The following is a 111719-nucleotide window of genomic DNA, read 5'->3' as shown; positions in this document are numbered from 1 at the left end:
GAAGTGATGGCGTATCGTGCCTGGGGAGGGCTTGCTGGTCTGTGCGCTGAACAACTGTACAGCAACTGCTTGCCAAGTTCTCTTTTGTGGGATAAATTCCCATATATGGAAAATCCAACATTGACTGATAACGAGACGGAACAGCGGCTGGCGGCGCGTTTAAAGCAGTTGCGCGTGGAGCAGGGCTGGTCGCTGGACCAGCTGGCCAGTGCCAGCCAGGTCAGCCGCGCCACCCTGTCACGCCTGGAAAATGGCGAAGTCAGCCCGACGACTAGCGTGCTGGGCAAGCTGTGCGCCGCGTATGGTTTGGCGATGTCGCGCCTGCTGCGCATGGTGGAAGACGATTTTCCACCGCTGCTGCGGCGGGTACAGCAAAGCGTGTGGACTGACCCGGACATGGGTTTCCGGCGCCGCTCCGTCTCGCCCCCGTCACGCGCGCTGGCCGGCGAAGCGCTCGAATGCGAACTCGATGCGGGCGTGACGATCACTTATGCCGCCTCGCCCCGGCCCGGCATGGAACACCATCTGTTGCTGCAGGAAGGCAAGTTGAACGTGACCGTCGATGGCCGCGCACACGATTTATTGGCCGGCGACTGCCTGCGCTACCAGCTGGACGGCCCCAACGCGTTCACGACGCCGCCAGACAGCGGCGCCCGCTATTTTCTCTTTCTTGTCTGAGGTCGCCATGTCCGCATCGCTACGCCATTTTTCATCCACCGATATTCGTGAACGCTTGCCGGAACTGGGCGCCTTGCTGCAAGACTGCGTGCACGACGGCGCCAGCATCGGTTTTATCTTGCCCTTTGATACGGCGGCCAGCCAGGCGTTCTGGACCGATAATGTGTTGCCGGCCGTCACGCGCGGCGTGCGCCTGTTGCTGGTGGCCGAAGTCGATGGCCAGGTGGCGGGCGCCGTGCAGCTGGACTGGGACACCAATTCCAACCAGGCGCACCGGGCCGAAGTGCGCAAGCTGCTGGTCGCGCCCACTTTCCGCCGGCATGGCATCGCCCGCCAGCTGATGCAGGTGCTGGAAGCACAGGCGCGCCAGTTGCCGCGCAGCCTGCTGACCCTGGACACGCGCAGCGGCGACCATGCGCAAGCGCTTTACTTGTCGCTCGGCTACGTGGTGGCCGGCAGCATCCCCGCCTATGCGCTGGCGCCGGACGGCGACCGCCTGGACGCCACCACCATCATGTACAAGCAGCTGCGGCAATGAGCTGCAGTTACCCGATGCGCGCTTTCGCCTGGCTTGTTGCCAGATAAAATCACCCGCCTGATTACAGAGTCTTCCTACTTGAATGCCCGGCATCGTCCGACTGGCGCGTGCCGGTGCCGCGCCTACACTGTTCCTTGATAGACCCGGCGGCGGGTCCTTTCTTCTTACAGGAGGCTGATATGGCGAATATCCAGGCAGGATCGGACGGTGCGGCAAAACAGGAAATGTCGGCAAAGCGCTTGAACGTGGTCGACTGGATCTCGATGATCCTCTTGATCGTGGGCGGCTTGAACTGGGCGCTGGTGGGCTTGTTCGATATCGACATCGTGGCCAGCATCCTTGGCGCCATGACGGCAGCTTCGCGGGGCGTGTACGTGCTGGTGGGACTGGCGGCGCTGTATTCCATTTACCTGTGCCTGCGCAAGTTGCCGGCCAAAACGTAGACGGGAGGTGACATGCCTGTCGGTGCAAGCCCCAAGCGTGAACGCGAATTCAAGAAGCTGGAACGGGATTTCAAGCAGGAAGGACGCTACCCGGGCCGCGAGGAAGAAGTCGCGGCGCGCATCGTGAACAAGCAAAGGGCGCAATCCGGTGAAGCGAAGGAAACGCAGGAGCGGAAAAAAGCCGGTGGCGCTGCCTCGGATGCGTCATCGCCGGACTTGCCCATCGCTGGCTACCAGCAATTGACGGTGGCGCAGATCCGCGACAAGCTCGATGGCCTGTCCGCCGCCCAGCGCAAGCGGCTGCGAGTCTATGAAGCAGCACACAAGAAGCGCAAGGGCGTGCTGCAGGCGCTGGGAGCTTGATCCGGCGTCAATGGCTGGATGCGGTATGCGCCTGTCCGTGCATGCGTTATGGGAGGTGCTTACTGCGTGCGCAGGTAGGCCAGCAAGTCGGCCACCTGCTGCGCATTGCCGATGCCCCAGAAGCGCATGTTATTGCCGGGAATGAAGTCGCTCGGTGCTTTCAGGAAGCCGGCCAGGTTTTGCTCGGTCCAGACGATATTCGCGTTTTTCATCGCCGCCGAATACTTGTAGTCGGTGGTGGATCCGGCTTTGCGGCCGATCACGCCCGTCAGCTTGGGGCCAAAGCCGCCGCGCGCCGATGGCCCTACCTGGTGGCAGGAAGCGCACTTGCGAAACGCTGCCTTGCCTGCTTCCGCATTACCCTTGAGGGCGGCCGGAGCGGCAGCCTGCGCGACGGCGACTGGCGCCAGCAGCACGAGCACGGCTGCGGCAGCGAGAGGGGAGAGCAGGCGGAAAAGAAATGTCGATGTCATCGGTGGGACGGAGTGCGCGATATGGCAAGCAATGACGCATTTTACAGGCGGGCATCAAAACCTGCCTGCCCGTCGAGCACCGCTAGCGCTTGCCGCCCTGTGCGCCGAGCGCCGCCATGGCCGACGCGAACACGATGCAGGCGATGGCCAGCCACTGCGTCAAGCTCAGCATTTCTCCCAGCACCACCATGGCGGCCAGCGCGCTGACGGCCGGTGCCGCGCTGCTGAACATGCCGAACACGCCTTGCGGCAAGCGGCGCAAGGCGAAGATTTCCAGCGAATACGGCAGGGCGCTGGAGAGCATGGCGATGGCCAGGCCCATCAGCGCAATCGATGGCGCCAGCAGTGCCGTACCCGAGTACGCGACGCCGATGGGCACCGTCACCATGGCTGCCACCGTCATGCCCCAGGCCACGGCCTGGCCGCCTTGTAATGTCGATGCCCGCTTGCCGAAGATGATGTACAGCGCCCAGCACAGCGCCGCCCCCAGCGCATACGCCACGCCGACAGGGTCCAGGCTGCCCGGACTGCCTTGCAGGGGCAGCAGCAAATACAAGCCGAACACGGCGCAAGCTACGGCTAGCAAATCGCGCGGCCGGCGCGACGACAGCATGGCCACTGCCAGCGGCCCCGTTACCTCGATGGCGACCGCGATGCCAATCGGTATCAGCGCAAACGCCCGGTAAATCAGCAAATTCATCAGCCCCAGCACGGAACCGTACACGAGCAAGTTCAGCACATCCTTGCGCGTCAGCCGGTAGCGCCACGGCCGGAAGATAGCCAGCAAGATCAGCGCCGAAAACCCCACCCGGTAAGCTGTAATCCCCTCGACGCCGATGACAGGAAACAGATTCTTCGCAATCGCCGCCCCCAAATTGACGGAAATCTGCCCTCCCAATACGGCCAGGGAAGGGAGCAAGATGCTGTCGGGGAGGGAAGAGGTCGAGGCAGGGGAGGTCATGGGACGGTATTTTAATACGCAACAGGCCGCCAGTCGCTGGCAGATCAGCAAGCGAGGGTAACTTATCCGTGTGCACGGGCATCGAATGTGAAGCGGATACAGTTGAGGCAGTGCAAGTATTTTCTGATAATGCTATTCTGCCTGCACACCCGGAACCGCCGGGTGCCACCCGATTCTTCGTCTCGATGGAGCCGTCCCATGAATTGCAGAAGCATGGCAGTGACAGTCGCTTTAGTGTTCGCCACCGGCATGGCTGGTGCGCAGGCCTTGCCGCCGCAGGCGCAATTGCCGGCCTGGGCGGCGCAACAGCTCGATAGCCTGGCCAAACGCGAAGGCATTGACGTCAGCGCCCGTATTAATCCCTTCGTCTTGCGCGGCGACTTCGATGGCGACGGCAAGGGCGACCTGGCTGTCCTCGTCAAAAACAAGGACAGCAAGAAAGAGGGTATCGTCTTCCTGTTCAGACAGAAGACGGCGCCTCTGATCGTCGGTGCGGGACATGCCTTGTCCAACGGTGGTGAGGATTTTGCCTGGCTGGAAATCTGGCAAGTGGAAGACAAGGGCTCGCTCCAGCACAGTTATCATGAAAAGGCGCTCAAGCTGAAAACGGACGGGATCGTGGTGGCGAAAGAGGGCTCTGCCAGTGCCTTGATCTATATCAAGGGTGGCAAGGCGGTTTGGCAACAGCAGGGCGATTGAGGCGTGCCAGTGCAGGTTTGCTGGCTGACGCCAGCGGTCTGTCGGGCAGTAGATTCACGCGTCAGTCAGGAGTAATAGCGTAATGCATGTATTCAGTATCGGCGACACCAATTTCGAAGTGGATGTCGCGAAATCCCGGATCAGCCTTGAGGCGCGCGCCGATGGCATGCGGGAAATTAATATCACGATCGAGGCCGACGACGACGTGTTCATGCGGCTGACGGAAGACGACGATGCGCCCTGGTCGTGGGCGCTGTATCCGCCGTCCTTCTCTCTGCAGTGCTTGCTCGTCGCGGGACCTGATGCCGCGCCCGTGCGGAGGCTGGCCGTCGATGCCGGCAATCCACAGTGTGAATCCTCGCTCTACATGATGAAATACCGTGATGTCGCGGATCTGCGCCTGGAGGAATTGTCGACACAACGCCTGGCAGTGACGGGCAGCGTGGACTTTTTTGGAAAAAGTCTGCCTTTTGTCATCGATATGCCGCGTACAAGGTAGCGGCAATCTTTAACACTCCTATCGTACATGGGGCAGCCATTGCTAGCCGCCCCATGGTGATTACTCCAGCTTCAACGCCTTCGCCACATCCCCCCACGCCACATACTTGAAGTTCTGCGGCCCATCGGGCAGGCGCTTGTAGCCGTCCTGGATCACCAGCATGCCTTCTGCATACGCGCCACCCAGGTTGGCGGAGGTGACGTCGAGGCCGTCCGTTTCCGAGGTGCCGTCGATGCCTGCCGGTAAATTGAAGCCCACCTTGAAACGGCCGCGCACCTTGTAGGGGGCTTTGGCATCGAGTACCACGTAGCTGTTGTCGCCTTGGCTGGAGACGATCAGGTAGCCAGAATCAGTATTGCCGCCCGGCTGGCGGTAGATGGCCATGCCTTCCACGTCGGCCGTCAACTGTGCGCCCACGGGCAGGACCATGGTGAGGGCGTCGGGCTTGGCGGCGTCGGCCGAGGTGGTCCAGATGCCGAGCGTTTCCTCGCCCAGGAACAATCTGGCGTTGGCGTCGTCGGCCACGCAGCCTTCCGGTTGGGTGGCGACCTTGAAGCTGCGCAAGAGGGTGGCGCTGAACTTGTTGCCGCTCATGCCGCTCATTTCAACCTTGTATTGCTGGAAAGTGCCGTCCTTGTCGTTGATGAACGCTTCCACGCCGCCGCTGGCTGGCTGGTACAAGCACATGCCGTAGATGCTTTTCAGTCCGGTTGGGAAACGGCCCGCTTCCACCACGACGCCATCGGCATTGATGGTGAACAGCATCATGCTGTTGTCGTCGCGCTGGGTGGCGACGGCCAGGTCGACCTTGCCGCCGCCAAGGCTGATGTTTTGCCGCACGTCAACGTTGTTCAGGCGTCCCACTTCCAGCAGTTGCGTCTGCTTGCCTTGCAGGTCGTAGACGAGCAGTCCTTGCTTCTTGTTGGTGCCGAGAATGCGTGCGTTGGCGGGGTTGCTGGACAGCCAGATGGCAGGATCATCGGCCGCGTCGCCCTGGCGCGCCATCGGTTCCGTCTGGGCTTGCGGGGCGATGATGGCCACCGCAGGCGATGTTTCCGCTTGGCCAGCCCATTTCAAGGGCCGCGCTTGCCAACCGTTCTTGCCGCGCAACATCAAGGAATTTCCGTCGAGCGCCAGCTGGCTGTCGCCCTTGCGCACGTTCAAGGCCACGGCTTGGGCTGGCTGTGCCGTCCATTTACTTCCCTGATGGGAGTACAGGTGCAGTTTTTCCGCCTTGCCGTCGAGCACGGCCACGCCGCCCGGCAGCACGGCCAGGGCGCCGGCACCGCCATCCAGCTGGCCATACGGCTTGCGCAGGGCCACCACTTCGCGCTTGCCCATGCCTTCGGAATCAGCTTCATACGACCACACGCCCATGTTGGCCTCGCTGACCAGCAGGCGCTGGGCGCCATCGTCGGCGCGGCAATGCTTGGCATGGGGCGGCAAAGCGAGTTTGCGAACCAGGCTGCGCTGTTCACCTTGCATCACCCACTGTTCCGCTTGCCCATCCTTGCCGATCAAGAACAGATGATCGAGCTGCTGGGCGTCGCGGTACAAACACGATGCTTCCACGGAGAACGTGGGAACGGGAAACGGCGCCAGCTTGACCAGCTTGCCGGCCTGCACATCGACGGACACGGGCAGCGGACGCTGCGTGTCCGCTTCCAGGAAGACGGCCAGCACCTTATTGCCGTCGCTGCGCGTATCGAGCTGCTTGGCGCGCACGGCGATGCGATCCTGCTCCTGGCCGCTGGCGTTGAACAGGTGCAAGCCATGCTTGTCCAGGGTCAACCAGCCGCCGCCGGGCAGGCTGGCCAGTTCCTCGGCCTCTTGCGTGAAGGAAGGCAAAGTGTTGGCCGGGGCGGCGAAGACGGCACCGGTGGCGCAGAAGGCGGCCAGCAAGGCGCCGCAGAGTACGTTTTTTTTCATGTTAGTAGAAATCATCATCAGAAGGCGCTGGCTTTCAAGCTCACTTTGAAAGTGCGGCCGTATTGTTCGTTCTGCACGTTGTATTGCTTCGTGCCCTGGTAGACATAGTATTTCTCGTTGTTCAGGTTCGCCGCTTCGAACAGTACCTGGAACTGTTTGTTGATCTGGTACGACAGCGAAAAATCAAGCTGCTTCTGGCTGGCGACGATATGGTCCTGGCTTTGGTCGAGGATATCGTTACCCATTTCCAGCAGATACGGCGACTTGTAGTTGAGGGCCAGGCGGGCGCTGACAGGCCCCGTTTCATAGCCCAGCATCAAGTTCATTACCTGGTTCGACTGGCCCGGCAGGCGGATGTCGCGGTTGAGCTGCTTGTTCGTCGCCTTGTCGAAACGGCCGATTTGCGCGCTCGACGTGCTCAGGGTGCCGTTCACGCCGACGAGAAACTTGTTGAACGGTGCAGGCAGCATGCGCAGCGGCTGCATATAGGCCAGTTCGATGCCTTTCACTTTCGCCGCGTCGCCATTCGCATACGATGTCGCCGTCGTGTAACCCGTCCACTGGCCCGTGCCGGCCAGGTTCGTCGTGTAGGTGAAATTCTTGATGTCCTTGTAGAAGCCGTAGGCCGACATCACGCCGTCGTTGCCCAGCACCCTCTCGATACCGAGGTCCAGATTGTTCGCCTTCAACGGTTTCAAGTCCGGGTTGCCGATCACGGCTTCCGTATTGCTGGCCAGGCTGATGCCCGGCGCCAGCTGGCTGAAGTTGGCGCGCACGACGGCTTGCGTCCAGGCGGCCCGCACGCTGGTCTTTTGATCGACGTCATAACGGGTTTGCAGGTTGGGCAGCCAGTTGGTGTACGAACGCTCGCGCGTCAAGGGCGTTGCCACGCCGGCGCTGTCCACTTGCGAACCGGCCGCTTCAAAGCTGGTACGCTCGGCACGCACGCCGCCGAGGATGTGCCAGGCGTCGAAGTCGTAGCTGTTCTGCACATACATGGCGTTGATGTCTTCATGCATGCGGTAGTCATTGATGATCGATTCCGTGGCCAGGCGCGCCTTGGCGCGGTCCAGTCCCGCCACGCGGGCGCGTATCAGGGCCGGATCCAGTGCCACGCCGATGTTGCCCAGATCATAGTCGAGGGTATGGCCCTGCACGAAATTGCTCATCGACGTGGAACCGGCGCCCCAGTAATTGCCGCTGCTGGCCTTGCTGCTGTTATACGCCCATTGATCCGTGTCATTGGTCTTTTCGCGGCGGCTGACCTTCGCGCCGAATTTCAGCGTGGCGATGTCGAACTTGCGCGCCAGGTCGATGCGTGCGTGGTGTTCATTGTCCTTCGAGTAGCGCTTTTGCAGGGTGATGGCGTTGAGCGCGTAGCTGGCCGGGTCGTACAGCGAGGCGGGGCCGCTCAGTTTCGGCTCCTGCGTATCCGTAAAGCTGATGCCGGCGAAATTGCTGAGGCCGCGGAAACGGCCATCGTTCAAGGATTCCGGCGTGTCTTCCGTGGCGCGGCTCATGCCTCCTTTGACGTCCAGGGTCCATTCGCCCGATTTCTGTTGCGTGCCCAGCACGAGCGAGCGCACTTGCTGCGTGTACTTGCGCTGGCGGATGCGGCGCTCGGCGCGCGCGCTGGCCGTCTGGTCTTCGGCCAGGCTGCCGCCCGCGATATTGCTGATGGTCAGGCGGTCACGCACTTCATTGTCGGAAAATTCGCTGACGAACGAGCGCAAGAACCAGCTGTTGCCCGCTTCGGGGCGGTAGTCGAGGTTGACGGCCAGGGCGCCGCGCTTGCGCACGGGCAGGTAGTCGCGCAATTCCAGGCTGGACAATTTCCCCTTGCTCCAGGCGCCGCCCGTTTCCACGTCATCGGAGCCGAACGAGCGCTTTTCCGCGCTCAGGCCGGCGGCCACGCCCAGCTTGCCTCCGAGGAAGCGCTGGGCCCACAGGGCGCCGCCGCTGGGGCTGGTCTTGCCCGTCTTTTCATCGTAGCTGGCGCCCACGTTGGCCGACAGCAGCTTGCCCGGCAAGTCGAAGGCGGACAGCGATTTCACTTCGACCGTGGCGCCCAGCGAGTTGGCGTCCATTTCCGGCAGCAAAGTCTTCGAGACTTCCAAGGTGCGGATCAGGCCGGCAGGCAGGATGTCGAGCGCCACGGCGCGGCGGCCCGCTTCCGGCGACGGCACGAGGGCGCCGTTGATGGTGACGGCGTTCAAGTCCGGGCCCAGGCCGCGCACCGTGATGTAGCGGCCTTCGCCCTGGTCGCGCTGCACGGACACGCCCGGCAAGCGGGCCAGTGCTTCGGCCGCGTTTTTATCGGGCAAGCCGCCGATATCGTCGCTGCTGATGACGCTGATGATGTTGTCGGCTTTCTCTTGTGCCGCGATGGCGTTGCGCAGGCTGGCGCGCTGGCCGCTGACGACCACGGTGGCGGCCGGCTGGCCGTCTGCATCTTGCGCATGGCTTTGACCGCTGAAGACGGCCATGATGCCGAGGGCCAGGGCCGTCAGGCGCAGCGGGGAGGGAGTCGAAGTGTGCATGGTTTTCATGAAGAGCTCGGTTAGGGGAAGGAACCGGGCGGATTCTAGGCAGCAAATATGACGGTTGCGTGACAGGCAAGGGCTTGCCACCCTGAAAACAACGGACCGTGAACGCTTTCCGGCTGGAAATGGAGCGTGGTGAGCTGAAATGACCTGCCGGTCGTGGGCACATGGGGCACGGCATGCCGTATTTGCATGAGCGTCCAAGGTAATGATGAGCCGTTTGCACCTGCCGCACGGGCGTGGGGCATGTCATCGTGCCGTCATGGGCGGGCGCTATCGTGGCGACAGCACCACTTTTAAAGGTTTTCCCACATGCTGCCATTGCACCGTAACAGCCTGATTGCCGCCGCACTGGCCTTGCCCCTGTTCTTGTTCCTGTACGCCACGTTAGGGCACCCTAAACCGATCGCCATCTGGAAGTGGATGGATATCGTCTGCGAAGGCGGCACGGCCGTCATGGCGGGCATCTGGTTTTTGTTTACCCTCAGCAGCCGCCCGCGCGGGCTGGTGACGAGCCTGATCGCCGGCGGCCTGTGCGCCATCATGCTGGGCTCCTGGGCTGATTGCCTCGACGAATTCTTCGCCGTCGACAAGAGTGCCGTGTGGGATAACTGGCTCGAAGGCTTGATTCCGTTTGGCATGCTGCTGGTAACAATCGGCATGTATTACTGGCGCCAGGAACAGTTCCGCCTGAACGAGCACCTGCAAAAGCGCGAGCGCCTGTTTCGCGACCACCGCGCCTTCGACCGCATCACGCAGTTGGCCGACGCCAGCTACCTGCGCACGCAGATGCGCCTGGAACAGGAGCGCCGGCCCGGCCTCGATTGCGCGCTGGTCTTGCTCGATATCGATAGTTTTCACCTGATTAACCGCGAATACGGCCACCGCGAAGGCGACCGCGTGCTGCAAGCCGTGGGCCACATGCTGCTGCTGAACCTGCGCAATGACGATTTGCTGTGCCGCTATGCGGGTGACCGCTTCGCCGTGCTGATGCCGGGCGTGTCGCGCGAGGATGGAGCCGTGAAGGCGCGCCACCTGTGCGCCATGGTGGGGCAGATGCGCCACCACGCCAACGACAACCGTGAAATCCGCTTGAGCCTGCGCCATGCCTGCTCGCTCACCGATGGCGTGCCGGAAGTGGTGCTGGCCGAGCTGAGCCGTGCCGTGGAAACGCCGGGCCGGAGCACCGGTCCCCGGGCCGGCACCGCCGCGCCTGCCTGATGCCGCTGAACCAGCAAAGCGACCCCAGCATCGCAGCCCATCACCAGCCGGCGCTGGTGCTCGACTACGCGCGCAGCCGCGAGTTGTCCGTGGTGCCGCTGCTCAAGGGCACGGGCCTCGATGGTGGCGCGCTGCCGTCTGAGGAAAGCCAGGTCAGCGCCGCGCAATACCTGCAATTGCTGACCAACGTGGCGCGCGGCCTGGACAGTGCCGACACGAGCTTCATGCTGGGCCAGCAAATGTTGCCCGGCCATTACGGCGCGGCCAGCCATGCCTTGTTGCAGGCGCAGAACCTGCGCCAGGCATTGACCATCCTGTGCGATTTTCATACCTTGCTGTGTCCGCTGCTGCAGCCGCGCTTGCGCGAAGCGGGCGACATGCATGTGCTGTACTGGGTCGACGCGTTCGGCGCGCCGAGCCAGCTGCCTTTTCTCGTGGAAATGCACATGACGGCGCTGGCGGCCATGTGCCGCTGGCTGGCCGGAGAGTCCTTGCCGTGGCGCTTCTGCTTCAACCGCGCGCGGCCCCGTCACGTCGAGCAGCACGAAGTGCACCTGGGGCAGTCCCTGCGTTTCGATTGCCAGGTCGACGCCATGCTCATCGATTCCAGCTTGCTCGACAAACCCTGGCCGCGCGGCAATGCCACGGCGGCCGCGCTGGCCTTGCGCGCGGCGGCCCTGGCGCCAGTACCTGCAGCGAGCCTGCTCGGTGCGCTGTACGATTATCTGCTGGCCAATATCCGCTGCGCGCCAACCCTGGAGCGCACGGCGCAGGAGTTTGGCGTCAGTCCCGCCACTCTGAAACGCCACCTGGCGCGCCATGGCACGCATTTTCAGGCCGAGCTGGACCAGGTGCGCGCGCACAAGGCGATTTATCTGTTCCAGGCACATGGCTACGACAACGACGCCGTGGCCGCCTACCTCGGCTTTCATGATGCCACCAACTTCCGCCGCTCGTTCAAGCGCTGGACCGGGCAAACGCCGCAACTGTTACGTCATGCGCTGGCCTTGTTCGTCGCAGGATGAGCGCCGGCGTTGCGCGCCAGCGCCACGGGCAGTCGTTCCTGAGGGAACAATTGCCCGTTCTGCTACATCCATAGTACACTCGATCAGAGAGCGAACAGATGCGCTTTGAGGCGCTCCGGCACGGCGTCGCGCGACGCCGCAATACCGCCATTGCGATGGCGGAGCCGGCGGCAAACGACCGGTGTGCCGTGCCTTAACCCAGCCTGGAAACTGGTGTCACCAGTGTGGTGCGCCGGAAACCGGGCAACTTGATAATGCTCAATCGTGTATTCACAATCGCAGATCGATCCAGTCGTCAGTTTCCGCAACACCCAGGGTGAGGCGGTGCGCGGCACGATTTTCAACTTGCAGCGCAATTCGCTGGTCATGGAAATCTACAATCCATACTCGATTGTGCAGGTCAGCGAGGTGCTCAATGACGTGACGGTGCGGATGGGGGCGAAAAACGCCTACGTCGGCAAGGCCGTCGTCATCAGCAGCGTCAACACGGGCCTGACCGCCATCGTTTCCGTGACCCTGATCGACGAGTGGCGCGAATTGAGCGACGTGGTCGTCGTCAAGGGCGCCGTATTGAAAGAGTCCAGCGCCTTTGTCGCCGGCTGGGGCGAGCGCTTCCGCATCCGCCGCGACTACCAGATCGTCGTCAACGAAATGCGCGCCTTCCTGTCGGAAGTGGCGCGCTGGGTCGAGCAGGTCGACTTGTCCGACTCGCTGCCGAAGGAAAACGGCCGGCTGCGCCCCGATATCTTCGATGAGCTGGCCTTGCCGCTGATGGAGCAGACCCAGCTTTACTTGCGCCAGCTCGAGGTGGAAGCATCGCTCGTCGAGGAAGAGCGGGCGCCGGCCCACCGCGCCTTCGCCCAGGCGGCGCTGCACCCGCTGATCCTGCGCGCACCGTTCGTCTTCCGCACCTTTACCAAGCCGCTCGGTTACGCGGGCGACTACCAGATGGTCAACCAGCTGCTCGACGACCCGCGCCAGGGCCCGAGCACGTATTTTCAGATCGTCAATGCGGCCTTCCTGCAGGCGGCCGTGGCCACCGCGCACCGCAACCGCATCGATATCCTGACGGAATTCCTGTCGCAAAAGGCGGCCGCAGCGCGCGCCGCCGGGCGTGTGTACAAAGTGCTCAACGTGGGTTGCGGCCCGGCCATCGAGGTGCAGCGTTTTCTCGAGACATGCCCCGATGCGCAATGGCTGGCCTTCGAGCTGGTCGACTTCAGCAGCGAGACCCTGGACTGGACGCGCGCGCGCCTGACCACCATCATGCAGCGCACGGGGAGAGTGGTCGAGATCGATTATGTGCACGACTCCGTGCATAACCTGCTCAAGCGCCGCCATGGCTCGGGCATCACGGGCTTGCCCGGCAGTTTCGACGCCGTGTATTGCGCCGGCCTGTTCGACTACCTGTCCGACAAGGTGTGCGCGCGCCTGCTGATGCACTTCGCCTCGCGCGTGGGGCCGGGCGGACGTTTGCTCGTCACCAATGTGCATGCGAATAATCCGGGCAAATTCGGCATGGAGCATTTGCTCGAATGGCATTTGATCTATCGCAATGAAGCGGGCCTGTCGGCCCTGCTGCCCGAGCACGCGACGGATCCGCTGATCTATGTCGACGCGACGGGCGTGAATGTGTTCGCGGAAGTGAGCATTCCTTGATGGATACCCCAGGCCTGCACGCCGGCTACACGGCCGTTTTGCGCGACTTCCGCCTGGAATTCAGCCGCGGCGGGGCGTACACGGGCATCGTGCTGATCCTGCTGGGCATGGGCCTCGATTCGGCCCTGTATCCGGACAAGCAGTCGGCGTTTACGAGCGCGCGCATCGTCGTCTCCGTGCTGATCTTCTGCGTCGTGCTGGCCATGCGCACGCGCTGGGCGCAAGACCGCATCCAGGGGCTGACGTTTGTCTGGCTGATCCTGCCGCAAATCATGATCGCCTGGATGATCGCCATCACGGAAGGCGCCACCTCGATCTATTATGTGGGCATGACCCTGGCCATCTATTCGTCGGGCATCGTGCTCGCTTTCGGCTTGTGGCAAAACATGGTCTTCGGCGCCATCTCCTGCCTGCTGTACGTGGGCGCCTGCGCCTGGCATGCGGGCGGCTTCGACTTGCCGGGCACGTTTGTCGTCAACTGCCTGTTCCTCATCATGTCGGCCAGCATCAGCGCCGTGTTTACGTATTTCAACGAGCGCGCCCGCTTCATGCTGTTCCAGTTGAAGGCGGAAGTGGCGCAAAAGAACACGCAGCTGGAAGAAACCAACAAAAGCCTGGCCGATATCAAGGGGCAGATGCTGCAGCAGGAGAAAATGGCCGCCATCGGCACCCTGGCCGCTGGCATGCTGCATGAAGTCAATAACCCCGTGAATTTCTGCATGATGGCCATCGAAGTGGCCATCGAAGACCCGATCGCCAAGCAAAGCGCGCTGGTCAGCGAATGCCTGGCCGACGCCAAGCAGGGCATGCTCCGCGTGCAGCACATCGTGTCTGACTTGAAGACCTTTGCCTACCGCAAGAGCGGCAACCAGCTGGAAACGGGACACTTCCAGTTCCGCAGCGCGCTCGACGCGGCCATCCGCCTGGTGGGCCATGAAACGAAGAATGTCAGCATCAGCCACGACTTGCCGGTCGACACCCTGGTGCGCGGCGACGAGGCGGCCATCGTGGGCGTGCTGATCAACTTGCTGGGCAATGCCGTGCTGTCCATGCGCAAGGGTAATGCGCCGCCGTTCGAGATCCGCATCACTGCCCATTGGGATGACAAGCGCCTGCGCATCAGCGTGCGCGACAACGGTCCCGGCATCGCCCCGGAAAACCTGGCGCGTGTGTTCGAGCCGTTCTTTACCACGCGCGAAGTGGGGCAGGGACTGGGCTTGGGCCTGAGCATCAGCTATGGCGTGATCGAGCGCCACGGCGGAACATTGAGCGCCGAAAGCGAGCTGGGCAAATGGGCCAGCATGAATTTCGACTTGCAGCGCTCCGATTGGGAGGGCCGCTAGCATGGACAGCGATAGCCGCGCCAGCGTGCTGTACGTGGACGATGAAGCGCTCGCCTGCAAGTATTTCGAGCGCGCAGTCGGTCCCCGTTACCGCGTATTGACGGCGCAGAGCGTCGATGCGGCGCTGGCCTTGCTGGAAGACGAGGCTGGCCAGATCGACGTGCTCGTCACCGATTACCGCATGCCGGACCGCCTGGGTAGCGAGCTGCTGCAGGAAGTGGCGCAGCGCTATCCGCACATCGTCTGCATGCTGGTGACCGCCTATGCGGACAAGGACGTGCTGCTCGAGCTGATCAATGGCGGCACCTTGTTCCGCCTGCTGGAAAAGCCGCTCGACCTGGCCGCCATGCAAACGGCGCTGCAGCTGGCCGTGCAGACGGGCCGCGAACGGGCCGCGCGCCGCCAGGGCCTGGTGGCGATGGAGGAATCGCTGGCTTTCCTCGCACATGAATTGAATACGCCGCTGGCGGCCATTGCCAATTTTGCGCGCGGCATCGCGCGGCGCGCGCAGGCGGACGCCGCGCCGCAGGCCGAGATCGGCGAAGCGGCCGCCTTGATGCACGACAATGCGCGCTATTGCCTGTCCGTCCTGGCCAGCTTTATCGACACGGTGCGCCTGGCCAGTGCCGGGCCCGGCATGCAGGGCGGACGCCGCGCCGGCAGCGCGCGCCAGCTGCTGGACGCCTTGCTCGACAGTTATCCCTTGAGCGCGGCCCAGCGCGCCGCCATCACGGTCGAAGTGGGCGAAGATTTTTCCATAGCCGAGTCGCCCAATTGCGTCGCGCTGATATTATCGTCCGTGCTGGCGAATGCCTTGCGTTCGGCAGGCGAGCAAGCCCGGCCTGCGATCGGCATCCGCATCGATGCCGGCCGCATCACGGTGCGCGACAATGGCGCCGGCATCGCCCCCGAGATTGTGGAACAGCTGTTGATCGACCCCGTCAGTGCCGGCGGCGGCGAAGGCAAGGGCTGGGGCATGGTGTTTTGCCACCGCATGATGCAGTCGTTCGGCGGCAACCTCGATATCGCCACCGAGTTTGGCACGTCCACCACGGTAACCCTGAATTTTCCAGTACATATAAGGAACGAGCATGATTGACGCCAATCTGCGTTTACCGGCTCAGCGTGAGCCGGCGCAAGGCTTGCCGACGATACTCTATGTCGATGACGAGGCCAACGCCCTCAAATACTTCCAGCGCGCCATTGCGCCGCTGGCCGACGTGCTGACGGCCACCTCGGTCGAGGAGGGCAAGCGCATCCTCGACGAGCAGGCCGACCGCATCGCCGTGCTGGTGTCGGATCAGCGCATGCCTGGCGCCTACGGCAACGAGCTGCTGTCGTACGCCTGGGATCGCCATCCGCACATCGTGCGCATTCTGACCACCGCGTATTCCGAACTCGAGCACACGGTGGAAGCCGTCAACCAGGGGCAGATCCACCGCTACATCCAGAAGCCGTGGGATATCGCGGCCCTGCGCATGGAGCTCAAGCAGGCGCTGGAACTGGCGCGCTTGCGCAATGAACACGCCCAGTTGCTGCGCGAAAAGCTGATGGTGCGCCAGCGGCAAGCCGTTGCCAACCGCATCGGCACCCTGTATGCCCTGTGCGCCAGCCTGGCCGGTCCGGAACAGCAACTGCCCGTGGAAGCGTATCTGTCGGCGGCCCTGACGGCCGGCGTCACGCCGCCCGAGCCGGACTGGCTGCTGATGGATTATGCCGACCTGGTCAGTTCGGAAGCGTTCCGCGGCACGGCCTTTGCCGCCGCCGTGCGCCAGCAGCTCGACACGCTCGAGCGCGAACATCCGGGGCGTGGCGTGGAGCAGGCGATCGACATGCTGCTGCCCGTGTTTGGCGCGGCGCTGCAAAACCAGGGCGGCACGGCGCTGTTCCTCGATGGACGGCTGCTGACGGAATTCCTGGAAACGCCGACCACCACGCCCGTTTCAGCCATCCACGCGTTCTGGCTGGCCAGCTTGCTGTGGCTGGCGCGGCGCGGCTGGTCCCTGCAGTTGAGCAAGACGGAATCGGGCTTGCAGGGCAAGGTAGTGCAGGCTGAACCGGCGCTTACGCCAGACCACCTGGCCGCCTGGATCGAGCAGTTCTGAGCATGGCCCCCGCAAAGGGGACGCCAAGTAAAACAGGGCCGCGCGGGCCCTGTTTCCATGTGCTGCGAGCGGGCTTAGCGTTCCGCGGCCGCCTTCAGGTTGTTCAAGCCTTTTTCAAAATCCTTGCCGATCATCCTGTCCATGCTGACGAAGACCGTCATGACCTTGCTGACGTAAGGGCTGGGGCCCGTCATGGTCCAGTTCACCTTGGTGCCGTCGCCTTCGGGCGTCATGGTAAGCGTGGTGGTATTGTGGCTTTCGAAGGGTTTGAGGAAGTCCAGCTTGATGACGGTGCGTTCGGGCTGGGCCGCTTCCGTGATTTCCATGCGGCCGGCGCCCACCTTGTCATTGCCTTGCCACGCATATTGCGCGCCCAGGCCATTGGCCGGGCCCGTAAACGTGCGGCGCATGGCCGGATCGAGCTTTTCCCACGGCGACCAGGCAGCCCAGTAATGGAAGTCCGTGATCAGGGCGGCGATTTTCTCGGGCGGGGCCTTGATGGTGATTTCGCGCTGGACACTGAAAGTGTCGGGCTTGGTGGTGGCATAGCCGAGGATGGCGGCGACGACGACGACGATCAGCAGCAGGGTTTTTTTGATCATATGCTCTCCAAATCTTGAATGGTCGATGCGAACGAATCTAGGCAATCTTAGCAGATATGAATGGCTGTGCGGGGCCTGTTGGCCTTTATTTGCGCCAGCTCTGCGCAGGCCCGCCTGCCTGCCCGTTTCCAGGCGCGCACGCCAGGCTGGTGCGGGTTTGTGGTGACGGCCCGCGTCCGCTAGAATGCTGGCCTGCAAAGATTTCACTTAGGGAAATATGATTCAACGATCGATCGCCAGGCTGACCCTGGCGTGCGGCTTGCTGGCTTCCGCCTTTGCCGCGAACCTGGCGCATGCCGATGCCTGTCCCGCCCATTACGTCGATGGCCGCAAGCCGGAAATCACCAACCCCAAGCTGGACGTGGCGACCAAGGAGCTGTGCTACAACGTGTTTGGCGTAATGCACTCGGGTATCACGCGCACGCCGCTGTGGTCGGCCGAGCACTTGACGGCGAACAACCTCGAAGCGGCGCAGGATTTGTCGCGCGAAAACTCCTTCCACGCCGAACGCAAGCTGCCTGCCGCCCAGCGTGCCGAGCTGGCCGACTATGCGCGCAGCGGCTTCGACCGTGGCCACATGGCGCCCAACGGCGACATGCCGGACCGCCAGAGCCAGCGCGACAGCTTTACCCTGGCCAACATGGTGCCGCAAGATTCGCGCAACAACCGCTATGTGTGGGCCGGCATCGAAGGCGCCGTGCGCAAGATGGCGAAAAAAGAAGGCGACCTGTACGTGATCACGGGGCCGGCTTTTATTGGCGGCAAATTGCGCAAGGTGGGCCGGGTGATCGTGCCCAGCCATCTGTACAAGGCCGTGTACAGCCCGCGCCAGCGCGCCGGCGCCGCCTACTTCATTGAAAACGTCGATACCAAGACGTATGAAGTGCTGAGCATTGCGCAACTGGAAGACAGGATCGGCATCGATCTGTTACCGTCGCTGACGCGCCAGCAAAAGTTGCGCATGCTGAGTTTGCCCAAGGTGAAGAGCAAGTCCAAGAAATAAGACCGTCAAAAAGGAAATCCCATGTGCGCAAAGAAATTCGTCCCGTATGCCAATGAAAGCGATGTGCTGGAAATCGGCAGCCTGACCATCGAAAACCGGATCGACCGCATCAGCATCAGCGGCGACATCGACCTGACCCTGGACAAGCCGGGCCTGGCCCTGGCCAAACAGCTGCAAAAACTGCTGGGCGACGTGGTGGCGCAGCTGGAAAAGCAGGAACTGCCCGATCAGCTGCCGCCGCCCGAGGTGACGTCGGTGGCCAATCCCTTCGAGTAGTGGTCACAAAAAACGCCTCCCGAAGGAGGCGTTGGTCTCTGCGTGCGGTTAATTAAAACGTGTAGCGCGCATTGAAGGTGAAGTAGCGGCCATAGGCGTTATGCAAGCCTTCGTTGTAGCCGACGGCTGGGTAGTCGGGATCATACGGTGCGGCGCGGTCGAACAGATTCTGGATATTGATGCCCAGGCTCAGGTTCTTGAAGCCGGTGTATGTATAACCGAGGCCCACCGTGGTCCAGCTGGCGACCTTGCAGTCCGGGAAGGCCGTTTCGTAGCCAGGGATCGTGGTATTGCGATCCGGCGCCGCATCGGTAGGCTTCTTCGTGCCAAAGGAGCAGAAGGGCTGGTCGTAGATCTCGGCGCCGTCGCGGCTACGCTTGAGCGATACGCTGCCAACGAAGTTCAGCGAGGCGTTGACGCTATGGTCGCCACGCGTCCAGTTGGTGGTCAGCGAAGCCTTGACCTTCGGCATGTCGGTGCCGGTGGACAATTGCCAGTCGTACAGGTTAGGACGGGTACCCGCGACGTTGTTGACCGTGTCGCCCTCGTGCTGTTCCAGCTTGTAGCTGTAGACGTAGGTGCCGCGCAAGGCGGTGCTGAGCGAACCCCATTCACCGAGCTTGTTACGCAGACGACCTTCGAAATCGACGCCGCGCAGTTCGGTCGAACCCTGATTGGACCAAGGCGTCTTGACCGACAACAAGGTGCCCGTGCCGGGAATCGGATTGCCGTTCGCGTCCGTGATGAAGTTGGCCGGGTTCTGGTCGCGCAGGACGTTTTCCGGCGAGCGGTCTTCGTTCTTCAGCGCTTCGCTGGCCGTACCCAGCGCCACTTCTTTTTCCTTGCGCACGCGGTACACGTCGACGACCACGTCGATGTTGGAGGTTGGCGAGTAGATCAGGCCCAGCGAGTAGCTTTTCGACGTTTCCGGCTTCAGGTCCGGATTGGCGCCACCGACGCCAGAGATCGACTTGCTGCAGTCGGCCGTCACGCCGCCGGGACGCGGGGTGCTTTCATCTTCCTGGCAGCGTTTCGGATCCCACACGCCTTGCAGGAAGAATTGCGCGCCGCCTGGCGTCACTTGCGACAGTGCGGGAGCGCGGAAACCTTCGGCATACGTGCCGCGGAAGGCCAGCGTATCCGTGGCGGTCCACTTGGCGCCCACTTTCGGCACGAAGTTGGTTTTGATGCCAGGATATTTGTCTACCCGGCCGGCAAAGTCCATCTCGAAGCTCTTGGTGAATGGCGTGCGCAGCTCGACGAAGGCCGACTTGACGTTGCGTTGGCCGTCGATAATGGTATTCGACTGTCCGTAGATTTCGCCGTTGGCCACCTTGCTGTCCGGATCGATGCGGATTTTCTCTTGGCGCAGTTCGAAGCCGATGGCCAGGCCCATGGCCCCGCCGCCCAGCTTGCCGAATTCCGTGCTGGCCTTTCCGTCGAGCTGGACGATTTCCGCTACGCCTTCACTTTTCGGATCGTAGCCGATGGTCGGATCGGCCGCCAACTGCGCCAGCGACGTGCCGGTATTGAGTTTGCGCAAGGTTGGCAGGTACAGGCGGCCATATTGCGTTTCATCGCGTTCCGAGCGGTTCCACAGCAAGCCGGTGTCCCAGCTCCAGCCGAAGTGATCGCCTTGCAGGCCCGTCAGCAAACGCATGTTCTGGTTGACCGTTTCCGAGCCGCCACGCAGGTTTTCAAAGCGGTAGGCAACCGATGCGCGGGCATTCGTCAGCGGGTTGTCCGGATGGCCAATCGGCAGGATGGCCTGGAATGGGTCGGCCAGGCCCGTCGCCATGTAGTTGGTGACGGAGGTCGTGCCGAGGGAGATCGGCGCGCCCGTGTACGAGCGTGAGGAGCGCGTGTAAGCCGCTTCCGCGTAGCCGGTGATGCTGCTGCTGAGCTTCAAGGTGCCGCGGCTCAACACGCTGGCATCGCGGCCGTCGCCCTGGCTTTCGAGGAATTGATCGAGGTCATAGTTACAGAAGGTGCGGCCAATCAGGATGCTCGTTGGCAGCAGGCCATCCTTGGTGCCGCCCGTAATGCGTTCAGACGGGTCGCAGCCCAGATTGAACGTCACGCGCTGTGGCGCGTTCGCTTGCGTCACGCCGAAGTTGCGCGAGCCTGGCGATGATTCGCGGTACACGGTCGCGTATTTCGAGACGGAACTCGAGTAGTTGGAGCGGAAGCGGCCGTTCAAGTCCTGGTAGGTCGAGTAGGCGACATCCTTGGCGTCGCGGCGGGCAACGCGGTCGCGTTGCGAGAAGTCGACGGCCGCGAAGACGTTGTAGCCATCGGTTTCGAGGTCGCCCGTGCCGAAGAAGCCACTGACGTTCTTGCGGCGGAACAAACCATCGTCGTTGGCGCCCGCGTTACCGGCGATTTGCGCACCGCGATAGTTCGATTTGGTGATGAAGTTGATGACCCCGCCGATGGCGTCCGAGCCGTAGACGGCCGATGCGCCGTCTTTCAGGATTTCGACGCGGTCCAGGGCGGACAACGGGATGCTGTTCAAGTCATACAGGGTGGAGTTGCCGTTGTTCGGGTCGGCGTAGGCCGATGGCGTCATGCGCCGTCCGTTCAACAGGATCAGGGTGGAGCTTGAGCCCAGGCCGCGCAGCGAAGCGGTGGCGACACCCTTGGCAAAACCGGAACCGCCGAGCTGGTCCTGGTTGGTATCGGTGCCCATCGATGGCACCAGTTTCATCAGTTCGGCAACGGTCGATGCGCCGCTGTCCTTGATATCCTTGGCGGTAATCACGTCGACAGGGGAGGTGCCTTCCTTGTCGGCCCGCTTCAAGTTCGAACCGGTAATGAGAATTTTTTGCAGCGCTGGCTCCTGCGGTGCCAGTTGCGCGTAGACCAATTGCGAGGAAGACAAGGTCAAGGCGACTGCGATCACACTTTGTTTTAAGACTATTTTTTTAAGCAAAATATTCTCCATCGAATTTCAACTGCTGAACACATGGTCGGACATCGTTGTACGATGCGCGACTTTCCCGGTCTAGTGGATCGCTTCAGCGATTTTTGTTGCAAAACCGTATAAACAGTATTGCCTAGACCTTTATCAAAACATTTTCAGAAAAGTTGCGCCATGCTTTTTTCAACATTGTCACGTTGACACAACAGTTTATACAGAATATTTTTATGCTTACATATTTGGTAAAAAATTGATGGCAGGAAAAAGATTTTATGTTAAGAAATGTCTTGAAATTGATAAATAATTAATGAAAAAAACACAACATAATATTATTAACTTATTGTTTTATAAGGAATAATTTAAAATTATTCTCTGTCATTGTTACTTTTTGTTGTTTTGCGGATGTCCATTCAAGTTGCAAACTTTTACATTTGTAATATGTTGCAGATGCACTATTCTGGTGCGGTGGCGGAGCCTCTATGATGTTCCCGGCGAGGCGAGATAATATCGGCAGATAATCGTAATCTGATGTTGCGATGCGCCATTTCTGTGCATAAAAAAAGCCGCCAGCTTTATGCTGGCGGCCATGATTGCATTTACTTGGTGCGTTATTTTTTGCTGCGCTTACTTCGCGAACGCCTGCGCCGCCGGTGTCACCGTGACGGCCGCCGGCTGGATGTTCAGCTTCATCGCGCCGATGACCTTGTCTTCATCGAGCAAGGCTTGCGGCTTGTTGCCGTCGTACTTGATGGGAGAAAACGCGTCGCTGACGAGCTTTTCCTTCAAGCCGGCCGCATCCTTGGCGACGATCACCACGGACAGGTTCTTTGCCGACAAATGTTGCTTGATGGCGCGGTTGACGTCCGCCAGCGTCAGTGTCGACAATCCATCACGCATCAGCTTGGTGAACTCGGGCGTGCCATACCATTGCGAATCGAGCGCATAGCCCAGTTGCTGGTCTTGCGTCGACGTCATGACGAAGACGTTCTTCATCAGGTAGTCGCGCGTGGTGGCGAAATCGTCTTGGGTCAGGCCGTTGTCGATCAGCTTGCCCAATTCCGTCAGGGCCACGCGCAGCGCGAAGTGGGCGTTGTCCGGCGCCACGGGGCGGATCCAGATTTCGAACAGCTGTGCCTTGCGGCCCAGGTTCGGGTTCGGGAAGAACTGGAACATGCCGCGCGGGAAGGCTTCAATGTACGCGTAATCGCCATAGTTCATGCCGCGGATTTCACGGATGCGCTGGTACAGATAGGAATTCGAGGCGCGATGCTCGCCCAGCCATGTCTTCGCCAGCCACAAGGCGGGGAAGTCCGGGTGCGTGCGCGTCACATCCAAAGGCAGGCCGAAGGAAATGGCCGTGGCGCGCGTGTTTTTCTCGATGATTTCCACTTCCAGGCCGTTTGCCTTGCGGCCCGCGGGTTTGACGGTGGCGGGCAAGCCCGGGCCGGCCGGCAAGCCTGCCAGCGCCTGCGTCAGTGACGCCGTCATGGCCTCGGACACGTCGCCGGAAATGCCTACTTTGACGGCGCCTTGCGCATACGCGCTCTTCCAGAACTGTTTCACGTCGTCGAGGGTGATGGCGTCGATGCCGGCGACCGTGCCCAGCACCGGGTGGCCGTACGGCGTGCCCGCATACACATTCGTTTGCAGGCGTTCCTTGGCGAATTCCTCTTCGTTATTGTCCTTCAAGTCCAGCAGCAGCGCGTTCTTTTGCGCATCCTTCAGGCGGCGGAAGTCGTCTTCGCGGAAACCGGGCGAGAGCAGCAGGGGCAGGGCGATGGCGTTGAACTGCGTCCAGTTATCCTTGTGGATGGAACCCGTAAACGTCGTCATTTCCTTGTCCGTCTGCTGGCTGAAACTGCCGGCCAGCGGGAACAGGGCCTGGTTGACTTCGTCGATCTTGCGCTCGGACGAGCCGCCGGACGCCACCATGGACGCCGTCAGCGCGGCCAGGCCTTCCTTGCCTTGCGGGTCTTGCGCGGAACCGGCCATAAACAGCAGCTTGTAGCGGATTTGCGGCAGCGCGGACTTTTGCACCAGCACGTCGAACTTCGCGTTCGAGGCGGCCGGCAGCAGGCTGGCCAGCTTCGGCGTGGTGGCGATGGCGGCGGCCATCGGCTGATGCGACAGGGTGGTGACCACCAGGCCATCGTCCGTCAGGTATTTGCGCGCGGCTGCCTGCAGGTCGGCCGGCGTGAGCGTATCGATCAGGCGGTAGTACTGGTTGATGGTGGCATACGAGCGGTCGAAATGCACGAACGACGCCAGGGTGCCGGCGATCTGCTCCGTGTTGTCGAGCGAGCGGATCAAACCGTATTTTTCCGCCGACTTGGCGTCCGCCAGGTCCTTTTCGCTCACTGGCGTGTCGCGCAGCCGCGCCACGGTGGCCAGGATGGCGTCGCGCACGTAGACGGCGTCATCGACGTTTTTCACGCGCGCGCCCAGCACGGCCAGGGTAGGATCGACACGGTCCGGCGTCATTTCGAACAGCTGGTCGACCTTTTGCTCGTTTTGCACGAGGCGTTTATACAGCGGCGAGGTGCGGCCGAACGACAGCGACAGCAACGTTGCCAGTGCCGCCTGGTCCTTGTCCTTCACGGAAAACGCGGGCGCGTGGAAGCCGACGGCCACCCATGGCAGGGTCGGCGTGGGCCAGGCCACGTGCTTGTAGACGGGGCCGCGCGGCGCGGGCTCGACGGGCACGGCCGCCTGCTGCTTGCCGCGCTGCCAGCCGCTCCAGTATTTTTCCACCAGCGCAATGGCGTGCTGCGGTTCCACGTCGCCGGCGATGATGATGGTGGTGCGCTCGGGACGGTACCAGCGGTCGAAGAAGATCTTCGAATACGCGTACTGGTTCGGCATGTCTTCGATATCCTGGATAAAACCCATCGTCGTGTGCTTGTAGGTATGCGTCGTGTAGGCGCTGTCGCGCATCACTTCAAACAGTTTCGAGACGGGATTGGCGCTGTTCTTGTTGTATTCGCCCAGCACGGCCCGCGATTCCGTCTTGAACGCGTCTTCCGCGTAGTCGAGGTGCTGGAAGCGGTCCGCTTCCACCTTCAGCACAGTTTCCAGGTCCTGCTTGGCAAACGTCGTGTGGTAATTGGTCAGGTCGTCGCTCGTATACGCATTCTGGCGCGCGCCGGCGCGGGTGATGACTTCCTGGTATTTTTCGGGCGGGTACGCCTTGGTGCCGCGGAACATCATGTGCTCGAAGAAGTGGGCAAAGCCGGACTTGCCCGGCTCGACTTCATTGCGCGAGCCCGTCTGCACGGGTATCTGCAGGGAGACGAGGTTCGGGAAACCGGTCGGCACGATGATGATCTTCAAGCCATTGGGCAAGGTCTTTTCCGTCGCCTTGAACGGCAGCAAATCGGCTTTGCTGGCGGCGGCGCTGTGGGCGGCCGCCGGTTTGACGGGTGCTGCGCCCAGGTTCGACGAGGCCATGGCCGACAGGGCCAGGGCGAAAGCGGGTAATAAAGCAGGCATGATTCTTGACACGGGGGCTCCTTCTTTTTTTGGAAATGTGGAAAGTGCAACGCCGCAGCATAGAATATTCGTGCCGCCGTGCATAGGGGCTTTAAAAGTCGGGCCGCAGGATGCGCTTGGTGAGGTGGGTCAGAAAGTCGCGCCGGGTCGGCAGGAACATGCGGATGTACACGATGTCGTGCGTACGGTCATGGTGGTAGAGGACGCGAATCTCTTCGCACAGGCGTTGCCGCACGTCCATGCCGACTTCGCGAGCGGCTTCGACGGGCGTGCCGCTGTCGGGAAAGGTTTTCAGATCAGAGAATAATTGCCGGAAAGCGACGATGAACTGCGCATGCGCGGCGGCAGTGTGGTGCGCCTTGAAAACGCTGCGCAGCTCATTGAAATCGGCTTGCGCGCTCTTCAGCACGACGATGTGCGTCATCTCAAGCCTGGTCGAGGCTGGCCAGGAAATCTTCTTCGGACACGACGTCGCCGCGCGCGATGTCCTGGTTGCCCATGGCGATCAGTTTCATGAACGCATGCTGTTCCTGCATCTGCTGCACTTGCCGCTTGCCTTCCTGATACGCGTGCATCGATAGCACGACCATTTTTGCTTCGCCATTTTGCGTGATGATGATGGGCTCGTCCTGGCCAGCGTCAAAGCTGTTGACGATCTCCGTCGTATTGGCCTTAAGGTAGGAAATCGGCTTGATGCGCTCCTTGAGGTTCATGGCGGCTCCGGATGCGAAAAATTGTGACAGGACCAAATATACACCAAATTTGGTCGTGTTTCCTGATACTGGTACTTGTTGCTTACGTCAGCGTCGTTTCCGGCAGGCTGATGCGGTTGCGGCCCAGGTGCTTGGCGCGGTACAGGGCGCAGTCGGCCGTATGGATCAGCTGCCCCAGCTCCGTGCCGGGACCGGGCAGGGCCGTGGCGGCGCCGATGCTGACGGTGACGCAGGCGCCGTCCGGACGCTTGCGAGGCAGTTGCAGCCGCTCCACGCGATGGCGGATGCGTTCAGCCACGATGGCCGCGCCCTTGAGGGACTGGTTCGGCAGGATGACGGCAAACTCTTCGCCGCCGTAGCGCGCCACCAGGTCGTTGGCGCGCATTTCGCTGGCGACGGCGCCGGCGACCTTGCGCAGGCACAGGTCGCCGCCCTGGTGGCCGTGGCTGTCGTTGTATTCCTTGAAATTGTCGACGTCAACCATCAGCAGCGACAACGGCTGGCCCTGCCGCTGGGCGCGCTGCCACTCGGCCAGGATGGTGTCGTCGAAGCAGCGCCGGTTGGCCAGCCCCGTCAAGCCGTCGCGCGTGGCCAGGCGTTCCAGTTCCACGTGTGCGCGCTTTTCATCCGTCATGTCGCGCAGGGTTTCGACGACGGCGATCAGTTCGCCGTGATTGCCGTAGATGGGGCTGGCATCGACGGCCAGGTAGCGCCGCCGTCCCGTGCGCGGCATGTCGCACCAGTTTTCCGCGCACAGGTTGCTACCCGTGCTGCTGCGGTATTGCTGCTGGGTATGCAGGGCGCGCATGTCGCCGCCGCGCCCGGCCAGCAGCAGGTCGGCCAGCGTGGGGCGCTCGTCGTTGTAAAAGCAGCGGCCCGGTTCGCGCGCACCCAGCACTTCGGCCGCCGGTACGCCCGTCAACTGCTCGCAGGCGCGGTTCCAGATCATCACCTTGCCATGCACATCGAGTACAAAGGTGGGCACGACCAGCAATTCCATCATCTTGACGGCGAAACCCTGGGCTTCACCATATGGCGATGGGCTGGCATGTGCGTGGCTATCCGGCATGAAAGCATCCTTCTCGGGCGTGAATGGGGCTGGCTCGTTGGCCATGATGCAGCGTGGGGTAGTGACGGTGTTGATATTGAGCAATATTTTCAGTGATGGACCATTGCTTCGTCGTGGCAGACCGGCAGGGGCAGCGACACGCGCAAGGTGGTGCCGGCGCCGCTGCGGCTGTCGATGTGCAGGCTGCCGCCGGCGGCGGCCACGCGCTCATGCATGCCGGACAGGCCGCAACCGAGGCGCGGCGGCGAGCCCGACAGTCCGATGCCATCGTCGCTGATGCGGCAAGCCACGGTGGCGCCCGTTTGCTGGAGGCACAGCTGGACATGCGTGGCGCGCGCATGGCGGGCAATGTTCGCCAGCGCTTCCTGCACCACGTGGTACAGCAAGGCGCCATGCGTGCGGCCGGCGGCGGCGTCGAGTTGGTAGTCGCAGCCGCAGCCGATGCCGGTGGTACGCGTGAAGTCGGCCAGCAGTTCATCGCATGCCGCTTGCAGGCCCGCGTCGAGGGCAGGCGGGCGCAGGTCATGGATGACGCAGCGCAGCGCCGCGATGGTCAGGTCGACATTGCGCGCGATCACGGCCAGCTGTTGCTCCAGCTGGGGCGCCGCGTCATGGGTGCTGGTCTGCAGCATGGACAGGTCGATCTTCAGGGTCAGCAGATGCTGGCCCAGGTCGTCGTGGATGTCGCGCCCGATGCGCAGGCGTTCCTGCTCGCGCGCCTGCTGCTGCCCGCTGGTCAGGCGCGCCTGCTCGGCCTCTTCGCGCAGCTGTTCCAGCGCCTGCAGGCGCAGCGCCAGGCGGTGCTGGCGCCACAGCAGCAGCGCGAGCGCGCCGAGCAGGATAGCGCAGGCCAGCATCAAAGGGGAGGGCGCACCGGCCGGCAGCTTTGGCCCGGCCGCGTATCCGGCGTGCAGGGTGGCGAGTGCGCTGGCCGCCAGACAGGCCAGAATGCTCAGACGGTACGGCAGGCGTAGCCAGCGTTGCATCATTTCTCGCTCCCTAAATGTTTTCCAGAAGGCAATCTTATTACAGAAAATATATTAACTGTGGGCTATTTATATTGTCTAAACGCAAAAGCCGCGCAGTTATGCCTTTCGCCGTGGCTTTCTGGTCCTTTGGCGCCGCACGGCCAGGTGACGGGCACGGCATTTGCACGGGAAGTGTCGTGGCGGCATATAATAGAGGGTTGTCAATCGGCTTTTGCGGTTCCGGCGGTATGCGCCGGCATCGCTGCGTACGCCCTGCGCGAGGACGCCAGCCAGCTCTTAGGAAATACAGTGACTTATAGCATCAAAGAGATTTTTTACACCCTGCAGGGCGAAGGTGCGCACGCGGGCCGTCCGGCCGTGTTTTGCCGCTTTTCCGGCTGCAACCTGTGGACGGGCCGCGAAAGCGACCGCGCCACGGCCGTGTGCCAGTTCTGCGACACGGATTTCGTCGGCACCGACGGCGAACTGGGCGGCAAATTCAAGACGCCGCAGGAACTCGCCGCGCTGATCGACAGCCTGTGGCCGGCCAGCTACGCACCGAGCAAATACGTGGTGTTTACGGGCGGCGAGCCGCTGCTGCAGCTGGATACGGCCCTGATCGACGTCATGCACGCGGTCGGCTTTACCATCGCCATCGAAACCAACGGTACCTTGCCCGTGCCGGCCGGCGTGGACTGGATCTGCGTCAGCCCGAAGATGGGTTCGACACTGGTCGTCCACAAAGGCAATGAAATCAAGGTGGTCATTCCCCAGTTCCAGCAAGACCTGGCCGCCTACGAACAACTGGATTTCGAGAACTTCTTCGTGCAGGCGATGGATGGCCCCCTGGCTGCGCACAACATGAAGCTGGCCATCGAAACGTGCAAAAGCAACCCGAAGTGGAAGCTGAGCCTGCAAACCCATAAACTCCTGCAAATACCTTAACAACACATATGCTGACTATCACACGCAAGCTCGAATTCGACGCGGGCCACCGCATTCCCGACCACAAAAGCCAGTGCCGCAACCTGCACGGCCACCGCTACACGGTGGAAATCACCCTGGTCGGCAAGGTCATCGAAGCGGAAGGCAATTCCGACAATGGCATGATCATGGACTTTTCCGACGTAAAAACCCTGGCTAAGCAGCACCTGGTCGACGTGTGGGACCACGCCTTCCTCGTCTACGAAAAAGACACGGCCGTGCGCGACTTCCTGGCCAGCCTGCCCGACCATAAAACCGTCGTCATCGACCGCATCCCGACCGTGGAAAACCTGGCGCGCATCGCCTTCGACATTTTGAAGGCCGCATTTACCGACCATTTCGGCACGGGCTTGCACCTGCATAAGCTGGTGCTGCATGAAACGCCGAATTGCTGGGCAGAAGTAACCGATGACTGAAATGCACGCTAGCGCGCAGGATGCGCGCTACATGCAGCTGGCCCTGGACCAGGCCCAGCATGCGTGGGACCTCGGCGAAGTGCCCGTTGGTGCCGTTGTCGTCAAGGATGGCGAAGTCATCGCCGTCGGCTACAACCAGCCCATCGGCCGCCACGACCCCACGGCGCACGCGGAAGTGATGGCCTTGCGCGCGGCCGCCGAAAAGTTGGGCAACTACCGGCTGCCCGGCTGCGAGCTGTACGTGACCCTGGAGCCGTGCGTGATGTGTTCGGGCGCCATGCTGCATGCGCGTCTGGCCCGCGTGGTGTATGGCGCGGGCGACCCGAAGACGGGCGCCTGCGGTTCCGTGCTGAACCTGTTCGAGCAGCCGGCGCTGAACCACCAGACGGCTATCGTCGGCGGCGTGTTGGCCGATGAGTGCGGCGCTTTTCTCAAGCGTTTCTTTGCCGAGCGCCGCCGCGCGCAGGCCGAGGCGCGCAAGCTGGCCCATCCGCCAGCCTGACATCAGCCCAAGATGCCAGCCATGCCAGCCCTCCAGGCTGGCATTTTTATAATTGTTGCGAAATAACATCTGTCTAGACCAATTGTCATTCTCAAATGAGAATGATTCGTGTTACAGTATTGTTTTCGCCAGCAAACTTCCCTTGCGCATCGTTATCGATCCGGGTTCAAGAGCCAGCCTTTACTCTTAGACCGGACCATCATGACTACTGTGCTTCCGCAGCGCACCGCTGCACCCGTCGTATCTTCAGCCCATCAGCCTGCCCGCCGCCACAACCTGGTGCTGCGCGCCACCTTGCTGGGCCTGTTTGCAGCGCCGATGCTGCCTGCCGTTGCGCAAAATGCCGCCATCAACGCGGGCACGGCCGCCCAGGAACCGGCCAAGCTGCCGGTTTTCCCTGAAATTGTCGTCAATGCCAAGCAGGATTACGAGCGCCGCGCCGGCACCAAGACGGTTATTAGCAACGACGACCTGGAGCGCCGTGGCGTGACGGACATGGGCGGCATCGTGCGTTATTTGCCATTGATCAGCGCGCCGGCAGCGGCTTCGGGCAGCGGCAGCGTGTGGGATGGTTCGGGCAACACGGGCTATAACATCCGCGGCCTGGAAGGCAACCGGGTCAGCCTGGACGTCGATGGCATTTCCTTGCCCGCCGCGGCACCTAAGCCTGATGGCAATACCCTCAACGCCTTCGGCACGGGCCGTGATTATTTCGATCCTGAAACCTTCCGCGAAGTACGCATCGATTCGGGCACGACGGCCGTCAGCGGCGCCAGCCCTGGCCTGGGCGGTGGCGTGGCCTTTGTCACCAAGTCGCCCGAGGATTATCTGGGTGAAGGGCAAGACCATTACGTGGCCTATAAATACGGCCGCGCCACGGCCGACCGCAGCAATGCGCACACCCTGACGGGCGCCGCCAAGCTCGGCGCCAGCCTGCAAGGCCTGGCCGTGTATGTGCACCGCGATGGCGAGCAGCTCGACAGCCGCGGCAGCGCCAGCGTCAACCCCGACGACTGGCATTCGAACGCCTTGTTGTCCAAGCTGGTGTGGGCGTCGCCGGGCGAACAGAAGCTGGACTTGACGGTCGACATGTTCGAGCGCAAGAACAAGCGCGATCTGCGCAACAAGGTCAGCACGTATTATCCGACGGGCGTGCAGCAGGATTCCACCACCAGGCGCACGCGCGTCAGCCTGGGCCACGACGTGGTGCTCAAGGATTTCGCCCTGTTCGACCGCCTGACGTCGAAAGTGTATCTGCAGAATGCGAAAACCGATGACAGGACGCAAGGCCTCTACACCTTCGGCAGCCCGGCACAGCGTACCATCGACACCAGCTTCAAGAACGACAGCATCGGCCTGACGTCGGAAGCGTTCAAGCAGCTCAATGCGGACAACGCGCTGCTGTACGGCGTGCAGCTGGAACAGCTGAAAACGCGCCGCCCGTGGCGCGAAGACCGCGTCATCGTTGCCACCGGCCAGCATCAGATCACCAACAAGAACCGCATGGCCGACATGGACACGACCAAGCTGGCCCTGTACGTGCGCGACGATCTCAGTTTCAATCTGGCCGGCAAGAAAGCCGTGCTGACGCCGGGCTTGCGTGCCGACTACCGCAAGAACGAGCCGAAAAACCTGCAAAACTATGTGATCGCCGTGCCGAACGCGGCCAAGGAAGTGCGCAAGGAAAGCGACACGTATTTCACGCCGAGCCTGAGCCTGTCCGTGGAAGTGTTGCCGCAAATGAACGCGTATGCCACCTTCACGCGCGGCACGCGCCTGCCGACGGCGGCCGAGCGCACCGGTACCTACGATTCCTTCAGCTACACGGGCAGGGGGACGGGCTATGCCGTGCTGGGCAATGCGAATTTGCGCAAGGAAACCAGCCAGGCCTATGAACTGGGTTTGAAGGGCGACATCGTCAAGGGCTTGAGCATGCACGCGTCCGTCTACCAGACGGAATACAAGAACATGATCGAGTACGTGATGCAGGAAGATGATCCCGTGAACTATCCCACCATCGTGCAGGGTTTGTTCCGCCCGGAAAACATCGGCGATGCCCGTACCTGGGGCGGGGAGCTGACCCTGCGCGCGGAGCTGGGCGCCTGGGCACCGGCCATGCAGGGTTATCGTGTCGACCTGGCCACGGGCGTGGCCAAGGGCCGCTCCTTCAATACCCGGACGGGCGAGAGCGGCGGCCTGGCCTCGGTGGCGCCATCCAAGACGGCGCTGACCTTCGGTTACGACCACACCAACATGCTGTTCGGCCTGGAACTGACGGCGCTGCATGCCGGCGACAAGCAGGCGCCGAACGACTTGCTGATGGGTACGACCGCGCCGCGCTTCAAGGTGCCGTCGTACACCATCTTCGACTTGTCGACTTACTGGAACGTGCACAAGAACGCGAAGATCGTCGTCGGCGTGTACAACTTGACGGATCGCAAGTACTGGGATTACGCGGCTTCGCGCAGCCTGTCCGCCGGCACCACGGCCGCCAGCCGTGCCGAGATCGAGCGCTACGCCAAGCCGGGCCGCAATGTGGCGGCCAGCCTGAGCCTGAACTTCTAAATTTTTTACCGGGGAGGGGTGCTTGCCCCTCTGTTTTTCCATGTTTGATTGAATGGTCTCTCTATGAAGTTATCCAAACTCGTTCTATCCCTGCTAGGCAGCCTGCTGATCGCAAACGCAACCGCGGCCCCAGCCACTTTGGCGGAACGCTGGTCCACCTTGCGCACGGAACAGCCGAAGCTGCAGATCCGCGACGCGGCCCGCGCGCTGGGTGTGTCCGAAGCACAATTGCTGGCAACCAATATCGGCAAGGGCGTCACGCGCCTGCAGGCCGATGGCAACCAGCCGCGCGAAATCATGCGCGCCGCCCTGGACCTGGGCACCGTGCAAGCGATCACGCGCAATGAAAACGGCGTCATTGAAACGACGGGCGTCGCCAGCAAGTTCAAGCAGGCGGGCGACAAGTCGGAACAGGCCGACGCCAAGCAAGACCCGGAAACGGAAGCGCGCCAGCGCAATATCGCCGGCGGCTACCTGGGCGGCCAGATCGACCTGCGTTTCCACTTTGAAAACTGGAAATACGCATTTGCCGTGGAACAGGCGGGCCGCGATGGCAAGCCGACGCGCAGCCTGCAATTCTTTGATGCCAACGGCACGGCCGTGCACAAGATCTACCTGCGCAACGAGCCTGGCGTGGCCGTCTACGACAAGCTGGTGGCCACCTTCCGCATGCCTCAGCAAAGTGCCGAGCTGAACGTGCTGGCCGTGGCGCCCAAGGCCGCTGAAAAGCCGGACGCCGAAATCGACGTCAAGGAATTCCAGCTGGCCTGGAAAGACATGACGGACGTGCACCAGTTTGCGCAAATCATGCGCGAATTCCATCTGTCGCGCGAACAGGCGCTGCGCCTGGCGCCGGCCGGCGTGGTCGAGCGCGTGACGCCGGAAGCGCTGCGCACCCTGCTGGAAAACGCGGCCAAGGACAAGGTCGCCATCATGGTGTTCCTGGGCAATGAAGGCTTGACGCAGATCTACAGCGGCAAGATCGAAAAAACCATGGCCGCCGGCGGCTTCTTCAACGTGCTGGACCCGGACTTCAACCTGCACATCCGCGACACGGCCCTGCGCAGCGGCTGGGTCGTCAAGCGCGGCGGCGTCACTTCCGTCGAATTCTTCGACAAGGAAGGCACGCAAGTGGTCTCCTTCTTCGGCGTGCGCGAGCGCGGTAAACCGCAGCCGCAAGCGTGGGTGGACTTGGCTGACAGCCTGCCAAAGGAAAAATAATGTTTTTTGCAAGTTGATGAGTGTCAGCACGTGACAGAGCCGTAGCGAGCGGAAGCGAATTGTGGTCGAGAAGCGCAACCGTACTTTAGGTACGGTGAGTATCGCAGGCCGCAAGTCGCGACGCGCAGTAGGTTCTGTCATGTGCAAGCAGAGCAACACTTCAGTGTGAGTGCCGCGTGCCGGTCTCATGTCTGAAGCACAATAGTGGTATGCTGGTTGCAAGGCCGCAGCGATCGTGCCTGCGTGCTGGTTCCTGTAAGAGAGGCAATCATGGCAACCATCATGGCGAACGGCCTCAACATAGCTTATGAAAGCCACGGCGACCCCAACGATCCGTGCGTGCTGCTCGTCATGGGCCTGGGCATGCAGCTGATTGCCTGGCCGGCGGACTTCGTCGAAGGCATCGTCGAGCAAGGTTTTCACGTGCTACGTTTCGATAACCGCGACAGCGGCCTGTCGAGCAAGATGGCGCTGGCGGGCAAACCGTATCTGCCGCTGGCCTACGTGAAAAACCTGCTGGGCTGGCCCCTCAAAACTTCCTACACCCTCAATGACATGGCGGACGACGCGCTCGGTTTGCTGGCGGCCCTGCGTATTGCGCAGGCGCACGTGATCGGCGTGTCGATGGGCGGCATGATCGCGCAAGTGATGGCGGCGCGCGCGCCGCTGCAGGTGCTCAGCCTGACGTCCATCATGTCGAGCAGCGGCCGGCGCGGCTTGCCCGGCCCCACGCGGGCTGCGCGCAACGCCTTGTTGCAACGTCCGAAACGCAATGCCAGCCGCGCAGAACTGATGGCGCACATGGCGGCCACCGTGCGCGTCATCGGCAGCCCCGCCTATCCCGTGTCGGAAAAGCTGCTGTACCAGCGCATCGAAGCGGCGCTGCAGCGCGGCAGCTGCCCCGAAGGCGTGGCGCGGCAAATGGTGGCCATCGCCGCCTCGGGCGAGCGCACGGCCCTGTTGCCGAGCATCAGTTGCCCGGCGCTGGTGATCCATGGCGCGGCCGACCCCTTGATCCCCGTCGCCTGCGGCATCGATACGGCGGCGCTGATCCCGGGCGCCCGGCTCGAGGTGATCGAAGGCATGGGGCACGACATGCCGCCCCAGCTGATCGAGCGCCTGCTTGCCTTGATCGATGTGCATCTGCAAGGTAAGATGGCGCCCCAGATGCGCTCCCAGCCAGCCTAGGCGCGCCCACAACTTTTGAAGGCACGGGCATTTTGAAGACACCTGAGATTGGCATCGCCATCGTTGCACCGGGCGGTTATGCGCCCGACGCGGCGGCTTTGGAGCGCGGCATCGCCCGCTTGCAGGCGCAAGGCGCCACCGTCCACAATTACTACGACCCCGACCACACATTCCAGCGCTTCGGCGGCACGGACGCGGGCCGCCTGGCACAGCTGAACGCGGCCGCTGCGGACCCGGACGTGCAGGTGGTGATCGCTCTGCGCGGCAGCTACGGCATCAGCCGCATCCTGCCCGAGATCGACTTTACTGCCATGGCCGACAGCGGCAAACTGTTTGTCGGCTACAGCGACTTCACGGCCTTCCACATGGGCTTGCTGGCGAAAACGGGCCGCGCCAGCTTTGCCGGACCCATGATCTGCGACGATTTCATCCGTGACGAGCCCGAGCAATTTACGCTCGACCAACTGTGGTCGTGCCTGGCCGGTCCCACGCACACGGTCATGGGCACGGCGGCGGGCAATCCGCAGGTCGCGCTGCAAGGCAAGCTGTGGGGCGGTAACCTGGCCATGCTGGTCCACTTGCTCGGCACGCCGTATTTCCCCGAGATCGATGGCGGCATTTTGTTCCTGGAAGACGTCAACGAACACCCATACCGGGTCGAACGCATGCTGCTGCAATTGCTGCACGCGGGCGTGTTTCAGCGTCAGCAAGCCGTGGTACTTGGCGATTTTTCCGCCTATAAATTGAGTCCGATGGACAATGGCTACGATTTCGGCGCCATGCTGGCCTACGTGCGCGAACGCCTGCCCGTGCCCGTGCTGACGGGGCTCGAGTTCGGCCATATCCGCCGCCGTGTTACCTTGCCGTTCGGCGGCCAAGCGCGCCTGCAATCGGATGCGTCCGGCTTCAGTCTGCAAGTGACCGACTACCCGACCCTGGCGCGCCCCTGAACGCCTTGAGCTCCATGTCCGCCAAGCCCGGCAGGCTGCTGCAGCTCGATGTGCTGCGCGGCATCGCCGTGTTTGGCATCCTGCTGGTGAATATCTGGGGCTTTGCCTGGGGCACCTTGTCCCTGCGCTACGGTACCTTGCCGGCGCAGCCGCCCGTGCTGGACCAGCTCGTCATTTTCGGCGTGGCGGCGCTGGCGCAATTCAAGTTCTATCCCATCTTCGCGTTTCTGTTCGGCGCGGGATTTGCCTTGCAGACACGTTCCCTGAAGCGCCAACTGGGCAGCTGGGAGCAGGCGCAAGCGGCCTATCGGCGCCGGCTGCACTGGCTGCTCGTGTTTGGCCTGCTACATGGTTTCCTTATCTGGAGCGGCGACGTGCTGACTTCGTATGCGGTGGCCGGCATGCTGATCCTGCCGCTGGCAGCGGCCAAACTGAGCCGCATACGCAACCGCGCCTGGCTGGTGGCCGCCGGTTTTCTGTTATTCATGTGCTTGCTGATTCCCATGGGCCAGCAGGGCGGCGCGCCGGACATCGCGCGCGACCTGCAAGGCTTTGCGGACCGCTACGCCATCTACACGCAGGGCAATGTGCTGGCCGTGGCCAGACTGCGCGCCAACGATTTTCTTGTCTCCTTGCTGTACGCCATCGTCATGCTGCCGCACATCATCGTGCTGTTCCTGCTGGGCATCCTGTCCGTGCGCCTGGACTGGCTGACGCAGCCGCAGCGCCACCAGCTGCTGTGGCGCCGCGTGCGTGCGGTAGGGCTGGGCGTGGGCTTGCCGTTCAACCTGCTGGCCGCGGGCGCCGTCGCGTGGCAGGTGGCCGATCCGTATCAAACCGTGTTCAATACGGCCCTGTTCGAAGTGGGCCTGTTCGCCGGCGGCCCCGTGCTGGCGGCTGGCTATGTGGCGGCGCTGATGCTGGCCGGTCCTTTCATGCTGCGCTGGCTAGCGGTATGGCTGGCGCCCGTGGGACGCATGGCGCTCAGCAATTATCTGCTGCAGTCGGTGATCGGCACGTGGCTGCTGCAAGGGCCGGGCCTGGGCTGGGGCGCAACACTGCGTCCGGCCGAGATGCTGGGACTGGCCGTGCTGATCATGGCAGGGCAGGTGCTGCTCAGCCGCTACTGGCTGCGACATTTCCGCCAGGGGCCGATGGAAGCGCTGTGGCGCCGGCTGGCACGATTGCCCGCCTGAGTTAGTCGCCCCAGTCGAACGCGCTTTGCGCCGCGGCCGGTGGCGGCGGCTTGGGTTTGGCCGTTGGCACGAGCGGATTATCGACGGCATGCCACTCGAACAGTTCCACGTCGAGCATGCAGATGCGCGCCAGGTGCAGTGCTTGCTCCGGTGTCAAGGCGGGGTCGAGCCAGCGGTGCGCGTCTTCGCGGCTGACGGCCACGGGCCGGCGGTCGTGGACGTCGACCATGCCGCCGAGGCTGTCGGCCGTCACCAGCACGAAACCCGCTTCTTCGCGGTTGTGCTTATACGGCCCGAACTGGGCCAGCGCCAGCAGGAACAGGGGCGCACGGTCCTTGCGGTGGATGTGCCACGGCTGTTTGCTGCCTTTTTCTCCCGTCCATTCGTACCAGCCATGCACGCAGACGATGCCGCGCCCCGCGCGCAGCAGGGGCTTCCAGTAGGACCCGGCGAGTTTTTCCAGGCGGGCATTGATGGCGATGGGGATTTTTTTCTTGCCGGGCGCGGGCACGGCTTGCGCGGCCCAGGCGGGGCGGTAGCCCCAGAAGACATCGTCGACCCTGTGCACGCCATCCTGGATATGCAGCACGGGTCGGTAAGTGCCAGGCGACACGTTCAGGTGCGGCTCGGCCTCGCTGTCGAATACCGCGTCGGTCCAGCCGAACAATGACGCCAGCTCGGGCGCCGTACCATTTTGATCGAGTCGTCCACACATGTTGAAATCATACCCGATCACCGGGCGCCGCGAGGCAGGCGCGTGCGTGCTTTCTGTGTGTGATCAAGCGTACAGACTGCTTGCGCGCGCGGGCGCACAGTAAGGTCAGTCAGGTCCCTGACGCTTTCGCCTCGGAGGAAATATGTCTTTTGAAAATCCCACCATCCACAAAGGTTTTATTATCAGCGCCACGGCCAGCCAGCGCCGCGATGGCCGCTGGGTAGGTTCGTATGTCAGCCAGAACCAGGCGTGCGGCGCCTATGCGGATACCTGCGACTATGACGATTGCAGTAATGAAAAAGAAGCGCAGCAACTGGCCTTGTCGATCGGCTGGCGCCTGGCCGATGGCGTGCCGGCGCGCTGAAATCGCCTTAGCGCTTGCCCCGCAAGGCCAGCAACAGGCCGGCGAACGGCAGCAGCAGGGCGGCGCCCAGGCGCACGGAGGTCAGCGATGCGGTCTCGACGCCCAGTATATAAGGCAAGGCCAGCAGTAGCAGGGGTGCGGGAACGGCAATCGCGAAGAAAAACAGATACCAAGAGTAGCCGTTTTTCTTGGCCAGCAAGGCGATCAGCGCGCAGCCGACGAGGAAGACCAGCGGTAAATTCACAAATTCCATGGTGTTGAGTTTTTATCCGGGAAAGCGCGTCATTATACGCACGGTCCCGAATGACCGGACGGGCTTGCCCGTGTCAGTTGCCGACGAAATCCGGCGGCTGCGGCGCCTGTTTCCCAGCGAGTTGAGCATCGGCCGGCAGCAAGGCCTTGATGGCGCCGTTATAGATGAGTTCCTGCGCATACGCCGATGCCTCGATCAAGGCCGCATGCACGGACTTGAAACTGCTCGGCGTTTCTATCAATACGGGCTTGGCATACACCTGCTGCGTATCGCCGCGCTTGCTGATCAAAATCATGCCCCGGTAGCGCCCATCCTTCTCCAGCGCCCCCGCCACATGAAATTCATAGCCCCTGATCTGGTGTTTTTGTCCCTGATCCATGTCTCCCGCCTCCAGACCTGATTGTCATGGCTTTGGACTATCCATTCGATTGGAACGGTTGAGTGTTTGATTTGAATCAATACGTTCACAGAAAAGCTTTAACGAGCGTATCGACGTTTGCCGCAAGCGTAGCGAGCGGAGGGGATGTGTGGCTGAGAAGCGCAACCGCACTTTGGTGCGATGAGCATCGCCAGCCGCAAGGCGCCGCGCGCAGTAGCTTGCGGCAGCCGTCATCACCCAGCGCGAATGGCGCGGATTTGTTGGGCGGTTTCCTCAATCTCCCGATACGCTTCCTGGATATAGCCATTGATCGGGTGCCCATCCATCCACTCGAAATAGGCACGCTCGTCGTGTTTGATGGCAAAAGGAACGTGGTGGTCGCGTATCGATTCGGCAGTTTCGCGCACCAGCGAGGCAAAAAGCAGCTCAATAGTTTCCATGATGGTCACCTTGTGAGACAGGAATGCAGAGCATTGAATGTAGCACAAAGCGCGCCGCCGGGGCCGCGCGCATCGCTTGTCCGGACCTCAGGCCGGATGGCCGATATGCTCGTACAGGATCACGCAGCCGATGACGATCAGCACGAGGCCGCCCACCAGTTCGGCGCGCCGGCCCGCCACCGTGCCCAGCACGCGGCCCAGCATCACGCCCAGGGTCACCATGACGAAGGTTGAAAAGCCGATGGCGGCGGCAGTGACGACAATATTCGCGCCCAGCAAGGCCAGACCGGCACCCACGACCATGGCGTCGATGCTGGTGGCCAGGCCCGTGACGGCCAGCACCCAGAACGAGTGCGACTGGGCCGGCGCTTCCTCCTCATCGCTATCGCTCAAGGCATTGCGTATCATCAGCAAGCCGATGATGCCGAGCAGGCTGAAGGCGATCCAGTGGTCCCACGCTTCCACGTAGGGCGCCGCCACGCTGCCCAGGGCCCAGCCGATGATAGGCGTGATGGCTTCGATGACGCCAAAAATCAGGCCCGTGCGCAGCGCCTCGCGCCATTGCGGCTTGTGCAGGGCTGCGCCCTTGCCCACGGCGGCCGCGAAGGCATCGGTGGACATGGCAAGCGAGAGGGCGGCGGTGGCGGCAAAATTCATCGTTGGCTTTCAGTAGAACCTGGCTGGGATGTGTGTGCAAATTGCAAACCCGGCGATTTTACCCTACGTACAAGACGACCAAGGAGGCCAGCAGGCAATACGCGCCAAAGAAATGCCAGCGCCCTTGCTCGAGCCAGCGCGACAGCCAGCGCAGGGCCAGCAAGCCGGCCAGGAACGACAGCAGCATGCCCAGCAGGCTGGGGCCGAGCAAGTGCAGCAGGCTGTTGCCGTGTTCCAGATGGTCCAGGCTGCCTTTTGCCACGGCCTGGTAAAAGCGCCAGCCTTCCTTGACCAGCACGGCCGGCGTCAGCACGACGGCCAGGGCGAAGCTGAATTCCTCGGCGCGGCGCTGCGGCACGCCCATGGCGATACCGGCGGAAATGGTGGCGCCCGAGCGGGAAAATCCCCGGAAGGGCAGGCACAGGCCTTGCACGGCGCCGATCACCATCGCCTTGCCGATGGACAAGGTGCCATGCTGGCGCGCTTGCTGGCGTGAGGACACAATGATCAGTACGCCGGCGGCGGCCAGCGAGGCGGCCATCAGTTTCGCGTTGCCGAACAGGTGTTCGATTTCAAAGCCGGGCGCATCCTTGCTCATGACGTGCGTAATACCCTTCAGCAAGCCAAAGCCGACGATGCCCGTCAGGGCCGTGGCCGCTGCAAGCAGCAGGACGTTGCTGCGAAAAGCGCTGGCCGAACTGAAATAGGTGGCGCGCCAGGATGTCCAGAAATACACGATGACGGCGAACATGGTGCCCGTGTGCAGCATCACCAGCAGCATGGTCAGCTCCGGCGACGTGGGATCCAGCCCCATCAATTTCTCCGCCATGATGACGTGGGCGGAGCTGGACACGGGCAGCAGCTCGGCGAAGCCCTGGACGATGGAAAGAATAAATAGTTGAAGAAAACTCATGGGTATCTGTAATCGGGCGGGGAAAGAAGGGCCGCCGATTTTACCCGCCCGATGTGGCGGGCAAGCCCCGCGCCAGATTACAGTTTGTCCATGTCTTGCTGCCCGGCCGCTTATTGCGGTTTGAACACGGCGCGGAAAGCCTTCAGGGCTGCCGGGTGATAGATCGTGCCATGGGTTTCTTCTGGCATTTTTTCCACATGCCATTGCAAGCCGGGCGGCGCCTGTTTCTCCAGCACGTCGGCCAGGCGCTGCACTTCGATGGCGATGCCTGACTCGCTGCTCGACGCCAGGTACAGGCTGCGCTTGCCTGGTTTGCCCTTGGCCAGCAAGGCTGCCGCTTCGCGCGGCAGGGCGCCGCGATTCCACCACAGGCTGGGGTCGAATGCCAGGTAATGGTCGAACAGCTGCGGTTCCAGCAGATACGTTTCCACTACGAACAGGCCCGCCAGCGATTCGCCGACGATGGCCGTTTCGCCCGTCGTGCGGTAGCGGCGCGCAATTTCCGGCATCAGTTCATCGCGGATGAAGGCCCGGTAGGCGGACGCGCCGCCCACCACGGGGGCGATCTTGCGGTCTTCCGCGCTGTCCGTCGGCCCCGTCAAGTCGCGCCGGCGCTGCGTGTTTTGCATGCCGACCAGCATGAAGGGGCGCATCGTGCCATTTGCTACCGACACTTGCAGCAAGCCGGCCACGTGCAGGAAATCTTCCGCGACGCCACCGTCCGGCATGTACAGCACGGGCAGCGGTGCATCGGGCGCAGTATCCCAGGCACGCGCCATGTACACATTGATGTGGCGCTTTTCCTGCAGCGCCTGCGAATCGATGTTGAAACTTTCACCGATGACGAGCGGCGTAGCCGCGCTGGAGGCCGCGGTAACGGCGGGCGCGGCAGTGGCGAGATGGAAGGGGCTGGACAGCAGCAGGGCTGCGGTGAGGTGCAGTGCAAGGCAGGGGCGGCGCATGTTTTCCTGTGATAAGAGTTGGATCGATGGCATGTACGCGTATGGACATGCCATCGGGCGATTCTATCTTATCTTTGAGGCAGCATTACTTGATCGTCAAGAGTTGCCGATCGCGCACGATGCCGGCCTTGTCGACCGTGTAGGCAACCAGCAGCGCGCCATCCTCGGCGCAGGCATGGCAGGTCATCAGGGGCGTGGAAAACAGCAGGCGCTGGCCGCCATCGTCGGTGGCCGTGCTGCCGACGAAATCGGCGGGCGCAAACGGGACGGAGTCCGGATGGGCGGCGGCAAACGCGCGCCAGGCCGGTGTGGCGCGGTCTTCCTCGCGCACGGAACCTTCGTCGACGTCGATGGCCGCGCCATCGCTGCCGATCAGCAAGGTGCCTTCATTCGTGTTGGCGCGAAACGGATAGGTGACGGTGGCCAGGGCCGCCTTGCCCAGCGGACGCCAGGCCGAGATGAAGCCCGCCTTGTTTGCCTTGACCAGCATCCTGGCGGCGGCGATGGCTTGCGGACGCGCGCCGCTGCGCTGCATGGTGCGCAGCAGGCAGACGTCGGGCGCCGTCGGCGATTGTTCGCTGCGGCAAGCCGACAGCGAGCGTTCCTGCCAGACGGCGCGCGCGTCGATGGGGCCGGTAGCTTGGGCATGGGCCACCTGCATGGCGGCCAGGCCGGTGAAAGCAAGGGCGCTCAATACGCGGCGGGAAGATCGTGTGGACATGGGCGTCTTTCAATGGCGGAAACAGAAGAGCTTCCGATTATAGGAGGGGGCTGGCGTGGAAGCGCGCACGGGATGGTCTTGCCGGCGTCCGGCTTGTGCCTCGGTCAGCGCTTTTTTGCCGTCGCCTGGCGCAAGGCCTTGGCTTCCTGCTTGTTGGGAATATGAGGGCGCGTGGCCAGCTCGGCCTTGACGGCGGCGATGGCGGCGCCGAACAGCTGTTCGGCCTGCTCGACGCTGGCGCCCGCATAGTGTTGCTGGTTGGACTGGGCGGCACGCAGCCGGCGCAGCAGTGCCAGCAATTGCTTGCCGTACAGGGCGTGCAGATCTTGCGCCAGCACTTGCGCGCCCAGCGTGACCTCCACATGCTCGGGGGCAAGCAGGCGCAGCAAAGCCTGGCCTGCGGGCTGGGCGACTGGGGTCAGTTTGGGCTTGTCCATCGGCAGTGTATAGCTCCGTGAAGGATTACAGGTATTCCCAGATTTCATCGAAGGTTTCGCGCGCGAAATCGTTGCGCCAGGCTTCCGAGTTCTTTTCGCGGCTGACGGCAAACACGGCGCGCCATGTCTGCTTTGGCGAGCTCGTGTAGGTTGCGGCGATCTTTTGCAGGCCGGCCGTGCATTGCTCGACCTTGCAGCCGCTCTTCGCCAGTTGCTGGGCGGCAGGCGCCCATGCCACGGGCACCTTGACGACCTGGCATTCGAAGCTGACGGCCGTCGTTTGCATGCCGTTTTGCACCGTCACGGGGTCCGCCTTGGTGGCCTGGCACACGGCGCCATTCTTGGCGGCGATGACATTGGCGGCCAGCAGTTCGGCGGCCGGCGTGACGGCTGCGCGCATGTCGGCGGGGAACAGGTCGGCGATCAGCTTGCCTGTTTGCGTTGGAAACTGGGCGTCCGCTGCCTTCAGGGCGCTGTACGACGCGTATTCGGCGCTTTGATGGCCCGCCAGGCGCGTGGGGCGCAGGTAGGCGTTGAGTTTGGCGACGCTGGCTTCATCCTGGTTGATGATGGTCTTGATATACAGGTCGGCGACGGCCAGCGGCGCCAGTTCGACGGCAGTGGGTTCAGCCGCCATGGCGGGCTGCATCAGCGCGGCGGCGAGGGTGGCGGCCAGCAGTCTGGCGGCAGGAAATGGCTTGTGCATGTGTTTTCTCCATGATTCAATGTCAGGCGCCAAAAGATGCTTTTCGGCAATTTCGGCGCCCGCATTATAGATGGTGAAAGTCATAACGTTGCACACTTCAGGCGTGCGCCTTGCTGGCCGCTTCAAGCAAGGCCAGCAGCAGCTCCTTGCGCCGGCCTTCCGCCTTGCGCGCCAGTGCCGCCAGTTTTTCCAGCTTGCCCCAGACCGGATACAGCATGTGCTCGACCAGATAGCCGTCCAGCCCTTGCAGTTGCTGGCAGAACAGTTCCAGCTTCTCGACATCCTCCAGTTCCGCCTGGATCCTGACCTTTGCGTTATCCGTGCACGCGCGCAGGCACGCCGCCAGAACGGGGGCGGAGTCGCGCGTGACGCCATGTTGTTCGGCGAAGGCCGCCGTGAACTGGTCCTGCACGGACTGGTGTTCCTCGTCGACGTTGGCCATGTAGTGCTGCACCAGCGGGAAATAGCTGGCATCGAGCAAGCCTAGCCCAAACACGGCATAGCTGCCGGGCATGCAATTCTTTTCGCCTTCCGTGTCGGCATAGAATTCGAATTGCTCGATGGCGGCGCGCGCATACGCTTCCAGTTGCGGCCGCAGGGACGCATGGGCGAGGGCGTTGGCAAAGAAGCGGTGCGTATCGGATTTGGCCAGTCCCTTGATCGGCAAATATGCCTTGACCTTGGATTTGAGCTTGATCTGGTAGCTTTTCGGGAAACCGGCTTGCAGCAGATGCGTGATGAAGGCCAGCACCTGCGCATACGCGCCTTCCTCTTCCTGTGTGATGGTGATGTTGATCGTGGCAAACACATCGTTGGCGCGGCATTCCAGCAGCGCGTTTTTCACGTGGATGTCGGCATCGGGGAAGGTGCCGCTGCCTTCCTTGAGCATGCGCACGGCCCGTTCGCTGCCCAGTTCGCGCGCGATTTCCAGGAATTTGAGGCCTGTCGATTTGGCATAGCTCGGTTCGTGCCGCAAGATCATGACGGCGCCATACAGCAGCAGGTCGATCGGCGCCAGCGCCTGCGCGTCTGGCGCCGCGCCCGCCTTCAAGCTGTATTCCGCGCTGCGGTAGCTCGATTGCCGCACATCATAGAACTGCGGCAGGAATTGATTTTCCGCCCAGGCCGACACGGCCCGGATGATATCGCCGCGATGTTCGGCCAGCGCCTGCGGGCGTGATTTGTTCAGCTGCTCGATGCGTTCGAATTGCGCCAGCGTCCAGCCGATATCGGGCTGCGGAAACAGCTGGGGATCGAGCAGGTGGCGCGACAGGAAGAAGGTTTCCAGCTTTTTCGTTGGCCGCTTGCCGTGTTCAAGTTTTTGCGTGACGTAGCTGTGTATGCGCTCGAGCAGGGTCTTGCGCTTGCCTTCGTTGACGTAGTCGAGCAGGTTCAGGTGCAGCATGCCCTGTGCCGTCTGGAATTTGCCGCGAAAGTTGAAGCGGTAGTCGATCAGGGGCGTGTCCGCCAGTGTTTCCAGCTTCGCTAGCACAATGGCAACCAGTTGGGGCGCGATGATGTCGCGCACGACGGCTTCATCGAGGCGCGATGGCGTCCTCCTTGGTGCGAAATCCTCGGCATCGGCCAGCTGGAAATCGTCGGCCATGCTGCGTCCAGGTTTGTAGTCGAGCAATAACTCGTTGAAGATGCCCATTTGTAAGGTGGTGCGATTCACGGCGCTTTCCAGGTCGGTGCGCTTCAGGCGCTCGACAAACCACTCTTCTACGGCTGCCATCATTTCCCCCGTTGCCTGCTCTAACAGTGTGCTCATTGACTTCCTTGCATTGTGGGCGACGGTGCCATCGCTTGCCGTCACGATCATGTTTAATATAAAACACTATTTTAGGTGCCATGCCTGGCTGCAACAAGGGCCACACACGAGCGACTACTGGTATGCACTTATGTTCGGTGGCAGACGGTAGCTTGCGCACCTTGCCGCTATTCTCGGCGTATTCCCAGCGGGAAATGGCGCCGAGCTTGCGCCATTGCCGCGACAACCTTGCCAGGAGCCGCCCGGCCATGCCCTATGAAATTCTCCGCGACAGCATCGCGCTCGAGCAGGCGGGTGACGCCATCCGCTTCCACTTGTCCGTCTTCGGGGCGGAAAAGACGTGCCGCATCACCGTCACGGCATTGCACAGCCTGGACCAGGGGCAGGGCGGCGACTTGCTGGCCATCTTCGACACTCACCGCCTGCGCATCGGCCAGCGTGCCTTCTCCTACCTGAGCCGCGATCTGCTGGTCAGCGGCGTGGTGTTGCGCGCACTTGATTTCTAGTCACTTTTTCCTGCGACCATGCCCGTGACCTGGCCAGGTATGGTATTTCCGCACAGATCGTCAAGTAAATGCAGGTATGGCTGGACGGAAATGTTACATCTCGGTATTCTGCGCATGATACTTATTTCTATACAGAAAAAGGTAAGAGGGCGGTTCGGGCCGGCGGCAACGCGGCGCGCGCTGCCACGCAAGGTCAGGCATGCAAAGGTGAAGTCGTCCGCTTGCTGAGCGAAACGGTCGTGTTTCGGCTCGCGGCGGGCAGGGAACAGTGCTGTCATCTTTAAAATAGTAGGAGAGGTTGCTCATGGATGCAGAAAAGGATGTTGTGTACGGTACAGAAGATTTGTTGATGAGTTTGTGCAACTCGGTGGTTCGGGTGCTAAACGTTGCAACGCAAAGCAAGGTCAATTATTCGGGCATGGTGCAGCGCATCACCAAGACGGGCCTGAAGCCGGACATCGGCTGCTTCGTGATGTTCGATGGCGGTTTCACGGGCCTGGTCGTGCTCAATTTTGCCGCCGATACGGCGATGGAAATCTACGAGCGCTACATGTTGCACATGGGTATGCCGAAGTCGGAACTGGCCAGTTTCTACACGTCGGACGAAGTGTCGAACATCATGGGCGAGCTGATGAACCAGATCGTGGGCGACTTTACGGGCAAGGTACGCCGCGAGCTGCAAACGAACATCACCCAGAGCCAGCCGAAGATGCTGGTGCTGAACAAGCAGGTGATGCTCAGCGTCGACACCCCGCTGGACCGCCCGGAAATGCGTCGCGTCACTTTCTACACGGAAAAGAACAATATTTTCTACCTGGAACTGGCGATCGACCGTACCGAGTTCATCAAGCTGCACGATTTCGATTCGCGCGAAGTCGATGCCGACTCGCTGATGGATGGCGAATTCGCGAACCGCGAACGGAACGCCGCCCCCGCACCTGCGGCGGAACCGGAAGACGACGACAACGCCGACCTGCTCAAGTCGCTGGGCATGTAAGCAGCGCTTGTTGACCGTGGTTGACAGTGGCTGGCGGCAGCTTTGCAGCCAGCCACTGCTGTTTACAGCCTACAAGGTCTTGCTCATGAACACCCGGCTCGTCCCTTCTGGACTGCAGGCAATGTCGCCGAAGCGGCGCCAGCCGCGGCGCTCGTAAAATTCGGGCGCCTGGAAACTGATGGTGTACAGCACCGCCGAGGCGCAGCCGCGCCGGCGTCCTTCCTCTTCGAACTGCGCCAGTATCTGGCTGCCCAGGCCCAGTCCTCGCAAGGCGGCGGGCAAGTAAAACAAATCGAGAAACAGCAGGCCCAGCGAGGTCCGGCCCATGGCGCCGCCCAGCACCCGCTGGCTGTCGCGGTCGCGCACGACCACGCTCAATACCTGCCTGTCCTGGTATCCCGTGATCGCATCGTTATAGGCGTTCAAGCCCTCGAGGATGGTTTGTTCGACCTCCACGTCGATCGTGGCGCTGACACAGATGGTGTAGGGTAATTCGCTGAGCGGGTGTGCAGGCATGCTGGGCAGGCAAATAGTAAATAACTGTATAAATATACAGTATTTTGACTATTTTCGCCCGCTTATTATTGCAACGTCAATGTGTCCATGCGGCGCTTGCCGACCATGCCGCCTTGCTGGCTGTCGTCGAGCGACCAGTACTCAAGCGCATACGCATAGCTGCCATCGATGATGGTCAGCGTTTCCTTCTGGCGACCGTTGGGCGCCTTGTAGTACAGGCGCCGCGCGGGCCTGCCATCCACCGTCTGCTTGAACGATTGCGCCGCCATGCTGGCGCGCTTGCCCGTCTTGCCCGCCATCGACATCGCCGTGATCGTCACGTAGGCCCGGTCCGGGCAGCGGGCCAGCAGGTGGGCGCCGCTGAGGACGGTGGGCTGCGCTGGATCGGGCGGGAAACCGAACGGTTGCACGCCGACGATATCCTGGCATCCCATCTGTCGCGCCAGGCCGGTCAGCGTTGCCGGATCGAGCGCGCTCGTATGGTGTTTTTCAGCGGCCTGCGCCTGTCCCAATGCCAGGCGGCGCTCCAGTTCGGCTAGCGAGATGTCGCTGGGCACGGGCAGCAGGGCGGGGGCGTCATGATCGGCGGCCGTGGATGTTTCCGCCCGCATGCGCGAGGTGACAGAATGGCTGCTCCCGGTCGTGCCATCGAGGGCATGGGCGAGTGGCGTGGCGCTGGCAAGGGCGATTGCCAGCGATAAAGCTGGGTGTTTCAGCATGAAATTTCCCGGTTAACGTGCAGCCATCGCCGACGCAATCTCGATCGAACTCAGTTTCCAGCCCCACACGCCATGGCGCAGCAGGACCAGCGCGCCGTCCTGTGCATTGCCATTTTTCGCGCGCACGACGAAGGTGTTCACACCGGCGTAGCCTGCCGAATACTCGGCCTTTTTCTGCGCGCCGTCGGCGGGCGTATCCGCGTTCGTATTCGCATCCGCCTGCGGGCTGATGGCGCTCTTGTTGACCAGCGCGACGACACCTGCGGGCGAGACCATGGTGTCGACCATCTTGCCCAGCATGGCGCTGGCGATCGACTGGCCCAGCACGGCCAGCGGGTTGTCGCTGCCGGCGGTCGCCGCGATGCTGCGCGCCATGCTGGCCTCCAGTTGTGTCTTGACGCTGGCGCGCAGGGCGGGGAAGTCCACGTGTTCGGCCAGGGCGTCGGCATTGCGTTCGGCCAGCGCGGTCTTGATCTGGTGCAAGGCATAGTAGGGCGAAGCGTAGGCGGTGACAGCGAGGGCAGCGGCGGCCACGGCGGCGGCGATGGTGATTTTTTTCAAGTGATGCCTGTAAGGTGGAGGGGAGAAAACGGATGCCGCGCAGCGTATCTGCTAAATGGAAATACGGCAATCATATTTTCTTGCCATTATTTCTCTGCATGCACTCGTGGCGCCCTCGGCGGACCACTATAGAGTGATGAGGGTGGGTGCTGTATAATGGGAGAAAAGTATTTAACTAGCTGTTTTAACTGAATAAAGACCCAATATCACATGCTATCTACAGCAAATATTACGATGCAGTTTGGCGCCAAGCCATTGTTTGAGAATATCTCCGTCAAGTTCGGCGACGGCAACCGCTATGGTTTGATCGGCGCGAACGGCTGCGGCAAGTCGACGTTCATGAAGATCCTGGGCGGCGACCTGGACCCGTCGGGCGGCAACGTCATGCTCGATACCAACGAACGCCTGGGCAAGCTGCGCCAGGACCAGTTTGCGTTTGAAGACATGCGCGTCCTCGACGTCGTCATGATGGGCCACACGGAAATGTGGGCCGCCATCCAGCAGCGCGACGCGATCTACGCGAACCCGGAAGCGACGGACGACGACTACATGCAGGCGGCCGAACTGGAAGGAAAAGTGTCCGAATACGACGGCTACACGGCCGAATCGCGCGCCGGCGAACTGCTGCTGGGCGCCGGTGTCGCCATCGACCTGCATCAAGGCCCGATGAGCAATGTGTCGCCAGGCTGGAAGCTGCGCGTGCTGCTGGCGCAGGCGCTGTTCTCGAACCCGGACATCCTGCTGCTCGACGAGCCGACGAATAACCTGGACATCAACACGATTCGCTGGCTGGAAGACGTGCTCAACGAGCGCAACTCCACCATGATCATCATTTCCCATGATCGCCACTTCCTGAACCAGGTGTGCACCCACGTGGCCGACATGGACTACGGCACCCTGAAGATTTATCCAGGCAACTACGACGAATACATGTTCGCCTCGACCCAGGCGCGCAACCAGCAGCTGGCCAACAACGCGAAAGCGAAAGACAAGGTTGCCGAGCTGCAGGAATTCGTGCGCCGCTTCGCCGCGAACAAGTCGAAGGCCCGCCAGGCCACGTCGCGCGCCAAGCAGATCGAAAAGATCAAGGTCGACGACATCAAGCCATCGTCGCGCGCCTATCCGTTCGTGCGGTTCGACGGCGAAAAGAAATTGCACCGCCTGGCCGTGGAAGTCGAGAACATCTCGAAAGGTTTCGACCGCCAGCTGTTCAAGAACTTTTCCATCATGGTCGAGGCGGGCGAACGCATCGCCATCATCGGTGCCAACGGCGCCGGCAAGACCACCATGCTGCGCTGCATCGCTGGCGATATCGCCGGCTTGCAGCCTGATCAAGGCCGCGTGAAGTGGGCGGAAAACGCCAACGTCGGCTACATGCCGCAAGACCCGACGGAAGATTTCGCCAAGGACACGAACCTGACCGACTGGATCGGCCAGTGGACGAAAGAGGGCGACGACGATCAGGCCGTGCGTTCCATCCTGGGCCGCTTGCTGTTCGGCGGCGACGATGTCAAGAAGGCCGTCAAGGTGCTGTCCGGCGGTGAAAAAGGCCGCATGATGTACGGCAAGCTGATGCTGGGCCGCCACAACGTACTGATGCTCGATGAGCCGACCAACCACATGGACATGGAATCGATCGAATCCCTGAACATCGCGCTGGAAAAATACGCGGGCACCCTGATCTTCGTGTCGCATGACCGCGAATTCGTTTCTTCGCTGGCCAACCGCATCATCGAGATCAAGGAAGATGAAGTGGTCGATTACCGTGGCAATTACGAGGATTACCTCAAGAGCCAGGGTATTGATTAATTTGTAGGGTAACGTTGTGTCGGATTACGCGCTGTGCGCTAATCCGACCTACGTCAGGGTGAGTTGGTCGCGTAGGTCGCGTAGGTCGGATTAGCGCAGCGTAATCCGACATTACAACGTCATCCGCCAGCACCACACCGACGCGCCGCGGTCCATTCGTTCCGGCGCACCTGCTTTATTGCAATCGTGCCGGTCTATCCCGTTTTTGTTTGACACAGCCATGCAAACTTTAGCCATCAAATCCGTCGAGTACGAACATCCACAAGACGGAGCCAGCTGCACTGCCCACGCCTGGGCACGCACGCCAGCGACGCCGTCCCCGGCCGAGAAAGCCGAACTGATCACGCGCATCAAGCGCCTGCTGATCGAGCGCGAAGCCGTGCTCGTTGCCCACTATTACGTTGATGCTGACCTGCAAGACCTGGCCGAAGCCACGGGCGGCTGCGTCTCCGATTCCCTGGAAATGGCCCGCTTCGGGCGCGACCATCCGGCCAAGACCCTCGTCGTGGCTGGTGTGCGCTTCATGGGTGAAACGGCAAAGATCCTCAGTCCCGAGAAAACGGTATTAATGCCCGACCTCGACGCGACCTGTTCGCTCGACCTCGGCTGTCCGGTCGATGAATTCACGGCCTTCTGCGACGCCCATCCTGACCGCACGGTGGTGGTGTACGCCAACACCAGCGCGGCCGTCAAGGCGCGCGCGGACTGGATGGTGACCTCGTCCATCGGCCTCGACATCGTGGCCCACCTGCATGCGCAGGGCAAGAAAATCCTCTGGGCACCCGACAAGCACCTGGGTTCCTACATCCAGAAGCAGACGGGCGCCGACATGCTGCTGTGGCAGGGTAGCTGCCTCGTGCATGACGAATTCAAGGGCATCGAACTCGATCTGCTCAAGGAAGAGTATCCGCAAGCCAAGGTGCTCGTGCACCCGGAGTCGCCCGCGAACGTGGTGGCGCTGGCCGACATGGTGGGTTCCACGTCGCAAATGATTGCGGCAGCGCAAACCATGGACACGGACACGTTTATTGTCGCCACCGACAACGGCATCCTGCACAAGATGCGTGCCGCCGCGCCAGGAAAACGTTTCATCGAAGCGCCCACGGCCGGCAACAGCGCCACCTGCAAGAGCTGCGCGCACTGCCCGTGGATGGCCATGAACGGCTTGCTGAACCTGGCGCAGACGCTGGAAAACATGCACAACGAAATCCACGTCGATCCTGCCGTCGGCCAGCTGGCCGTGCGCTCGATCAACCGCATGCTCGACTTCGCCGCTGCCAAGAAGGCGGGCCTCAAGCCGGGTGCGGACCTGGCAAAAGAAACCACATTGTTCCAAGGAATCGGTCCAGCATGAGTACTCTCGTTAATTCTTTCGCTCCCTTCGATCCGGCCCTGGCGCGCGCGTTCGAAGGCAATTTGCTGGCCGCCTTGCTGGAAGACGTGGGCCAGTGCGACCTGACGGGCGAGCTGGTGCCGCCCGACCACATCGTTACGGCCCGTGTCATCGTGCGCGAAGCGGCCGTGCTATGCGGCGCACCGTGGTTCGAAGGCATCATGAAAAGCCTGGACCGCAGCATCGATATTGCCTGGCATTACGCCGAAGGCGACATGATGACGGCTGACAGTGTCGTCTGCACGATCCAGGCACCGGCGCGCGCCTTGCTTACGGCCGAGCGCAGCGCCCTCAATTTCCTGCAACTGCTGTCCGCCGTGGCCACGGCCACGCGCCAGTATGTCGACGTGATCGCCGGCACCAAGGCGTCCATCCTCGACACGCGCAAGACCTTGCCGGGCCTGCGCCTGGCGCAAAAGTATGCGGTGCGCGTCGGCGGCGGCAAGAACCAGCGCCTGGCCCTGTACGACGGCATCCTGATCAAGGAAAACCATATCGCGGCCGCGGGCGGCGTCAGCCAGGCCCTGGAAAACGCGCGCAACCTCGACGCGGGCGTGCCCGTGCAAATCGAAGTGGAAACCCTGGCGCAATTGCGCGAAGCGCTGGATGCGGGTGCCGTCTCCGTCTTGCTCGATAATTTCAGCAACGACATGATGCGCGAAGCCGTGGCCTTGACGCAGGGCCGCGCCTTGCTCGAAGCGTCGGGCGGCATCAATTTCGACACCGTGCGCGCCATTGCCGAAACGGGCGTGGACCGCATTTCGATCGGCAGCCTGACCAAGGACGTGCGGGCCACCGATTATTCCTTGCGCATCGTCGGCTGATGAAAAAAGCAGGGCGGCGCCTGCTGGCCCTGGCGCTGCTGTGGCCGGCATTTTCCATGCCTCTGCAGGCACGCGAGTTGCTGGCCGTGGGCGCGCAGTTCGAGCGCGTGTTCGAGTACCAGGAGGGTGGCGAGTATGGCGGACTGGGCGCGGAACTGCTGCGCCTGATGGCGGCGCGCACGGGTAACACCGTGCGTTTTCGCATGGTGCCGTGGGCGCGCGCGCAAGCCATGCTGGTGCAGGGCCAGGCCGATATCCTGATCGGTCCCTACAAGACGCCCGATCGCATTGCCAGCATGGCCTTTTCCGACAAGCCGTTTTACCAGGACCAGATGGTCTTTTATACGCGCCAGAACGCCAGCTTCAGCTGGGACGGCGACTACGCGGTGCTGAAGAACCGCAGGGTGGTGCTGCTCAATGGCTGGGCCTATGGCGCGGAATGGGAGCGCGTGCGGCCCGGCTTGCAGGTCAGCGTGGCCAACAACGTGGAAAATGGCTTGAAGATGCTGGTGCACAATCACGTCGACGTCTTCGTCAGCAACCGTCGCAATACCGATCCCGTCATCGCCCGCCTCGGCTATGGACGCCAGGTGAAACCCCTGCCCAGAATCATCGAACTGCAAAACGGCTATTTTGCCTTCCCCCGTTCGCCCACTTTCGACAAGCTGCGTGTGCAGTTCGACCAGGAACTGAATAACCTGATCGAGACGGGCGAGCTGAAAAGATTGGGCAAGCGCTACGACGTCAGCTTGCCCTGATAGACGCATGCCGGCCGGCAGGACGGCATGCGTGGGTGCACGCGGATGTCACTACAACTGGCGTGCCTCGAAGGTATTGCACTGGGCAATCTGGCCGCTCTCGATGCCCTTGGTAAACCAGCGTACGCGCTGCTCCGAGGTGCCGTGTGTAAATGAGTCCGGCACGACATGGCCTTGTGCCTGGCGCTGCAGCGCATCGTCGCCGATGGCCGTGGCCGCTTTCAGGGCCGCTTCCACATCGCCTTGCTCGAGGATCTTGCGGTCGGCGTTCGCGTGATACGCCCACACGCCAGCAAAGCAGTCGGCCTGCAATTCCAGGCGCACGGACATGGCGTTGGCCTGGCGCTCCGATTGCGTGCGGCGCGCATTGTCGACCTTTTCGGACAAGCCCATCAGGTTTTGCACGTGGTGGCCCACTTCATGCGCGATCACGTACGCTTCGGCGAATTCGCCCGAGACCTTGAAACGCTGCTGCATCAGATTGAAGAAATCGAGATCCAGATAGACTTTCTGGTCGCCGGGGCAGTAGAAGGGCCCGCTGGCGCTCTGGCCCGTGCCGCAGGCCGTCGGGATACTGCCCGAGAACAGCACCAGCTTGGGTTTCACATAGCTGCCGCCCTCGGCCTTGAACAGGGCGCCCCACGTGTCTTCCGTATCGGCCAGCACGGTTTTCACGAAGCGGGCCATCTCGTCCGATTCGGGTGGCTGGCGCGCCGGGGCCTGGCTTTGCTGGGTGCTGACCTGGCCGCCACCGCCGCTGAGCAGATTGAGCAAGGTCAAGGGATTGACGCCCAGTACATACGAGCCGACGAGGGCGATGACGATGGTGCCGATGCCGATCGAGCGCCCGCCAAAACCAAAGCCGCCACCGCCGCCCCCGCCGCCATCTTCGCCACGGCGATCTTCCACATTGTCGCTTTCGCGATTGCCTTCCCATTTCATGATATTTACTCCTGCTGCGATTTGCGATTGATTGGTGACGCCTGAATATGTTTCTTGCGACGAATCTTGTTATTATCGCAGTAAACCGCGCTGCGACAGAGGTGACAATGTTACCCTTTGCAACTTTCCACCCACTCCACAACAGGTACACGCATGGCGCTTGCCAACGATACACTCATTTCGCCAACGGCGGTGGTCCAGGCGCAACTGGACGCCTACAACGCGCACGACGTGCCGGCCTTGCTGGCCATCTACGCAGATGATGCGCAGCAATTCCAGCACCCCGATACCTTGCTGGCGCAGGGCGGCGCGCAGATCGGCCCCCGTTTCACGGCCCGTTTCGCGGCAAGCCGGCCGCGGGCGCAGTTGCTCAATCGTATAGCCTGCGGCAAGCTGGTGATCGACCATGAAATCGTCCATGGCGATACGGACGATGGCATGTCGGCACAGGAACTGGTGGCGACGTATGAGGTAGAGCAGGGACGCATCAGCCGTGCCTGGTTCAACTTTGGCGCGTTGACGCGCTTGCGCGTGGCGCTGCCGGCCGATGTGCCAGCAATGAATGCGCTGATCGCCCGTTCCGGCGTGGCGCTGAGCGCGGGGTTTTATACGCAGGAACAGGCCGAGGCCGTGACGCGCCACGTGTTCGGCGTCGATACGCAGCTCGTGGCGGACCGGACGTATTTCGTGATCGAACGCGATGGCGCCATGCTGGCTTGCGGCGGCTGGAGCCAGCGCGCCACCCTGTATGGCGCCGACCGCGCCAAGAGCGGGCCGGATCCGCTGCTCGATCCAGCCAGCCAGCCGGGCCGCATCCGCGCCTTCTTTGTCGAACCAGGCGCCGCCCGCCAGGGCCTGGGCAGCATGCTGATGCGCCATTGCGAACGCCAGGCGCTGGCCGCCGGTTTTACCGCCCTGGAACTGGCCGCCACCTTGCCCGGGGTGCCGCTGTATCTAGCCAGCGGCTTTGCCGTGACGGAAGAGTTTCATCTGGACTTGCCCGATGACATCAAGCTGCCGCTGGCGCGCATGCACAAGCAGTTGTAAAACCATGTTTTACCAGGGCAGCGGCGCCTTTTCCCCGTTGGCATGCTCACCGTAATACAGCGATGGCAGGAAGCGCGACAGATAGGTAAATTCGCTGTAGCAATGGCGCAGCAAATTCAGGCCCAGTACGTCGGGCACGTCGCGCACGGGGTCCAGGCTATTGCGGCCCAGCAAGAAGCGGCTGCGCAGCACGCAACCTGTGGGCGTATCACGGGTCAAATGCAGCATCTCGCCATCGAGCGGGTCGCCCAGCGGGTCCAGTTGCACGTGCTCGCCAAAGCCGATGCGCGCGCAGATGGCAGCCGACAGGGTGCCGCTATCCTTGGCCTGCTGCAGTTGCGCCGGATCAAATACCTCCTTCGGATCATGGAACTTCAGCTTGGCTTTCACGGGCGGAATGTCGCCCAGCGATTCCACGGCCTCGATCGAGGCGCCATAGTAACTCTCTCCCTTTTTCCACGCATTGTTCCAGCCGTGATGTGCCACGTGGTCGTGCGGATGCCACCACTTGATGTGCTGGGTCGTTTCGAAAAACGTAAACCACCAATCCAGCATGCGCCCGCTGCAGCCGTGCAGTTCCGTGCGCGCCGCCACCAGCAGACAACCGTCTTCCAGGCGCGTGATGCCGGTTTCCAGGTGCAAGGGAAACGGGTTGAGCAAGTCGCCCGTGCTGATGATGCTCCATGGGAATTCCATATGTTTCGTCATATCGTTCTCCTTTGTTGGGGTGGACCAATTATATATTAAAGAAACGATTTTCGTTTCCTAAATATGTTTCAGTGTAAAATTGCCCATCGATCAAGCTTGGAGTCGGCATGCAGGAAGAAGAGAGCAAGGCTGTGCGTGGACGGGGCCGTCCGGCGCGCCCGCCCGAGGAAGCGCGCGAGGCGGCTGTGCAAGCGGCCACCTGGCTGCTGCTGCACGAAGGCTATGCGGCCACGACCATGGAAGCGGTGGCGCGCCACGCGGGCATGGCCAAGAAGTCGCTGTATCAATACGCGGCCAACCGCGAGGAACTGGTCGCCCTGGTGGTGCGCGGCTGGACGGATGCGTTCCTGCCTGCCATGGCGCACGATGCGGCCGGGCCTGGTGACGTCTTGCCTCTGTTAAAAGAGATATTGCAGGCGATGGCGGCGCGCGTGCTGACGGCGGATGCTGTGGGCCTGTTCCGCCTGCTGTGCACGGAGTTTCCCGCGCGTGCGGACTTGCTGGCCGTGTATCAGCGCAACGGCATCGAGCGGGGCACGGCGATGCTGGCCGAATGGCTGGGCCGCCAGGCCGCGCGCGGCCACATGACGATCAGCAATGCGCCTGAACTGGCTGGCCTGCTGCTGGCCATGGTGATTGCCGAGCCGCTGCGGCAGATGGCGCTGGGCTTGCTGGCGTCCGTGCCGGCCTGGGATGCCGCGCCGCGCATCGACGCCGTGCTGCGTCTGCTGGGCGGGTCGGCGTTCAGTGTGGCTGGTGCTTCAACGCCTCGCGGTAGCTGAGCGCAGACAGTTGCTGGCGGTGCTTCGTTGCAAAAAACAGCACCTCTGCCGGCGCGTGGCGCGCGTAATCGCGCAGGGCCCAGCCGATGGCCTTGCGGATGAAAAACTCGTCTTCATGGGCCAGCGCCAGCGCCGCGCCGAATAGCCAGCCGGCATCTGTGTCGGCGCGCCAGCCCAGCTGGTGCAGCATGGCGATGCGGCGCAACCAGAAGTCCTCATGGCGCAAGGCCGCGTCCATGTGCGCATGGCCGTCGCCGCCGCGCTGGTGCTCCGCCTGCAGCACCTCGCCGACGATACCCGCCATGCCGTCGACGCTGTCCCACCAGGCCCGCTGGCGCGCCAACGCCAGCAGGGCGGGGATTTGCCCGATGTTCAGCTGGCGCCAGTGCAGGGCCAGCATGTCGAGCGCCACGTGCTGGTATTCGCGTTCCGGCTGTTGCCACAGCAGCTGCGCGTGCTCGAGCAAGGTCGCGGCATCGATGCCCTTCAAGCCCGCCAGCAAGTCCCTGGCGGCCAGTCGCCGCTGCGGCGCTGCAACGCCCAGGAAAACGAACTGGTCGCGCATATACGCCTGCATGGGCGCCGCGCGGCCCGGTTCGGCAGCAGCTTCGAGTGCGATTTTTAATTCCGTGTGCAAGTCCATGCTGTTTTCCCATGTTCAGACGTAAAAAAAGCGCTCCGTGGAGCGCCTTTTCATCTTCATCCGATATTACTGGATTTTTGCTTTCTTCATCAACTCGTCGCGGTAGGCGGCGAGTTTCTTCTGTTGCAGCGACTCGGCCACTTGACCCTTGACTTCTTCCAGTGCCGGCAGCTTCGTCGGACGGGTTTCTTCCAGCTTGATCACGTGGAAACCGAATTGCGATTGCACTGGCGTTTGCGTGACCTGGCCTGGTTTCAAAGCAACCATGGCGTCGGAGAATGGCTTCACGTACGAAGCTGGGCTAGCCCAGTCCAGGTCGCCGCCATTGGCTGCGGAACCGTCTTTCGATACTTTCGCCAGTTCTTCGAACTTGGCGCCGCCTTTCAGCTTGGCGATGATGTCTTTCGCTTCCGCTTCGGTGGCCACCAGGATGTGGCGTGCATGGTATTCCTTGTCGCCCGCTTGTGCCTTGAACTTGTCGTACTCGGCCTTGATTTCAGCGTCCTTGACAGGGTTCTTCTTGACGTAGTCGGCCAGCAGGGCGTTGATGATGATGCTTTGACGGGCATTGTCGATCTGCGACTTGACTTCCGGACGCGTGCCGTAGCCTTGCTTGTCGGCTTCCTGGATCAGCACTTCACGGCCGATCAGGTCTTTTTTGATGGCTTCGCGCAATTGCGGAGAATCCGCTTGCTTGCCTTGGGCGACGACTTGCTTGACGACCTGGTCAACGCGCGACGACGGGATGGCCTTGCCATTCACTGTGGCGACGTTTTGCGCGAACGCAGGGATCGCTACAACGGCGACCAGGGCTAAGATCAAACGGGCTGGCTTCAAAATCATGTTCATTCCTAATAAATATACTAAAAATCGATACGCGCGGCTGTCGCGCAGTGCGCATTCAGGCGCAGAATACACGACCGGCGCCGAAAAGGGCGCCGGGGAGGTCAGTTCTTACTGAACTTTCGCTTTTTTGATCATTTCTTCCTGATACGCTTGCAGTTTCTTTTGCTGCAGCGCTTCGGCGATCTGTGGCTTGACTTCTTCCAGGGTCGGCAGTTTTGCCGCGCGGGTGTCGTCCAGCTTGATCACGTGGAAACCGTTAGGCGTTTGCACCGGGGTGTCGGTGACCTGGCCTTTTTGCAGTTTCACGAAGGCGTCCGAGAATACTTTCGGGAACGACGATGGGGCTGCCCAGTCCAGGTCGCCGCCGTTGTCGGCTGAACCGGTATCTTTCGATTGCTTGGCCAGATCTTCGAACTTGGCGCCGCCTTTCAGCTTGGCGATGATGTCTTTCGCTTCCGCTTCGGTGCCGACCAGGATGTGGCGCACGTGGTATTCCTTGTCGCCGGTCTGGGCCACGAACTTGTCGTATTCGGCCTTGATTTCAGCGTCGTTGACCGGGTTCTTTTTCAGGTAGTCGCCGACCAGGGCGTTGATGACGATGGCCTGGCGTGCGTTCTCGATTTGCTGCTTGACTGCTGCATCTTTACCGAAACCTTTGTTTTCCGCTTCTTGCATCAGCACTTCACGGCCGATCAAGTCTTTCTTGATCATTTCGCGCAGTTGCGGCGAATCCGGTTGCTGGCCTTGGGCGACGACTTGCTTGACGACTGCATCAACGCGCGACGATGGGATAGGCTTGCCATTAACAACGGCAACATTTTGCGCAAAAACAGGTACCGCGACAACGGCGAGTAGTGCGATCAGCAAGCGGGCTGGCTTAAAAGTCATTATTAAATCCTGTTAGGGAAAGTTTCGTAAAAAACGCATGGGAAGAAAACGCGTGCATGGCGCTTGCGGCAAACGGCATACCAAGTTGCCCCGGTACGCCAAAAACGCCGTCCTTACACTACTTCGGACGGCGCCAGGGCCACAATCGCCAATGCATGTATCTCATTATGCATCATATCGTGCACGGAATCATACACCAGTCGATGGCGCATGACGAGCCTGAGCCCTTCAAATTGACTAGAAATTATGCGTAGATTGTAATGGCCTCCGCCCGAGGCGGCGCCCGCATGGCCCCGGTGGCGCGCCGAGTCATCTTCCAGCACACATTCCAGAGGGGAAAGTGCCGTTTCCAGGCGGGTACGAATGCGCTGCATGCGCGTTTCCGGCGCGGTGTTTTCAGTGGTGGAGTTCATCATGCGTCTTCCTTGATATGTTTGGCCAGGAACAGGGTTTGCGCCACGATAAAGGCAAAGAAGATGCCCGTCGCGCCAAACGCCTTGAAGCTGACCCAGGCGGCCATGTCTCCCTTGTACAGCACGAAGGCGACGAACAGGTTCAGTGCGCCGATGGCGCCAAAGAAGATGATCCATGCGGCCAGCAACTGGTTCCATACGGCATCAGGCAATTGCACTTGCGCTTCCATGGTCTTGCGGATCAGGTTTTTCTTGAAACCCACGTGGGCGATCAAGAGGGCCAGGCCGGACAGCCAGTAGATCAGGGTCGGCTTCCATTTCAGGAAGAAATCGTCATGCAGATAAATGCTGGCGCCACCGAACACGACAAAGATGAACAGCGACAGCCACAGCATGCCGTCCACCTTGCGCCCGCGCAGCAGCAGATAGCTGACCTGGCAGGCGGTGGCGACGATGCCGACGAGGGTGGCAAGTATCCACGGCGCCTGGTCGGCCTTGATCAAGCCGCCTGACACGAAGCCGGACAAATATTGCTGCACGAAATCGTGCGTGGCCGCTTCATACATGCCGCCCAGCTTGAAGGCGGCGAAGAAGGCGATCAGGGGGAATAGGTCGAATAGAAATTTCATGGCGAGACTTTACACGGGTCTTGTTACATTCATCTTAGGAATGGCTTAGGAGCAAGATGCCCGCCCGCCATTCCAGTGTTTCACGGTTGCGGATCGAAGCGCAGCGATGCCGAATTGATGCAATAACGCAAGCCGGTCGGCGGCGGGCCGTCCGGGAAGACGTGGCCCAGGTGGGCGTCGCAGACGGCGCAGACGATTTCCGTGCGCACCATGCCGTGGCTGCGGTCGACGATTTCCGTCACGTTGGCCGGGTCGAGTGCCTGGAAATAGCTGGGCCAGCCGCAGCCCGAGTCGAACTTGGTGTCCGAAGCGAACAGGGGCGTGTTGCAGCAGACGCAGGTGTAGACGCCGTGTTCATGGTGGTCCCAGAACTTGCCCGTGAAGGCCCGTTCCGTAGCCGCGTGGCGCGTAACTTCGTATTGCATCGAATCGAGCATGGCGCGCCATTCGGCGTCGGTTTTCTTGACTTTATTCGTGGTCATAATGACTCCTCAGGATGAGCAACTGACTTCAAGGTGGCTGGCCCAGTCGGGCGGCAGGGCCGCATAGTGCTGGTGTTCGGGCTGTTCGTCAAATGGCTTTTGCAAAACTTCCAGCAATGTCGCCACTTCCGTGTAATCCTGCTGCTGGGCTTTTTCGATGGCCACTTGCGCCAGGTAGTTGCGCAGCACGTATTTCGGGTTGACCTGGTTCATGGCCGCTTGCCGCTCGGCATCGACGCTGTGCTCCTGCCGCAGACGCGCGCGGTATTGTGCCGCCCACGTATCGAAGGCGGGGCGGTCGATGAACATGTCGCGCAGCACGGTGTCGTGCTCGGGCGCGGCCACCTGCAGTGTCGACAGGGCACGGAAGAAGTTCGTGAAATCCACGTGATTGGCTTGCATCAGCGCAAACATGCTGTCGAACAGCTGCGTATCGTCGTCCTGGCTCGTTTGCAAGCCCAGCTTGGCGCGCAGCAGGGCATTCATCTTCTCCGCAAAAGCGGGCTGGTAGCTGTCCAGCGCCGCCTGCGCCAATGCCACTTCGCCGATCAATGGCAGCAGCGCCTGGCCCAGCGCATAGCAGTTCCAGTGACCCACCTGCGGCTGGTTGGCGTAGGAATAGCGGCCTTGCTGGTCCGTATGGTTGCAGATGTGCTCGGCGTCAAACGCTTCCATGAAGCCGAAGGGACCGTAATCGAGGGTCAGGCCCAGGATCGACATATTGTCCGTATTCATCACGCCATGCATGAAGCCAACGGCTTGCCACTGCGCAATCATGTGCGCCGTGCGCACGCACACTTCGGCCAGCAAGGCTTGATATGGATTTGATGCAGCGCGCAAGTGGGGGTAGAAGCTGTCGATGACGTAATCGGCCAGGATTTTCAGCTCGTCCGGCTGCTTGCGGTAAAACCAGTGTTCGAACGAGCCGAAGCGCACGAAACTGGGCGCCATGCGCGTGACGACGGCGGCCGTCTCGACTGTTTCGCGCATGATGCCTTGCTGCGAACCCATGATGGACAGCGCGCGCGACGTGGGTATGCCCAGCGCCGCCATGGCTTCCGAGCACAGGAATTCGCGGATGGACGAGCGCAGCACGGCACGGCCATCCCCCATGCGCGAATACGGCGTGGCGCCGGCGCCTTTCAGCTGCAGTTCCATCGGGCCATCAGCCGTGGCGATATCGCCCAGCAAGATGGCGCGGCCATCGCCGAGCTGACCGGCCCAGACGCCGAACTGGTGGCCCGAATACACGGCCGACAGGGGCATCGAGCGCTCGGCCACGGCATTGCCGCTCAGCAGCGCTACGTAATCGGGCTCGGCCAGGCGCGCCGCATCGAGACCGATGAGGGCCGCGGCTGGCGCGCTGGCGGCCACGAAGTACGGGGCGGGCAGGGGCGTGGGCATCAAGCGCGTATAGAACGCGGGCGGCAAGGCCGCAAAGGCGTTATCCAGTGGTAAGGTATGAGCGGTGATGGCAATTCCAGTCAGTAAGATGGACTGGCACGGTGCGCCAGCCTGGAATGCGATTTTACCGCACAGCGCCAAGGCGCGTGGCGGGCGTCGTAGTGGGTATCCGCACGGCAAAAAACGGAACCGAAAATTCCATGCTGCATCGCAATATCGAAATGCGTTGACGATTTCCGCACGACCGTACGAAACTAGGGAAAATCTTTAAATTCCAACAATAACCGAGTATCCAACCCAGGAGACACGATGTCGGCATTCCCCTTGAGTCCAGTGATGGGCCAGATGATGAATCAGCCCCTGCTGATTTCCAGCATTATCGAGTTTGCAGCGCGTCATTATGGGGGCAGCGAAATCATTTCGCGGCGGGTGGAAGGCGATATGCACCGCTACACCTACCGCGATTGCCACCAGCGCGCGCGCCGGCTGGCGAACGCCTTGCACGGCCTCGGTGTCGGCATGGGCGACCGCGTCGCCACCCTGGCCTGGAATGGCTACCGCCACCTGGAAGCGTACTATGCCGTGTCCGGCTCGGGTGCCGTGCTGCACACGATCAATCCGCGCCTGTTTCCCGACCAGATCGCCTACATTTCCAATCATGCGGAAGACCAGGTCTTGCTGTTCGATTTGACTTTCCTCCCCGTGGTGGAAAAGATCGCCGCCGACTGCACCTTCGTCCGCCATTTCGTGCTGATGTGCGACCGCGAACGCATGCCTGCCACCAGCACGATCCCCGATCTGCTGTGCTATGAAGACTTGATCGCCACGCATTCCGACGACTACACGTGGCCCCTGTTCGACGAGAATTCGGCCGCCACCCTGTGCTACACGTCGGGCACGACGGGCAACCCCAAGGGCGCCCTGTATTCGCACCGCTCGACCGTGCTGCACGCGTACGCGTCAGCCATGCCCAGCGCCCTGAACGTGCGCGCTTCGGACACCGTGCTGCCCGTCGTGCCCATGTTCCACGTGAATGCCTGGGGCTTGCCGTATTCGGTGCCCCTGTCCGGCGCGCGCATGGTGTTTCCCGGCGCGGCACTGGACGGCAAGTCGCTGTACGAATTGTTCGAGGCGGAAAAAGTGACGTTCTCGGCTGGCGTGCCCACCGTCTGGCTGGGCTTGCTGAATCACGCCTTGCAGAATAATCTGCAATTTTCCACCTTCCGCCGCACCGTGATCGGCGGCGCGGCGTGTCCGCCAGCCATGATGGATACCCTGATCGACAAGTTCGACGTGGAAGTCATCCACGCCTGGGGCATGACGGAAATGTCGCCGCTGGGCACGGCCGGCGGCTTGCAGACCAAGCACCTGGACTTGCCGAAGGACGAGCAGCGCAAGATCCTGCAAAAGCAGGGCCATGCGATCTACGGCGTGGACATGAAGATCGTCGACGACGATGGCAAGGAATTGCCGTGGGATGGCGTGGCGTATGGCCACCTGCTGGTGAAGGGGCCGTGGATCATCTCGTCGTATTACAAGAACGAGGGCGGCGACGTATTGCAGGATGGCTGGTTCCCCACGGGCGACGTGGCCACCATCGACACGGACGGCTACATGCAGATCACGGACCGCAGCAAGGACGTGATCAAGTCGGGTGGCGAGTGGATCGGCACCATCGACCTGGAAAACCTGGCCATGGCGCACCCGGCCGTGCTGCAGGCGGCCTGTATCGGCGTATTCCACCCGAAATGGGACGAGCGCCCCGTGCTCGTCGTCGTGCTGCGCCCCGGCATGACGGTCACGCGCGAAGCGTTATTGCAATTTTTTGAAGGCAAGATCGCCAAGTGGTGGACGCCCGACGACGTGCTGTTTATCGACGCCTTGCCCATGGGCGCGACGGGCAAGATCCAGAAAAACAAGCTGCGCGAGCAGTTCAAGGGGCACCAGCTGCCCGGCATGTAGCGCTATGCCGCCTGCGGCAGCGCCGCCCCCAGCTTTTCCAGCAGATGGTCGCACTGGAAGACGGACAGGGTCTGGCGCTGCGCGTCCGTGCCGATATCGATCATCTCATCCATTTCGCTGCGCAAGTCCTCATGTTCTCCCGTGCGGATGATTTGCGGTGCGGCAAAGCGCTGGCTGTCGGAGATGGTCATGATGTTGTCGACGTGGTCGACGAGGAAACCGTAGCGCTCGGCGCCCCGTTCCACGATCAGAATCTTGCCGGCGCTGGCGTCCGGCAAGGCCGGCATCGCGTAAAGCTGGCGCAGGTCGATGATGCTGATCATTTGCTGGCGCAGGTTCAGCATGCCCCGCATGCAGGCCGGCATGCCCGGCGGCGTCGTGATGGCGCCGCTGAAATCAATGATTTCGCGCACTTGCCCGATTTCCACGGCGAAGCGGGTTTCCACCGTAAACGTGATGTAGACACGGCGCTGCGCCTTGTGCGTGGCGGCCGCCGTTTCCGTCTCGGCCGGATACAGGCGCGCGTGGCCGTCGCGCATTTCGACGATCTCGGCCTGCGACAGGATGCCCTTGTGGTCGAGGAAAATGATGTCGCCCAGCCCCTCTTTCGTGATGCAGCCGGCGAACATGGCGGCGCGCGCCTTGCTCAGCAGGGGAATCGGCAAGACCTCGTCGCCAAAGAAATGCACGATGCTGTCGACGGAGTCGACGAGGAAGCCCACGGTCGTGTCCTCGAGGCGCACGACGATGACGCGCTGGTCGCCAGTCGCCGCCGTGCCGGATGCGGGCGCCTGCAGCAGGGCGCCGAAGTCGACAACGGCCACCTGGCTGCCGCGGAAATGCATGCGCCCCAGGCACAGCTCGCTATTCAGCAGGGAGCTGTGCAGTTCCGGCACCCGTATGATTTCCTGGATGGCCAGCATTTCGAAGGCAAACGTGGCGCCGGCCGCGTGGAAGCTGACGCACTGGCGGCGTTCGCTTTGCGCGTGGTAGCGGGCCGTGCTCAGCTTGGCGCCCGTTGCCTGCAGGGCCAGCACATGGGGCACGTTTTCAATGCGCAGCAGGGCGTGCGGGTCGAGCACCTGCAGCAGGCGCGCGCCGCCATCGAGCAGGATCGTGCCGGCGATGACGGCATGGCTGTCGCCGGCCGCATATTGCAGGGCGCTGCGGGCGCTGGCGGGCACGCGCAGGATTTCTCCCGTATCCTGGAAGACGATGCCGATCAGCACTTGCTGGAAGTCCAGAATGGCGATCTTGTCCGTGGCCACGGCGCGCGGCGCATCGGCGCGGAACAAGCGGCCCAGGTTGACCACCGGGATGACGCTGCCGCGCAAGGTGAACATGCCTTCCAGATACGCGGGCGACAGGGGCAGGGCGGTGACTTTCGCGGGGTAGTTCACCACTTCGCGGATGCAGCTGGCGGGCAGGGCGAATTCATCGCCGCCCAGGTGGAAGGAGCCGAACAGTTCGGTGGCCGTGTCGCTTGTGCCCTGCGCTTGCAAGCCCGTCGCTTCATGCATATCCATATGCGCCTTCCTTGCGTGGAATCAATTCAGGTTGCGCCACCACATCGGTGACGGCGTAGCTGTGCCGGGCGCAATCGATCAGCAACTGGCGCCCGTGGCGGCCGCCCAGCGCGCAAAAGCTGACGCGCAAGCCGCACTGGTCCAGGTATTTTTGCGCCGCTTCCGCGTTTTGCCGGCCTATCTGCAGCCGCCCGTTGCGCGGACCAAACATGCTGGCGCCGCCCGCCAGCACCACGTCAATGTCGGGGTAATCGGCCTGGCGCACACCCATCAGGCGCAGCAGCGAAGGCACGGCCTGGCTCACATAGCGCGCGCCAAGGGCGCTATCGGCGCCGGGCGCTTCCGGCAACAGACAATGGGCCAGGCCGCAGCATGGGCCATTCTTCCAGATGAAGCCGATGCCGATGCAGGAGCCGAGCAACGCTTGCAGCTGCTCGCCGTGCGTGCCCACGCTCAGTTGGCCCATGCCGACATGGTGCAGCGGCAGGCGATGATCGATGATGATGCTCATGCGGTACCCGCCTTGTAAATCATGGGAAACTCGAATTGGTAGCCGGTGCCGAGGCGGGTGATGGTTTCCGATTCGCCCAGGATCAGCCGGCCTTCATCCTTGAGGCTCAGGCGCGCTTGGCGCAGCACGGTTTCCTGGTGCTCGGCGTCGAAATAGATGAGCACATTGCGCAGGAATACCAGGTCGAACTGCCGCGCCGGGCGCAATGCTTCCAGCAAATTATGCTGGGCAAAGCTGACGTGTTGCCGCAGTTCTTCGTTGACCTTGACGCCATACGGTGCTGGCGTGAAATATTTGCGCAGCAAGTCCGGGTGCGACAAGCGGATGCGCTCGACGGAGCGCCCGCTGTACTGGCCGGCCCGCGCCGCGCCCAGGATCTGCTGCGAAATGTCGCTGGCCAGGATCTGGTAGCGGAAAGACGGCGCTTGCAGCTTGAATTGCTCGCACAGCATGGCGATCGAATACAGCTCCTCGCCGCTGGCCGCCGCCGCCGACCAGATGGCCAGGCAGCCATCCGGATGCGCGCGGGCCCAGGCGGGCAGGTAGCGGTCGCGGAAGTAATCCCAGATCTGCGGCGTGCGGAAGAACAGGGTGTCGTTGGTGGTGACCAGGTCGATGAAATGGGGTACCTCGTCGCGGTCGCTGGCCACGCGCTCCAGGTAAGCCTGGTAGCTGTGCAGGGACAGCGCCTGCAGCCGTGGCTGCAAGCGCCGTTCCAGCAAGACGCTCTTGCGCGCCGTCATGGCGATGCCCGTATGCTGGCGCACCAGCGCGATCAGGGTCGTCAGCACCTCGGGCGTCAAGGTGGCCGCGTTGCTCATCGCCTACACCACGAAGCCGGAGACGGTCTGGTTCAGGCTGCCAGCGCGCTCGTTCAAGCCATCGGTCGAGCGGGCGATGCTGTCGCAGTTGGCGGCCGACTTTTCCGTTTCCTCGGCAATGTACTGGATGGCCGTGGACACTTCGCGCGCCGTCAGCAGTTGCTCGTTGGCCGCCTTCGAGATGTCGGAAATGGCCAAGGTGGTCTTCGCCACGCCCGAGACGATCTTGTCGAAGGCGTCGCTGGCCTGGCGTGAAATTTCGCTGCCTGTCGACACGCGCTTGACGGATTCGTTGATCAGCTTGGAAATTTCCTTGGTCGCCTGCGACGAGCGCTCGGCCAGCTTGCGCACCTCGTCGGCGACAACGGAAAAGCCCAGGCCGTGCTCGCCCGCGCGCGCCGCTTCGATGGCCGCGTTGAAGGCCAGCATGTTCGTCTGGTTGGCGATCTCGCTGATGACCTTGACGATTTCGCCGATGTCTTCCGACGAGCGGTTGATCAAGTCCATCGCCTCGATCGACTTGGCGACGGCGCGCGCACCCGATTCCGCTTCCTGCTGCGTGGCTTTCGCCAGGGAATCGGCATTCGAGGTGTTTTCCGCAATGGAATTGATGGAAAACGTCAGGCCGTCGATGGAGGCGTTCATTTCTTCCACCGTGGCGCCCAGCGCCTGCGTGCCCACGGCGACGCCCGTGGCCCGTTCGGCGATGGCGTTCGACGCGTCGGCAAAGCCGTTGGCCGCCGACACCACGTTGCCGATCACGCCGCGCAAGTCGACGATCATCTTGCTGATGCCGCCGGCCAGCAAATCGATCGGTTCGCTGCCTTCGGGCACGATATTGCAGGTCAGGTCGCCTTGCGCCGCGCGCGCCACCGAGTCGAGCAGGGCATTGACCTTGCGGCTGTCGTTGGCGGCCTTGGCCTGGATGCTGTTTTCCAGGTTCACCTGGTCCGTGATGTCGATGGCGAACTTGACCACTTTATACGGTTTGCCGTTCAGATCCAGGATGGGGTTGTAGGTGGCCTGTATCCACACCACCTTGCCATGGTTGCCCAGCCGCTTGTAGCGGCCCGCGTCGAATTCTCCGCGGTTGAGCTTTTGCCAGAATTTCTTGTACTCGGTGCTGCTGGCATACTCGGGTTCGCAGAACATGCGGTGGTGCTCGCCCTGGATATCGCTCAAGTCGTAGTCCATGACGGCGAGGAAATTGTCGTTCGCGTCCAGCACATTGCCCTGCATGTCGAATTCGATCACGGCCTGCGCCTTGCCGATGGCGCTGACCTTGCCTTCGTATTCGACATTGCGTTTTTTCAGGGCCGTGATGTCGGTAGCGAACTTGATGACTTTATACGGCTTGCCGTCCGCGTCGAGGATGGGATTGTAGGAAGCATTGATCCACACTTCGCGCCCATCCCTGGCGCGGCGCTTGTATTCGCCCTGGTCGAATTCGCCGCGTCCCAGCTTGGCCCAGAAGTTGCTGTATTCGTCCGTTTTTACATACTCGGGGTCGCAGAAGATGGCGTGGTGCTTGCCTTGCACTTCGGCCAGGGTATAGCCGACGACGCGCAGGAAATTGTCATTCGCATGCAGGATGGTGCCGTCAAGCTCGAATTCGATGACGGCCTGGACACGGTTCAATGCAGTATTTATCGCTTGTAAGTCCAGATCCTGCGAGTGGCTGACATGGCTGGCTGCGTCCATAGTATTTCCTTCGGGGTGAGAAGAGGAATGGGAACGATAAGGCTGCTGTTATTATTTTTTCCGCTATCGGTTTAAGGCAGGGATTAAGGCGGCGATGTTATTGCATTGCCGGCATCTGGTGATAATCGGTGAGAATGTGCGCGATCAACGGCCGCCAGTGTTCGCCCTGCGGTTTGCCTTTAGTAGATAAATTGTAGAGTATTGATTTGAATCAACAATTTTATTATTCCCCAGCGTCTGGCGAAAAACAAGGGGCGGGAATAAATAATGTAAAAACTGTCGTAATTGCCCCATGTCGGCATATAACAAACCCATTCTTTTACATAATAAAACGTTGTTATTATTATTGTTATTTTATTATTTAAATGAATATCCAAGTGATAGCTTCTACAAGAGCTTGCCGCTTGCAGCAGAATCTTTCCGCAAACGATGTTGTACCATGGCGTAGCATGCTGGCGCCGGGTGCGCCACGACAAAAATAATACGAGCGTTCTTTTATGCGGTATAGTGAAGCTTCATCCCTTGCAACCACCTCATCGCTGAGCAAAAATCAATAAGGAAGAGACATGAGTGCTGAATATCAAGTGAACGGCGCCGTTGCCGTCATTACCCTGGCCAACCCGCCCGTCAATGGCCTGGGCCTGGCGACGCGCACGGCCGCCGTGGCCGGCATCCGCCAGGCGCTGGCCGACGAGACCGTCAAAGCCATCGTCATCACGGGCGCCGGCAAGGCCTTTTCGGGCGGCGCCGATATCAAGGAATTCAATTCGCCCAAAGCGCTCACGGAACCGACCCTGCACACCCTGATCAACGTCGTAGAGCAATCGACCAAGCCGGTCGTGGCGGCCATCCACAGCGTTTGCATGGGTGGCGGCCTGGAGCTGGCGCTCGGTTGCAACTACCGCGTGGCCGCACCGGGCGCGCAGATGGCCTTGCCGGAAGTCAAACTCGGCATCTTGCCGGGCGCGGGCGGCACGCAGCGCCTGCCGCGAGTGCTGGGCCTGGAAATGGCCCTGAACATGATCGTCTCGGGCACGCCCGTCGCGTCCGAAAAACTGGCCGGCACGGCCCTGTTCGACGAAGTCATCGCGCCTGGCGCCGATTTGCTGGCCGCCGCCGTGGCCTTCGCCACGAAAGTGGCCGACGTGCGTCCGCTGCCGAAGGTGCGCGAGCGCAAGGTCGACTACCCGAACCACGAAGCGTTCTTGCAGTTTTCGCGCAATACCGTCAAAGCCATGTCCGGCCCGTTCCCCGCACCGCTGAAATGCGTCGATGCCGTGGCGGCCGCCGTGACGATGAAATTCGACGACGGCTTGAAGTACGAGCGCGAACTGTTCATGCAGCTGGTGCAGTCGCCCGAATCTAAAGCCCTGCGCCACGCCTTCTTTGCCGAGCGTGTTGCCAGCAAGGTGCCCGACGTGCCGTCCGACACGCCAGTGCGCGCGATCTCCAGCGCGGCCATCGTCGGCGCCGGTACCATGGGCGGCGGCATCGCCATGAACTTCGCCAACGCGGGCATCCCCGTCATCTTGCTGGAAACCAAACAGGAAGCGCTGGACAAGGGCCTGGCCACAATCCGCAAGAATTACGAGAACACGGTCAAGAAGGGCAAGCTGACGCAGGAGAAGGCCGAGCAGCGCATCGCGCTCGTTTCCGGCACCTTGGCCTATGCGGACATTGCGCAAGCCGACATCGTCATCGAAGCCGTCTTCGAAGAGCTGGGCGTCAAGGAAACCGTCTTCAAACAGCTCGATGCCGTCATGAAGCCGGGCGCCATACTCGCCTCGAACACATCGACTTTGGACCTGGACAAGATCGCCGCGTTCACCAAACGCCCGCAGGACGTGGTCGGCACGCATTTCTTCAGCCCCGCGAACGTGATGAAGCTGCTGGAAATCGTGCGCGGCAAGGAAACGGGCAAGGACGTGCTGGCCACCGCGCTGGCGCTGTCGAAAAAGCTGAAGAAGACAGGTGTCGTCTCGGGCGTGTGCGACGGCTTCATCGGCAACCGCATGATCGAGCAATACAGCCGCCAAGCCGGTTTCCTGCTGGAAGAGGGTTGTCTGCCGGAACAGGTCGACAAGGCGGTCGAGAAATTCGGCTTCGCCATGGGCCCGTTCCGCATGGGCGACCTGGCCGGCAACGACATCGGCTGGGCCATCCGCAAGCGCCGCTATGTGGAAAAACCGGACGTCACGTATTCGAAGACGGCCGACCTGCTGTGTGAACTGGGTCGCTACGGCCAGAAGACGGGCGCCGGCTGGTACGACTACAAGCCGGGCGACCGCAAGGCGTATCCGTCGGAGCAGGTCAACGCCATGATCATCCAGCACTCCGCCGACATCGGCGTGGCGCGGCGCAAGATCAGCGACCAGGAAATCGTTGAACGCCTCGTGTATGCGCTCGTCAATGAAGGCGCGCGCATCCTGGAAGAGGGCATCGCCCTTCGCGCCTCGGACATCGATATGGTGTATTTGACCGGTTACGGCTTCCCGCTGTTCCGCGGCGGCCCGATGTTCTATGCGGACACGGTCGGCTTGCCGAACGTGCTCGACACGATTGCCGGCTATGCCAAGGGCCGCCACGGCGAAGCGTGGACGCCGGCGCCGCTGCTGGTGAAGCTGGCGGGCGAGGGCAAGGGGTTTAATAGCTAAGCCGACGCCAACAATATTGTCGGATTACGCGTGGCTTTGCCGCGCTAATCCGACCTACGCGTCGACAAGGGGTTCAATCGCCGCGTAATCCGACACCACTACTTCTTCTTCGCCACCATCTTGACCGCCTCGTTGACGATGACGGGGTTGTCTTTCTGGATGTAATAGCCGGCGCCCGTGATGCGCTCGATGGCGGGTGCGCCGGACAGGCGCTGCCAATCCTTTTCCTGGGCCCGCACCACGTTCTCGAACGAACCCATTTCCTCGATGCCGAACTTGTCGCGCACCAGCAGCATGGCGGGCACGCGCAGCGGGCTGCTCATGTCGACGTGCTGCAGGCACTGCGTCTGGGCATCGAATTCGGCCGATTCCGTACTGTTGAACATCAGCTTGCGCCGCGTTTTGACGAGCATGGCGTAGGTGGACGCGTCCGTCTGCAGGCGGTTCCACTGCTGCGGGTGGGTAGGATCGAGCAGGACGAGGCCGGCCACGTCCTGCGGATACAGTCTGGCATACACATATTGGTACAGCCCGCCCAAGCCATGGCCGACGAGCACATACGGCGGCTTCAGGCCCGCTTGCGTCAGCAGGGCCCGCTGCTGGGCGGCGATGGTGCAGGGATCGCGCGGCGTGGTGGTTTTCTGGCTGTCGCCGTAGCCGGGGCGGTCGTAGACGAGCACGCGGTGCTGCCGGGCCACTTCGGGCACGACCTTGGCCCACACATCCTTGCCGTCGCCCATGGCCGACTGGAAGACCACGGGCAAGCCGCCCTGGCCGCTCAAGGTATAGGCGATGCTGGCGTCGGGCAGGGCCGCCGTGGCGGGCACGCCTGGCGTGACGGGTGACGATGGCAACAGGGAACAGCCGGAAAAACAGCCTGCCAGCAGCAAGCCGGCGCTGGAGAGGAGCATGGTGCGCGCGGGGCGGCCGACGAATAGATGATGCATGAATCTCCTTCTTTGTTCACGGACCGGTATGGCGTGCCAGCCATTATAGGCAAATCGTCCCGAAGTGGAAATGCCGAACAGAGCCGGATTTCCCGTCCTGTCAGCTGGCGTCGGCGCGATGGCAGACGGCTTCGATGCGGTTGCCGTCCGGATCGAACAAAAAGGCCGCGTAATAACTGGCGTGATAGTGGCGCAGGCCCGGTGCGCCCAGGTCGATGCCACCGTGCGCCAGCCCCGCCTGCCAGAACGCTTCCACGGCCGCGCGCGAGGAAGCCTTGAAGCAGCAATGGCGGCGCGGCGCGTCGTCGGGCTGCGGGCCCAGTCGCACGGAAAAGTAGCTGCGTTCAGGATGCTGCGCGTCGCTGCGCTCGCCATAGCCTATCCAGGCGTTGGCATGGTCGCTGCCCACCTTGGGCACGTCCAGCGCGGCAAAGACGGCGTCATAGAAGCGCTCGGCGCGTTCCAGGTCGCTGACGGTGAGGGAAACGTGATCGAGCATGGGCACTCCGCGGTAAAGAAGACGGCCATAGCATAGCCCGGATCAGGGCGGCCGTGGGCGGGAGTGACCGAGTGGTACTACCGGCGGACGACTGCCGGTCAAGCGCGGCTGGCGAGCCGGGCCACGATGTTGCGGCTCATCAGCTGCACGCGGGGGGCGAACAGCATCACGGCGCAGAAGGCCACGGGCCAGGCGGCAAAGAAGGCATGGCGCCAGCGGGGCAGGAAATCCGCCTGCAGGCCGATATTGAGCCAGGTGACCCAGGCGCTCATCAGCAGGGTCATGAGCAGCGACATCAGGAAGGCAAATACACAGCGCAAACGCAGGGCTTCGGACATGGAGCACTTTCAAAGTGTGAAGATATGGGAGCGTAACGACTTGCAGCAATCTATACTAGAGCCATATTTTTAATTTCAAATTCCGAAAATGCAATCATGCTTGATGATTTAGCCTTGTTTGTCTCCATTGTCGAGGCGGGCAGCCTGCATGCGGCGGCCGTCAAGGAAGACTTGCCCGCCGCTACCGTCACGCGCCGGCTGCAAAAACTGGAAAGCCAGCTCGGCTACCGCTTGCTCAACCGCAGCGCGCGCCGCCTGCAGCCGACGGCGGAAGGCTGGCAATACTATGAGCAATGCCGTCCCTTGGTACACGCCTTGCGGCAGGCGACGCAGCAGCTCGACGCCAGCCTGTCGGCCGTCTCGGGCAGCATCCGCGTCTTGGCGCCCGTCAACTTCGCCAGCGGCTTGCTGACGCCGGCCTGGGTCAGCTTCATGCAGAAGTACCCGGACATCCGCCTGGAGCTGGAACTGTCGAACCTGCTGCAAGACCTGGTGGGCAGCGGCGCCGACCTGGCCATCCGCGTGGGCGCGCTCGACGATTCCTCGCTGATGCAGCGCCGGCTGGGCAGCGCTTCGCTGGTGATGGTGGCCGCGCCAGCCTACCTGGCGCGCGCCGGTGTGCCGCGCGACTTGCAGGAACTGGAAAAGCACGAGCTGATCGTGGCCGAGCCGCTGCGCAGCTGGCGCTTGCGCCGGCCCGGCGACGGCGCCGAAATGGTGATCGAACCGCAGGCGCGCCTGCGCGTCAATGAAATGCGCCTGGCCGTGGAGATGGCCGACGCGGGCATCGGCATCCTGCTGTGTCCACTGCTGCAATGCCGCGACGAAGTGGCCAGCGGCAGCCTCGTGCGCGTCCTGCCCGACTGGATGCCGCAGCCGCGTCACGTGTACGCCGTGTGGACGCAGCGGCGCTACCTGCCGGCCCGCGTGCGCGTGCTGCTTGAGCACCTGGCGGCGTTCGCGGCCGGCAATCCGCTGTTGAACGAGGATGCCAGCGCCGGTCAGCTCGTTGCGCCGGGAATCCTTTCCATTTAGTAATACCGAGCGCTTGTACTTTCCGCTGGGATCGCGTTAAGATAAAGCTGCTTGCTTATCCAGCGGGCAATCTGGTGTTTTTTCGCGCAATCCCGTCCCTATCCATGAGAGTAGCAATGAAATATCTGATCGTTCCCTTCTTGCTGGCGATGACCGGCTGCGAAGTACTGTATGACGCGAACCGGGACAAGATCGGCGAGTACTGCAACAGCCTCAATAATTTCGACGACCGCAATGCCTGCCGCAAGCGCAACCAGACCAGCTACCAGGAATACGTGCAGCAGCGCGACCAGCTGAAAAAGGGCAAGAGCGACAAATAAGCTTGCCACCGTATAATAAAAAAACGCCGCTGACCAGTCAGCGGCGTTTTGCTTTGCGGGCCCCGGCCTTGCGGCCGGGGCTTGCGCCGTATCAGTCGTCGGCGTAGATATTGTTGTCCTTCGTTTCCTTGACGAACAGGGTGCCGATCACGACAGTCGCCAGGGCGACGACGATCGGATACCACAGGCCGTAATAGATATCGCCCTTGAAAGCCACCAGCGCGAAGGCTGTGGTCGGCAGCAAGCCGCCGAACCAGCCGTTACCGATATGGTAGGGCAGGGACATCGAGGTGTAACGGATACGCGTCGGGAACATTTCCACCAGCATGGCGGCGATCGGGCCGTACACCATGGTCACGTACAGCACCAGGATGAACAGCAGCAAGACGACCATTGGCTTGTTGATCTGGTCCGGATCGGCTTTCGCAGGGTAGCCCGCTTCCTTGATGCCGGCGCCCAGTTCTTTCTTCAGCGCCACTTCTTTGGCCTTGCTGTCCGCATCGAAGTTCAGGCCGTCCGGCGTCATGACGGCGTTAAACGACGTGAATTCCTTCGTACCGATGCGTACCTTGGCGATGCTGCCGGCCGGTGCGTCTTCCTTCGTGTAGTTCACCGAGCTGTTCGACAGGAAGCCGGTGGCGATGTCGCACGACGATGGGAATTTCTTCGTGCCCGTCATGTTGAACTGGAAGTGGCAGGAAGCGGGATCGGCCACGACCACCACTGGCGAGTTCTTCAGAGCCGCTTCCAGCTGCGGGTTGGCGAAGTGGGTCAGGCCGTTGAAGATCGGGAAGTAGGTGGCCGCGGCGATCAGGCAGCCGCCGAGGATGATGTACTTGCGGCCGATGCGGTCGGACAGGCTGCCGAAGAACAGGAAGAACGGCGTGGCCAGCAGCAGGGCGATGGCGACGAGCACGTTGGCCGTTGCCAGGTCCACTTTCAGGGTCTGGATCATGAAGAACAGGGCGTAGAACTGGCCCGTGTACCAGACGACAGCCTGGCCGGCGGTCAGGCCGATCAGGGCCAGGATGACGATCTTCAGGTTTTTCCACTGGCCGAACGCTTCCGTCAGCGGGGCTTTCGAGGTCTTGCCCTCGGCCTTCATCTTGGAAAACGCCGGCGATTCATTCATGGCCAGGCGGATCCACACGGAAATACCGAGCAGGATGACGGAGACGAGGAAGGGAATGCGCCAGCCCCACGCTTCGAAATCTTTCTCACCGGTCGCCAGGCGGGTGCCCAGGATGACCATCAGCGACAGGAAGAAGCCCAAAGTGGCCGTCGTTTGTATCCACGCCGTGAACGCGCCGCGCTTGCCTTCAGGCGCGTGCTCGGCCACATAGGTGGCTGCGCCGCCATATTCGCCGCCCAGCGCCAGGCCTTGCAGGATGCGCAGGAAGACGAGGATGATCGGCGCGGCGATGCCGATGGACGCGTGGCCCGGCAGCAAGCCGACGATGAAGGTGGAGCCGCCCATGATCAGAATGGTGATCAGGAAGGTGTACTTGCGGCCGATCATGTCGCCCAGACGGCCGAAGACCAGCGCGCCGAACGGACGCACGATGAAGCCGGCTGCGAAGGCCAGCAGCGCGAAAATGAAGGTGGTGGTGGGGTCGCCGATGAAGAATTGCTTGGCGATGATGGAAGCGAGCGAACCGTACAGATAAAAATCGTACCATTCAAAAACGGTGCCGAGCGAGGACGCAAAGATGACCTTGCGTTCCTCGGGCGTAATCGGCGTTCCCTTGGTCGAAGTTTTCCGTACGTCGGCCGAGCCGGATGGTGATGCCATGGTTTGTCTCCCTATGTTTTATAGTGAACTGGTGCCGCGGTCTTTTTGACCATTCTTGCAACAGCTGGAGGCGAGTGTGTTCTCCGAACCTTACGTCATGCTTGCTTGAAACTTACACCAAGCTTACAAATCGAAGTCCGGCAGAACTTTGCGAACGACCGTACTTAAATGTGCTATTCTCATTCCGCAGATATCCCACCCAATAATATCCCTACAAGGAGACACAGCATGAATGAAGCCGTCATCGTATCGACCGCCCGCACGGGCCTGGCCAAGTCCTGGAAAGGCGCGTTCAACATGACGCATGGCGCCACCCTGGGCGGCCACGTGCTGGCGGCCGCCGTCGAGCGCGCGCGCATCGAGGCGGAGGAAGTGGAGGACGTGCTGGTCGGCTGCGCCTTTCCGGAAGGCGCCACAGGCGGCAATATCGCGCGCCAGGTGGCCTTGCGCGGCGGCTGCCCCGTGACGACGGCCGGCATGACCGTCAACCGTTTCTGCTCGTCGGGCTTGCAGGCCATCGCCCTGGCCGCGCAGCGTATCATCGCCGGCGAAGGCGATATCTATGCGGCGGGCGGCGTGGAGTCGATTTCCTGCGTGCAAAACGAAATGAATACGCATATGTACCGCGAAGTCTGGCTACAGCAGCACAAGCCGGAACTGTACTGGCCCATGCTGCAGACGGCCGAAACCGTGGCCAAGCGTTACCAGATTTCGCGCGAGCGCCAGGATGCCTACGGCGCGCAAAGCCAGCAGCGCGCAGCAAGTGCCCTGGCCGCCGGCCGGTTCGACGCGGAAATCGTGCCGATGACCACCATCATGGGCGTGGCCGACAAGGCCAGCGGCATGCTCGTGTCGCGCGAAGTGACGATTGCCGCCGATGAAGGCATCCGCGCCGACACGACGTATGACGGCGTGGCGAAGATCCGCCCGGCCATTCCTGGCGGCGTCATCAGCGCCGGCAATGCCAGCCAGTTTTCCGATGGTGCTTCGATGGCCATCGTCATGAATGCGAAAGTGGCCGAAGCGAAAGGCTTGCAGCCGCTGGGCGTCTTCCGCGGCTTTGCCGTGGCCGGCTGCGAACCCGATGAGATGGGCATCGGCCCCGTCTACGCAATTCCGAAATTGCTGAAAAAGGCGGGCTTGACTGTCGCCGACATCGGCCTGTGGGAACTCAACGAAGCGTTTGCCGTACAAGTGCTGTATTGCGCCGACACCCTGGGCATCCCCATGGACCGCCTGAACGTCAATGGCGGCGCGATCGCCGTCGGTCACCCGTACGGCGTGTCGGGTGCCCGCCTGACGGGCCACGCCTTGATCGAAGGCAAGCGCCGCGGCGTCAAATACGTGGTGGTGACCATGTGCATCGGCGGCGGACAGGGCGCGGCCGGGCTGTTCGAAGTGCTGTGATGTTTGCGTGAACCCGGTCTGCGGGCGGCTTCCAGAGCCGCCCGTTTGCATTGCGCGCCCGGTTCCTGCAAAGCACGCCGATAGCGGTTACAGTAATGCTTCATTAATAAACAAGCAGCCTGCCACCATGATCAAGCACATCGTTTTCTGGAAACTCAAAGACCACGCCGAAGGCGCCGACCGCGCCACGAACGCCTTGAAACTCAAGGCTCTGCTCGATTCCTGCTCCGGCCTGGTGCCCGGCATCTTGAAATTCGAAGCCGCCGTGGCCCAGCCGGGCCTGGAAGCGACCTACGACATCGTCCTGTACAGCGAGTTCGCCAGCCGCGAAGCGCTCGATGCTTACCAGAACCATCCCGAGCACGTGAAAATCAAGCCGTTCTTTGGGGCGGTGCGTGAAGCGCGGCAATGCATGGATTACGAGATTTAGTCGTTACGCAACAGACACCCGGGGTCAGACCCGGCGGGTCTGACCCCAGCCTTCCGCTGATCTTCTCTATCGTCAAGGAGCACCATGACCACCTACCAACGCATCGTCCTCGCCTCGCGCCCCTCCTCCAATGAGGAAGTCAACCCGGCACATTTTCGCCTGGAAACGAAAGAGATGCCCGCCATCACGGATGGCCAGTTGCTGGTGCGTAACCAGTACCTGTCGCTCGACCCTTACATGCGCGGGCGCATGAGTGCCAATAAAAGCTATGCGGCACCGCAGGCGCTTGATGAAACGATGATCGGCGGCACGGTGGGCGTGGTGCTTGAGTCGAAGCATCCGAAGTTCGCCGTGGGCGACATGGTCGTGGGTACCCTGGGCTGGACGGAAGTGGCTGTATCGGACGGCACGATGCTGCGCAAGGTCGATACGACGCACATTCCTGCTTCGGCTTACCTCGGTTCCGTCGGCATGCCGGGCATGACGGCCTGGTATGGCTTGAACCAGATCATGGCGCCGAAGGCGGGCGAAACGGTGGTCGTGTCGGCCGCCAGCGGCGCCGTGGGCAGCGTCGTGGGCCAACTGGCGAAATTGAAAGGCTGCCGGGTCGTCGGCATCGCGGGCGGGGCGGAGAAATGCCGCTATGTTGTCGAGGAACTGGGTTTCGATGCCTGCGTCGACTACAAGGCGGGCAATCTCGAGGCCGATTTGGCTGCGGCGACGCCGGACGGCATCGACGCCATCTTTGAAAACGTGGGCGGCGCCATCTTCGATGCGGCGCTGGCGCGTACCAATGCGTTTGGCCGCGTGGCCGTGTGCGGCTGGATCGCCGGCTACAACGGCGAACCGACGCCGCTCGACAATGCCCGCCTGATCCTCACCAACCGCCTCACCGTGCGCGGCTTTATCGTTTCCGAGCAGCCGGAATTCTGGCCGCAGGGACTGGCGGAACTGGGTTCCCTGGTGGCGACGGGCAAGCTGAAATTCCGCGAATCCGTGGCCGATGGCCTGGCCAGCGCGCCGGAAGCGTTCATCGGCCTCTTAAAAGGGCGCAACTTCGGCAAGCAGCTGGTGAAGTTGTAAGCGGGCTGTTTTGAAATGACCGAGCGCGCCGCCAGTTCCTTGCCCGGCCGCGCCCGGTAGCACAGCAATGCTTTCAATAGATCGGCAGCGTGAAATCCTCGTCGATCCTGCGCGCCCTGGTCTTGGCGTTCGCTTGCAACAGCGACTGGATCAATGCGCTGCCGACGCACCGTTGCAACAGATGCGCGATGGCTATGCCGAGCCGCGTCCGCACGTGCATGAGCCGGATGAGACGAGGGCTGAGCTCCTGCTGCGTACGCTCGGCATACGGGCGCAGGATGCGTTCATATGCCTGGAAAGCCTCGGTGTGGGTCGCGCACCTCTTGATTTCCCCTGCCAGCACGTAGGCTCCCACCAGCGCCAGCGCCGTGCCCTTGCCCGTGAATGGCGTCGGGCAGTGCGCCGCATCGCCCAGCAAGACCAGCCGGCCTTTTGACCAGGTCGATGCTTGCACCTGGCTCATCGGTCCGAAGTAGAAGTCCTGGACGGTATCCAGCTCGGCGATGATACGATCGGCCACCTTGCCCCGGCCTGCCAGTGCCGTGCGCAGCATCTCGCGCGGCGATGGCGCCGTCGGACTCCGCACACCAGGCTCAGCGGCTGGAAAGGTCATCAGCACGGTAGTTTCCGTCAAGCCACCTGGCCGCAGGTTGATCATCGTACCGCCTATGCCGTTGACGGAGCAGGCCCAGAAGTCGTCTTCCGGCCGCCGGGGAATGTTGAAAAACGCCATGTAGGCGCCGAGGTAACGCATGCGCGTTTCAGCGGCCAGCGCCAGGTCTCTGGTCGGCGAGCTCACGCCGTCGGCGCAGATCACCAGCGCGAAGTCCTCTGCCGTACCATTGGAAAAGGTTGCCCGCACACCATTTTCAATCTCTTCAACGCGGCTGACGGACGTGCCAAAACGGTATTCGCAGGTGCCGCGGGTCGCATCGAACAAAATACGGGCGAAATCGCCGCGCAGGATTTCGAAATCGCAGGTCAGTCCGCCGATACTACCTTTGGGAAAAACAGCCACCACCTTGCCGGCCGCGTCGAGCCACTTCTGTCCGCATTCCAGCGTGTCGCGTGCCTCGACCTGTTCCGTCAAACCCATGCGCTTGATGACCTGCTGCGCGGCGTCCTTCACATCGACGTTCTGCCCGCCGACCCTGAGCGCGCCGGCCTTTTCGACGAGCACCACGGAGTAGCCGTACCTGGTCAGCCACCAGGCACACGCAGGGCCGGCGATGCCGCCGCCGCAGATCAGGATTTTCTTCGTTTGTTCCATATGACAGCTTTCGTGGTTGTGATGTCAGCGCCTATGTTAGGCGCGCCACGTGTTGGTCACAATGAGCCAACAGGCCATGTTATATTGAATTCTTGCCACTGATTCTGACCCTTGAAAGGTGCCCGATGCCTGTTTTCAGCGACGACTCGTCCAGCGACTGGGAAGACCCCGACTGCGTGCCAAGGCCGGTGGTCACGCTTGGCGCCGTTGGCCGCGAGATGGATAGCCGCAAGGAGAGGGATTTCCATCAGCATCGAAAAGGCCAGTTCCTGCTCTGGATGCGCGGCGTGCTCACCTGCGAGGTGGACGGCGGCTTCTGGCTGGTGCCGCCAGGAAGCGCCATTTGGGTCCCCGGCGGCACACAACATCGAATGGATGGGGCCGGCACGGTCGATTGTTACGTGGTGTATGTCGACCCTGCGGTGGGCGACGCCTTGCCGCGGGAATGCTGCACCTTGTCGACCACGCCACTGCTGCGTGAATTGGTGATCCGTTCAGCGGCATTGCCGATGCGCTATGAAGAGGGCGGCATGGCGTCACGAGTGATGACACTGCTTCTCGACGAAATGGCGCTGGCGCAGCCCGGCCAGGTTCATCTTCCCCTGACGACAGACAAGCGGCTACGCAAACTGGTCGAGTGGATCATGGCGCGTCCGTCCGATCCCGGCAACATCGAATCATGGGCGCAGCGGATGGGCATCAGTGCGCGCACGCTGTCACGCCTCGTGTCCCGGGAAACCGGCATGAGTTTCGGACGCTGGCGCAGGCAACTGCATATCCTGCTCGCCTTGCAATGGATGGCCAGGGGCGCCACGGTCCAGCATGTCGCAGAGGGCTTGGGCTACGAGAACGCGAGCAATTTTGTCGTCATGTTTCGCAAAATACTCGGTGAAACACCTGGACGTTACCTGAAATCGAACGCTTGAGCCGCACCGGCTGCCAAGGTGTGGCAGGCCGTGCGACAATTGCGGCCTGTTTCTTATTACCGTACACCCATGACCAAGCACACCATCCGCCTCGGCGACTGGGCCACCCTGGGCCCTGACGCTACCGCCATCCGTTTTGAAGTCTTCGTCGATGAACAGAAAGTGCCGGCCGAGATCGAACTCGACGACATGGATGCCGTCTGCCTGCATGCCGTTGCCTATGACGATGCCGGCAATGCCATCGGCACGGGCCGGCTATTGCCAGACGGCCACATCGGCCGCATGGCCGTGCGCCAGCCGGGCCGCGGCACGGGCGTAGGTGGCGCCATTTTGACCTTGCTGATGGACAAAGCCCGCGAGCGCGGCGATGCAGCGGTGGTCTTGAATGCGCAAACCGTGGCCGCGCCATTCTATGCGCGCCACGGTTTCGTGCAGCAGGGGGAACAATTTGAAGAGGCGGGGATTGCGCATGTGGAGATGCGGCTGGAGTTTTAAGCAGTGTTTCGGGTGTTGTCGGATTACGCGCGTAGCGCTAATCCGACCTACGCCTGCCTGTTACGTCAATGGTAGGTCGGGTTAGCGCAAAGCGCGTAACCCGACGCACCACGTCACAATCAGTTCTGCGCGTGCGACTGGCGCCATTTGTCGAGGATCACCGCCAGCACGATCACGACACCCTTGGCCACATACTGCCAGAACGACGACAGTCCCAAAATCGTCAAGCCATTGTTCATCACGCCAATGATCAGGGCGCCGATGACGGTGCCCCAGACGGAGCCCACGCCGCCCATCAGGCTGGTGCCGCCGAGCACGACGGCCGCGATGGCGTCGAGCTCATAGCCCGTACCCCAGTTGCCGTTGGCCGCATACAGACGGCTGGCCGACATGGCGCCGCCCAGGCCGGCGAACAGGCCGCTGATCGTGTAGACAAACATCAGGACGAGGCCGACCTTGATGCCGGTCAAACGCGCTGCCTGGATATTGCCGCCGACGGCGTAGATATGCAGGCCCAGTGTCGTTTTGCGCAGGATGAACCACGTCAGCAGCACCACGGCGGCCGCCAGCCAGATCAGCCAGGGCACGGCCAGGAAGCTGCCGTTGCCCATCCATTCAAAGCTAGGGATTTCCGTGTTCAGCACGCTGGTGCCGTCGGCCAGCAGGTAGGCGGCGCCGCGCAGGGCCGTCATGGTGCCCAAAGTCACGACGAAGGGGTTCAGGCCGACGAGAGCGACCAGCACGCCGTTCAGCGCGCCCAGCAGCAGGCCGACGATGAGGAAGGTGGGAATCGAAAAGCCGGCGAACTGGGCCGACAGCGACATCAGCATGCCCGCCACGGCCGAGACGGCCAGCACGGAACCGACGGACAGATCGATGCCACTGGTCAGAATGACGAAAGTCATGCCGGATGCCAGCACGATGTTGATCGACACCTGGCGGAAGATGTTCATGGTGTTATTGCTGGTCATGAACGTCGACGTGCCGTCGGCCGAGAAATACACGGTCAGGCCATACATGGCCAGGTACAGCACCACCAGCACGGGCAGCATGCCCAGGCGGCGCATCAGGTTCGAGGCATTGAAGGGTTCGCCGGCGCGCGCGGCGCCGCTGGTGGTACTCGTTGTCATGGTCTTTCTCCTGAATAATTATGCTAATGCGTATTTTTATGCCGCTTCCAGATGGGTAGCGTAGGCAAGGATTTTTTCCTGCGTGATATCGTCGCCCGTGACTTCGCCCGTCATGCGTCCTTCGCACATCACCATCACGCGGTCGCAAATGCCGACCAGCTCGGCCAGTTCGCTGGAAATGCACAGCACGGCCGTGCCCGCGTCCGCCAGCTGGTGGATGATCTTGTAGATTTCGCTCTTCGCGCCCACGTCCACGCCGCGCGTCGGTTCGTCGAGGATCAGCACTTTCGGCGCGATGGCCAGCCAGCGCGCCAGCAAGACTTTCTGCTGGTTGCCGCCGGACAGGCCGCCGACGATGCCGTCCGGTCCCGACACTTTCACGTTGAGGTTGGCAATCGCCTCGCGCGTGAGCTGAGTCAGGGCGCCACGGTTGACGACGCCCGCCGTCGCATGCTTGGACAGGATATTCATCGACATGTTTTCCATGGCCGACAATTGCATGAACAGGCCCAGGCTCTTGCGGTCTTCGGGCAGGTAGCCGATGCCGTGGCGGATGGCTGCCAGCGGCCGGTGGATGTGCACTTCCTGGCCGTCGAGCCACACTTGCCCCGTTTGCTTCTTGTCCGCGCCAAAGATCAGGCGCGCCAGTTCCGTGCGGCCCGCGCCGACGAGGCCGGCAAGACCCGTCACTTCGCCCGCATGCAGGGTGAACGAGGCAGGCTTGACCTTGCCACCGCCCACGTTTTCCACGCGCAAGCGTTCGGCGCCGCGCGTGGTGCGCCGCTGGTGCGAATAAAAGTCGTCGGCGGGGCGGCCCACCATCATTTGCACGACTTTCTTTTGATCGAGTTCATCCTTGCCCAGCTCGCCCACATAGGCGCCGTCGCGCAGCACCGTGATGCGGCGCGCCAGGCGCTCCACCTCGGCCATGCGGTGGCTGATGTACAGCACGGCCAGGCCCTTGTCGCGCTGCTCTTCGATGATGCGGAATAATTGTTCTGTTTCCCGGTCGGACAGGGCGGCAGTGGGCTCGTCCATGATCAGGATGCGGCTTTTGTGCACGAGGGCGCGGGCGATTTCCACCTGCTGCTGCTCGGCGATCGACAGCGTCGAGACCATGGTGTCGGCGTCGAAGCGGGAACCGAGGTCGGCCAGGATGGCGTTCGTGCGCGCGCGCATTTCGCCGCCCTTGACGGTCCAGAACGGTCCTTTCGGCTCGCTGCCCATGAAGACGTTCTGCGCCACCGTCATGTTCTTGGCCACGCTCAGTTCCTGGTAGATCAGGTTGATGCCGAGCGCGCGTGCCTCGCCCGGGTTGCGGATGCGGATCGGCTTGCCGTCGAGAATGATCTCGCCAGCGTCCGGCGTGTACACGCCCGAGAGGATTTTCATCAGGGTGCTCTTGCCGGCGCCATTTTCGCCCATCACGGCATGGATTTCGCCGCTGCGCACCGTCAGGTGCACGCCGCGCAGCGCGCGCGTGGCGCCAAAGCGCTTCTCGATGCCGCGCATTTCAAAAATAATATTGTCGCTCATGACTGTCCTTCCTTGCTTTTGAAACTGTTGCCCGCCCTTGGCCCGGGGCCGGGGCGGGCAACACGTGGTTCAGGTCAGGCAGATCAGTTCTTTACCCAGCCCGTGTAGGTGGCGACGTTTTCCTTGGTGATGGCCGGGGTCGGCAACAGCACCATCGTTTGTTTTGGCGTGCGGCCATTCATGATGTCGTAGCCCATTTGCACGGCGTCGGTGGCCATGCGGTACGGGTTTTGCGCCGAGGTGGCGGCAAACAGACCAGCCTTGTTTTTCAGGGCGTTCTGGCCATCGGGCGCGCCATCGACGGCCGTGATCAGTTTGACGTCCGTGCGCTTCGCTTGCTTGATCGCCAGTTCGGCGCCGATACCGGTAGGATCGTTGATGGCGAACACGCCGTCGATCTTCGGATAGGCCGTCAGCAGGTTCGACATCACGGTCATGCCGCCGTCGCGGCTGCCGCCCGCGTTCTGGTTGTCGGACAGGATCTTGATATCCTTGAACGCGGCCAGGGTTTTCTTGCAGCCGTTGACGCGGTCGATCACGGACGTGACCGGCGGGCCGTTCAGGATCACGACATTGCCCTTGCCGCCGATCTGCTTGGCCAGGTAGGCGCACGACACGTCGCCAGCCATGGTGTTGTCGGACATCACGGTGGCCGACGCGCCCACGGCACCCACGTCGACGGCGATCACGACCACGCCCGCATTGCGCGCTTTCTTGATGGCTGGGGCGATGCCCTTGGAATCGACGGCGTTCAGGATGATGATGTCGGTCTTGTTGGCAATAAAGTTTTCAATCTGGTCCACCTGGGTGTTCAGGTCATACTTGCTGGACACCGTGGTGACTTTCACGCCAGGGCCGCCCAGTTTTTTCGCGCTTTCTTCCGCGCCGCGGCCGATGGCGACAAAAAACGGGTTGGCCAGGTCGCCCACGCTCACGCCGATGGATTTCAGCGGTTTGTCAGCGGCGAAAGCGCCACAGGCGGCGGACAACAGCAGGGAGGCGGTAATGACTTTTTTCATGAGGATCTCCAAGGGTTTTTATTGTGAAAAACAAACGGTGCTACGGGTGAAACTTATTGATTGCGTAATTTCTCGATCATGGCGTCCAGCTTGCCCGCGTCGACGGCAAAGCCGCGGATGCCTTCAGCCAGCTTTTCGGTCGCCATCGCGTCGTCGTTCAAGGCGTAGCGGAAAGACGCCTCGTCATACGTGACGGCCGGCTGCGCCGCGCCCAGGTCGGCGCCCAGGGCGCGCTCGAATGGCACGTCGGATGCTTCGAGTTTCGCCAGCAAGTCCGGGCTGATGGTCAGCAAGTCGCAGCCGGACAGGGCCGTGATCTGCCCCACGTTGCGGAAGCTGGCGCCCATCACTTGTGTGGCGATGCCATGTTGTTTGTAGTAATTGAAGATGCGCGTGACCGACTGTACACCCGGATCGTTGGACAGGCTGCGCGCCACTTCGTCCCATGCCGCGCCCATCGATTTCTTGTGCCAGTCGTAGATGCGGCCCACGAATGGCGAAATCAGGCGCACTTTCGCGTCGGCGCAGGCGACGGCCTGGCAAAACGCGAACAGCAGGGTCAGGTTGCAAAAGATGCCGTCTTTTTCCAGCTCGCGCGCCGCCTGGATGCCTTCCCAGGTGGCGGCGACCTTGATCAGCACGCGCTCGCGGCTGATGCCAGCCGCTTCATACAGGGCGATCAGGCGGCGCCCGCGGGCCACGGTGGCGTCGCGGTCAAAGCTCAAACGGGCATCGACTTCCGTCGACACGCGGCCCGGCACCACTTTCAGGATTTCCAGGCCGAAGCGCACCAGCACCTGGTCGACGATATCGTCCAGCGATGCATGCTTGTGCGCAGCGACCGTGCTTTCCAGCAAAGGCGCGTAATCGGGCTGCAGCACGGCTTTTAAAATCAGCGACGGGTTGGTGGTCGCGTCCTGCGGCGCGAAGCGCGCCAGTTGCAGGAAGTCGCCCGTGTCGGCGACGACGGTGCTGTACTGTTTTAGTTGTTGCAGCTGATTCATTACTATTCCTTATCACTGAGTTGGTGCAAGGCTTGCACGGCGGGAAACAGGCTACGGTAGCGAGCGTAGCGGATGCTCAAGGCTGCGCTATGCGCGGCATCGGGCAGGAAAGTGTTTTTGATGGGCAAGCTGGTGGCCAGCAACTGGCGCTGGCCGATGGCGGCAAAGCCCAGCTTGGCCGCGCCCAGGCTGGCCGACAGTTCGCTGTTGTGCAGTGTGCGCATCTCGCGGCCCAGCACATTGGCCAGCAACTGCGCCCAGTACTGGCTGCGCGCGCCGCCGCCCACCAGCATGCAGTGGGGAACGACGGCGCCCGTCGACGTGACGGCCGCCATGGCGTCGCGCAAGGCAAAGGCCACGCCTTCGAGCACGGCATAGCCGAGCTGCGCCGGCGTGCTGTCGTGGCCCAGCTGCAGGAAAGCGCCGCGCACTTGCGGGTCGTTGTGCGGCGTGCGCTCGCCCGACAGGTAGGGCAGGAACAGGGGCGCGGACGGCGCGATGGCGCTGTCCAGCGGCAGGGCGCTTTCCACGAGGGCCAGCAGGGCTGCCTCGTCGGGCTGGCCCAGCACGCCGGTCGCCCAGCGCAGGCAGCTGGCGCCCGACAGGATCGCGCCCATCGCATACCAGCGGCCGGGCAGGGCGTGGCAAAAGCTGTGCACGCCGCCGGCCGGGTTGCCCAAAGGCGCTTCGGTGACGGAAACGATGGCGGCGCTGGTGCCCAGTGATATAAAACTGTCGCCGCCATTGACGGCGCCAATGCCCACGGCCGAGACAGGATTGTCACCGCCGCCGGCTGCCACCACCACGTCCGAAGGCAAGCCCAGCTTGTCTGTCACGGCGGCCAGCACCGTGCCCGTGGCCGCATCGCCTTCGGCCAAGGCCGGCATCTGTTCCGGCGCCAGGCCGCAGGCGGCCAGCATGGGGGCAAACCAGGCGCGCTTGGCCTCGTCCAGCCACAGGGTACCGGCCGCGTCGGACATGTCGGTGACCTTGTTGCCCGTCAACTGCAGGCGCAGATAATCCTTGGGCGACAGCAGGCAGGCGATGGCATTGAAAGCGTCAGGCTCGTGCGTTTGCAGCCACAGCAGTTTCGGTGCCGTCAGGCCTGCCATGGGCAGGCTGCCCGTCACGTCCGCATAGGCGGGATAGTCGCGCGCCAGACTGGCCGCTTCGGCTTCGGCGCGCGCATCGTTCCACAGGATGGCGGGACGGATCACGTTGTCGTTGCTGTCGAGCAGTACGGCGCCATGCATCTGGCCCGACAGGCCGATGCAGGCGATCTGCGCATATTCCTGCGGCCAGCCGGCGCGCAGCTGGCCCAGCGCGTTGACGCAGGCGGCCCACCAGTCCTGCGGCGCTTGTTCGGACCAGCCCGGCTGCGGGCGGCTGGTATCGATGCGCACGGAAGCCTGGCCGCATACCGTGCCCATGCTGTCCATCAGCACGGTTTTCAGTTCGGAAGTACCGAGATCGATACCGAGGGAAATCGCTGGATGCATATTGGTCTGCTGTAAAAGGTCAGGGGCAGCCGCAGGAATTGCGCACGCGCAGGGTCGGCGACAAGCGCTGCACGTGCCGGGCGCGGCCCGGATTGGCGATACGGTCGATCAACAGGTCGACGGCCATGGCGCCCAGCTCTTCGAGCGGCTGCGCCATCACGGTTAGACGGGGGCTGAAGTAATCGGCCCAGTCGAAATCATCGAAGCCTGCCAGGGACACGTCTTGCGGTACCGCAATGTGCGCGTCGCGCAAGGCGTGCATGGTGCCGATGGTCATCAGGTTATTGCCGGCAACGATGGCCGTGGGACGCTGTCCGGCGGGCAGGGCCAGCAATTCGCGCGTGGCCGCGCCGCTGCGCTCGAGGTTGGAGTCGCCCGAGCGCAGCAGCTCTGGATCGAAAACGATATTGGCGCGCTGCAAGGCCAGGCGGTAGCCATCGATACGCTCGTCCGTCGTGGACAGGCCGGGCGCGCCCGCGATGAACCCGATGCGGCGGTGGCCGTGGACGGTGATCAGGTGGCTGACCAGTTCGGCCGTCGCCTCGATGTTTTCCACGCCCACCTGGTCGAACGGTTGCGCCGACATGCGGTCGACCAGCACGGAAGCGATCTTGTTGCTGGTCAAATAGTCGAGCGTGCGGTGGTGCGTGTCGCCCGATGGCGCCAGCACGATGCCGTCGACCCGGCGCTGGTGCAAGTTCTGCACCACTTTGAGTTCCTGCTCGGGATCGTCATGCGTATCGGAAAACAGCATCATCAGACCGTGGCGCGTGCAGGCGGCCTCGATGGCGCGCACGGTTTCGCTGAAGTAATGATTGGTGAAGGCGGAAATGGCCACGCCGATGGTGCCCGACGAGGAGCCGGCGAGGGCGCGCGCCAGCATGTTCGGCACATAGCCGATCTGCTGCATGGCCGCGTTGACGGCGGCGACGGTTTTCGGGCTGACCTTGCGGGTGCCGTTGAGTACGTGCGAGACGGTCGACAGCGATACGTCCGCCGCCCGCGCTACATCTTCCATGGTGGCCATGGTGTCTCCTGATGGTTTTATTATTATTGTGTGCTGCGATTGAGTACGGCTGTGTCGCCGCGTTTGAATCTATCGTAAACAAAAGAAAGCGCTTGCGCAAGCGCTTTCTTTTTTGTGCGTGCGGATGGATAGAGGTTTTTTGATGCGAGTCGGGACGCGAGCGTAGGTCGGATTGGCGCGCCGCAGGGGCGCGTAATCCGACGTTGGGGACCGTGATGCCGGTTGAGTGTGGTGGTGGTGTCGGGTTACGCGCTTGCGCGCTAACCCGACCTACCCCGACCTACGCCTCATAAAGATGGCAAGGTGGCGTTATTGAATCACCAGCTCATGCAGTTCGCCGGGAGAGTCCGGGAACAGTTTCACGACGGTGGACGTGCGCGTGCCGTAGCCCGGCGTTTCGATGCAGACAGCGGACAGCACGCGCTCGAGGTCGAGCGGCACGCCCGTGTCCGGCAAGCGGAAGTCGGGCGCGCGCGTGGTGTCGGCCAGCATGTCGAAATACGCTTCATCGGGCGCGCCCTGGCACAGCAGGCTGGCGAACTGGGCCTTGGTCTTCAGGACCTTCGGCCACGGCGCGTCGAGCAGGGCGTTCGACAGGCCGTAGATGCCCGGTTCCAATGGCTGGCCATTGCGCGCATCGCCATCGCCGCGGTTGGAAAACCAGATCAGGGTATCGGCGTCACCGAGCACCAGATTGAAACCGTTGTAGGCACCGCTGCCGGGGCGGATTTGCGCGATGTAGTCTTGCGGCGACATATTGCCGGCCAAATAGTCGGCCACGAGGGCACCGCGCGAGGGGGCGTCCGGGTTGCGGTCTTGCGGGCTGCGGATATTCGTGATGGCTGCAAAACGCGAGCTGCCGCCGCCGGCCTGGGTGATGCCCATCCAGCTGCCGCCCGCCTGCAGGTCGCGGCCCGCATACACTTGCGGGTGTTCGGGCCAGGCGCCGGCGGGGGCGCTGGCGCGTTCATAGAATTCGTCGCGGTTGGCGGCGGCAATCAGCGGGATGTGCGGATTGACTTTCCAGGCAAAAACGATCAGGCACATGGAGGCAAATCCATGAACACTTCCGTATGGCGCGCGCCAGCCGTCAACGACAGCAAGCCCGCTTCGTCGGATGCGCCGGCCAGCAGCTCCGTAAAACCTTCACCGACGACAGGGTAGATCTCCATCCACGTCTGCAAGCCATCCTTGGCTTCCGGACGGCGCTTCAGTTGCGGCGCCACGCCGGACGCGGCCGCCAGTTTCGCCTGCATGGCGCGGACCCGGGCTTCCAGCGCCTGGGCATGCTCTTCTTTTACCTGATAGTAAACGTACAGATCTTTCATGGCATTCTCACAAGTCGAGTGCGTCGAGCACGTAAGGCATGGGCAGGAATTGCACGGCAGCGCCCTGGGCCGAGCCGTAGCGCACGGCGCCGGCGGCGCTTGAACCTTCTTCGATCGCCCCCAGCTTCATTTCAACGAGGGCGTCGATGCCGCCCACGCCGTTCGGCGCGGCGTTGACGACCATGCCGCACGGTTGCTCGGGGTCGCTGACGGCGAACAGTTCGCCGCCGGCCACTACCGAGGGATCGGCGATGCTGACGAGGGTGGTGCGGCGTTTGAGCTTGCCCAGATACTGGCTGCGCGCGACGATTTCCTGGCCCGGATAGCAGCCTTTCTTGAAATTGACGCCGCCCAGCAGCTCGAAGTTGACCATCTGCGGCACGAACTGCTCTTGCGTGGCGGCCGTGATCTGCGGGATGCCCGCATGGATCTCGGACAATTGCCAGGCGTCATTGCCGCCCTTGGCGAGAGTTTCGGCCAGCTGCTGCCACACGTCCTGCGCCGTGGCGGCGGACGTCAGCCATTCATAGCGGGCGCTGCCGAACGCATCGGCCACGCGCAGCAGGGTGCCCAGCGCATGCTCGACCTTGCTGAACGGCGTGGCGGGCAGCGCCGGGAACCAGGCGGACAGGGCCGCGCTGGCCCTTTGGCCGCCGAGGCCCAGGACGATCTGGTTCGTTTCATCAAAGGACGCATCGTGCAGCTTGGCCTTGGCGCGCAGCACGAACATCTGCAGCCGCTTCTGAATGGCCGGCTGTATGGCGCGCGGCAATTGCAGATAAATGGTGGTGGCGTTGCGCCACATCAGGAAACTGGCCAGCAAGCGGCCTTTCGGCGTGCAGTAGCCGGCCAGGCGCACTTGCTCCTGGTTCAGGTGTTCCACGTCGTTGGTCAGCTGGCCGTGCAGGAAACTGGCTGCATCGTCGCCGTTCAAGCCGATCAAGCCCTGGTCCGTGATGGCCGCGACAAAACCTTCTTGCAGCTGGGGCACTGTCAGGGACTGGCCGAAATCGGCGACAGGGGAGTTTGCGGTGCCGTCAGGCGCGCCATCGGCGGCAACGGGGCGGGCGCCTTGAGCGGTTAAAAATTGATTCCAGTTATTCATAATTTCCATTAGATCAGCGATTAAGCATTATCATTACGGGTTCATTATAGTGATGTCGCGCAAATTGCGTCGGCAGCGGCAAGATTGCCAGTGTTGACGCCGCTTTGCGCGCACTTGCTTCACAAATGAACGATCATAACAAGCGCGCGCTGCCCGCCAGCGGGCGCATCACAAGAATCGGAACAATGGCTTTCTTTAAAAAACTTGTAGTCAGTTCAGTCATCGCCGCCATCGGCGTGGGCGGTACTTTTGTGTACTGGGCGCAGCAGCCCATCACCACGGACGGCGAAGCGATCCCGTTTACGATCAGCCCGGGCAGCGGCGCGCATGCGGCCGGCCAGCAGATCGCGGACGCGGGCGTGCCCATCGTGCCCATCCTGTTCAACATGCTGGCGCGCATCGAAGGCAAGACCTCGAAGATCAAGGCCGGTTCCTACGAGTTGAAACCGGGCACGACGCCGCAGCGTCTGATCACGCAGCTGGCGCGCGGCGAGTTCGCGCAAGAGTCGCTGACCATCATCGAAGGCTGGACGTTCAAACAGATGCGCCTGGCCATGGCGAATCACCCGGGACTCAAGCACGATACCGTGGGCCTGTCCGACAAGGAACTGATGGCGAAGATCAGCCCCGAATATGTGCTGCCGGAAGGCCTGTTCTTCCCGGACACGTATCTGTTCGCCAAGGGCGCCAGCGAAATGCAGATTTTCAGGCAAGCGCACACGGCCATGATCGGCCGCCTGTCCGAAGCGTGGGACAAGCGCGATCCGGCCTTGCCATATAAAAACCCGTACGAAGCGCTGATCATGGCTTCCATCGTGGAAAAGGAAACGGGGCAAAAGTCCGAGCGCGCCATGATCGCTGGCGTGTTCGTCAACCGCCTGAAGACGGGCATGCTGCTGCAGACGGACCCGACCGTGATCTATGGCATGGGCGACAATTACCAGGGCAAGATCCGCAAACGCGACCTGGAAGCGGACACCCCGTACAATACCTACACGCGCGGCGGCTTGCCGCCCACGCCGATCGCCCTGGCTGGCGCGCAATCGCTGACGGCGGCGCTGGCGCCGGCCCGCACGCAAGCGCTGTATTTCGTCGCTCGCGGCGACGGCACCAGCCAGTTCTCGGCCAACTTGCCCGACCATAACCGCGCCGTGAATCAATACCAGCGCTAATTTCACCAGATTAAGAAGTTTCATGACACAACACCATCAACCCCGCTTCATCACCTTCGAAGGCATCGATGGCGCGGGCAAATCGACGCATATCGGCTTTGTCACCGACTACCTGCGGCAAAGGGGCGTGAGCCTCGTCTCGTCGCGCGAACCGGGCGGCACCAGCCTGGGCGAAAAGCTGCGCGAATTGCTGCTGCATGAAAAAATGCATCTGGAAACGGAAGCCTTGCTGATGTTCGCCAGCCGCCGCGAACACATCGCGCAAGTCATCGCACCCGCCCTGGAACGGGGCGAGTGGGTCATTTCCGACCGGTTTAGCGATGCCAGCTTCGCCTACCAGGGCGGCGGCCGCGGCATGGACCTGGGCAAGATGGAAGCGCTGGAAGCGTTGGTGCACCCGCACTTGCAGCCGGACCTGACGTTTTTATTCGACGTGCCGCTGGCCGTGGCCCGCGCCCGCCTGGACGCCACGCGCGCGCTTGACAAGTTCGAGCAGGAGCGATCGGACTTCTTTGCCGCCACACGCAACGAGTACCTGCGCCGCGCGGCTCAGTTCCCGGAACGCTTCCGCATCATCGACTCCACGCAAAGCATTGCCGACATCCAAGTGCAACTTGCGCAATTACTTGATATTTTGCTCGAACAAAGCGTCGCAACACACTGATTTACAAAGAATAAAATGACCAGTTCTCTCTATTCGTGGCAACAGGACGCCTGGCAGCAATTGCAAGCCTTGCGCCCGCGCATGCCGCACGCCATTTTGTTCCATGGCGCGCAGGGCATCGGCAAGGCCGACTTCATCGAGCATTTTGCGCAAGCGCTGCTGTGCGAAGACGTGCGCGCCGACGGCCACGCCTGCGGCGCTTGCGCCTCGTGCGGCTGGTTTAGCCAGGGCAACCATCCCGATTACCGCCGGGTCCGTCCGGAAGCGCTGGAAGACGAGGTGGCCGACGACGGCGAAGAGGGCGAAGGCGCGAAGAAAAGCGCCAAGACCAAGACGCCGTCGAAAGACATCAAGATCGAGCAGATCCGCAACCTGGCCGACTTCATGAACATCTCCACGCACCGCCAGGGCTTGCGCGTGGTGGTGCTGTACCCGGCCGAGGCGCTGAACACGCCCGCGTCGAACGCCTTGCTGAAGACGCTGGAAGAGCCGCCGCCGGGCACCTTGTTCCTGCTGGCCTCGAACAGCCTGGACCGCTTGCTGCCGACGATTCTGTCGCGCTGCAGGAAATTTGCGCTGCCCATGCCCAGCCACGAGCAGGCCTTGACGTGGCTCAAGCAGCAAGGCTTGAACGATGCGGACAGCTGGCTGCGCGAGCAGGGCGGCGCACCGCTGGCCGCGCTGACCCAGTCCGAATCGGGCGGCCGCGAGGAAACGGAACAATTGCTGCAAGTCTTGGCCAACCCTGGCGTGGAAGCGGCCCTGAAGGCGGCCGACAAATTGCAGAAGGCGCCGCTGGCGCCGCTGGTGGCATCGCTCCAGCGCTGGCTGTACGATGTGTTTTCCGTCAAATTGTCGGGCACCATCCGCTACTACCCGCGCCACCGGCGCGAACTGGAAGCGCTGGCAGGACGCATCAACGTCAGCCGTCTGATGGCCGCCATCAAGGCGGCGAACGAGCGCCGGGCGATTGCCGAGCACCCCTTGTCGCCCAAGCTGTTCCTCGAAGATATGCTGCTCGATTACGCTTCCAGTTGCCAATAAAATCAATAGTTTATGGTGCTGAGTTAATGTAAATTCTCTTTTTTCCGTTTGCCACGCTTGGCCCCTGGTGTTACAGTCAAGGCACTGGACAGCAATGGAGGCGTGCATGAAACGAGTCACTGGCATCGGCGGCATCTTTTTCCAGGCGCAAGACCCAGCCGCGCTGCGCGCCTGGTACCAGCGCCACCTGGGCCTGGACGTGCAGCCGTGGGGCGGCGCCGCCTTTAGCTGGACGGATGCGGACGGCCAGCCCACGGCGGGTACCACCATCTGGTCGGTGGCGGCCAGGGACAGCGAGCAATTCCTGCCTGGCAAGGCTTCCTTCATGATCAATTACCGGGTCGACGACCTCGATGCGCTGTTGCAAGCCTTGCGCGATGAAGGCTGCACGGTGCTGGACAAGGCGCCCGATTCGGAATACGGCCAGTTCGGCTGGGTCATCGATCCCGAGGGCAACAAGGTGGAGCTGTGGCAGCCGCCACAGGGGCAGTAGGCGGAACCTGCCTCGTTCAGCGATAATACCGGCTCAGATAACGATCCCTATTTATTATGCGCGACATTATTGCTGGATTCCTACGCTTCCAAAAAGAGGTTTTTCCTGAGCGCCGCGAGTTGTTCAAGACCCTGGCCACGGGACAAACCCCGAAGGCCCTGTTCATTTCCTGCTCGGACAGCCGCATGGTGCCGGAACTGGTGACGCAGCGCGAACCCGGCGAACTCTTCGTGATCCGCAACGCGGGCAACATCGTGCCATCGTATGGCCCCGAGCCTGGCGGCGTGAGCGCCACGGTTGAATTTGCCGTGTCCGCCTTGAACGTGAGCGACATCGTCATTTGCGGCCATTCCGATTGCGGCGCGATGAAGGCAATCGCCACCTGCGCCTGCCTCGATCACATGCCGGCCGTGCGCAGCTGGCTGCACCATGCGGACGCGGCGCGCATGATCAACGAATCGGTCGACCATCCGACGGAGCAGTCGCGCATCGACGGCATGGTGCGCGCCAACGTGGTCGCGCAACTCAATAACCTGCGCACCCATCCTTCGGTGGCGCTGGCCATGGCGCAACACCGGCTGACCCTGCACGGCTGGGTGTACGACATCGAGAACGGTTCTCTCGACGCGCTCGACGAGTCGACCGGCAACTTCGTGCCGCTCGCGGAACACCCGGCCTCGCAGATGTAATCGGCTGCAAGCCTCCGAACCGCTCCGGCAGGGGATGCGCGCCGCCGCCGTTCCCCTGCCAGTTTTCGCTCCCTCCGGTACAATCCCGCCTTATGTATATCGATTCTCATTGCCATATCAATTTCCCCGAGCTGGCCGCTCGCATGCCCGAGATCCTCGCCAAGATGGCCGAGAACAAGGTGACGCACGCCCTGTGCGTGTCCGTCGACTTGCCGGACTTCCCGCAGGTGCTGGCCCTGGCCGAGCAGTATCCGCATATCTTTGCGTCCGTCGGCGTGCATCCCGACTATGAAGACACGCCTGAACCGTCCGTGGAAGACCTGGTGCGATTGGCGGACCACCCGAAGATCATCGCCATCGGCGAGACGGGCCTCGATTATTTCCGTTTGACGGGCGACCTCGAGTGGCAGCGCGAGCGTTTCAGAACTCACATCAAAGCTTCAAGAATCACGCGCAAGCCCTTGATTATTCACACAAGAGCGGCCAGTGAAGACACGATACGCATCATGCGCGAAGAGGGCGCTGGCGTGGCCGACGGCGGCGTGGCCGGCGTCATGCATTGCTTTACGGAATCGCTGGAAGTGGCGCGCGCCGCCATCGACATGGGTTTCTATATTTCGTTTTCCGGCATCGTCACGTTCAAGAGCGCCAAGGATTTGCAAGCCGTGGCCCTGGAAGTGCCGCTCGAGCGCATCCTCATCGAGACGGATTCGCCGTACCTTGCGCCCGTGCCGTTCCGTGGCCGCATGAACGAACCGGGCTATGTAGCCCACGTGGCGGAATACCTGTCGACCCTGAAAGGCATCCCACTGGAGCAGGTGGCGCGCCAGACGACGGACAATTTCTTCAAGTTATTCAATCAGTTGCCATAACTTCTTAAGGTCAGACATGATGAAAAAACTCGCGCTGGCGATGCTGCTGTGCTGCGCTAGCGCCAGCCACGCGGCGCCGGAACCGGACGCCTTCTTCCGTGCCGTGTCCGTCAACAACGCCAGCGGCGTGCGCGACATGCTGGCCGAGGGCATGAACCCGAACCAGCCCGACGCGCAGCGCGGCGACATTCCCCTCGTGCTGGCCTTGCGCGACGATGCGGACCGGGTTTTCAAGGTGCTGCTCGACGCACCCGGCATCGACATCGAAGCCCGTTCGGCCAACGGCAACACGGCGCTGATGATGGCCGCCTATAAACACAAGCAGGACGCCGTGAACGCCTTGCTGGCCAAGGGCGCCAAGGTCAACCAGAGCGGCTGGACGGCGCTCCACTATGCGGCCTCGGCAGGCGACTTGCCCATCATGAAGATTTTATTGGACCGCGACGCCGTCGTCGATGCGCGCGCGCCCGCCAACGTCACGCCGCTGATGTTCTCCGCTCGCGAGGGGCAGGAGGGTGCCGTCAAGCTGCTGCTGTCGTGGGGAGCGGACGCCAGCCTGAAAAGCGACCATGGCTGGACGGCCGCGCAGTTTGCCCAGGCCGGCGACAAGCCGGGTGTGGTCGCCATCATCGAAGCGGCACAGAAGGCGCGCGCGGCCCGAAAGTAATCTTCTGGCAATATTTTCCATGCCAGCGCTGAAACTGGCATGGAATTGCCTCTCAGCTCAGCCCTTTGTTCTCCGTGCCGATTAACGATAATGATCGTGTCGCATTAATCAGGAGATTTTTCGCATGGGCAATCACATCAACGTCAGGCGCCGGCTGGTTTGTCGCCGCCCCTCGCGCAGCCCGTGCGATAACACTGCTTTCTGGAATGACAAAACCGATCGGCCATCGGAGCCAGACTCCAAGAGGACAGACATGCTGAATGAACGAGAAATCGAGAGTTGTTACCTGGGGCAATTTATCCCCGTCCATTACCACCACAATATGTTGATGGACCAGAACCGCATGCACGGGTTCAAGTCGGCCATCGATTACGCGGTGAAGCCTGGCATGAAAGTGCTGGAGCTGGGCGGCGGCACGGGCGTGCTGTCGTGGTTTGCGGCCGCACGCGCCGACAAGGTGTGGTGCGTGGAGTTCAATCCTGACATGGTCAAGGAAGCGCGCAAGATGCTGGCGCTCAATCCCAACGGTGAAAAAGTGGAAGTCGTCCACGCGGACGCGTTTGAATACCTGCCGCCCGAGCCTGTCGACGTGGTCATCTGCGAAATGATTCATGTAGGCATGCTGCGCGAAAAGCAGGTGGAAGTGATCGAATCGTTCAAACGCCGCTACCTGGCCCGTTTTGGCGGCCCGCTGCCCATCTTCCTGCCCGAAGCCGTCATCATGGCCGTGCAGCCGATGCAGCAGGAATACGATTTCGAGGGCTTTTATGCGCCCATCGTGCAATTCCAGGAAACCACGGCCATCCACCCGGGCGTGCAGGAGCTGGCGCCGCCTTCCGTCTACAGCATCATCGACTTCAGCCAGCCGACGGACAGCGTCTTCGGCTTCGACGGCAAGTTCGTCGTCGAGCGCAGCGGCACCCTGAACGCCTTGCGTTTCGTCACCAAGAACATCCTGGCCGTCGTGCCCGAGCGCTCGACGACCATCGACTGGCTGAACCACTATATGTGCTTGCCGCTGGCCACGCCGGTCGCCGTGAAGGCGGGCGACGTGCTGCAAGTGAGCTTCCAGTACCGCGCCGGCGGCTCGATTCCTTCACTGGAAACGTCGATCCGCGCGCAGGTGATCTATGACGTGAATCTGCAGCCTGTTACGCAGAACGCCGTCTACGCCTGAGTGTCATTAACGTAAAGGCAACGCCGCAGCGATTTCGTCCTGCGGCGTTTGTCCATTCAGGGTATATTTCGTCTTTTACCCACTGGACAGCTTTACTATCATGGAACAGATCGATCAGCGTTACCTCGTGCAACAGAACAAAATCAGCGATGGCGAGACCAAGCCGCCCGTGTTTGCCAAGGTAATGCGCAGCAAGGAAGGCGTGTTTGAAGGCGTGTCCTTCATCAAGTCGAAGGACAAGGCCTCCATCCTGACCATCGAAGATGCCAACCAGGCCATCAAATGGGCCACCAGCAAGAAACCGAACGCGCATGAATACATCACGAAAGTGATTTGCGTCGGTCAATAAAGGTCTCCGCAGGCGCCGTTCATTCCCGTTTTTGCACCGTTCATCCCCCCAGCACGCAGTTCATCGCACGGCCGTTGCCGCCGTGGCGGCGCTTGCATATAGTGGCCTCACGGTAGCGGGGCAAGCACGGCTTGCTCCGCACATTTCATTCTAGGGGGACGCAATGCTGGGATTTGTGCTGTGGCTGCTGCTCTTGCTCGTGTGCTGGCCCCTGGCCTTGCTGGCGCTCGTGCTGTATCCGCTGGCCTGGCTGCTGTTGCTGCCATTCCGCTTGATCGGCATCGGCGTCGAAGGCGTGTTCGAATTGCTGCGCGCCATCGTCATGTTGCCGGCCCGCGTGCTGGGCGGCGGCCCGCGATAAACCAGATATTTTCCATAAAAAATGGCGCCCTCGGCGCCATTTTTGTTTGCGGTACTGCTTGGCTTACAGGTCGACCATGAAACCGGCGCCGATCGATTTCTGCGAATAGTTGTAGTCGATCAAGCTCTGGCCATAACCGGAGAACAGTTGCAGATAGCCTTTCAGGTTGGCCTTCAATGGGAAAGCCCAGCTTGCCTGCATGGAGCCATGCTTCTTGCTGAAATTGCGGCGGGCCGTCACGGCATACTCGTGGCCCTTGTTGCGGTAGCTCACGCGCAAGTCGCCATGCCCCAGGTAATCGGTGATGTCGATATTATCATTGTCGGTCTTGCCATTGTCGAGGCGGTGCCAGACACGGGCCGTGACAGCCAGATTGTCTTTTTCCATGCCCAGTTCGGCATACACGCGGTTCCAGCTGCGCGATAGCGTCGACGTCTGACCGTTGGACTGGTGCACGAGGCCGAAGTTCAGGTAATTGAATTCCACGCCCGCGAAATTCTTGTTGATCGGCATGATCAGCATCAGTTCCGGCTGGTAATTGGTCTCGCGGAACGGGCTCGAGGCCTTGCGGTTATACGCTTGCCAGAAACTTTGCTGCGTGTAGCCGAACCACATGTCGAGCGGCGTGCCGGCGATGTCTTCCAGCAGCTTCATCTTGAAGCTCAGCTGGAACGTCAGTTCCACATGCTGGCTCTTGATGCCGGCCGGCGTGAAATCCTGGAACGGCTCGTCGTTGGACGCATCGCTGTAATTGGCCAGCAGCAGATAGGTGTCGCGGTGCGGGCGGAAGTTGAACAGGCCGCGTTTCGAGGCCTCGTTCAGTTCCCACGATTGCTGGGTGCGCGAAATCGGCGCTTCCGGCGGCGCCGCGCCTGTCTGTGCGACGGCAGGAATGGCCGCGTTGACAGCGTCCGGCGTGGCCACGCCAGGCGGACTGACGGGAGTGATGGGGGCGGCCTCGGCTGCCGCTGCCAGGGTGACGGCAGCGGTGGCGGAATCACCGCCGGCCGCGATGGTGGCTTTTTCCGCCGCCTTGGCCAGGGTGTCGAAGCACCCCAGGCGGGCGCTGGCGTCGCCAAGTACGGCGCAACGCTGCATTTGCTGTTCCAGTTCGCCGGCCATGGCCAGCGCCGGCGATGCCAGCAGGGAAGAGAGGATTATTTTTCTTAGTTGGATAGTCATAGGCTGAGTAGGGCATGTCGTTCGGTGCGCACCTGGGCTGCATGCCGGCGGCGTCGCCTTGCATGGCCGGATGCCATGCGTATTGATTTTTATTAATCTTTGTTGAATTAAAGTTCAAAAATTAACGTCTGGAAGTATAGCCGAATCCGCAATTAGTCTCCGTGCGCCTGACGTGTGTGCGCCTGCCAGTGTTGCGTGCATGGTAAACAGCCCGCTGCCGTGCCGGCCAAATCGATGTCTGCTACACTGGAAAACCGGGTGCCGGGGCTAGCCATGGAGATTGTGATGACCCGCAAAACACCTATCGAGCGCTACCGCAACATCGGCATCAGCGCCCATATCGATGCCGGCAAGACCACCACCACCGAGCGCATCCTGTTTTATACGGGGGTCAATCACAAGATCGGCGAAGTGCACAATGGTGCCGCCACCATGGACTGGATGGAGCAGGAACAGGAACGGGGCATCACCATCACCTCGGCCGCCACCACGGCCTTCTGGAAAGGCATGGCCGGCAACTTCCCCGAGCACCGGATCAACATCATCGATACGCCCGGCCACGTGGATTTCACGATCGAGGTCGAGCGTTCGATGCGCGTGCTCGACGGCGCCGTGATGGTGTATGACGCCGTCGGCGGCGTGCAGCCGCAATCCGAGACCGTCTGGCGGCAAGCCAACAAATATCACGTGCCGCGCATCGCCTTCATCAACAAGATGGATAGGGTGGGGGCCGACTTCCTGCGCGTGCGCAAGCAGATCGCCGACCGCCTGAAGGGCGTGGCCGTGCCCATCCAGTTGCCGATCGGCGCCGAAGACCATTTCACGGGCGTGATCGACCTGTTGAAAATGCGCGCCATCACCTGGGACGACGCCAGCCAGGGCGTGCAGTTCAGCTATGGCGAGATTCCCGCCGAGCTACAGGCGCAGGCACAGCAGTGGCATGAGCACATGGTCGAACACGCGGCCGAAGCCAGCACCGAGATGACGGAACGCTATCTGAATGGCGACACGTTTACGGAAGCCGAGCTCAAGCAAGCCTTGCGCGCGCGCACGATTCGCAATGAAATCGTGCCCATGCTGTGCGGCAGCGCGTTTAAAAACAAGGGAGTGCAGGCGATGCTCGATGCCGTCATCGAATATCTGCCGTCGCCCATGGAAGTGCCGCCCATCATGGGCCATGACGAGCACGACAACGAGGTGGAGCGCCATCCGACGGACGACGAGCACTTTGCCGCGCTCGCCTTCAAGATCATGACGGACCCGTTCGTGGGGCAATTGACCTTCTTCCGCGTGTATTCGGGTGTGGTGAACTCGGGCGACATGGTCTACAACCCCACCAAGAGCGCGCGCGAGCGGCTGGGGCGCATCCTGCAGATGCATGCGAACGAGCGCAAGGAAATCAAGGAAGTGTATGCGGGCGACATCGCCGCCGCCGTGGGCCTGAAAGCCGTCACCACGGGCGACACCTTGTGTGCGCTCGATCACATCATCGTGCTGGAAAAGATGATCTTCCCGGAACCCGTGATTTCGCAGGCGGTCGAACCGAAGACCAAGCCTGACCAGGAAAAGATGGGCATCGCCCTGAACCGCCTGGCGCAGGAAGACCCGTCGTTCAAGGTGCATACGGACGAGGAATCGGGCCAGACCATCATGTCGGGCATGGGAGAATTGCACCTGGAGATACTGGTCGACCGCATGCGCCGTGAATTCGGCGTGGAAGCCAATGTCGGCAAGCCGCAGGTGGCGTACCGCGAAACCATCACGCGTGCGGTGGAAGACGTGGAGGGCAAGTTCGTCAAGCAATCGGGCGGGCGGGGCCAGTACGGCCACGTGGTGCTCAAACTTGAACCTTTGCCGCCAGGCACCGGCTACCAGTTCGTCGATGCCATCAAGGGCGGCGTGGTGCCGCGCGAATTCATCCCCGCCGTCGACAAGGGCATCGTCGAAACCTTGAAGTCGGGCGTGCTGGCCGGCTACCCGGTCGTCGACGTGAAGGCGACACTGACCTTCGGCTCCTACCATGACGTCGATTCGAACGAAAACGCCTTCCGCATGGCCGGTTCCGTCGCCTTCAAGGATGGCATGCGCAAAGCCTATCCCGTACTGCTCGAGCCGATGATGCAGGTGGAGGCGGAAACGCCGGAAGAGTTCATGGGCAACGTCATGGGCGACCTGACGGCTCGCCGCGGCATGGTGCAGGGCGTCGACGACGTCCCCGGCGGCGCGGGACGCATCGTCAAGGCCCTCGTGCCGCTGGCGGAAATGTTCGGTTACTCGACAACGCTGCGTTCGCTGACGCAGGGCAGAGCCACCTACACGATGGAATTCAAGCACTATGCGGCCGTGCCCAAGCATATCCTCGACCAGGTGGCATCTGCTGGCAAGGCAAAGTAGGTCGGGTAGGTCGGATTAGGCCCTCCGGGCCGTAATCCGACACCATCGTTGGCCTGAGCCGCTGGTGATGGTGTCGGCTTACGCGCTGTGCGCTAACCCGACCTACGCTCAAGATGGCGTACGGGCCTTTCCCATTTTCGGCGCCACTGTTACATTAACTGCCATTCCACCAACACAGGAGAGAGCATGGCCACCGCAGAACAGAAGCAGGAAGGACAGCACCGCGACAGCAGCGACTTTGTCATCACGCAAACTTTCGACGCACCACGCGAACTGGTGTTCCGCTCGTGGGTGGAGCCCGAGCGCCTGGCGCAATGGTGGGGCCCCGTCGGTTTCGAATTGAGCGTGCTGGCGCTGGACCTCAAACCGGGCGGAGTCTTCCACTACGGCATGCGCGCCGACAATGGCTACGAGATGTGGGGCAAGTTCACCTACCAGTCTATCGAAGCGCCCGAACGCATCGTTTCCATCCTGTCGTTTGCCGACAAGCAGGGGAATGCCGTGCAGCACCCCGTCAGCGCTACTTGGCCATTGGAATCGTTCAATGTCATGACGCTTAGCGAAGAGAATGGCAAGACGACGATGACTTTGCGCTCGACGCCGCACAAGGCGACGGATGAGCAGCATGAGACTTTCAAGCAGGGGTTTGAGTCGATGACGCAGGGGTTCAAGGCGACCTTCGCCCAGCTGGCCCAGTACTTGGCGCGTGTCCAGTAAGTTTTTATTGAATGGCGGGCCAGAGCCGCGGGCCTGAGAAAATGTCCATGGCTGCGTTGCTTGGGCTCGCCGTACATGTGTACTGTCTTCGCCCGCGCGCCTTGCCCTGGCCATTTTTCAGGCTCGCTGGGCCCGGGGAGCCTTTGTTTGGGGCGGGGCGTGTTCATGCTCTCGTTGCCTGTTGCCAGTTTGCGGTCGGGGAAGGTCCGCTTTCGCCTCAGGCTGTGTGAAAACCCGAGTTTTTGTATCGGGAGCGGCCGCTCCGTGCAAGCCCCCGATTTTCCCCGACGTGCGAGTCGAAGTTAAAAAGGGCTCACGCCCCCAACAACGCCGCTTTCAGCCCCTGATTTCCCATGATGTTCACCATGCGTTTCAAGTTGTAGGCTAGAACATGTAAGCTCATCTCTGTTTTCACGCGTGGTAACGTTCGAGTTAAAAAATGTGTAGCACCCATCCAAGCTTTTAACGTACCGAATGGATGTTCGACTGTTTGCCGCCTGATTCTCGCGACGTCTCCGTGCTCAGCTATCCGCTTGCTCATCCTATCGAGGGCGTCTTCGTGCTCCCAGCGGGCGATACGGCGATTTGCGCCGGTGGTGCACTGAGATTTCATCAGGCACTTGGGACAAGATGACGACCAGTATTTGTGAAACAGCAGCCCTTTTTCTAGCGTGCTGAATCGTCGGATTGCACGTTCTCCAGCAGGACATTGGAACTCGTCGCTCTCGGGCAGATATCGGAAGTCGCGTTTATCGAATAGCCCCTTTGCACGATTGCCCGAAGTGAGCGGTTTAGGAACTAATGGCACCATCCCCGATTCCTCGCACGCCAAAATTTCGGGACCGCTGTAATAGCCGCGATCAGCGTACACCTCTAGATGCTTCAGACCGATCACCTCATTGGCTTGCTTTGCCATTGACGCCAGCTGGGCGCGATCATTTCCTATGTTGGTGACTTCATGCGCCACGATCAAGTGGTGCTTTGTGTCGACGGCAGATTGCACGTTGTATCCGACGGTGGCGGTTCCGCGTCCGCTGGTCGACATCGAGCGTGCATCAGGATCAGTCAGCGAAATCTGCTGATCTGGCGTCTGCTTCAATTTCTTGTCGAGCTCACCCAGGCTTTCGATCTGCTCTTTCAGACCTGCGATTTTTTCTTTAATACGCATCACGCGAGTTGCGGGGACAAGCGCAGGATCACGGTCGGCGCGATCAAGCTCGTCCATGTAGCGCTTGATGCTTTCCTCGATCTGCTCAATGCGGGCTTCCAGCTTGTTGTTGGTGAAATTTCGGTCGCGATTATTTACCGCTTTGAACTTGCTGCCATCGATTGCCACGCTGCTATCCGAGAAAACATCAAGCCTGCGACATACCTGCACGAATTGGCGGCACACTTTGCAGATGGCGGGGCCGTTATCTTTGCGAAAGTCAGCGATGGTTTTAAAGTCGGGAGATAGCCTCCCGGTCAACCACATCAGTTCGATATTACGCTGCGCCTCACGCTCCAGGCGGCGGCTCGACTGGATTCGATTGAGGTAACCATAGATGTAAATCCCAAGGAGAACTGCAGGATGGTAGGACGGGCGACCGGTGCGTGCCGGGTCGGCACCGGCAAAGCCAAGGGTCCTGAGATCAAGCGCTTCAATGAATGCCTCTACAATCCGAACGATATTGTCCTCTGCAACGTAGTCATCCAGATGCTCGGGAAAGAGAACGCTCTGGCTGCGGTCGGTTCCCTCGACAAAACGCTTCATCCTGCTCTCCTGATTACGTCAAATGAGCTATTAACGCTTCAGAAAAAATCTCGTTTACATTGGGGTGCGTTTTCACACACTCTGGCCTCTTAGCAGACCTTTCATTTATGAACTGAAATATTCACCTTAGATATGCGCGCAAGCAATAACTCTTCTAAAGTGTTAACTTGATATTTATCAAATTGCAAGCAAACAGACCTGAGCGTCACCTCAAATGTTTCATCTAGTCCAAACATCTTTTTGGTCGCCTTTCCTTTACGAGACTTACGAACAAGCTTGAGCAGACCATCGTCCTGCAACTGGAGATGACGAGAAAATTTATCCAAATAAGGGTGAATAATATTAAAATCACATTTATCATACTCAGCAGATGCCTTTTCAACAGTCTCCGTATCGCCTTTATAATCGCTGGAATTGCATTTCGAACAGGCAAGAATTAAATTTCTGCTCTGAAAGGTGAACTGCTTATACAAACTTTTCGGAGCGATGTGGTCGCGCTGGATACCCTTATAGCCACGCTCACCGTTCCTAGAAACAAAGCTAAAACCACAGTAATAGCAGTACCCGTCTTGTGCTAACTCCAAGAATTTTTTGATATTAGTTTTAAGTGTGTCCCGATCTTTGCGCTTATGTGGAATGGTAGCTATGCTGCCGCTCCACATCTCATCATGACCTAGCGTTGAATTGTGAAGAGCATCCACTAAGGACTGTTCCGCAACGGTGTACGTATATGCCGCAACAATTTGTTCCGTGAACCTTAATGCATTTTTCATGACTTTTCTTTTATGATTTTCTCAGCTTTGTTGATGAGTTTAAACAATGGATCGATTTCAGTAATATTAAATTTTCTAATTCGCCCCAAAGATTCTTTGAATTTTCGAAAGCTTCCCGAATCGTTGCTCATGTAATCGATGATGATTCGTAGGTCAAGTTCGAGGTATTTGTTTCTAAATCCGGTGACTCCAAAGACTTGATATAATGTGTGCTCGGGCGACCATCCGTAACTATTAACATCTAAAGCATCAACGAAAATTTCTCCGCGCTCATGATTAAATTGGAGTGCCAGAATTGTGGAATTTCTCCCCTCCAAATTGGACAATAAAAAATGCGAATGTGTGGCTATTAAAGAGTGACAACCCAAAAAACCGACTAATGCTGCATCTAGTATCGATAGAAAGTCGATTTGCCAGTTCGGGTGCAAACTTATTTCTGGCTCGTCAATCATGATTACTGAATCATTTTCCACGTGCGCAATAATCGACAAGAATATTCTCAAGATGTTGAACTCACCCGAACTGGATTGATGTAAGTCGATGCCATTATTCGAGAATATTGAAAGTGTTTTTATAGTTAGAATCTTAGCTTCCGTCAAACGTGATATCATTGTCAATTTATCGAATAATTTTTTATTTCGACTAATTGTAGATAAGTTGGCTTGCGCCGATGCGTCATTTTCTATAGACGTGAGAAAATCTTTAATGGCGACTTCATTTTCGATATAGAAATCAGATGTCACGAATCCACGGAAAGCTGCATTCTGAAAACTTGCACTTCCTGCCATTGCGTTGCTGTGAAGCTTACGTCTTCCTGAGTCATTGAAAGCAGCGAAATTACTACCTCGTTCCAGCGTGATTGAGAATTTGCTGTTGAAGCCAAGTTTATTCAGAACCTCCAGTGCACCATTCACCCTACGTGTCGATCGGCATATCAAAAGCATGTCTTGGAACATCTTTTCTTTCATATTGGAGAAAAAGATGTTATTGGAAGCAGTTTTCAAACCCAAATACACGTAGTGCTCACTTTTCCGTACACTATTTTTCGCTAGAAACGGAAAGCGATCATTTGGCGTGGAAGAAATCGCCAAAATCTTTCCTTTTCCGAAATTTCCTCCGGAGCTTATATCGCTACTGCTGATCAATAGGGCTTTTCCAGCCATTTCTGCTTCAAGGTCATAGCTATAATCAATCCCGATAAGAGACTTGATTTTTCTCTCACTACATTCAATGGTCAATGCATCCGCGATGCAAGATAATATTGTACTCTTGCCAGTTCCATTTGGGCCAATGATCACCGTCTTGTAGTTGGTGCCTGCGTCACAAGCAGATGAAAGAGGGAAAGATAAGTTTGAAAATAGGCCATGCCCGTTAATCGCAATTTTTTTTAACAACAATCAAAGCCTCTTTAATTTTTAATTCAAATTGAAAATACGTGGCATTAAATCAAGCACAAGGGGGGAATGATTTAACCAAATTTTTTCGGTTAAAAAATGTCGGATTTAGTGCCGCCAGCTTTTGATCGGTAGCTGTCGTTGCCAGGTTCCGCCCTATAAAGGACACTGGTTCCGCGACACTAACTTTCCATGGAGTCATGAGCATAACGAATTACCCAGCGAAAAAAGTCACGCATTGTCACGTCGTTTAGCTGACGTCGCAGGTGCTAACTGTCCGTCATCACTTGCCGATTAGTTGCACTTCCAGTACGTTAAACACCGTTATCCCTGAAACAGACGCAATGTCCCAAGGAGCTTGTGTATTGATGCGCACCAGCTTGCGCCCAGCCGTGTCCATCCATTCGTGTTCGACAACGCAAGCAATGTATCCCGGCTGCGGATAGCTGCTGTCCGCACGCAGATCGCTGCTACTGACCACTGGCACTTTCTCAATGAATTCATGCCTGCCGCCATCGGCATCGCTCAGCACGCACGCGACTACGCCCGGAAAGGCGTCGTCAACGTAGCGTTCGATCTGTACGGACATTTTTCTTGTATCTCTGTTTAGACTTGAAACTTCCATGTTGCCTCCGCTAACTCAGGCTCTGCCTGGCAAAATGCGCTGAGGCAGGCGTTCCCGGTGACGACCAGCCATTCGCGCCGTGTGTGTTCAAAACCCTGTAGCGTGTTCTCTTCCATACCCCAACCTCCTGTCAGCACTTCCAAGAGGTGGCTGCCGCACGGGAAGTCACTGGAATTCCAGTATCGCACCAGGTCGACCTCATCAAGCAAGCGAAATCCGTCTACGTCGGGGAACGTAATCTTCAGGCCGCTGACGTCATTTTGCTCTCGCGAACAGGCAATCAGCACAATCAGTGTGCCGTCGGCATAGCTGACGGAGGCAATATCGGAGTTGGGCTGAACACCGCTTGACGGCAGATATGCGCGAGCCTTGAGCGCTACTTTTGTCATATCGCCCGCTTCAGGCACTACTCTCATCATTTCGCCTCCATCCCCAACATCCCCCGCACCACCGGCAAAATCATCGTCCAAGCATTCGACGTCGCCGCGATCTCGTCATAATGACTGGCCCCCGGCAAAATCAGCACCTCCGCATGGTCACCGGCCTTCACAGCTTTCGCTGCATAGTCGTGCGCCACGCGGGGAGGCGAGATGGTGTCGAGTTCTCCCGTGGCCAGCACGGTGCGGCTGCCGTTGGGGATGAGGTCGGCGGCGTTGGTGTCGCTGTAGATGTCGGGGCGCGTTGCGCTGGGCTGGCCTGCCAGCTGGGCGATGTCGCGCTCGCAGCTGGTCTTGATCAAGTCTTTCTCATGGCGCAGGTCGGCCAGACCGCCCAGGCTGACGATGTTTTTCACTGGCAGGTAGTTGTCGCGGTACAGGGGACTGGTCTTTGGCAGTTTTTCCCTGCCTGCGATCCATTGCACCAGCTGGCCGCCGGCCGAGTGGCCCATGGCGACGATGCGGTTCACGTCCAGCTGGTACTGGGGCGCGTGCTGCTGCAGGCTGTCGAGTGCCGCGTGCATGTCTTCGTAGGTGCCCGGGTAGCCGCCGCCCGGCTCGTCGACGCGCCGGTACTCGACATTCCACACGGCGATCCCTTGTGCGACGAGGGCGCCGGCCACGTTGCGCATCTGCTTGATGCCGCCGAAGGCCACCGTCCAGCAGCCGCCATGCACGAGCACGACGACGGGGAACGGTCCGCTGCCTTCGGGCCGGAACAGCTGTGCGTATTGCGACGGTGCGGGGCCATAGGCGATCTGTGCCGTTGGCGGTGGGCCGTTCAGGGCCAGGTAGTCGTCCAGGCTCATGGGGGCGGCGACGGCGCCGCGGACTGAGGCGAGCAGGGCGGTGGCGATCAGGGAGGACGGCAGGGAGGTAGGCATGCTGGAACTCGCTTGAGAAGAGAGCAACACTTTAGCATAGGGGCACGTGCACGTAGAGATCAAGCGATGCGCTGTTTCCTCCTGCAAGAGGGTTGCCCCATGGTATATTCCGGGCATCAGTTTTCCCCTTATCGACACGGTGCACGCAAACAACATTCTTTCCTTGCTGGACGCCGAGCATAGTGCGCTGGGCAGCATCGCGGCAGGCGCCGACCTGGCCCATGCATTGGAGCATTTGTTGCTGGCGCTGCAAGCGCTGGCCGACGGCGGCGCGCATGCCTGCCTGGTGCTGATCGACGAGTCCGACCGCTTTTGCGGCTTGTCCGCACCCAGCTTGCCACAAGACCTGTGCCTGGCCTTGCGCCATGGCGGCGAACAGCCATCCCCGTTCGGCACGGCGGCCTTTTCCGGCGCGCCCGTGTATTGCGGCGACATCACGCGCGACGTGCACTGGAGCGCGGGACGCAAGGAAGCCTTGCTGCACGGTTACCGCGCCTGCTGGGTCGCCCCCGTCTTTGGCGCCAAAGGGCATATCCTGGGCGTGCTGGGCCTGTTTTTCCAGGCGACATGCCATCCCACGCAACCGGAGATCGAACTGCTGGCGCTGGCCGCGCGCGTGGCCGCGCATGTCATCGAGCGGGGCCAGCTGGAACAGGCGCTGCACGACAGCCGCGAACACTTTCATTACGCCATCGAACTGAACACGCAAGTGCTGTGGACGGCCGATATCGACGGGAAGCTCGACTATGTCGCGCAGCGCTGGCGCGAATGGACGGGCGGCAACGGCCTGGGCACCAGCTGGCTGGAAGCCATCCACCCCGAAGACATTCCCCATTCCTTGGCGGCCTGGAGCGAAGCGGTGGGCAGCGGCCAGCCTTTCGACCAGGAAATGCGCGTGCGCCGGCAGGATGGCCAGTACCGCTGGGTGCATTCGCGCGCATATTGCCGGCGGGACGAGCGCGGCCAAGCCGTGAAATGGTATGGCTCGTGCGAGGATATCGACGAACACTGGCAGGCGCGCAATGCCTTGCTCGACAGCGAGGCGCAGTTCCGTTCGCTCGCGTCCACCATGCCCAACCAGGCCTGGCTCGCGCATGGCAGCGGCGCCACCTACTGGGTCAACGAACAGGTGTGCGAATACACGGGACAATCGATGAAGTCGCTCGTGTCCAGCGGTTTCCGCCACTGCGTGCATCCGGACGACGTGCAGACCACGCAGAGAAGCTGGGACCGGGCCGTCGCCACCGCCAGCGCCTATGAACAGGAGTTCCGCATGCGCCGCGCCAGCGATGGCGCCTACCGCTGGTTCCTCGCGCGCGCCTTGCCCCTGTTCGACGAGGCGGGCAAGGTGCTGCGCTGGGTGGGCACGAATACGGACGTGCAGGAACAGAAGAACGTGCTGGAAAAGATGGCCTACCTGAATTCCTCGCTGGAAGTGGAAATGGCCAACCGCACGGCCGACCGCGACCGCATGTGGCGGCTGTCGACCGACATCATGCTGGTGGCGGACCTGTCCGGCATGATCATCGCCGTCAATCCCGCCTGGAGCAAGATCCTCGAGCGCCCGGAAGTCGAATCGCTGGGCATGGACTTCATCAGCCTCGTGCATCCCGACGACCGCATGGTGGCCTTGCAGGACTTGTCGCGCCTGGCCCATGGCGCGCCCACCTTGCGCATGGAAAACCGCTACCGGCGCCGCGATGGTGGCTACCGCTGGATTTCCTGGACGGCCGTGCCGGCGCAAAAGCTGATCCATGCCATCGGCCGCGACGTCACCGATGAAAAAGAGGCGCGGCTGGCGCTGGTGCGCAGCGAGCAAGCTTTATTGCAGGCGCAAAAGCTCGAATCGATCGGCAAGCTGACGGGTGGCGTGGCCCACGATTTCAATAACGTCCTGCAGATCATTTCCGGCAATTTGCAGTTGCTGAAACTGACGGTGGCGGACAATCCGCAGGCGGCCCGCCGCCTCGATTCGGCCGCCTCGGCCGTCGAGCGGGGCGCCAAGCTGTCGTCGCAGCTGCTGGCCTTTGCGCGGCGCCAGCCGTTGAAACCGCTGGTGACGGACCTGGGCCGTTTGCTGCGCCGCATGCATGAGCTGATCCGCCGCGCACTGGGCGAGGCGATTACCGAGGAAACCTTCATCAGCGACGGCCTGTGGCATACGCTGGTCGACCCGAACCAGATGGAAAACGTGCTGCTGAACATGGCCATCAACGCGCGCGATGCGATGGACAAGGGCGGGCGCCTGACTTTTACCTTGAGTAACGTGACGCTCGACGCCGCCTACGCCAGCCAGCATGCGGACGTGCTGGAGGGGCAATACGTGCTGCTGACCATCACCGACACGGGCCATGGCATGGAGCGCGACGTGATCGACCAGATCTTCGAGCCCTTCTTCACCACCAAGCGCGAAGGCGAGGGCACGGGCCTGGGCCTGTCCATGGCGTACGGCTTCATCCGCCAGAGCGCGGGCCACATCAAGGTGCACAGCGCGCCGGGCGCCGGCACGACGTTCAAGATTTATCTGCCCCGTTCGCTGGAAAAACTGGCCGAACCGCCACCGGGCCTGACGGGCCCCGTGCTGGGCGGTGGCGAGACCATCCTCGTCGTGGAAGACGATGCGCCCGTGCAGCACACGGTGGTCGACATGCTGCGCGGCCTCGGCTACGACGTGCTGCATGCCGATGACGGCGCCTCGGCCCTGGCCCTGCTGGGCACGGGCGTGGCCATCGACCTGCTGTTTACGGACGTGGTCATGCCCGGTCCCGTCAGCAGCAAGCAGCTGGCGCAGCAGGCCAGGCTGCTGCTGCCGGAACTGGCCGTATTGTTTACCTCGGGCTATACGCACAACGCCATCATGCAGGGCGGGCGGCTGGACCCGGGCGTGGAGCTGTTGAGCAAACCGTACCAGCGCGAAGACCTGGCGCGGCGCATCCGCCATTTGCTGGCCGACCGCCGCCTCGTGGGCGCGCCCGACCCGT

Annotated in this window: 112 protein-coding genes (1 of these 112 running past the window's edge); 53 read left to right on the top strand and 59 right to left on the bottom strand. The window is 61.4% G+C overall.

The window, feature by feature from the left end; all coding sequences use genetic code 11:
* Nucleotides 1-105 precede the first annotated feature (105 nt).
* The 4 genes from OPV09_RS16590 to OPV09_RS16575 all read left to right on the top strand — a co-directional run bounded on the left by OPV09_RS16590 (nucleotide 106) and on the right by OPV09_RS16575 (nucleotide 2022).
* Nucleotides 106-678: a helix-turn-helix domain-containing protein gene (locus OPV09_RS16590; RefSeq protein ID WP_338678810.1), complete on the top strand. Its 573-nt coding sequence runs from the start codon at nucleotides 106-108 to the stop codon at nucleotides 676-678.
* A gap of 7 nt (nucleotides 679-685) precedes the next feature.
* Nucleotides 686-1216 (top strand): GNAT family N-acetyltransferase, encoded by a 531-nt coding sequence (locus tag OPV09_RS16585; RefSeq protein WP_338678809.1) that lies wholly within the window; start codon nucleotides 686-688, stop codon nucleotides 1214-1216.
* Nucleotides 1217-1395: 179 nt separating this feature from the next.
* Nucleotides 1396-1659 carry a DUF378 domain-containing protein gene (locus tag OPV09_RS16580; RefSeq protein WP_070302572.1) on the top strand — a complete coding sequence of 88 codons (264 nt, stop codon included), beginning with the start codon at nucleotides 1396-1398 and terminating at the stop codon, nucleotides 1657-1659.
* Between the two features lie 12 nt (nucleotides 1660-1671).
* Nucleotides 1672-2022, top strand: coding sequence for a hypothetical protein (locus tag OPV09_RS16575; protein ID WP_338678808.1), 351 nt, complete (start codon nucleotides 1672-1674; stop codon nucleotides 2020-2022).
* Nucleotides 2023-2081: 59 nt separating this feature from the next.
* Here the strand turns inward: OPV09_RS16575 and OPV09_RS16570 are convergent, their stop codons facing one another.
* Nucleotides 2082-2495 carry a cytochrome c family protein gene (locus tag OPV09_RS16570; protein WP_338678807.1) on the bottom strand — a complete coding sequence of 138 codons (414 nt, stop codon included), beginning with the start codon at nucleotides 2493-2495 and terminating at the stop codon, nucleotides 2082-2084.
* 82 nt (nucleotides 2496-2577) lie between these two features.
* A complete protein-coding gene (locus tag OPV09_RS16565; protein WP_189396476.1) occupies nucleotides 2578-3456 on the bottom strand; it encodes an EamA family transporter in 879 nt (292 codons plus the stop codon).
* Between the two features lie 219 nt (nucleotides 3457-3675).
* On the opposite strand from OPV09_RS16565, the gene OPV09_RS16560 reads away from it, so the two are divergent.
* Together OPV09_RS16560 and OPV09_RS16555 are read left to right on the top strand one after the other, a co-directional pair.
* The gene (locus tag OPV09_RS16560) at nucleotides 3676-4155 is read left to right on the top strand and encodes a hypothetical protein (protein WP_338678806.1); all 480 of its coding nucleotides are present in this window, start codon (nucleotides 3676-3678) and stop codon (nucleotides 4153-4155) included.
* Between the two features lie 82 nt (nucleotides 4156-4237).
* A complete protein-coding gene (locus tag OPV09_RS16555; RefSeq protein ID WP_338678805.1) occupies nucleotides 4238-4654 on the top strand; it encodes a hypothetical protein in 417 nt (138 codons plus the stop codon).
* Between the two features lie 60 nt (nucleotides 4655-4714).
* On the opposite strand, the gene OPV09_RS16550 is transcribed toward OPV09_RS16555, so the two are convergent.
* Both OPV09_RS16550 and OPV09_RS16545 read right to left on the bottom strand, forming a co-directional pair.
* Nucleotides 4715-6583, bottom strand: coding sequence for a phytase (locus tag OPV09_RS16550; RefSeq protein ID WP_338678804.1), 1869 nt, complete (start codon nucleotides 6581-6583; stop codon nucleotides 4715-4717).
* Between the two features lie 17 nt (nucleotides 6584-6600).
* The gene (locus OPV09_RS16545) at nucleotides 6601-9123 is read right to left on the bottom strand and encodes a TonB-dependent receptor (protein WP_338678803.1); all 2523 of its coding nucleotides are present in this window, start codon (nucleotides 9121-9123) and stop codon (nucleotides 6601-6603) included.
* 315 nt (nucleotides 9124-9438) lie between these two features.
* Between OPV09_RS16545 and OPV09_RS16540 the strand changes: the two genes are divergently transcribed.
* The 6 genes from OPV09_RS16540 (at nucleotide 9439) to OPV09_RS16515 (ending at nucleotide 16479) form a co-directional block, all read left to right on the top strand.
* Nucleotides 9439-10347, top strand: a complete 909-nt coding sequence (locus OPV09_RS16540; protein WP_070302561.1) for a GGDEF domain-containing protein — start codon at nucleotides 9439-9441, stop codon at nucleotides 10345-10347.
* On the top strand, nucleotides 10347-11372 hold the full coding sequence (locus OPV09_RS16535) for an AraC family transcriptional regulator (protein ID WP_338678802.1): 1026 nt from the start codon (nucleotides 10347-10349) through the stop codon (nucleotides 11370-11372). Before OPV09_RS16540 ends, OPV09_RS16535 begins: the two co-directional genes overlap by 1 nt.
* A gap of 264 nt (nucleotides 11373-11636) precedes the next feature.
* Complete coding sequence (locus OPV09_RS16530; protein WP_072453508.1) at nucleotides 11637-13031, top strand: class I SAM-dependent methyltransferase; 1395 nt, start codon at nucleotides 11637-11639, stop codon at nucleotides 13029-13031.
* On the top strand, nucleotides 13031-14374 hold the full coding sequence (locus tag OPV09_RS16525) for a HAMP domain-containing sensor histidine kinase (protein WP_338678801.1): 1344 nt from the start codon (nucleotides 13031-13033) through the stop codon (nucleotides 14372-14374). Before OPV09_RS16530 ends, OPV09_RS16525 begins: the two co-directional genes overlap by 1 nt.
* A gap of 1 nt (nucleotide 14375) precedes the next feature.
* Entirely contained in the window at nucleotides 14376-15473 is a 1098-nt protein-coding gene (locus tag OPV09_RS16520; RefSeq protein ID WP_331776499.1) for a hybrid sensor histidine kinase/response regulator, read from the top strand.
* A complete protein-coding gene (locus OPV09_RS16515; protein WP_338678800.1) occupies nucleotides 15466-16479 on the top strand; it encodes a response regulator in 1014 nt (337 codons plus the stop codon). The genes OPV09_RS16520 and OPV09_RS16515 overlap by 8 nt, the downstream gene beginning before the upstream one ends.
* Before the next feature lie 74 nt (nucleotides 16480-16553).
* On the opposite strand, the gene OPV09_RS16510 is transcribed toward OPV09_RS16515, so the two are convergent.
* Complete coding sequence (locus OPV09_RS16510; protein ID WP_338678799.1) at nucleotides 16554-17081, bottom strand: SRPBCC family protein; 528 nt, start codon at nucleotides 17079-17081, stop codon at nucleotides 16554-16556.
* A gap of 217 nt (nucleotides 17082-17298) precedes the next feature.
* On the opposite strand from OPV09_RS16510, the gene OPV09_RS16505 reads away from it, so the two are divergent.
* Both OPV09_RS16505 and OPV09_RS16500 read left to right on the top strand, forming a co-directional pair.
* On the top strand, nucleotides 17299-18084 hold the full coding sequence (locus OPV09_RS16505) for a DNA/RNA non-specific endonuclease (protein ID WP_338678798.1): 786 nt from the start codon (nucleotides 17299-17301) through the stop codon (nucleotides 18082-18084).
* Nucleotides 18085-18105: 21 nt separating this feature from the next.
* Complete coding sequence (locus OPV09_RS16500; protein ID WP_319991534.1) at nucleotides 18106-18360, top strand: hypothetical protein; 255 nt, start codon at nucleotides 18106-18108, stop codon at nucleotides 18358-18360.
* 52 nt (nucleotides 18361-18412) lie between these two features.
* Here OPV09_RS16500 and OPV09_RS16495 read toward each other — a convergent pair whose 3' ends face one another.
* The 6 genes from OPV09_RS16495 to OPV09_RS16470 form a co-directional block, all read right to left on the bottom strand.
* Nucleotides 18413-21247 (bottom strand): TonB-dependent receptor, encoded by a 2835-nt coding sequence (locus OPV09_RS16495; RefSeq protein ID WP_338678797.1) that lies wholly within the window; start codon nucleotides 21245-21247, stop codon nucleotides 18413-18415.
* A gap of 657 nt (nucleotides 21248-21904) precedes the next feature.
* Complete coding sequence (locus tag OPV09_RS16490) at nucleotides 21905-24769, bottom strand: pitrilysin family protein (protein ID WP_338678796.1); 2865 nt, start codon at nucleotides 24767-24769, stop codon at nucleotides 21905-21907.
* A gap of 91 nt (nucleotides 24770-24860) precedes the next feature.
* Nucleotides 24861-25193: a type II toxin-antitoxin system RelE/ParE family toxin gene (locus OPV09_RS16485; protein WP_338678795.1), complete on the bottom strand. Its 333-nt coding sequence runs from the start codon at nucleotides 25191-25193 to the stop codon at nucleotides 24861-24863.
* Between the two features lies 1 nt (nucleotide 25194).
* Entirely contained in the window at nucleotides 25195-25482 is a 288-nt protein-coding gene (locus OPV09_RS16480; RefSeq protein WP_338678794.1) for a type II toxin-antitoxin system Phd/YefM family antitoxin, read from the bottom strand.
* 82 nt (nucleotides 25483-25564) lie between these two features.
* Nucleotides 25565-26551: a sensor domain-containing diguanylate cyclase gene (locus OPV09_RS16475; RefSeq protein ID WP_257620405.1), complete on the bottom strand. Its 987-nt coding sequence runs from the start codon at nucleotides 26549-26551 to the stop codon at nucleotides 25565-25567.
* Between the two features lie 89 nt (nucleotides 26552-26640).
* Nucleotides 26641-27540 (bottom strand): sensor histidine kinase, encoded by a 900-nt coding sequence (locus OPV09_RS16470; protein WP_338678793.1) that lies wholly within the window; start codon nucleotides 27538-27540, stop codon nucleotides 26641-26643.
* Nucleotides 27541-27828: 288 nt separating this feature from the next.
* Between OPV09_RS16470 and queE the strand changes: the two genes are divergently transcribed.
* From queE to OPV09_RS16430, 8 genes are all read left to right on the top strand, one after another.
* A complete protein-coding gene (gene queE / locus OPV09_RS16465) occupies nucleotides 27829-28464 on the top strand; it encodes a 7-carboxy-7-deazaguanine synthase (protein ID WP_338678792.1) in 636 nt (211 codons plus the stop codon).
* Between the two features lie 8 nt (nucleotides 28465-28472).
* Nucleotides 28473-28919 carry a 6-carboxytetrahydropterin synthase QueD gene (gene queD / locus OPV09_RS16460; protein WP_034755997.1) on the top strand — a complete coding sequence of 149 codons (447 nt, stop codon included), beginning with the start codon at nucleotides 28473-28475 and terminating at the stop codon, nucleotides 28917-28919.
* A complete protein-coding gene (gene tadA, locus OPV09_RS16455) occupies nucleotides 28912-29421 on the top strand; it encodes a tRNA adenosine(34) deaminase TadA (RefSeq protein ID WP_319991540.1) in 510 nt (169 codons plus the stop codon). Before queD ends, tadA begins: the two co-directional genes overlap by 8 nt.
* A 201-nt stretch (nucleotides 29422-29622) precedes the next feature.
* Nucleotides 29623-31986: a TonB-dependent hemoglobin/transferrin/lactoferrin family receptor gene (locus OPV09_RS16450; RefSeq protein WP_338678791.1), complete on the top strand. Its 2364-nt coding sequence runs from the start codon at nucleotides 29623-29625 to the stop codon at nucleotides 31984-31986.
* 63 nt (nucleotides 31987-32049) lie between these two features.
* Nucleotides 32050-33207, top strand: a complete 1158-nt coding sequence (locus OPV09_RS16445; protein WP_338678790.1) for a hemin-degrading factor — start codon at nucleotides 32050-32052, stop codon at nucleotides 33205-33207.
* Nucleotides 33208-33477: 270 nt separating this feature from the next.
* Nucleotides 33478-34395: an alpha/beta hydrolase gene (locus OPV09_RS16440; protein WP_319991543.1), complete on the top strand. Its 918-nt coding sequence runs from the start codon at nucleotides 33478-33480 to the stop codon at nucleotides 34393-34395.
* 32 nt (nucleotides 34396-34427) lie between these two features.
* Nucleotides 34428-35345, top strand: coding sequence for a muramoyltetrapeptide carboxypeptidase (gene ldcA / locus OPV09_RS16435; protein ID WP_338678788.1), 918 nt, complete (start codon nucleotides 34428-34430; stop codon nucleotides 35343-35345).
* A 14-nt stretch (nucleotides 35346-35359) separates the two neighbouring features.
* Entirely contained in the window at nucleotides 35360-36541 is a 1182-nt protein-coding gene (locus OPV09_RS16430) for a DUF418 domain-containing protein (protein WP_338678787.1), read from the top strand.
* 1 nt (nucleotide 36542) lies between these two features.
* Here OPV09_RS16430 and OPV09_RS16425 read toward each other — a convergent pair whose 3' ends face one another.
* Nucleotides 36543-37256, bottom strand: a complete 714-nt coding sequence (locus OPV09_RS16425; protein WP_338678786.1) for an SOS response-associated peptidase — start codon at nucleotides 37254-37256, stop codon at nucleotides 36543-36545.
* Between the two features lie 142 nt (nucleotides 37257-37398).
* Here OPV09_RS16425 and OPV09_RS16420 point away from each other — a divergent pair, with 142 nt between their 5' ends.
* Nucleotides 37399-37620, top strand: coding sequence for a hypothetical protein (locus OPV09_RS16420; protein ID WP_034756009.1), 222 nt, complete (start codon nucleotides 37399-37401; stop codon nucleotides 37618-37620).
* Between the two features lie 7 nt (nucleotides 37621-37627).
* Here the strand turns inward: OPV09_RS16420 and OPV09_RS16415 are convergent, their stop codons facing one another.
* From OPV09_RS16415 to OPV09_RS16370, 10 genes are all read right to left on the bottom strand, one after another.
* Nucleotides 37628-37873: a hypothetical protein gene (locus tag OPV09_RS16415; RefSeq protein WP_338678785.1), complete on the bottom strand. Its 246-nt coding sequence runs from the start codon at nucleotides 37871-37873 to the stop codon at nucleotides 37628-37630.
* A gap of 73 nt (nucleotides 37874-37946) precedes the next feature.
* The gene (locus tag OPV09_RS16410) at nucleotides 37947-38252 is read right to left on the bottom strand and encodes a hypothetical protein (RefSeq protein WP_338678784.1); all 306 of its coding nucleotides are present in this window, start codon (nucleotides 38250-38252) and stop codon (nucleotides 37947-37949) included.
* 233 nt (nucleotides 38253-38485) lie between these two features.
* Nucleotides 38486-38692, bottom strand: a complete 207-nt coding sequence (locus OPV09_RS16405) for a hypothetical protein (RefSeq protein WP_034756014.1) — start codon at nucleotides 38690-38692, stop codon at nucleotides 38486-38488.
* Nucleotides 38693-38779: 87 nt separating this feature from the next.
* Complete coding sequence (mntP, locus tag OPV09_RS16400; RefSeq protein WP_034756017.1) at nucleotides 38780-39349, bottom strand: manganese efflux pump MntP; 570 nt, start codon at nucleotides 39347-39349, stop codon at nucleotides 38780-38782.
* A 58-nt stretch (nucleotides 39350-39407) separates the two neighbouring features.
* On the bottom strand, nucleotides 39408-40262 hold the full coding sequence (locus OPV09_RS16395) for an undecaprenyl-diphosphate phosphatase (protein ID WP_338678783.1): 855 nt from the start codon (nucleotides 40260-40262) through the stop codon (nucleotides 39408-39410).
* A 110-nt stretch (nucleotides 40263-40372) separates the two neighbouring features.
* On the bottom strand, nucleotides 40373-41224 hold the full coding sequence (locus tag OPV09_RS16390; RefSeq protein WP_338678782.1) for an alpha/beta hydrolase: 852 nt from the start codon (nucleotides 41222-41224) through the stop codon (nucleotides 40373-40375).
* 85 nt (nucleotides 41225-41309) lie between these two features.
* Nucleotides 41310-41945, bottom strand: coding sequence for a hypothetical protein (locus OPV09_RS16385; RefSeq protein ID WP_338678781.1), 636 nt, complete (start codon nucleotides 41943-41945; stop codon nucleotides 41310-41312).
* Nucleotides 41946-42049: 104 nt separating this feature from the next.
* Complete coding sequence (locus OPV09_RS16380; RefSeq protein ID WP_338678780.1) at nucleotides 42050-42382, bottom strand: hypothetical protein; 333 nt, start codon at nucleotides 42380-42382, stop codon at nucleotides 42050-42052.
* A 25-nt stretch (nucleotides 42383-42407) separates the two neighbouring features.
* Nucleotides 42408-43088, bottom strand: a complete 681-nt coding sequence (locus OPV09_RS16375) for a hypothetical protein (RefSeq protein WP_219328964.1) — start codon at nucleotides 43086-43088, stop codon at nucleotides 42408-42410.
* Nucleotides 43089-43185: 97 nt separating this feature from the next.
* Nucleotides 43186-44859, bottom strand: a complete 1674-nt coding sequence (locus OPV09_RS16370; RefSeq protein WP_338678779.1) for a DUF6138 family protein — start codon at nucleotides 44857-44859, stop codon at nucleotides 43186-43188.
* A 137-nt stretch (nucleotides 44860-44996) separates the two neighbouring features.
* Here OPV09_RS16370 and OPV09_RS16365 point away from each other — a divergent pair, with 137 nt between their 5' ends.
* Together OPV09_RS16365 and OPV09_RS16360 are read left to right on the top strand one after the other, a co-directional pair.
* Nucleotides 44997-45365, top strand: a complete 369-nt coding sequence (locus OPV09_RS16365) for a DUF1488 family protein (protein WP_219328966.1) — start codon at nucleotides 44997-44999, stop codon at nucleotides 45363-45365.
* Between the two features lie 304 nt (nucleotides 45366-45669).
* Nucleotides 45670-46362 carry a DUF3334 family protein gene (locus OPV09_RS16360; protein ID WP_034756036.1) on the top strand — a complete coding sequence of 231 codons (693 nt, stop codon included), beginning with the start codon at nucleotides 45670-45672 and terminating at the stop codon, nucleotides 46360-46362.
* A 69-nt stretch (nucleotides 46363-46431) separates the two neighbouring features.
* Here the strand turns inward: OPV09_RS16360 and OPV09_RS16355 are convergent, their stop codons facing one another.
* The 3 genes from OPV09_RS16355 to OPV09_RS16345 form a co-directional block, all read right to left on the bottom strand.
* Complete coding sequence (locus OPV09_RS16355) at nucleotides 46432-46878, bottom strand: GNAT family N-acetyltransferase (RefSeq protein WP_338678778.1); 447 nt, start codon at nucleotides 46876-46878, stop codon at nucleotides 46432-46434.
* A 65-nt stretch (nucleotides 46879-46943) separates the two neighbouring features.
* Nucleotides 46944-47597: a hypothetical protein gene (locus OPV09_RS16350; RefSeq protein ID WP_338678777.1), complete on the bottom strand. Its 654-nt coding sequence runs from the start codon at nucleotides 47595-47597 to the stop codon at nucleotides 46944-46946.
* 12 nt (nucleotides 47598-47609) lie between these two features.
* Nucleotides 47610-48158 (bottom strand): DUF2939 domain-containing protein, encoded by a 549-nt coding sequence (locus OPV09_RS16345; protein ID WP_331776519.1) that lies wholly within the window; start codon nucleotides 48156-48158, stop codon nucleotides 47610-47612.
* 210 nt (nucleotides 48159-48368) lie between these two features.
* Here OPV09_RS16345 and OPV09_RS16340 point away from each other — a divergent pair, with 210 nt between their 5' ends.
* The 4 genes from OPV09_RS16340 (at nucleotide 48369) to OPV09_RS16325 (ending at nucleotide 52942) form a co-directional block, all read left to right on the top strand.
* Complete coding sequence (locus OPV09_RS16340; RefSeq protein ID WP_034756044.1) at nucleotides 48369-49967, top strand: ABC-F family ATPase; 1599 nt, start codon at nucleotides 48369-48371, stop codon at nucleotides 49965-49967.
* Between the two features lie 220 nt (nucleotides 49968-50187).
* Entirely contained in the window at nucleotides 50188-51321 is a 1134-nt protein-coding gene (nadA, locus tag OPV09_RS16335) for a quinolinate synthase NadA (RefSeq protein WP_034756048.1), read from the top strand.
* Nucleotides 51318-52184, top strand: coding sequence for a carboxylating nicotinate-nucleotide diphosphorylase (gene nadC, locus OPV09_RS16330; protein WP_338678776.1), 867 nt, complete (start codon nucleotides 51318-51320; stop codon nucleotides 52182-52184). The genes nadA and nadC overlap by 4 nt, the downstream gene beginning before the upstream one ends.
* The gene (locus tag OPV09_RS16325) at nucleotides 52184-52942 is read left to right on the top strand and encodes a substrate-binding periplasmic protein (RefSeq protein WP_034756058.1); all 759 of its coding nucleotides are present in this window, start codon (nucleotides 52184-52186) and stop codon (nucleotides 52940-52942) included. The genes nadC and OPV09_RS16325 overlap by 1 nt, the downstream gene beginning before the upstream one ends.
* Before the next feature lie 51 nt (nucleotides 52943-52993).
* Here the strand turns inward: OPV09_RS16325 and ypfJ are convergent, their stop codons facing one another.
* Nucleotides 52994-53884, bottom strand: a complete 891-nt coding sequence (gene ypfJ, locus OPV09_RS16320; protein ID WP_338678775.1) for a KPN_02809 family neutral zinc metallopeptidase — start codon at nucleotides 53882-53884, stop codon at nucleotides 52994-52996.
* Nucleotides 53885-54037: 153 nt separating this feature from the next.
* On the opposite strand from ypfJ, the gene OPV09_RS16315 reads away from it, so the two are divergent.
* The gene (locus OPV09_RS16315; protein ID WP_338678774.1) at nucleotides 54038-54931 is read left to right on the top strand and encodes a GNAT family N-acetyltransferase; all 894 of its coding nucleotides are present in this window, start codon (nucleotides 54038-54040) and stop codon (nucleotides 54929-54931) included.
* 9 nt (nucleotides 54932-54940) lie between these two features.
* Here the strand turns inward: OPV09_RS16315 and OPV09_RS16310 are convergent, their stop codons facing one another.
* Nucleotides 54941-55639, bottom strand: coding sequence for a DAPG hydrolase family protein (locus tag OPV09_RS16310; protein WP_235194305.1), 699 nt, complete (start codon nucleotides 55637-55639; stop codon nucleotides 54941-54943).
* Between the two features lie 107 nt (nucleotides 55640-55746).
* On the opposite strand from OPV09_RS16310, the gene OPV09_RS16305 reads away from it, so the two are divergent.
* Nucleotides 55747-56421 carry a TetR/AcrR family transcriptional regulator gene (locus OPV09_RS16305; protein ID WP_034756065.1) on the top strand — a complete coding sequence of 225 codons (675 nt, stop codon included), beginning with the start codon at nucleotides 55747-55749 and terminating at the stop codon, nucleotides 56419-56421.
* Here OPV09_RS16305 and OPV09_RS16300 read toward each other — a convergent pair.
* The 7 genes from OPV09_RS16300 to OPV09_RS16270 all read right to left on the bottom strand — a co-directional run bounded on the left by OPV09_RS16300 (nucleotide 56384) and on the right by OPV09_RS16270 (nucleotide 61810).
* Entirely contained in the window at nucleotides 56384-57064 is a 681-nt protein-coding gene (locus OPV09_RS16300; protein ID WP_072453533.1) for a DNA alkylation repair protein, read from the bottom strand. The genes OPV09_RS16305 and OPV09_RS16300 overlap by 38 nt on opposite strands.
* 66 nt (nucleotides 57065-57130) lie before the next feature.
* On the bottom strand, nucleotides 57131-57907 hold the full coding sequence (locus OPV09_RS16295) for a peptidylprolyl isomerase (protein ID WP_034756072.1): 777 nt from the start codon (nucleotides 57905-57907) through the stop codon (nucleotides 57131-57133).
* A 111-nt stretch (nucleotides 57908-58018) separates the two neighbouring features.
* Nucleotides 58019-58798, bottom strand: coding sequence for a peptidylprolyl isomerase (locus tag OPV09_RS16290; protein ID WP_034756076.1), 780 nt, complete (start codon nucleotides 58796-58798; stop codon nucleotides 58019-58021).
* 113 nt (nucleotides 58799-58911) lie between these two features.
* On the bottom strand, nucleotides 58912-59214 hold the full coding sequence (locus OPV09_RS16285) for a BolA family protein (RefSeq protein WP_235194306.1): 303 nt from the start codon (nucleotides 59212-59214) through the stop codon (nucleotides 58912-58914).
* Nucleotides 59211-59840 carry a septation protein A gene (locus OPV09_RS16280; RefSeq protein ID WP_046682773.1) on the bottom strand — a complete coding sequence of 210 codons (630 nt, stop codon included), beginning with the start codon at nucleotides 59838-59840 and terminating at the stop codon, nucleotides 59211-59213. The genes OPV09_RS16285 and OPV09_RS16280 overlap by 4 nt, the downstream gene beginning before the upstream one ends.
* An 80-nt stretch (nucleotides 59841-59920) precedes the next feature.
* Nucleotides 59921-60322, bottom strand: coding sequence for a peptide-methionine (R)-S-oxide reductase MsrB (gene msrB, locus OPV09_RS16275; RefSeq protein WP_034756083.1), 402 nt, complete (start codon nucleotides 60320-60322; stop codon nucleotides 59921-59923).
* 9 nt (nucleotides 60323-60331) lie between these two features.
* Nucleotides 60332-61810, bottom strand: coding sequence for a protein adenylyltransferase SelO (locus tag OPV09_RS16270; RefSeq protein WP_425324056.1), 1479 nt, complete (start codon nucleotides 61808-61810; stop codon nucleotides 60332-60334).
* Nucleotides 61811-62035: 225 nt separating this feature from the next.
* Between OPV09_RS16270 and OPV09_RS16265 the strand changes: the two genes are divergently transcribed.
* Nucleotides 62036-63688: a 3-(methylthio)propionyl-CoA ligase gene (locus tag OPV09_RS16265; RefSeq protein WP_338678771.1), complete on the top strand. Its 1653-nt coding sequence runs from the start codon at nucleotides 62036-62038 to the stop codon at nucleotides 63686-63688.
* A gap of 2 nt (nucleotides 63689-63690) precedes the next feature.
* Here the strand turns inward: OPV09_RS16265 and OPV09_RS16260 are convergent, their stop codons facing one another.
* The 4 genes from OPV09_RS16260 to OPV09_RS16245 are packed head-to-tail and all read right to left on the bottom strand — an operon-like array spanning nucleotide 63691 to nucleotide 68247.
* A complete protein-coding gene (locus tag OPV09_RS16260; RefSeq protein WP_338678770.1) occupies nucleotides 63691-65214 on the bottom strand; it encodes a chemotaxis protein CheW in 1524 nt (507 codons plus the stop codon).
* On the bottom strand, nucleotides 65201-65725 hold the full coding sequence (locus tag OPV09_RS16255; RefSeq protein ID WP_338678769.1) for a chemotaxis protein CheD: 525 nt from the start codon (nucleotides 65723-65725) through the stop codon (nucleotides 65201-65203). Before OPV09_RS16255 ends, OPV09_RS16260 begins: the two co-directional genes overlap by 14 nt.
* Entirely contained in the window at nucleotides 65722-66546 is an 825-nt protein-coding gene (locus OPV09_RS16250; protein WP_338678768.1) for a protein-glutamate O-methyltransferase CheR, read from the bottom strand. The genes OPV09_RS16255 and OPV09_RS16250 overlap by 4 nt, the downstream gene beginning before the upstream one ends.
* Before the next feature lie 3 nt (nucleotides 66547-66549).
* Nucleotides 66550-68247 (bottom strand): PAS domain-containing methyl-accepting chemotaxis protein, encoded by a 1698-nt coding sequence (locus OPV09_RS16245; protein WP_338678767.1) that lies wholly within the window; start codon nucleotides 68245-68247, stop codon nucleotides 66550-66552.
* 566 nt (nucleotides 68248-68813) lie between these two features.
* On the opposite strand from OPV09_RS16245, the gene OPV09_RS16240 reads away from it, so the two are divergent.
* Nucleotides 68814-70901, top strand: coding sequence for a 3-hydroxyacyl-CoA dehydrogenase NAD-binding domain-containing protein (locus tag OPV09_RS16240; protein WP_338678766.1), 2088 nt, complete (start codon nucleotides 68814-68816; stop codon nucleotides 70899-70901).
* A 98-nt stretch (nucleotides 70902-70999) separates the two neighbouring features.
* On the opposite strand, the gene OPV09_RS16235 is transcribed toward OPV09_RS16240, so the two are convergent.
* The 3 genes from OPV09_RS16235 to OPV09_RS16225 all read right to left on the bottom strand — a co-directional run bounded on the left by OPV09_RS16235 (nucleotide 71000) and on the right by OPV09_RS16225 (nucleotide 72685).
* A complete protein-coding gene (locus tag OPV09_RS16235; protein WP_338678765.1) occupies nucleotides 71000-71848 on the bottom strand; it encodes an alpha/beta hydrolase in 849 nt (282 codons plus the stop codon).
* Between the two features lie 100 nt (nucleotides 71849-71948).
* Entirely contained in the window at nucleotides 71949-72347 is a 399-nt protein-coding gene (locus tag OPV09_RS16230) for a VOC family protein (protein ID WP_034756102.1), read from the bottom strand.
* Between the two features lie 98 nt (nucleotides 72348-72445).
* Nucleotides 72446-72685 carry a DUF2798 domain-containing protein gene (locus tag OPV09_RS16225; protein WP_034756106.1) on the bottom strand — a complete coding sequence of 80 codons (240 nt, stop codon included), beginning with the start codon at nucleotides 72683-72685 and terminating at the stop codon, nucleotides 72446-72448.
* 96 nt (nucleotides 72686-72781) lie between these two features.
* On the opposite strand from OPV09_RS16225, the gene OPV09_RS16220 reads away from it, so the two are divergent.
* A complete protein-coding gene (locus tag OPV09_RS16220) occupies nucleotides 72782-73720 on the top strand; it encodes a LysR family transcriptional regulator (protein ID WP_070302496.1) in 939 nt (312 codons plus the stop codon).
* Nucleotides 73721-73836: 116 nt separating this feature from the next.
* Nucleotides 73837-74040 (top strand): hypothetical protein, encoded by a 204-nt coding sequence (locus tag OPV09_RS16215; protein WP_070302494.1) that lies wholly within the window; start codon nucleotides 73837-73839, stop codon nucleotides 74038-74040.
* 91 nt (nucleotides 74041-74131) lie between these two features.
* Here OPV09_RS16215 and OPV09_RS16210 read toward each other — a convergent pair whose 3' ends face one another.
* The gene (locus tag OPV09_RS16210; protein WP_034756115.1) at nucleotides 74132-75832 is read right to left on the bottom strand and encodes an MFS transporter; all 1701 of its coding nucleotides are present in this window, start codon (nucleotides 75830-75832) and stop codon (nucleotides 74132-74134) included.
* 228 nt (nucleotides 75833-76060) lie between these two features.
* Here OPV09_RS16210 and OPV09_RS16205 point away from each other — a divergent pair, with 228 nt between their 5' ends.
* From OPV09_RS16205 to OPV09_RS16195, 3 genes are all read left to right on the top strand, one after another.
* Nucleotides 76061-77239 (top strand): acetyl-CoA C-acyltransferase, encoded by a 1179-nt coding sequence (locus OPV09_RS16205; protein WP_338678764.1) that lies wholly within the window; start codon nucleotides 76061-76063, stop codon nucleotides 77237-77239.
* Between the two features lie 127 nt (nucleotides 77240-77366).
* Nucleotides 77367-77669 carry a Dabb family protein gene (locus OPV09_RS16200; protein ID WP_070302488.1) on the top strand — a complete coding sequence of 101 codons (303 nt, stop codon included), beginning with the start codon at nucleotides 77367-77369 and terminating at the stop codon, nucleotides 77667-77669.
* Nucleotides 77670-77753: 84 nt separating this feature from the next.
* A complete protein-coding gene (locus OPV09_RS16195; protein ID WP_338678763.1) occupies nucleotides 77754-78752 on the top strand; it encodes an NADP-dependent oxidoreductase in 999 nt (332 codons plus the stop codon).
* Nucleotides 78753-78825: 73 nt separating this feature from the next.
* On the opposite strand, the gene OPV09_RS16190 is transcribed toward OPV09_RS16195, so the two are convergent.
* A complete protein-coding gene (locus OPV09_RS16190; protein WP_338678762.1) occupies nucleotides 78826-80022 on the bottom strand; it encodes an FAD-dependent monooxygenase in 1197 nt (398 codons plus the stop codon).
* Nucleotides 80023-80147: 125 nt separating this feature from the next.
* On the opposite strand from OPV09_RS16190, the gene OPV09_RS16185 reads away from it, so the two are divergent.
* Nucleotides 80148-80948, top strand: a complete 801-nt coding sequence (locus OPV09_RS16185) for a helix-turn-helix transcriptional regulator (protein WP_338678761.1) — start codon at nucleotides 80148-80150, stop codon at nucleotides 80946-80948.
* A 69-nt stretch (nucleotides 80949-81017) separates the two neighbouring features.
* Entirely contained in the window at nucleotides 81018-81443 is a 426-nt protein-coding gene (locus OPV09_RS16180; protein WP_331776538.1) for a GNAT family N-acetyltransferase, read from the top strand.
* Nucleotides 81444-81562: 119 nt separating this feature from the next.
* Here OPV09_RS16180 and OPV09_RS16175 read toward each other — a convergent pair whose 3' ends face one another.
* The 9 genes from OPV09_RS16175 to OPV09_RS16135 form a co-directional block, all read right to left on the bottom strand.
* Nucleotides 81563-82573 carry an ABC transporter permease subunit gene (locus tag OPV09_RS16175; RefSeq protein ID WP_034756126.1) on the bottom strand — a complete coding sequence of 337 codons (1011 nt, stop codon included), beginning with the start codon at nucleotides 82571-82573 and terminating at the stop codon, nucleotides 81563-81565.
* 36 nt (nucleotides 82574-82609) lie between these two features.
* Nucleotides 82610-84109, bottom strand: a complete 1500-nt coding sequence (locus OPV09_RS16170; protein ID WP_338678760.1) for a sugar ABC transporter ATP-binding protein — start codon at nucleotides 84107-84109, stop codon at nucleotides 82610-82612.
* A gap of 83 nt (nucleotides 84110-84192) precedes the next feature.
* Nucleotides 84193-85128 carry an ABC transporter substrate-binding protein gene (locus OPV09_RS16165; RefSeq protein ID WP_161781521.1) on the bottom strand — a complete coding sequence of 312 codons (936 nt, stop codon included), beginning with the start codon at nucleotides 85126-85128 and terminating at the stop codon, nucleotides 84193-84195.
* A 53-nt stretch (nucleotides 85129-85181) separates the two neighbouring features.
* Nucleotides 85182-86132: a transaldolase gene (gene tal / locus OPV09_RS16160; RefSeq protein WP_338678759.1), complete on the bottom strand. Its 951-nt coding sequence runs from the start codon at nucleotides 86130-86132 to the stop codon at nucleotides 85182-85184.
* A gap of 2 nt (nucleotides 86133-86134) precedes the next feature.
* Complete coding sequence (xylB, locus tag OPV09_RS16155) at nucleotides 86135-87619, bottom strand: xylulokinase (RefSeq protein WP_425324055.1); 1485 nt, start codon at nucleotides 87617-87619, stop codon at nucleotides 86135-86137.
* A gap of 31 nt (nucleotides 87620-87650) precedes the next feature.
* Entirely contained in the window at nucleotides 87651-88658 is a 1008-nt protein-coding gene (locus tag OPV09_RS16150) for a LacI family DNA-binding transcriptional regulator (RefSeq protein ID WP_338678757.1), read from the bottom strand.
* Between the two features lie 309 nt (nucleotides 88659-88967).
* Nucleotides 88968-89705, bottom strand: a complete 738-nt coding sequence (locus tag OPV09_RS16145; protein WP_034756140.1) for an NRDE family protein — start codon at nucleotides 89703-89705, stop codon at nucleotides 88968-88970.
* Nucleotides 89696-89986: a DUF4936 family protein gene (locus OPV09_RS16140; RefSeq protein WP_070302473.1), complete on the bottom strand. Its 291-nt coding sequence runs from the start codon at nucleotides 89984-89986 to the stop codon at nucleotides 89696-89698. Before OPV09_RS16140 ends, OPV09_RS16145 begins: the two co-directional genes overlap by 10 nt.
* 7 nt (nucleotides 89987-89993) lie before the next feature.
* On the bottom strand, nucleotides 89994-91100 hold the full coding sequence (locus tag OPV09_RS16135) for a folate-binding protein (RefSeq protein ID WP_338678756.1): 1107 nt from the start codon (nucleotides 91098-91100) through the stop codon (nucleotides 89994-89996).
* A 176-nt stretch (nucleotides 91101-91276) separates the two neighbouring features.
* On the opposite strand from OPV09_RS16135, the gene mltG reads away from it, so the two are divergent.
* The 10 genes from mltG (at nucleotide 91277) to OPV09_RS16085 (ending at nucleotide 98579) form a co-directional block, all read left to right on the top strand.
* On the top strand, nucleotides 91277-92263 hold the full coding sequence (gene mltG, locus OPV09_RS16130) for an endolytic transglycosylase MltG (protein WP_034756592.1): 987 nt from the start codon (nucleotides 91277-91279) through the stop codon (nucleotides 92261-92263).
* Nucleotides 92264-92285: 22 nt separating this feature from the next.
* On the top strand, nucleotides 92286-92927 hold the full coding sequence (gene tmk / locus OPV09_RS16125; protein ID WP_338678755.1) for a dTMP kinase: 642 nt from the start codon (nucleotides 92286-92288) through the stop codon (nucleotides 92925-92927).
* A gap of 15 nt (nucleotides 92928-92942) precedes the next feature.
* A complete protein-coding gene (locus tag OPV09_RS16120; RefSeq protein WP_338678754.1) occupies nucleotides 92943-93971 on the top strand; it encodes a DNA polymerase III subunit delta' in 1029 nt (342 codons plus the stop codon).
* A gap of 106 nt (nucleotides 93972-94077) precedes the next feature.
* Nucleotides 94078-94464: a VOC family protein gene (locus OPV09_RS16115; protein WP_338678753.1), complete on the top strand. Its 387-nt coding sequence runs from the start codon at nucleotides 94078-94080 to the stop codon at nucleotides 94462-94464.
* Between the two features lie 56 nt (nucleotides 94465-94520).
* Nucleotides 94521-95153, top strand: coding sequence for a carbonic anhydrase (locus OPV09_RS16110; protein ID WP_034756156.1), 633 nt, complete (start codon nucleotides 94521-94523; stop codon nucleotides 95151-95153).
* Between the two features lie 92 nt (nucleotides 95154-95245).
* A complete protein-coding gene (locus OPV09_RS16105; RefSeq protein ID WP_034756159.1) occupies nucleotides 95246-96025 on the top strand; it encodes a TatD family hydrolase in 780 nt (259 codons plus the stop codon).
* A 16-nt stretch (nucleotides 96026-96041) separates the two neighbouring features.
* Nucleotides 96042-96692, top strand: coding sequence for an ankyrin repeat domain-containing protein (locus tag OPV09_RS16100; RefSeq protein WP_338678752.1), 651 nt, complete (start codon nucleotides 96042-96044; stop codon nucleotides 96690-96692).
* A 253-nt stretch (nucleotides 96693-96945) separates the two neighbouring features.
* Nucleotides 96946-97869, top strand: coding sequence for a methyltransferase domain-containing protein (locus OPV09_RS16095; protein ID WP_034756162.1), 924 nt, complete (start codon nucleotides 96946-96948; stop codon nucleotides 97867-97869).
* Nucleotides 97870-97969: 100 nt separating this feature from the next.
* Complete coding sequence (locus OPV09_RS16090) at nucleotides 97970-98218, top strand: hypothetical protein (protein ID WP_034756165.1); 249 nt, start codon at nucleotides 97970-97972, stop codon at nucleotides 98216-98218.
* A gap of 163 nt (nucleotides 98219-98381) precedes the next feature.
* Nucleotides 98382-98579, top strand: a complete 198-nt coding sequence (locus OPV09_RS16085; protein ID WP_128143192.1) for a hypothetical protein — start codon at nucleotides 98382-98384, stop codon at nucleotides 98577-98579.
* A 63-nt stretch (nucleotides 98580-98642) separates the two neighbouring features.
* On the opposite strand, the gene OPV09_RS16080 is transcribed toward OPV09_RS16085, so the two are convergent.
* Nucleotides 98643-99761 carry a phospholipase A gene (locus OPV09_RS16080; RefSeq protein WP_070302464.1) on the bottom strand — a complete coding sequence of 373 codons (1119 nt, stop codon included), beginning with the start codon at nucleotides 99759-99761 and terminating at the stop codon, nucleotides 98643-98645.
* Between the two features lie 285 nt (nucleotides 99762-100046).
* Between OPV09_RS16080 and fusA the strand changes: the two genes are divergently transcribed.
* Together fusA and OPV09_RS16070 are read left to right on the top strand one after the other, a co-directional pair.
* Nucleotides 100047-102155 (top strand): elongation factor G, encoded by a 2109-nt coding sequence (fusA, locus tag OPV09_RS16075; RefSeq protein WP_338678751.1) that lies wholly within the window; start codon nucleotides 100047-100049, stop codon nucleotides 102153-102155.
* Nucleotides 102156-102341: 186 nt separating this feature from the next.
* Entirely contained in the window at nucleotides 102342-102872 is a 531-nt protein-coding gene (locus OPV09_RS16070) for an SRPBCC family protein (protein WP_230516024.1), read from the top strand.
* Between the two features lie 313 nt (nucleotides 102873-103185).
* Here OPV09_RS16070 and OPV09_RS16065 read toward each other — a convergent pair whose 3' ends face one another.
* The 6 genes from OPV09_RS16065 to OPV09_RS16040 form a co-directional block, all read right to left on the bottom strand.
* On the bottom strand, nucleotides 103186-104625 hold the full coding sequence (locus OPV09_RS16065) for an IS1182 family transposase (protein WP_338678750.1): 1440 nt from the start codon (nucleotides 104623-104625) through the stop codon (nucleotides 103186-103188).
* Nucleotides 104626-104726: 101 nt separating this feature from the next.
* Entirely contained in the window at nucleotides 104727-105398 is a 672-nt protein-coding gene (locus OPV09_RS16060; RefSeq protein ID WP_034748029.1) for an HNH endonuclease, read from the bottom strand.
* On the bottom strand, nucleotides 105395-106792 hold the full coding sequence (locus tag OPV09_RS16055) for an AAA family ATPase (RefSeq protein WP_338678749.1): 1398 nt from the start codon (nucleotides 106790-106792) through the stop codon (nucleotides 105395-105397). Before OPV09_RS16055 ends, OPV09_RS16060 begins: the two co-directional genes overlap by 4 nt.
* Nucleotides 106793-107075: 283 nt before the next feature.
* A complete protein-coding gene (locus OPV09_RS16050) occupies nucleotides 107076-107381 on the bottom strand; it encodes a hypothetical protein (protein WP_034748032.1) in 306 nt (101 codons plus the stop codon).
* Between the two features lie 17 nt (nucleotides 107382-107398).
* On the bottom strand, nucleotides 107399-107836 hold the full coding sequence (locus OPV09_RS16045; protein ID WP_152546386.1) for a hypothetical protein: 438 nt from the start codon (nucleotides 107834-107836) through the stop codon (nucleotides 107399-107401).
* Entirely contained in the window at nucleotides 107833-108738 is a 906-nt protein-coding gene (locus OPV09_RS16040) for an alpha/beta hydrolase (RefSeq protein ID WP_338678748.1), read from the bottom strand. The genes OPV09_RS16045 and OPV09_RS16040 overlap by 4 nt, the downstream gene beginning before the upstream one ends.
* Before the next feature lie 139 nt (nucleotides 108739-108877).
* Between OPV09_RS16040 and OPV09_RS16035 the strand changes: the two genes are divergently transcribed.
* On the top strand, nucleotides 108878-111719 hold the 5' portion of the coding sequence (locus OPV09_RS16035; protein WP_338678747.1) for a PAS domain-containing protein. 359 nt of this gene lie beyond the right edge of the window; the window shows 2842 of its 3201 coding nt (coding positions 1-2842); the start codon lies at nucleotides 108878-108880; the stop codon falls past the right edge of the window.

This window comes from Janthinobacterium sp. TB1-E2 (assembly GCF_036885605.1).
In the GTDB taxonomy this organism is placed as follows: Bacteria; Pseudomonadota; Gammaproteobacteria; order Burkholderiales; family Burkholderiaceae_D; genus Janthinobacterium; species Janthinobacterium aestuarii.
The sequence above is the reverse complement of the archived record's forward strand: the minus strand, read 5'-3'. Positions and strand labels throughout refer to the sequence as shown.

Coding starts and splice junctions, on each gene's coding strand:
- OPV09_RS16590 (WP_338678810.1), top strand. CDS start 106: ATGGAAAATCCAACATTGACTGATAACGAGACGGAACAGCGGCTGGCG.
- OPV09_RS16585 (WP_338678809.1), top strand. CDS start 686: ATGTCCGCATCGCTACGCCATTTTTCATCCACCGATATTCGTGAACGC.
- OPV09_RS16580 (WP_070302572.1), top strand. CDS start 1,396: ATGGCGAATATCCAGGCAGGATCGGACGGTGCGGCAAAACAGGAAATG.
- OPV09_RS16575 (WP_338678808.1), top strand. CDS start 1,672: ATGCCTGTCGGTGCAAGCCCCAAGCGTGAACGCGAATTCAAGAAGCTG.
- OPV09_RS16570 (WP_338678807.1), bottom strand. CDS start 2,495: ATGACATCGACATTTCTTTTCCGCCTGCTCTCCCCTCTCGCTGCCGCA.
- OPV09_RS16565 (WP_189396476.1), bottom strand. CDS start 3,456: ATGACCTCCCCTGCCTCGACCTCTTCCCTCCCCGACAGCATCTTGCTC.
- OPV09_RS16555 (WP_338678805.1), top strand. CDS start 4,238: ATGCATGTATTCAGTATCGGCGACACCAATTTCGAAGTGGATGTCGCG.
- OPV09_RS16550 (WP_338678804.1), bottom strand. CDS start 6,583: ATGAAAAAAAACGTACTCTGCGGCGCCTTGCTGGCCGCCTTCTGCGCC.
- OPV09_RS16545 (WP_338678803.1), bottom strand. CDS start 9,123: ATGCACACTTCGACTCCCTCCCCGCTGCGCCTGACGGCCCTGGCCCTC.
- OPV09_RS16540 (WP_070302561.1), top strand. CDS start 9,439: ATGCTGCCATTGCACCGTAACAGCCTGATTGCCGCCGCACTGGCCTTG.
- OPV09_RS16535 (WP_338678802.1), top strand. CDS start 10,347: ATGCCGCTGAACCAGCAAAGCGACCCCAGCATCGCAGCCCATCACCAG.
- OPV09_RS16525 (WP_338678801.1), top strand. CDS start 13,031: ATGGATACCCCAGGCCTGCACGCCGGCTACACGGCCGTTTTGCGCGAC.
- OPV09_RS16520 (WP_331776499.1), top strand. CDS start 14,376: ATGGACAGCGATAGCCGCGCCAGCGTGCTGTACGTGGACGATGAAGCG.
- OPV09_RS16515 (WP_338678800.1), top strand. CDS start 15,466: ATGATTGACGCCAATCTGCGTTTACCGGCTCAGCGTGAGCCGGCGCAA.
- OPV09_RS16510 (WP_338678799.1), bottom strand. CDS start 17,081: ATGATCAAAAAAACCCTGCTGCTGATCGTCGTCGTCGTCGCCGCCATC.
- OPV09_RS16505 (WP_338678798.1), top strand. CDS start 17,299: ATGATTCAACGATCGATCGCCAGGCTGACCCTGGCGTGCGGCTTGCTG.
- OPV09_RS16500 (WP_319991534.1), top strand. CDS start 18,106: ATGTGCGCAAAGAAATTCGTCCCGTATGCCAATGAAAGCGATGTGCTG.
- OPV09_RS16490 (WP_338678796.1), bottom strand. CDS start 24,769: ATGCCTGCTTTATTACCCGCTTTCGCCCTGGCCCTGTCGGCCATGGCC.
- OPV09_RS16485 (WP_338678795.1), bottom strand. CDS start 25,193: ATGACGCACATCGTCGTGCTGAAGAGCGCGCAAGCCGATTTCAATGAG.
- OPV09_RS16480 (WP_338678794.1), bottom strand. CDS start 25,482: ATGAACCTCAAGGAGCGCATCAAGCCGATTTCCTACCTTAAGGCCAAT.
- OPV09_RS16475 (WP_257620405.1), bottom strand. CDS start 26,551: ATGCCGGATAGCCACGCACATGCCAGCCCATCGCCATATGGTGAAGCC.
- OPV09_RS16470 (WP_338678793.1), bottom strand. CDS start 27,540: ATGATGCAACGCTGGCTACGCCTGCCGTACCGTCTGAGCATTCTGGCC.
- queD (WP_034755997.1), top strand. CDS start 28,473: ATGCTGACTATCACACGCAAGCTCGAATTCGACGCGGGCCACCGCATT.
- tadA (WP_319991540.1), top strand. CDS start 28,912: ATGACTGAAATGCACGCTAGCGCGCAGGATGCGCGCTACATGCAGCTG.
- OPV09_RS16450 (WP_338678791.1), top strand. CDS start 29,623: ATGACTACTGTGCTTCCGCAGCGCACCGCTGCACCCGTCGTATCTTCA.
- OPV09_RS16445 (WP_338678790.1), top strand. CDS start 32,050: ATGAAGTTATCCAAACTCGTTCTATCCCTGCTAGGCAGCCTGCTGATC.
- OPV09_RS16440 (WP_319991543.1), top strand. CDS start 33,478: ATGGCAACCATCATGGCGAACGGCCTCAACATAGCTTATGAAAGCCAC.
- OPV09_RS16430 (WP_338678787.1), top strand. CDS start 35,360: ATGTCCGCCAAGCCCGGCAGGCTGCTGCAGCTCGATGTGCTGCGCGGC.
- OPV09_RS16425 (WP_338678786.1), bottom strand. CDS start 37,256: ATGTGTGGACGACTCGATCAAAATGGTACGGCGCCCGAGCTGGCGTCA.
- OPV09_RS16420 (WP_034756009.1), top strand. CDS start 37,399: ATGTCTTTTGAAAATCCCACCATCCACAAAGGTTTTATTATCAGCGCC.
- OPV09_RS16415 (WP_338678785.1), bottom strand. CDS start 37,873: ATGGAATTTGTGAATTTACCGCTGGTCTTCCTCGTCGGCTGCGCGCTG.
- OPV09_RS16410 (WP_338678784.1), bottom strand. CDS start 38,252: ATGGATCAGGGACAAAAACACCAGATCAGGGGCTATGAATTTCATGTG.
- OPV09_RS16405 (WP_034756014.1), bottom strand. CDS start 38,692: ATGGAAACTATTGAGCTGCTTTTTGCCTCGCTGGTGCGCGAAACTGCC.
- mntP (WP_034756017.1), bottom strand. CDS start 39,349: ATGAATTTTGCCGCCACCGCCGCCCTCTCGCTTGCCATGTCCACCGAT.
- OPV09_RS16395 (WP_338678783.1), bottom strand. CDS start 40,262: ATGAGTTTTCTTCAACTATTTATTCTTTCCATCGTCCAGGGCTTCGCC.
- OPV09_RS16390 (WP_338678782.1), bottom strand. CDS start 41,224: ATGCGCCGCCCCTGCCTTGCACTGCACCTCACCGCAGCCCTGCTGCTG.
- OPV09_RS16385 (WP_338678781.1), bottom strand. CDS start 41,945: ATGTCCACACGATCTTCCCGCCGCGTATTGAGCGCCCTTGCTTTCACC.
- OPV09_RS16380 (WP_338678780.1), bottom strand. CDS start 42,382: ATGGACAAGCCCAAACTGACCCCAGTCGCCCAGCCCGCAGGCCAGGCT.
- OPV09_RS16375 (WP_219328964.1), bottom strand. CDS start 43,088: ATGCACAAGCCATTTCCTGCCGCCAGACTGCTGGCCGCCACCCTCGCC.
- OPV09_RS16370 (WP_338678779.1), bottom strand. CDS start 44,859: ATGAGCACACTGTTAGAGCAGGCAACGGGGGAAATGATGGCAGCCGTA.
- OPV09_RS16360 (WP_034756036.1), top strand. CDS start 45,670: ATGGATGCAGAAAAGGATGTTGTGTACGGTACAGAAGATTTGTTGATG.
- OPV09_RS16355 (WP_338678778.1), bottom strand. CDS start 46,878: ATGCCTGCACACCCGCTCAGCGAATTACCCTACACCATCTGTGTCAGC.
- OPV09_RS16350 (WP_338678777.1), bottom strand. CDS start 47,597: ATGCTGAAACACCCAGCTTTATCGCTGGCAATCGCCCTTGCCAGCGCC.
- OPV09_RS16340 (WP_034756044.1), top strand. CDS start 48,369: ATGCTATCTACAGCAAATATTACGATGCAGTTTGGCGCCAAGCCATTG.
- nadA (WP_034756048.1), top strand. CDS start 50,188: ATGCAAACTTTAGCCATCAAATCCGTCGAGTACGAACATCCACAAGAC.
- nadC (WP_338678776.1), top strand. CDS start 51,318: ATGAGTACTCTCGTTAATTCTTTCGCTCCCTTCGATCCGGCCCTGGCG.
- OPV09_RS16325 (WP_034756058.1), top strand. CDS start 52,184: ATGAAAAAAGCAGGGCGGCGCCTGCTGGCCCTGGCGCTGCTGTGGCCG.
- ypfJ (WP_338678775.1), bottom strand. CDS start 53,884: ATGAAATGGGAAGGCAATCGCGAAAGCGACAATGTGGAAGATCGCCGT.
- OPV09_RS16315 (WP_338678774.1), top strand. CDS start 54,038: ATGGCGCTTGCCAACGATACACTCATTTCGCCAACGGCGGTGGTCCAG.
- OPV09_RS16310 (WP_235194305.1), bottom strand. CDS start 55,639: ATGACGAAACATATGGAATTCCCATGGAGCATCATCAGCACGGGCGAC.
- OPV09_RS16305 (WP_034756065.1), top strand. CDS start 55,747: ATGCAGGAAGAAGAGAGCAAGGCTGTGCGTGGACGGGGCCGTCCGGCG.
- OPV09_RS16300 (WP_072453533.1), bottom strand. CDS start 57,064: ATGGACTTGCACACGGAATTAAAAATCGCACTCGAAGCTGCTGCCGAA.
- OPV09_RS16295 (WP_034756072.1), bottom strand. CDS start 57,907: ATGATTTTGAAGCCAGCCCGTTTGATCTTAGCCCTGGTCGCCGTTGTA.
- OPV09_RS16290 (WP_034756076.1), bottom strand. CDS start 58,798: ATGACTTTTAAGCCAGCCCGCTTGCTGATCGCACTACTCGCCGTTGTC.
- OPV09_RS16285 (WP_235194306.1), bottom strand. CDS start 59,214: ATGATGAACTCCACCACTGAAAACACCGCGCCGGAAACGCGCATGCAG.
- OPV09_RS16280 (WP_046682773.1), bottom strand. CDS start 59,840: ATGAAATTTCTATTCGACCTATTCCCCCTGATCGCCTTCTTCGCCGCC.
- msrB (WP_034756083.1), bottom strand. CDS start 60,322: ATGACCACGAATAAAGTCAAGAAAACCGACGCCGAATGGCGCGCCATG.
- OPV09_RS16265 (WP_338678771.1), top strand. CDS start 62,036: ATGTCGGCATTCCCCTTGAGTCCAGTGATGGGCCAGATGATGAATCAG.
- OPV09_RS16260 (WP_338678770.1), bottom strand. CDS start 65,214: ATGGATATGCATGAAGCGACGGGCTTGCAAGCGCAGGGCACAAGCGAC.
- OPV09_RS16255 (WP_338678769.1), bottom strand. CDS start 65,725: ATGAGCATCATCATCGATCATCGCCTGCCGCTGCACCATGTCGGCATG.
- OPV09_RS16250 (WP_338678768.1), bottom strand. CDS start 66,546: ATGAGCAACGCGGCCACCTTGACGCCCGAGGTGCTGACGACCCTGATC.
- OPV09_RS16245 (WP_338678767.1), bottom strand. CDS start 68,247: ATGGACGCAGCCAGCCATGTCAGCCACTCGCAGGATCTGGACTTACAA.
- OPV09_RS16240 (WP_338678766.1), top strand. CDS start 68,814: ATGAGTGCTGAATATCAAGTGAACGGCGCCGTTGCCGTCATTACCCTG.
- OPV09_RS16235 (WP_338678765.1), bottom strand. CDS start 71,848: ATGCATCATCTATTCGTCGGCCGCCCCGCGCGCACCATGCTCCTCTCC.
- OPV09_RS16230 (WP_034756102.1), bottom strand. CDS start 72,347: ATGCTCGATCACGTTTCCCTCACCGTCAGCGACCTGGAACGCGCCGAG.
- OPV09_RS16225 (WP_034756106.1), bottom strand. CDS start 72,685: ATGTCCGAAGCCCTGCGTTTGCGCTGTGTATTTGCCTTCCTGATGTCG.
- OPV09_RS16220 (WP_070302496.1), top strand. CDS start 72,782: ATGCTTGATGATTTAGCCTTGTTTGTCTCCATTGTCGAGGCGGGCAGC.
- OPV09_RS16215 (WP_070302494.1), top strand. CDS start 73,837: ATGAAATATCTGATCGTTCCCTTCTTGCTGGCGATGACCGGCTGCGAA.
- OPV09_RS16210 (WP_034756115.1), bottom strand. CDS start 75,832: ATGGCATCACCATCCGGCTCGGCCGACGTACGGAAAACTTCGACCAAG.
- OPV09_RS16205 (WP_338678764.1), top strand. CDS start 76,061: ATGAATGAAGCCGTCATCGTATCGACCGCCCGCACGGGCCTGGCCAAG.
- OPV09_RS16200 (WP_070302488.1), top strand. CDS start 77,367: ATGATCAAGCACATCGTTTTCTGGAAACTCAAAGACCACGCCGAAGGC.
- OPV09_RS16195 (WP_338678763.1), top strand. CDS start 77,754: ATGACCACCTACCAACGCATCGTCCTCGCCTCGCGCCCCTCCTCCAAT.
- OPV09_RS16190 (WP_338678762.1), bottom strand. CDS start 80,022: ATGGAACAAACGAAGAAAATCCTGATCTGCGGCGGCGGCATCGCCGGC.
- OPV09_RS16185 (WP_338678761.1), top strand. CDS start 80,148: ATGCCTGTTTTCAGCGACGACTCGTCCAGCGACTGGGAAGACCCCGAC.
- OPV09_RS16180 (WP_331776538.1), top strand. CDS start 81,018: ATGACCAAGCACACCATCCGCCTCGGCGACTGGGCCACCCTGGGCCCT.
- OPV09_RS16175 (WP_034756126.1), bottom strand. CDS start 82,573: ATGACAACGAGTACCACCAGCGGCGCCGCGCGCGCCGGCGAACCCTTC.
- OPV09_RS16170 (WP_338678760.1), bottom strand. CDS start 84,109: ATGAGCGACAATATTATTTTTGAAATGCGCGGCATCGAGAAGCGCTTT.
- OPV09_RS16165 (WP_161781521.1), bottom strand. CDS start 85,128: ATGAAAAAAGTCATTACCGCCTCCCTGCTGTTGTCCGCCGCCTGTGGC.
- tal (WP_338678759.1), bottom strand. CDS start 86,132: ATGAATCAGCTGCAACAACTAAAACAGTACAGCACCGTCGTCGCCGAC.
- OPV09_RS16150 (WP_338678757.1), bottom strand. CDS start 88,658: ATGGCCACCATGGAAGATGTAGCGCGGGCGGCGGACGTATCGCTGTCG.
- OPV09_RS16145 (WP_034756140.1), bottom strand. CDS start 89,705: ATGTGCCTGATCGTTTTTGCCTGGAAAGTCAATCCGCACATCCCGCTG.
- OPV09_RS16140 (WP_070302473.1), bottom strand. CDS start 89,986: ATGAAAGATCTGTACGTTTACTATCAGGTAAAAGAAGAGCATGCCCAG.
- OPV09_RS16135 (WP_338678756.1), bottom strand. CDS start 91,100: ATGGAAATTATGAATAACTGGAATCAATTTTTAACCGCTCAAGGCGCC.
- mltG (WP_034756592.1), top strand. CDS start 91,277: ATGGCTTTCTTTAAAAAACTTGTAGTCAGTTCAGTCATCGCCGCCATC.
- tmk (WP_338678755.1), top strand. CDS start 92,286: ATGACACAACACCATCAACCCCGCTTCATCACCTTCGAAGGCATCGAT.
- OPV09_RS16120 (WP_338678754.1), top strand. CDS start 92,943: ATGACCAGTTCTCTCTATTCGTGGCAACAGGACGCCTGGCAGCAATTG.
- OPV09_RS16115 (WP_338678753.1), top strand. CDS start 94,078: ATGAAACGAGTCACTGGCATCGGCGGCATCTTTTTCCAGGCGCAAGAC.
- OPV09_RS16110 (WP_034756156.1), top strand. CDS start 94,521: ATGCGCGACATTATTGCTGGATTCCTACGCTTCCAAAAAGAGGTTTTT.
- OPV09_RS16105 (WP_034756159.1), top strand. CDS start 95,246: ATGTATATCGATTCTCATTGCCATATCAATTTCCCCGAGCTGGCCGCT.
- OPV09_RS16100 (WP_338678752.1), top strand. CDS start 96,042: ATGATGAAAAAACTCGCGCTGGCGATGCTGCTGTGCTGCGCTAGCGCC.
- OPV09_RS16095 (WP_034756162.1), top strand. CDS start 96,946: ATGCTGAATGAACGAGAAATCGAGAGTTGTTACCTGGGGCAATTTATC.
- OPV09_RS16090 (WP_034756165.1), top strand. CDS start 97,970: ATGGAACAGATCGATCAGCGTTACCTCGTGCAACAGAACAAAATCAGC.
- OPV09_RS16085 (WP_128143192.1), top strand. CDS start 98,382: ATGCTGGGATTTGTGCTGTGGCTGCTGCTCTTGCTCGTGTGCTGGCCC.
- OPV09_RS16080 (WP_070302464.1), bottom strand. CDS start 99,761: ATGACTATCCAACTAAGAAAAATAATCCTCTCTTCCCTGCTGGCATCG.
- fusA (WP_338678751.1), top strand. CDS start 100,047: ATGACCCGCAAAACACCTATCGAGCGCTACCGCAACATCGGCATCAGC.
- OPV09_RS16070 (WP_230516024.1), top strand. CDS start 102,342: ATGGCCACCGCAGAACAGAAGCAGGAAGGACAGCACCGCGACAGCAGC.
- OPV09_RS16065 (WP_338678750.1), bottom strand. CDS start 104,625: ATGAAGCGTTTTGTCGAGGGAACCGACCGCAGCCAGAGCGTTCTCTTT.
- OPV09_RS16060 (WP_034748029.1), bottom strand. CDS start 105,398: ATGAAAAATGCATTAAGGTTCACGGAACAAATTGTTGCGGCATATACG.
- OPV09_RS16050 (WP_034748032.1), bottom strand. CDS start 107,381: ATGTCCGTACAGATCGAACGCTACGTTGACGACGCCTTTCCGGGCGTA.
- OPV09_RS16045 (WP_152546386.1), bottom strand. CDS start 107,836: ATGATGAGAGTAGTGCCTGAAGCGGGCGATATGACAAAAGTAGCGCTC.
- OPV09_RS16040 (WP_338678748.1), bottom strand. CDS start 108,738: ATGCCTACCTCCCTGCCGTCCTCCCTGATCGCCACCGCCCTGCTCGCC.